The following is a 111,610-nucleotide window of genomic DNA, read 5'->3' as shown; positions in this document are numbered from 1 at the left end:
AGTATTCGAGGCAGCAGGTCCATCCGTGCACGAGCACGACGGCCGGTGCGTCCGACGGCCCGTAGGCGTGTACGCGCAGGCGGGCGCCGTCACCGGCCCGGACCGGAATCACCTCGCGGGCCGCGGTCGGTGGGTTGAACGCGGCGGTCCGGTAGGTACGGGAACGCAGGTCGGCGCTGTGCGCGTCGCGCAAGCTCCGGAGCAGGCCCGGGAAGCTCGTCAACGCGGTCGGCAGCATGGCACGCATCGGACACTCCTTTGTGTTACTGCTAGATACAGTAACCCCGATTCGCGCCGCTTGCTAGTGCAAGCACCCTTACTCGTCGGCGAACTCCACCCTCACCAGCGCGGACCCCGCTGCACCTCGTCCACCTTCGGCCGCACGTCGGCCAGGTAGACACCCGTGGCGATGATCGCCGCGAAGGAGAGCAGGCCCAGACCCGCGGGCGAGAGCAGGAGCACGAGCACGGCCGCCCCGAGAATCGCCAGCCAGATCGGCTTGGTCAGCTTGTCCACCGCGGTGAACGCGTCCGGACGCTGACGCACGGCGTGGATCAGCGCGAAAATCGTCGCACCGAGCGCCGCCAGCCACAGCACCAGCAGGATCATCCCGGTCAATCCGTGCACCATATTCACCCCACCCATCATAGAAGCAACGCCCTCGCGCACCAGGGGTGCGCGAGGGCGTCGAATCGCTTCAGCGGCGGGCGGTTCAGGCCTTCTTGGGGGCGGCCTTCTTCACCGGAGCCTTCTTGGCGGCCGGGGTGGCGGCCTTCTTGGCCGGCGCCTTCTTCGGCGCGCCGTTGGTCACCGGAGCCGGGGTGGCCTCAGTGGTCACCTCGACGACCTCGGCCTCGACGACCGGCGCCGGGGCGGCCACCTCGTCGGCCTCGATCTCTCCCTCGGCCTTGGCCGGGCGGCCCAGCAGCCCGTTGACGCGCTCGAGCACGTCCTCGGCGCGGCTGACCGCGTCGCCGTAGAGGGTCTCGACCTTGCCGATCCGCTCGTCGACGACCTGGTTGGCGCGCAGCCGCTCGATGGCCTCCTCACCGCGGACGGCGAGGTCGGCGTAGAGGTCGAGCGCCTGCCGGTAGTACTTCTCGGCCAGCGCGCGCAGCTCCTCTGCGGTGAACTTCTCGCGCAGCTCGGCGAGGTCGTCCGGCAGTTCCGCGGGCAGGCCGGACAGCCGCTCGCGCAGCGACTCGAATCGGTCCTGGACATCGGCGGGAACGTTGGCGAAGCGCTCGCGCGCCTCCTCCACCCGGGCCTGCACCTCGGTGGCCGCCGCGCGCTCGCGCACCTGGGCGAAAACGTCGTTGACGGCGGTGTAGAGGGCGTCACCCGCGCCGACGGTGGCGAGCAAGGGCTTGGTGACGGTGGCGTTCTTCTCGGTCATGGTGTTTCGTTCTCCTGGCGTGGCGGAGTTTCGGTTGTCGTGCGCGGAACGTCGCTGTCCCATACATCCCCCCCTGCCTCGTTTCCTCCGTTTTCCCGGCGAAACGATTCATAGATGTCCAGGAGCACCTGCTTCTGCCGCTCACTGATGAACGTGTCGGCGAGCAGTGCGTCCCGGACCGGACTGTGCGGCCGCTGCTCGAGATAGCCAGCCCGTACGTACAAGACCTCCGAAGAGACCCGCAGCGCCTTCGCGATCTGCGTGAGCACTTCGGCGGACGGATTGCGCAGTCCGCGCTCGATCTGACTGAGGTACGGATTGCTCACCCCCGCCAGCTGGGCGAGCTGACGCAACGAGACTTGCGCGGCTTCTCGCTGCGCCCTGATGAAGCCTCCGATGTCGTGCGCCGCACTGACGACGCGACCCCCTCGTTCCCCGGCGCCGGACGAATGCTCGTCCGATCTGTCGGTGTACTCGGCGGAAACCTCGGGCTGGTCAGCCATCACTCACCTTCTGGCGGGTTGTACGAATTCGATTCTAGGTCAGGGTGCTAGCTATTGCAAGCAGTCTGCTAGCAGAGTTTCGGCAAACGTTCCGCACGCCGCGGATCAACCGCCGAACATCAAGTGGGAAATCGTGTAGATCGCCAGTCCGGCAAGCGAACCGACGACGGTTCCGTTGATGCGGATGAATTGCAGATCCCGGCCGACCTGCAATTCGATCTTCTTGCTCGCCTCGTCGGCATCCCACCGGGCAACCGTGTCGGTGACCAGGGTGCTGATCTCACCGGCATAGTTTTCCACCAAGTACCGCGCGCCGCGATCGATCCAGCCGTCGACCTTGGCCCGCATCTCCGCGTCGTCGCGCAGGCGCTCGCCGAGCTGCTGCACGTTCTCGGCGACCTTGCGCCGCAGCGTGCTGTTCGGATCGTCGGCGGATTCCAGGATCAGCCGCTTCGCCGCGCGCCACGTGGCCGACGCCAGCCCGGTGATCTCCTCCCGGCCCATGATCTGCGCTTTGACCCGCTCGGCCTTCTTGATCATGGCGTCGTCGAATTGCAGGTCCTCGGCGAATTCCTCCAGGAACCGATTGGCGGCGAGACGGACCTCGTGCTCGGGATCGGAGCGGACTTTCCAGGTGAACTCGACCAGTTCCCGGTAGATCCGTTCGGAGAGCAGGATGTTGACGAATTTCGGCGCCCACTGCGGCGCGTCCCGCAAGACGATCCGATCGATCGTCTCCTGGGATCCGAGCGCCCATTGGTGCGCGCGCTCGGCGAGCAGGTCCAGCAGCGCCAGCTGCCGGTTGTCGGCGAGCAGTTCCGCGAGCACCCGCCCGATCGGCGGACCCCACAGCGGCTCGGCGATCCGCTTGACGATGGTGTTGTCGATGACCTGCTCAACGTCCTCGTCGCGCAGCACGCCGACGACGGCGCGCAGGATCGTCGAACTCTCCTGCGCCACGCGCGCGGCGTGACCCGGGTCGGCCATCCAGCGCCCGACCCGCAGGGAGACCTGCGCGGAACTCAGCTTCGCCGACACCACTTCCGGCGCCAGGAAGTTGGTGCCGACGAAAGTGCCGAGACTGGCGCCGAGCTGGTCTTTCTTCCGCCGGATGATCGCGGTGTGCGGGATCGGTAGGCCGAGTGGATGACGGAACAGGGCGGTCACCGCGAACCAGTCCGCCAGTGCGCCGACCATGCCCGCCTCCGAGGCGGCCCGCAGGTAACCGACCCAGTCGCCGCCCGCACCGCGCGATTCGGTCCAGCGGCAGAACAGATAGATCGTGGTGGCCAGAGCGAGCAGGCCGGTGGCGAACGCCTTCATCCGCCAGAGGTCACGACGCTTGGCCGCCTCGTCGAGCACGGCGGCGAAGCCGAGGGGCGCGGCGGCAGGCGCGGCGGGGGCGTCCAGCACCGCGGTGTTGCCGGGGGCTTTCTCCATGTCTCCCATTCTGCTGTGCGCGGCGCAGTGGCGAGCGGGGCGAGCGACTTCACACAAATCCGACGCACCGGGCCTGCGGACTGTGGTTCCTACCGCATCCGGGCTCAAAAGCGCATATCACGGGTAGCGGGGACCTAAGCTGGTAGCCACCGGAGCACTTACGAACGAGGGAGCCCACGCTGTCCACCGAAGACCTTGTCGATATCGGCGAGCGACCGTCGGCGGTGCGCGGCGGCCGGATGGACGGCCGCAAGCGCCGGTGGCGGCAACACAAGATCGATCGCCGCGAGGAGCTGGTCGACGGCACCCTCGCCGCCGTGCGCACCAGGGGCAGCAACGCGGGCATGGACGAGATCGCCGCGGAGATCGGCGTCTCCAAGACCGTGCTCTACCGCTACTTCTCCGACAAGAACGACCTGGTCCACGCGACCATGCAGCGGTTCATCGAGACCACGTTGATGCCGCGGGTGTACGGCGCGATCAGCCTGGACGCCGACGAGTACCAGCTGGTGCGCTCCGCGCTGGCCGAGTACGTCGGCACGGTCGACGAGGACCCGGAGGTCTACCGCTTCATCATGGGCAACGGCTCGGCCGACCAGTCCTCGCTCGCGGAGTTCGAGAAGCTCTTCGCCGAGGTGGTGTGCGCGGTCATCACCGAGCGCGCCAAGGATCGGGGCGTGGCGACCGAGGGCGCGGCGCTGGCGTCGTATGTGCTGGTCGGCGGCATTCAGCTGGCCACGCACTGGTGGTCGACCAACAAGTCGCTGTCGCGCGAGGACGTGATCGACTACCTCACCATGCTCGCTTGGAGCGCCATCGAGGGCATGGCCCGCGCGGGCGGTTCGCCCGCGGCGTTCAACGCGCAGCCGCACGTGCTGCCCACCCCCGAGACGCCCGCCCAAGACTGAATCGAGCCATCGGCCCCGGCGCTAGCTGGACCGCTTGCAAAAGTTCGCGAGCACTGTCGACTTTGCCGGAACCTTGGTTAGTCTGAACCCGAGCGGTGCGCCGAGTGTGTTGCGTCACCGCAGGCGCCGTACTCGACGGCGGTGCGCGCGGGTCACCCTGGTCCCGCCCGCTGCCGCCCGCGTGTCCGTCGCTCCGACCGCGGCACCAACGGAGGTACCTCGATGGCGAAGCAAGTACCGACCTCTCGGCTTGCTCGTGGCACGAAGCTGGGCGCGGTGGCAGCCAGTTCGGTCCTTCGCAACCAGCGCACGCGGTTGACCATGCGAGGCAGATCCGAGGCGGTCCGGGCGAAGATGGCCGAGGAGTCGATGATCCGCACCACCGAACAGGTGGTCACGGTGCTCGGCACCATGAAGGGGGTCGCCATGAAGCTCGGGCAGATGATGTCGGTGCTCGATCTCGATCTGGTGCCGGAGGATCATCGGGAGCGATTCCAGAAGCGCCTGGCCGTGCTGCGCAACGCGGCCCCGACGGTCTCCTTCGCGGCCATGCGCGAGGTGATCGAGGACGATTTCGGCAAGCCGCTCGACGCGGTCTTCGCCGAGTTCGACGCCGAGCCCGTCGCCGCGGCGTCGATCGGCCAGGTGTACCGGGCCCGACTACACGACGGCCGCCAAGTCGCGGTGAAGGTGCAATATCCGGGCATCGACGCCGCGGTGCGCGCCGATCTGAAGAATCTCGCCATGTTCCGGCGCGTGCTGCAGTCCGCGATGCCGTGGGTGACGCCCGCCGTGCTGGACGAGCTGCGGTTGAACATGGAGGCCGAGCTCGACTACCGGGCCGAGGCGGCCACCCAGTTGCAGATCGCCGAGCTGTACGCCGGGCATCCGTTCGTCATCGTGCCGCGCTCGCTGCCGGAGTTCTCCACCACGCGGGTGCTGGTCACCGAATACGTGGAGGGCAAGGGCTTCGAGGAGATCCGGCAGCTGCCCCAGGCGGAGCGCGACCGCATCGGCGAGATCATCTACCGGTTCTACGTCGGATCGTTGTTCACCTTCAACGAGTTCTGCGGCGATCCCCATCCGGGCAACGTGCTGCTGGCCGGGGACGGCCGGGTCGGCTTCCTGGATTTCGGGTTGTTCAACCGCATGGACGCCGAGCACGTGCAGTTCGAACTGGTCTGCCTGCGGGCCGCCGCCGAGGATCGCGCCGAAGACCTGCGCGAGTTGATGATCAAGCGCGGCGTCATCGATTCACCGCAGGAGATCGGCGCGGAGGAGTGCCTGGAATACGTGCTGGCCGCCTCGGAATGGTGTCTGGTCGACGAGGAACTGACCATCACGCCCGAGCTTGCCAGCGGCGCCTTCCTGCTCGCGGTCGATCCGAGAGCCAGCGAGTTCACCGGGATGAAGCAGCAGAACCTGCCGCCGGAGCATCTGTTCTCCCGCCGCGCCGACTTCCTGACCTTCGGCATGCTCGGTCACCTCGGTTGCACCGCGAACTGGCATCGCATCGCCAGGGAATGGCTCTACGACGAACCACCGGTCACCGAGCTGGGCCGGGCCCATTACGCCTGGCTCGCCGACCGTGGCGGCGCCGCGCCGCAACGGCCGCGCAAGAAGACCACGAAGTAGCCGCCGACCGGCGACACGACCGCAGAACGGAAGACCATGGCAGACACACGGGAATACGACCTAGTGCTCTTCGGCGCGACGGGTTTCGTCGGCAAACTGACCGCGGAATATCTCGTCGGGGCCGCGCCGGAATCCGCGCGGATCGCGCTGGCCGGACGATCGCTGGACAAGTTGACCGCTGTGCGCGACGGCCTCGGCCCGAAGGCCGCGAAGTGGGGCCTGGTGGTGGCCGACTCGAACGACCAAGCGGCGCTGGACGAGCTGGCGGCGCGCACGAAGGTCGTGGTCACCACGGTCGGCCCGTACCTGCGCTACGGGATGCCGCTGGTGGCGGCGTGCGCCAAGGCAGGCACCCATTACGCCGATCTCACCGGCGAGCCGCTGTTCATTCGCGACGCCATCGACGCCTACCACGAGCAGGCCACCGCCACGGGCGCGAAGATCGTGAACTCCTGCGGTTACGACTCGATTCCGTCCGATCTGAGCGTGTATCAGCTGTATCGCCGCACGGTCGAGGACAACACCGGTGAGCTGGCCGACACCACGCTGGTGGCTTCGCTCAAGGGCGGGGTCAGCGGCGGCACCATCGACTCCGGCCGCGCCATGATGGAGGCGATCGCCGCCGACCCGGCCAAGGGCAAGGTGCTGTCGCACCCGTACTCGCTGAGCCCGGACAAGTCGATGGATCCCGACGTCGGCCGCCAGTCCGATCAGGCGCTGTCGCGGGCGAGCGCCATCGACCCGAGCCTGGACGGGTGGGTGAGCACGTTCGTCATGGCCGCGCACAACACCAAGGTCGTGCGCCGCTCCAACGGCCTGCTCGGCTGGGTGTACGGCAAGAACTTCCGCTACCGCGAAGTGATGAGCGCGGGGAAGTCGCGGGTGGCGCCGCTGGTCGCGGCCGGCATGGCGGGCGGCATCGTGGCGGGCATGACCGCGGGGGCGCTGCTGTCGCGGGCGGCGGCGGGCCGCAAGCTGCTCGATCGCGTGCTGCCCAAGCCCGGCACCGGGCCGAGCGAGCAGGCCCGCAAGAGCGGCTGGTTCAGCATGAAGACGTTCGCGCACACCACCTCGGGCGCGAAGTACGTGGCCACCTTCGCCGGCTCCGGCGACCCCGGCTACCAGGCCACCGCCGTGCTGCTCGGCGAGAGCGGCCTGTGCCTGGCGTTCGACACCGACAAGCAACCCGACCTCGCGGGCATCCTCACCCCGGCCGCGGCGATGGGCGACGCGCTCACCGAGCGGCTGCGCGCGGCGGGCATGACGATCGCCGTCGACCGCGCCTGAGGGACGTATGCCGGTGAATCTCGCACGGAAGACGATGAACGCCCCTGCGCTCGCCGCGGTGTACGAGCGAGCGTGGCGGCCAACCCTGTTCTATCTCGCCAGCGGGCGCACCACCGCGTCCGACCGGCGTGACGCGGTCGCCACCTTGCGGCTCGGCGGCGCGCAAAGGGTGCTCGATATCGCCTGTGGGCCGGGCAATTTCACCAGGTATCTGAGTGAGGCGCTGTCCGGCGACGGCTACGCGATCGGCCTGGACTACTCCGAGCCGATGCTGGCGCGCGCCGTCGCGGACAACGCCGGACCGCGCGTGGGGTATCTGCGCGGCGACGCGCGCAGGCTCCCGTTCGCGGACGGAACCTTCGACGCGGTCTGCTGTTTCGGCGCGCTCTACCTCATCCCGGACCCGCTCGTCGCCGCTCGCGAGATGATCCGCGTCCTCGCCCCGGGTGGCCGCATCGCCATCACCACCAGCCACCGAGCCGCCAATCCGATCGGTGAGATGAGCCGGGTGGTCGGCGGTTTGAGCGGGCTGCGGGTGTTCGGCGGCCGGACCTTTCCCGCCCTGTTCGCCGAGGAGGGCTTGGTGGAGATCGATCAGCGGGTCCATCGCCTGCTCCAGTACGTCAGCGCGACGAAACCCACACGCTAGGTCGCCGCGTTCGGGCGCGGTGCTCGTGCGCCGGTGACGGCTCGGGTCAGGGATTCGAGCTTGTCCACGGTGCGATCGAGCGGGCGGGTGCCGCGCTCCACCCGGCACATCGCCACCGCGCCCTCGACCGCGGCGATGATCAGGGTGGCGGTCTGCTCGGCGTCGGACGCGCTCGCGCCGTGGTCGCGCAACGACCGCGTGAACAGCCCGGTCCAGTTGTCGAAGGCGGCCGCGGCGGCCCGTTGCGGTTCGCCGTCGTCCCCTTGCGCCTCGATCGAGACCGCGAGCACCGGGCATCCGGCCTGAAAGTCGTTGTCGGCCAGCACCTTCCGCCACATGTCCGCGAACGCTCGCAATCCGGCGACCGGCCCGGCGGACAGCCCTCGCGCCAGTTCGCGGGCGGCCAGCGCCTCAGCGAAACGCACGGCTTCGGTCGCCAGCTGCGCTTTGCCGCCCGGAAAGTAGTGGTAGGTGGAGCCGAGCGGCGCCTGGGCGTGTTTGGCCAGGTCCCGCACGCTGGTCGCGTTCAGGCCGTGGCGGCGGATCATGTCGGCCGCGCCGGCCACCATCCGATCCCGCGCCTGCGGCGTTTCGGCCACCCTTCTCCTCCCTTGTCCATGACGACTGTCATAGCCTACCGCCCGTGGCGGAGCCGGTGCCGTGCACCGCGGGTGTGGTCGACCTGCCGCGACGAAGGTCAGCCGATGTCCTGCACCACCTTTCGCTGCGGGTCACCGGTGGCGCAGCCGGTACCGACGACGAGCACGGTGATGGCGGGCGGGCGCGGGCCGCTGAGCAGGACGAGCACCGCGTCGCCGCCCCGGAACGCGATGTCGGCCGAGCCGAGCACCGCCCGGTCGAGCCCGTTCGCGTGGACGCAGCGCCGTAACGATTCCGGGTCGGCCAGAGGCCCGGTGACGGTGTGGCGGCCCAGCGTGCCGAGCGCCATGGTGGCGGTGAGCTCGTCGTCGCCGATGGCGAGTTGTGCGGTGGGGACGGGGGCGTCTCGGCCGTCCATCGGCGCGATGACCGAGCCCGCCGCGGCGACGGTCACGATCACCGCGGCTGCCGTCGCGAACCTGCGGGCCCTGGTGCGGCGGTGCTCGCCGATTGTGAACACGGAAACCGTGCCGGAACGGGATTTCCGGCCATCGAAGCGGAATCGGCCCGCGCGGATACGCGGAAGCGCGTGGGCGTCCTCGGGCGCTGGGAGTGCGTCCATGAGTCGGGCGAGCCGGGCGGCGACGTCCTCCGGCATGGTGTGGACGACGCGTTCGTCCCGGTTCAACGCACCCAGCTCGGCGCTGACCTCGTCCAGCCCGCGCAGGTACCGCGATGCTTCCGGATCGCGGGAGACGATCGGCCACAACCGCTCGCGCTGTGCGGCAGTCACATTGCCTGCGTGCAGATCGGCCAGTAACGCGGGCGGAAACGGAGGCCGCGGCACCGTCCGGGTGGCCATCGCACCTCCGTTGTTCGCATCCATTGAAAGCTGGTCACTGTTATTGACGCACCCCGGCCATTCCCGGTTCCACGGATCACACAGAAAATTCGATTGAACTTCCGATCGCTGCCGCGTAGGCGCGCAGCGGCTTTCGATCGCCCTCGGGCAGGCCGAGCCATGCCCGCGGTGAACCAAGCGGGGACAACGATCCGTCCCCGCGCCCGGCGAATGCCAGCTAGCCTCACTCGACAAGATCGCGTATTCCAGCCAGAGGACCCAGCCATGAACAGTCCCCTACCCACGCCCGCGTCCGCTCCCGGAGAGGCGACCGGGGACCTGCTCGCGGGCAGGACCGTCGTCGTCACCGGCGCCAGCCGTGGCATCGGCCTGGCGATCGCGATCAGGTTCGCCGCGGAGGGCGCGAACGTCGCGATGATCGCTCGCACCCAGGAGCCACACCCCAAACTGCCCGGCACCATCCACACCGCCGCCGCCGAGGCCGAGGCCGCGGGCGGCGCCGTACTGCCGCTGGTGGCGGATGTCCGCGACGACAAGGCGATGACCGAGGCGGTCGATCGGATCGCCGAGCGCTTCGGCGGCATCGACATCCTGGTCAACAACGCGGGATCGGTCGACCTCACCGGCGCCGAAGAGATCGGCATGCAGCGCTACGACCACATGCAAGCGGTCAATGTCCGTGCGCCGTTCCTGCTGTCCAAGCTGGCGCTGCCGCATCTGCGCGCCTCGGCCCAGGCCGGGCGGAATCCCCACATCCTCACCCTCTCCCCACCGCTCAACATGAATCCCGAACACGTGGGCAACGGGGTGGCCTACACCGTCTCCAAATACGGTGTCAGCGTGGCGACCATCGGTCTGGCACACGAGTTCCGGCGCTACGGCATCGCCGTGAACTCCCTGTGGCCGCGCACGAAGATCGACACCGCCGCGGTGCGCAACCTACTCGGCGGCGCGGAGGCCGTCGCCGCGTCCCGCAACCCGTTCATCTGCGCGGATGCCGCTCTGCTGATCGTGACCAGCTCCGCGGACGCCTACACCGGCCAGCTGCTGCTGGACGAGGATGTCCTCGCTTCCCACGGCCGCGTCGACCTGGACCACTATCGGGTCGTGCCGGGCTCCGGCGCGCTCGCCAACGACCTGTTCATAGACGCGTAGACCAGGTCGCCGAAATCCCTTCCGCCACTGAGGTTCCGGCCTGGGAAATCAACTCGCCGGCGCAGACATGACCTGTGGGCCGACTGCCCGCGAACCAGGGCACGCGTAAGGGCCGTCCGCCGAACCGAGTCACGGCGCGGGCGCAGCGTTGCCGAGGTCGAGCATGCGATGCAGGATCGCGGGGGCCAGCGCCAATTCGAATTCGGTTCCACTGCTTTCGAAGACGAAAGCCACCAAGTCGTCGCGCGGTACCGGGGCCAAGCGGACCGAGCACTGCTCCCCCACGACCACCCAGCCGCCGACGGTCAACTGATCGGACATCGCCCCTCCCGCCCTTCACCACTCCCGACAAGTGGACTATGCCAGTTGCGCCGCGGGGGTGTCAACGGCGGAAATCGGCCGCTGACCTGGCCGGATACTCGCGCGTCACGGTCGGGCGTCCGGGTGGGTGGACGGTCTCGCGGTACTCCAGCGCGACGCCGCGCCCGTCCAGAACGACGCGGTGCACGACCAGCACCGCCGCCGGATCCGGCAGCGCGAGAAGACGCCGTTCGTCCTCCGCGGCCAGCCGTGCGCCGACACTCTCGCGCACGACGACGGCGGCGCGGGAGATCGCGTCTTCCAGAGAGCGCGCGATTGCACCCGGATCGGTGGAAGGCGCACCCTCGGCGAACTGACCCGGATACCAACAGGTGACCAGCCGCTCGGCTCCAGAACTGTTCTCGCACAGCAGTTTCAGCGTGAACACCGCACTCGGCACGGGAAGGCCGAGCGTTTCGGTGACATCCCGCGGTCCTTCCAGCATTTCGGCTCCCAGCACGGTCACCGATTCACTCTCGGGCGCGGGCCCGTATCGGGGCGCGCTCTCCCGCAGCAACGCCGGACGCTCGGCCACATAGGTGCCCGACCCACGACGGGATGCGACGATTCCCTGCTGGCGCAACATGTTCAGCGCCTTGGCCGCGGTCGGCCTTGCCACCTTCCAGCTCGCGGCGAGTTCGCGCTCCGACGGCACCTCGGCGCCGGGCGCCAGTTCCCCACGCTCGATCAGTTCCCGCAAATGCTCGGAGATCTGTAGATATTTCGGGACTATCCCATCGCTTCCGGCCACCGGTCGCCTTCCCCACACCGCCCCTCGGACCGCTGGTCAGTGTAACAACGGCGGAGCCGGGCGCCGGGGCACGCGCACAAGCTCCTACCGAGGCCGTCCGCCGCGCTGAACCGCCCGGTAAAGTGCGACTCCAGTACAGCGCGGTACGAACAGGACCGAGCGGAAGGGGGCTTCCACGTGGCGGTACCCGACACCGGGCAGGGGGCGGCGCGCGAGCTGTACGCGGCGGCCATCGGCGCCGGCGGGGGCGAGAGGTTCGAACTGGACACCGCGGTCGCGGAGAATCTCGCCGCCGCGTGCGACCAACTGGTCGACGATCTCGGCCGCGCGATGGCCGGCGAATACCTCGTCACCGACGTGACCGGTTTTCCCGATCTGCCCACCGGACACGGCCTCACCCGCGGATTCGCCGCGAAGGGACGGCAATACCTGGACACCCTTGCCGCGTTCCAGGAAACGGCGCTGCTGTTCAAGGCCGCGTATCTCGCCGCGGCCAACCGGCTGGCCGACGCGGAGGCGGCGAATCAGGCCGCGTTGCGGCTGGTCGCCGAATATCTGGAGCCCCGGTGAGCGCGCACCCGCGCGCCGGGACCGACTGAGGGGGACGACGGATGGCAGACCCCGCGGCACGCGCAGCCGCCGACGGCATCCGGCAGGAACTGGCCCGATTCACCGACGACGCGACCGATCCCGCCTATGCACCGGATCGGGAACTGTTCGGCGCCTATACCCACCAGCAGATCTGGGATCTGGTGCACGAAGCGCTCGACCCGGCGGCGCTCGGCCGCATCGCCGCGGCGTGGCAGGCCAACGCGACCGCGGTGGCCGACGCGTTCCAAGCCTTCTCCGACGCCACCAACCGCGAGTTCGCGCGCTGGTCGGGCCGGGCAGCCGACGCCGCCGTCGGCGCGACCAGGCAGTTCGTCCGCGCGGGCGAAGACGTGCACGACGTGTGCCGGGCGGTCGCCCGGCTGATGGAGTTGAATAGCGATGCCGCGCAGACGGTCCGGGGCGCGATCGCGCCGCCGCAGCGGTATCGGCCGCTGGCGGACCCGGTCGCCGAAGCGGTTTACGGTGGAAAACGTAGGATGGAACACGATAGTGCGGCGGCAGACATCGAGGCGGATGTCCGGGACACGATGACGTACGTCTACACCCCGACCATGCCCGCCACCGGCGACCGCGTTCCCCGCTTCCCCCGGCCGCACGAAGATTTCGACACCGCACCCGGCGATCCGGATTCCGTCCGCGGAGGCGGCGCACGGTGAAATGGGTGCTCACCCCGGACGAATTCACGCATGTCTGGACGAACGAAACGAGCCTGGACCGCAGGCCCTACCCGGTCAACATGGTCCCATCGGCGACGGCGCGGACCGAGTCCGAACACCACGCCCTCCGCCTGCCGCAGCGTTTCGCCCGCCAAGCCGACCCGGATCTGGCCGCCGCGCTGATGCTCTGCGCGCGCAACGACGCGACCACCATCACCGTCTCCGGCGAACGCACGGCACTCGCGCGCAACGGCGACGGCGCCGAGTCCGAGCGGATTCTCGCGTTCGCCGCCGTGGTGCACAACCACGCGAGCATTCTGGTCGCCACACCGGAGCGGGTGAGCGTACAGATGTGCCACGCCCGTGCCGTGGGCGAACGCCTGGTACAGATCATCGGTCCGGGGCGGCCGGGCAGGCTCGCCCCGATGCGCGAGCCGCAGGACGCCGTGCTGGATGCGGATCGCACCGAGCCGTTCGTCACCAATGGTCATCGCGGCGCGGCGAAGTTCCGCCAAGTCCTGCGCAAGCCGGTGGACGGGCGTGGCTTCATCACCGTCACGGTGGAGCCGGAGAACCCGATGTCACCGCCCACCCGCCATCGCACCTGGCTGGACTTCACCGGCGACGGCCGCTACTTGCTCACCACCGCGCACGATCTCGTCCTCACCCCGGTGTCCGACGAGGAGTTCGCCACGCAGCTGCTGCGGCTCGCGCAGGTGTGACGCGGGCGCGACAACTACTGTTGAGCCATGCCGAAGCAGTGGACGGTGTCGCCTACCGAGGCTCTGCGAGCCGACGGCTTGCGTGTGGCCGAGTTGGACACCTCCGGGACGCCGGGATTCAGCGGCGGTAAGAAGGAAGGCATCGCCCAGCTCGCCGAACGCGCCCGCGTGCTGTCGGATCTGCAAGAGAAGCTGTACGCCAACGGCCGGGCCGGTGGCGACCGGCGCAACGTGCTGCTGGTTCTGCAGGGCATGGACACCGCGGGCAAGGGCGGCATCGTCCGGCACGTCATCGGCTCGGTCGACCCGCAGGGCGTCGACCACGCGGCGTTCGGCGTGCCGACGCCGGAGGAGAGCCGCCATCACTATCTGTGGCGCATCCGCAAGGCGCTGCCGCGCGCGGGTCAGCTCGGTGTGTTCGATCGCTCGCACTACGAGGACGTGCTGGTGGTGCGGGTGCACAATCTGGTGCCGCCGACGGTGTGGGAGCCGCGCTACGACGAGATCAACGCGTTCGAACGGGAACTGGTGGACGAGGGCACCTCGCTGGTGAAGGTGGCCATGTTCGTCTCGCTCGACGAACAGAAGCGGCGCCTGGCCGAGCGACTGGAACGCGCGGACAAGTTCTGGAAATTCGATCCGTCCGACATCGACGAGCGCGCGTTCTGGCCCGCGTACCAGGACGCGTACCAGGCGATGCTGGACCGCACCTCCACCGGGTACGCGCCGTGGCACGTCGTGCCATCCGATCGCAAGTGGTACTCCCGCCTCGCCGTCACCGAACTGCTGATCGCGGCACTCGAGCAGTTGGATCTCGACTGGCCCCCGCCGACCTTCGACGTCGAACTCCAGAAGCGACGCTTGGCACGGGCATAGCGCGCATCGGCGGCACGAGCGCTCATGGCAAGTGCCGGACGAAAGGCGAAGCCGGCCGGTACGGCGTCCAGCCGGTGTCGGCGATCCGGCCTTCGCGCGCGAATTCCCCCCAGTAGCCGCGAATTCCGACGCCGAGCTCGTCGATCTCCGCCGGGGTCAACGGCGCGAGCATCGGGGCGGCGCGCCAGGTGTCGCCGTCGGCGAACAGCAGCGGCAGATCGATGCAGTGGCACGCGCCGTACGGATTGTCCGGGTGCAGTTGTCCCATGCGGTAGCAGTACACGCGTGCCCCGGCATCGGCCAGTTCGCCGGCGAATCGGAACAGGCCGTCCTCGAACGCCTTCCGCCCGACCAGCCGCTGTGCCGCCGAGTCGAGCCGGGCGCCGAGCACCGGTAGCCGCCGGAGCCTGCCGAAGACCGGATGCGGGCCGCCGTAGAAGGCTCGCGCCTCTTCTGCCGTGCAGCCGAGGAGGACCGGCAGACCGGTGGCGCCGGTGCGCACCGCTTCTCGCCAGGCGTGCTCGTCCGGCAGGGGTCCCGCATCGGCCACGGGCAAGAAGGGCGGCGCCGAATTCACCGCGCCGGGCCCGGCGCACCGGCGAACCGTGCGTCCCTGCGCGGCGAGCAGTTCGGGCAGGGAGGCGGTGCGGGGATCGGCGTCGAGTTCGGCGAGGAACATCGCTCCCACCCGCTCGGCCCGCCGGTGGCTGTGGAATCCGATGCCGAAGGGCGCGCTCTGCACGACCGCCCCGGCGAACAGCGACCGTGCCGTCGCGATCCCCAGCAGGGCGACGACCGACTGTCCGCCCGCGGACTGTCCCGCCACGGTGACGCGCTCCGGATCGCCGCCGAATTCGGCGATGTGGTCGCGTACCCACCGCAGCGCCGCGATCTGGTCGAGCAAACCGAGGTTCCCCGCCGACACGCCCGGGGCGCGGAGATAACCCAGCACGCCGAGCCGGTAGCTCACCGACACGACGACGACGCCCGTCTCGCCCACGAACCGGACCGCGTCGTACAGGTTCCACTGCCCGCTGCCCGCCAGATAGGCGCCACCGTGCAACCACACCAGCACCGGACGTCCGCCCGGCTCGGCCGCGACGGGTGCGGTGACGGTGACCGCGAGGCAGTCCTCCGACTGCTCGAGCGGCTCGGCCCGCCCCATCACACTCTCGAGCCGTCCCGGCAGCTGCGGCGCGATCGCGGAGCGGCGCGTCGCGTCGTACACCCCCTCGGGCGGCGGGACCGGCTCAGGCGCACCGAATCGCTCGGCTCGCGCGTAGCGGATGCCACGGAACACCGCGACCTCGCCACGCGCTTCGCCACGCCAGCGCCCCGAGGGCGCGATCACCTCGTCCATACCGCTCTCACCTTCTATCGCAAGTCGACTTGCGATAAGCATGAGACTAGGAACCGCCACCGCATAATGCAAGAAGACTTGCGATAATCGTCCGGTGAGTGAGCCCCCCGCACAGATCCGCGGCGCGCGTCTGCGCGAAGCCGTGCTCGACGCGACCCTGGCCAGGATCGAGTCTTCGGGCATCGGCGCCGTGCGGGTCGCCGACGTCGCCGCCGACGCGGGCGTGCACGAGACATCGATCTACCGCCGCTGGAAGACGCTGCCCCGGTTGCTGCTGGACGCCCTGCTGTCCCGGGTGGCCGAAGAGATCCCGCTACCCGACACCGGGTCGTTGCGCGGCGATCTGGAGCGGTTCACGACCGATCTCATTCGTTTCGCACGCACGCCGTCCGGCCGAGCCATGATCCGCGGCAGCGTGCTCGTCGAATCCGATCCGGGCGTCGAGGCGATCCGGCGTGAATTCTGGGTCCGGCGGCTGTCGTCGTCCGAAGAGATCGTCCGGCGCGCCATCACGCGCGGCGACGTGGCGGCGACCGTTGATCCCCGGCTGACCATGCTGGCCCTCGGCGGACTGGTCCACCTGTACGTCACACAGTTCGACGGCGAGCTGCCGCCGGATCTGGCGCGCGACGCCGTCGCGCTCGTGCTCATGGGCATCATGCCGCGCTGACCGGGCGCGGGCCACGGCCGAATCGGGATCTGCGGCGGCGGGCCGGATATTTCGGAATCTCTCAGGTACGCCGACGATGATGACGGCTGTGGGCCGATCACCCGGGTAGATGGTCGGCGGATCTACGATCGTGGCGGCAGGAAAACCGTCCGGCGAGCGAAAGGCGTGGTGAGCGCACGGTGAGCAAGAACCAGGGTGGGAAGTCGAACCCGCTGCTGGCGGCGGAACGCGCCGACCGCAACCGCAAGATCTTGATCCAGGTGGCCGTCGCCGCCGTGCTCGTCGCGCTGATCGCGGCGATCGGCATCGGCATCGCGGTGAAGAAGAACCGCAAGGACGATCCCGGACCCACCCCGTCCATCGCCGCGACCGGCACCGCGAACGCGGGCGCCGTGCCCGCCTCGATCACCGACAACGGCGCTGTCCGCGTCGGCAAGCCGGACGCGAAGGTCACCGTGCGGGTCGTCGCCGATCTGCAGTGCCCCGCCTGCAAGGCGTTCGAGGCGGCGAACGGGCAGGCGCTCGAGGACGCGGTCGCCAGCGGCACCGCGGTCGTCGAGTACAACGTGATCGCCTTCCTGGACAAGGCGTCCACCACGCGCTACTCCTCGCGCGCGGCCAACGCCTCCTACTGCGTCGCCGAGGCCGACCCGTCGAAGTACCAGGCCTGGCTGAAGACGATGTACGCCCAGCAGCCCCCGGAGGGCGGCGCGGGCCTGACCGACGATCAGCTCGTCCAGATCGCCAAGAGCGCGGGCTACACCGACGACGCGGTCGCCCAGTGCATCACCGACCACAAGTACGACAAGTACGTCCAGGCCCGCACCAAGGAAGTGCTGGACAGCGGCATCCAGTCCACCCCGTCGGTGTTCGTGAACGGCAAGAAGGTCGAGTCCAGCCAGCAGATCTTCGGCGCAGGCGGCCTCGCACCCGTGATCAGCGCCGCCGCGGGCCAGTGATCGCCGCGGGGCCCCGGGCCGCGTGGGTCCTGTTGATCGGCGGGCTGGCCGGCTGGCTGGCCGCGGTGGCGCTGACCGTGGAACGGTTCAAGCTGTTCACCGATCCCGGTTACACGCCGTCGTGCAGCATCAACCCGATCCTGTCCTGCGGGTCGGTGATGGTGACCGATCAGGCCGCGGTTTTCGGGTTCCCGAACCCGCTGATGGGCATCGTGGGGTTCTCGGTCGTCGTCACGCTGGGCGTGCTGTCGGTGGCCGGGGTCGGCTTCCCGCGCTGGGTGTGGGGCGGGGTGTGGCTGGGCACCCTGCTCGGGGTCGCGTTCGTCTGCTGGCTGATCTTCCAGAGCCTGTACCGGATCAACGCGCTGTGCCCGTACTGCATGGTGGTCTGGGTGATCATCACGCCGCTGCTCGCGGTGAGCACCGACCAGCTGTGGGGGCACTCGCGCGGACCGCTCGGCGTGCTCGCCGAGTGGCGGTGGACGATCGTCGCGCTGTTCTTCGCGATCGTGCTGGTGCTGGTGTTCCTGCGCTTCCAGGACTACTGGCTGTCGCTGGTCTGAGCCGGATCAGTTCGGCGGCCCCGCGACCAGCGCCACCGGCACGGTGCGGGCGCCGCCTGCGCCGGTGACGCCCAATCGGACGGTCTCGTCGGGCTTGCGCCGGTTCAGCGCGGTGCGCAGCGACTGAGCGCTGGTGACGGTGTGGCCGTCGAGCGAGGTGATCACGTCCCCCGCGGCCAGACCGGCGGCGTAGGCGGGCATGCCGTAGATCGCCATGTCCACGCGGGCTCCGGTCCCCGCGGGCAGCGCGTTGGAGACAAGCACGCCGAGCGTGGCCGTCGGCCCGATGTGCACGGTGTCGGTGGGGGTTCCCGAACGAATCTGCTGGACCACTCGCATCGCTGCGTCGATCGGCACCGCGTAGCCGTTCGCCGGATGGTCCGCGGCGCGCGCACCGTCGCCCGACGCCGCGGCGATCACGCCGACGACCGACGCCTTGTGATCGACCAGGGCTCCGCCGGACTGTCCCGGCGTGACCGCCGCCGCCACCTCCAGCATCCCGTTGAGCGCTTTGCGCGACAGATCGGCGGCGTTGATCGCCACGATGGCGCTGTCCAGGTCGGTGAGCGGGCCGTGCACCGCGGTGGGCGTGCCGCCGGTGCCGCCGGCGTTGCCGATGGCGAGGACCTCCTCGCGCAGCCGCAACGCGCCCGAACTGCCGATGGTCGCGGTCGGCAGCCCGTCGGCCGCCGACAGGTCGAGCAGGGCGATGTCGGCGTCGGCGTCGTAGCCGAGCACCACCGCGTCGTAGGCCTTGCCGTTGCCGACGTCGGTGGCGGTCACCGTGTCCGCGCCCTTGACCACGTGGTGGCTGGTGAGCACCTCGCCGTCGGCGGTGAGGACGATGCCGGACCCCGCCGCGCCCGGCCCGGATCGGTCGGCCGAGGCGTTGATGTTGACCAGCGCAGGCCGCACCGCCGCGGTGACCACGCCCGCGTCGAGCGGGTCGGGGGGAGCGAACACCACCGACGCCGCCGTCCCCGCGGGACCGGGCCGGTCGCGGACCTGCAGATCGCCGCGATATCCGAGGAACGCCGCGACCATGAGCATGAGCGTGACGACCAGCACGAACACCCGGCCACCGCCCGGCGCGCGCCGCGCCCCGATCCACTGCTGCCGTTCTTCGTCCATGGCTCTCCCGCCTCGGCCGAACCTCCCGAATCCATTGTCGCCGCTGCGCGCGCCGAAGATCATCGAACCGGGCAGCCCGCCGGAAAAACGGCCCGTGAGCGTGTCTTTTCCGTGTCACAGTTGGCAACCGCACCCATGCGACGGTAGGCATGTCCTCATGAGCACTGCCGCCGCCTACGCCCTGTCCACCCCCGATGGCTCGTTCGAGAAGGTCACGATCCAGCGCAGGGACCTGGGCCCGCGCGACGTGCTGATCGACGTCAAGTTCGCGGGTATCTGCCATTCCGACATCCACACCGCGCGCGACGAGTGGGGCGGCACCCGCTACCCCTGCGTGCCCGGACACGAGATCGCGGGCGTGGTCGCCGCGGTCGGATCCGCGGTGACCAAGCATCGGGTCGGCGATCGCGTCGGCGTCGGTTGCATGGTCGATTCCTGCGGTGTCTGCGCGCCGTGCCTCGCCGACGAGGAGCAGTACTGCACCGCGGGCGCGACCATGACCTACAACACCCCGGTCGACCCGGCGGTTGAGCCCCGGGGGCACACCCTCGGCGGCTACTCGACGCAGATCGTGGTGACCGAGAACTTCGTGGTCGCCATTCCCGACGGCATCGGCCTCGACGTCGCGGCGCCGTTGCTGTGCGCGGGCGTCACGCTGTACTCGCCGCTGCGGCACTGGGGCGCCGGGCCGGGCAAGAAGGTCGCCATCATCGGCATGGGCGGGCTCGGCCACGTGGGGGTGAAGATCGCGGCCGCGATGGGCGCCGAGGTCACCGTGCTGAGCCACTCGCTGAGCAAACAGGACGACGGCAAGCTCTTCGGCGCGACCGGCTACTACGCCACCAGCGACAAGCAGACCTTCCGCGAGCTGCGCGGCCGGTTCGACCTGATCCTCAACACGGTGTCGGCGAACCTTCCGATCGACGACTACCTGCGCCTGCTGAACCTGGACGGCACCCTGGTGATCCTCGGCCTGCCCGAGCACCCGATGAGCGTCAAGCCGTTCAACCTCGCCGCGTACCGCCGCTCGCTGGCCGGCTCGATGATCGGCGGGATCGCGCAGACCCAGGAGATGCTGAACTTCTGCGCCGAGCACGGCATCGGCGCGGAGATCGAGCTGATCGCCGCCGACGAGATCGACGGCGCCTACGACCGGGTCGTGGCCAGCGACGTGCGCTACCGGTTCGTCATCGACGTCTCCACCATGTGAGCCCGCTCGCCGTACCGGCGCGGCCGAACGGTGTCGAGCCGCGAACCGCTCGCGGCGTGGGTACCTTGGCCTTGTGTCTGCGGAGGACGAAGACGAGACGCGACAACCGGCCATCGCCGCACCCGGCATGCCGCCGTGGCTGCCACGGGCGTTCCTGCTCGCCGCGGCGACGATCACCGGGTTGCTGGCCGCCTTCTGGGTGCTGGAGCGACTGCGGAGCCTGCTGACGATTCTGCTCGTCTCCCTGTTCCTGGCCTTCGCGATCGAACCGGCGGTGAATTCGCTGGCGCGGCGCGGCATGCGGCGCGGCCCCGCGACCGGGTTGGTGTTCCTCGGCCTGACCGCCCTCGTCGTCGCCTTCTTCTGGACGCTCGGTGCGCTGCTGGTGGAGCAGGTCACCACGTTGGTGCAGCACGCGCCCGAATACGCCGACCGGGGCGTGGACTGGATCAACCACACCTTCCACAAGGATCTGTCCAGCACGGACATCCAGAAGTACGCCACCGACTGGAGCTCGACCCTCGAGGGCTATCTCACCGGGTTGGCGGGCAATGTCTGGGGCATCGGCACGGCGGCACTCGGCGCGCTCTTCCAGGGTCTCGGCATCCTGCTGTTCACCTACTATTTCGCCGCCGACGGGCCTCGCATCCGCGCCGCCGTCTGCTCGCTGCTCCCGCCACGGCGGCAGCGTCATGTGCTGCGCGCCTGGGACCTCGCGGTGGACAAGACCGGCGGCTACATCTATTCCCGCGGGCTGCTCGCGCTCGCGTCCACGCTCGCGCACTACGTCATGCTGCGGGTGCTGGACGTGCCGTCGGCATTCGCCCTCGCGTTGTGGGTCGGCGTGGTCTCCCAGTTCATCCCCACGGTCGGCACGTATCTCGCCGGTGCGCTCCCGGTGATCGTGGGTCTGGTGCACGGGCCGAGCACCGCGCTGTGGATTCTCGGCTTCATCGTGCTCTACCAGCAGTTCGAGAACTACGTGCTGCAACCGCGCATCACCGCCACCACCCTGGACATGCACCCGGCCGTCGCGTTCGGGGCGGTGCTGGCCGGCGCGGCGCTACTCGGCGCGACGGGCGCGCTGCTCGCCATCCCGGTGACCGCGACGGTGCAGGCGTTCGCCGGCGCGTACATCCGCCGCTACGACGTCCCGGCGGAGGTGGAGGCCGAGATCGACAGCCGGGCGGGCTCACCCAAGCGCCGCCGGAAGTTCGCCAGACAGTTGACGCTGCGTTTCGCGGGCCGTCACGACCGTCCGGACTGACACGGCCGGGGCGAAACGACGCACGCCGGGGCGTTCGGATGATCCGGTCGAAATGGCCCCGACCGGGCGCGCCCCGAGTGATCCACTGGAGTCATGAGCTGTCCGTGGAGTGCGCCGGGCCGCATAGCTAGGCTGCGCGGACCGTGGCCAACGTCCGGATCAGCGCCTGGCGCACTGCGCCCAGCTGCGCCGGGCTGTGCCGTGCGGTGTCGTATTCCACCTGGATGGTCATCCGGTCGCCGATGGTGAACACGGTGAGTTTCGGCGGCATGCCCGCCGTCATGGCGAAGACGTCATTGCGGACGATCCGTAGCCGCGGCGGGATCGAAAGGGCGGGCACACGACCGATGTTCGAGATGGCGAAGGTAGGCGGCGCCGAGAGCAGTGCAGCGGTCGCCGGGTCGACGACCCGCTGGGTGGCGAGCATCATCAGCAGCGCCTCCTTGCGCTCGACCGAGGCGTGCATGCCCGTGGCCACCGCGTGTGCCAGCACGATCGGGTCGGCGTCCGCTTCGACGAGCGCGAATGTTCCCACCCCCGATACACAATTGAGCACGGTGCTCGCGGGCAGCGGCGGCACGAGATTCGCCCGGATGTCGACCGCGTGACCGCAGACCATCGGCAGCGCTCCCGCCGACGGCTCCAGCCGGGCACGGAAGGCGGCGAATGCCGCACCCGCGACGAGGCTGTTCACCGAGACGCCGTGGACTCGGGCGGCGGCGATCACCGCGGCGGTCTCGATGTCGTCCAACTCGATTCGGTCCAACGTCAACCGGTTCGGTCGGTGCGCGCCGTCACCGAGAGGGGGCAGCTGTCGCGGCGTGAGATCCGAGGTCATCATTTCCGCGCCCGCGCGTAACACGTCGAGCAGCCCGGCGACCTCCTCGGGGGAGACGATGCGGGCCAGCCTGGTGTCCATCGCCTCGGGCAAGCTCTGATCCGGATTCGCGTGCGGGGCGGGCGCACCCGTCACCTGGGCGGTGTACCGCTCCCACAATTCCGCGAGCAGCGCGAAAGCGGATCTGCCGTCGGCGATTCCGTGGTGGATGGCCAGCACGATCCGCTCGTGCTCGCCGTCGCGCAGGAGATGCGCGTGGAACAGCCCTGCGGTCCAGTCCTGCCGGCTGTTCACCAGATCCAGGTACTCCGGCTCGCCGCCCTCGGTGATCGTCAAGCGGGGCCGGTAGGAGTCGTCGCGCCGGAAGCATCGCGCTCCCTCGACGTCGACCTGTTCGCTGCGCAGGAGCGGATGCGCGGCCGCCAAGTCGGCGAGCACGCGGCGTAGCGCGGACACGTCGAGGCCGCCGCGCACGGTGGAACCGATGAACAGCGGCATGCCGCCCACCGGGATGCTGCCGATTCTGCGGTCGGCGCCGAAGTAACTGCTTTCGAAAGGGGAAACGGGGCGTTGCTCGGTCATCATCTCGTTCTTCTCTCCAGGGGACGACGATGCCAACATACGCACGTTTCAAACGCTTGTCACATACAAAGGTTTGAAACGATCGTCATAAACACCCGTATGCCCACTTGCTAAGGTGCTGGAGTGGGAACCCGCGAAGACCTTCTCGCCGCGGCCAAGCAGTGCTTGGCCGAGCGCGGCTACGCACGCACGACCGTGCGCGAGATAGTCGCCGCCTCCGGCAGCAATCTGGCCGCCATCAACTACCACTTCGGCACCAGGGACAAACTGCTCAACCAGGCGATGATCGAATCGAGCGCGGAGGCGGTGCAGCGGATCGCGGCGGCGCTGCCGCAGGGCGAGGCCGAGACGCCCGCGTCGCGCCTGGAAGCCTTCTGGCGCACCCTCATCGCGTCGTTCACCGAGGACCGTCCGCTCTGGTCGGCGAATATCGAAGGCATGGCGCAGGCGCTGCACTCCCCCGAGGTGCGCGCCGAACTGGCGATCGCGGAGGAGCACGCCCGCGAGCAGCTCTGGCAGCTGTTCGGCCCGACCCGAGGCGTGGCGACCGACCGCGCCGTCGGCGCTGTGCTGCACGCGTTGATCGGCGGCCTCATGGCCCAGTGGCTGGTCGATCCGGAACACGCCCCGTCACCCGACGAGGTGATCGCCGGATTGCGCGCCCTCGCAACCGAAATCGGCGACTGAGCCGCACGCCGTCCCGGCGTATCCCACGCCTTGGGTAGCCACGGGTCGCCCGCCGATGTAGAACTTCTCGGAAAAGGATCGCACCACTCGGTGCCGAGGCTGGATGGGAACAATGCTGAAGCGGCCGCCGGACCTGGCCTTCGACCTCGGCAAGATGCACCGCAGGCGCAACGACCTGGCGGCCGCGCGCGAGGCGTTCCAGATCGCCATCGCCTCCGGCCATCCGAACTGGGCGCCGTTGGCCGCCGCGGAACTGGGCGGACTGCTCAGCGCGGCGGGTGACAAACCGGCCGCGGAAGGCGCGTACCACGTCGCGGTCGATTCGGGACACGAGGACGCGGCGCCGCGCGCGGCCTACAACCTCGGCCTGCTGCTGGCCGAGCGCGGCGACACCGCGGCGGCCGAAGCGATGTACGAGCGCGCCGCCGAATCGGGCCATCCCGACGCGGCGCCGCGGGCCTGGATCAATCTCGGTTATTCGCGCGCCAAGCGCGGGGACGCGGACTCGGCGCGCGCGGCCTACCAGCACGCGATCGACGCGGGCCCCGGCGACATCGCCCGGCTCGCCCTGTCCAACCTGGCCTACCTCCTGCGCACCGCCGACGACCTGGACGGCGTCAAAGCCGCCTACCGCACCGTCATCGACGGCTGGCCGGCGGAGCAGTCGCTCATCGTCGCGGGGGATCTGGTCCAGCACCTGAGCGAGGCAGGCGATCTGGCGGGGGCGAGGGAGGTCAGCCGGTCGTTGGCCGAATCGGACGATCCCGCCGTGGCCGCGCGGGCCAGTTTCGACATCGGGGTGTTCAGTGACCAGCTCGGCGAGCCGGACGTGGCGTTGGCTGCCTTCCAGCGCGCCCTCGACTCGACCGATGCGGAAGCTCGCGTCCGGGCGGCGGCCGCGCTCGCGCCGATCTACCACGAACGCGCGGCAACCGTGCTGCGCGAGACGGACTGGGCCGGGCTGGCGCACGCCCACGGGTCGGCGAGCGATGCCCCCGCCATGCTCGCCGACCTGGTCAGCGCGGCCGTCGAGGAGCAGGCGCGCGGCATCGTCTTCCTGTATTCCGCGGTGCTGCACCAAGGTTCGATCTACTCGGTCACCGCGCCCGCCGCCGAGGTGGTGCTCGGCGCACTGCTGCACGAGCGCACCGACGTGACCTACGCCCGCGCCTGGCTGCGCGAGCCGCAACCGCTGCGCCTGGAACTGCTCAACTGGCTGCACGAGGTGATCGCCACCGCCGCATGGCAATCCGCCGCCGAGGACGACGCCGAGCTGACCTCGGCCGACCGCGCGGCCGCCGCTGCGTGCTTGGCGCTGCTGCCGCGCGTGCGTGCCGCCACGGCGGCCGCGCTGGCCATGGCCGAGGTCGCCGCGGTGGCCGACGCCGCGACCGAGGTGCTCGCGACACTCAGCACGCTGCCCGCCGTCAGCGGCTGACCGCGCGCAGCACCGCCGCGACCGACTGCTCGGCGAGTTCGTCGGTGAGCGGCAGGTGCCCGAACAACGCCCGGTAGTAGATCGGCGCGGCGACCGCGTCCAGCACGAAATCCAGATCGATGCCAGGGTCCACTTCGCCGCGCGCGATGGCCGAGCGCAACGCCGTCGCGGTGGTCCGCCGCCGCGGTTCGAAGACGGTGGCCAGGAAATGGGCGCGCAACCGCTCGTCACCGGCCAGGTCGGCGACCAGCGCGGGCAGCACCCGGTGCAGCGACGTATCGCGCAGCGCCACAACCAGATCCCGCATGGCGCCGGTCAGGTCGGCGCGCAGGTCGCCGGTGTCGGGGGTCGGTCGCAGGCCGAGCAGTCCGGCGACCACGTCCACCACCAGGTGCCGCTTCGACGGCCATCTGCGGTAGATCGCCGGGCGGTGCAGGCCCGCCCTCGCCGCGACCTGGCCGATGGACAAGTCCGCGTATCCCACCTCGTCGAGCAGTTCGCGCGCGGCGGCGAGCACCGCGGTGTCGATGCGGTCGTCACGGGTTCGTCCCGCCATCAGAACACCGGGCGCGGCATCAGGACAACACGCCAGCCGTCCGGGTCGGGAAAGGTCAAGCCTCCGTTGGCGGCCCAGAAGGGATTCTCCGCCTCCACCGGTTCGACGCCGAACTCACCGAGCCGCTGTGCGACGTCGTACATGTGCGACTCGCCCGCGAAGTAGAGCACCAGCAGATTCTCCCGGCTGGGCGCGTCGCCGGGGCTGCCGTGCGCATGCGTGGTGAATTCCAGGTGGTACCCGGCTCCTGGCAATCCGAGCATCACCCCGTCGTAGCCCGCGTGGTCGTGGAAGCGGTAGAGCTCGCGCAGGCCCAGCCCCTCGACATAGAACCGCACCACCTCGTCGAGCCTGTCGGTCGGGCGCGCGATGCGAACCTGAGCGACGCGCAGGGAGTCCGGCCAGCTGTCATCGGTGTCCATACTTCAACGATACAGTACGAACTGTACTGAAATAGCGGCCGAACAAATGCCGAGGGCCGTCCCCGTTCGATCGAACGAAGACGGCCCTCGGCGCGTTCTGTTCAGCTCACTCGGCGGCCTCAACGCGCCTGCGGATGCGGCGCGCCGCCGCGACCAGGTTGCGCAGCGACGGCTCGAGCTGCCAGTAGTGCCGGGTCTTCAGGCCGCCGTCCGGATTTGCCCACAACCGCTGTGGCGTCACCGCTTCGGCTGCCGCGGTGAGCAATTCGTCCAGCTCGTCGATGTCCGGGATGCGCGCGGACCGGCTTTCGTACACGCCGGGACCGACGCCGTGGCTGAGTCCGTGACCGGTGGCGCAGTCCTCCTTCAGCGCCCGCAGCACCCAGTCGATCGAGCGCGTCGCGACGATGGCCGTGACATCGGCGTCCAGTTCTTCGATCGCCTCGACCACCTCGGCGCGGCCGGAATACCCGATGTGCGTGTGGATCTGCGTCTCCGCCCGCACCCCGGACGTAGCCAGACGGAACGCGCCGATCGCCCAGCGCAGGTACTCGGCGCGGCCCTCAGGGCGCAGCGGCAGCATCTCCCGGATCGCGGGCTCGTCGACCTGGATGATCGCGATGCCCGCCTTCTCCAGATCCACCACCTCGTCGCGGATGGCGAGCGCCACCTGGTCGGCGGTCTCGTGCAGAGGCTGGTCCTGCCGGACGAAGGAACGGGCGAGCATGGTGACCGGTCCGGTGACCATGCCCTTGACCGGCTTGTCGGTGAGCGACTGCGCGTAGGTGATCCAGTCCACCGACATCGGCGCGGGCCGCGAGACGTCGCCGTAGATGATCGGCGGCCGCACGCAGCGGGAGCCGTACACCTGCACCCAGCCGAAGTGGGTGGTCGCGAAACCGTCGAGCAGCTCGGCGAAGTACTGGATCATGTCGTTGCGCTCGTGCTCGCCGTGCACCAGCACGTCCAGGCCGATGTCTTCCTGCAACCGGATGGTCGCCTCGATCTCGGCTTCGATGCGCTTGCGGTACTCCTCGTAGGACAACCGGCCCTGGCCGAGGTCGTAGCGCGCCTGGCGGATGCGGGCGGTCTGCGGGAAGGAGCCGAGCGTGGTGGCGGGCACCGGCGGCAGGTTCAGCTTGCGCTGCTGGGCTTCGCGGCGCACCTCGTAGGGCTCCCGCGAACGCATGTCGGAGGTGATGGCGTAGACCCGCTGCCGCACAGCGTGCTTCTGCTTGAAATGCACCTCCGTCGGCCGCTTGCGCCACTTGTCCGACGGGCCTTCGGTGAGCGCCTTCGCGAGCGAAACCACCTCGCCCACCTTCTGTTTCGCGAACGCAAGGCGGTCGGCGACGTGCCCGTCGAGGTCGTATTCGACCAGCAGGTCGTAGGGCACGTGCAGCAGCGTGGTGCCGGTCGAGACGACGAGATCCGGGCACACCTGCGCCAGCTCGTTGAGGTACTCCAGCGTGACGTAGCGGTCGGCGCGCCAGACGTTGCGTCCGCTGATCACGCCCGCGTACAGGCGCTTGCGGCGGATGCCAGGCACCTGCGCGAGATCCTCCGGGCGCATCCGGTGGCTGGCGAGGTCGAGGCCGATCGCCTCGATGTTCGTGCTCGCGAGGATGGTCAGCGCCTCGCCGAAGTCACCGTACTGTCCGGTGACCAGGATGCGCGGGCGCAGCGGGGCCTTGCCGAGCCGCTGATAGGCCGACTCGAACGCGGCCAGTTCCGCGGGAGTGCGCTCGCTGGTGAACGCGGGCTCGTCCAGCTGCACGCAGGTGGCGCCGCGCTTGGCGAGGATCTCGAAGAGTTCCTCGTAGACCGGCAGCAGCTTGTCCAGCAGGCTCAGCGTGTCGAATCCGCCGGACTCGCCGGGGATGTGCCCGGCCTTGGACAGCAGCAGCAGCGACACCGGGCCGATGACCACCGGCCGCAGTTCGATGCCCACCGCCTTCGCGCGGTCGAATTCGTCGAGCAGCGCCTCCGGGTGCAGCGAGAACTCGGTGTCGGCGTCCACTTCCGGCTGGCGGTAGTGATAGTTGGTGCCGAAGAACCGGACCAGTTCCAGCGGCGGCAGGTCCGGACGGCCGCGCGCCATCAGGAAGTAGAAGTCCAGTGGATGCAGGCCGTCGCGATACGGCTCGAACCGCTTGGGCACCGCGCCGAACAGCAGCGCGTTGTCGAGCACGTGGTCGTAGAACGAGAAGGTGTTGCCGGGCACCTGGGTCAATCCGGTGGCGGCCAGCTCGTTGAACTGGGTCTCCTGGATCTCCCGGCCGACCGCGAGCAGCTCGTCGCGCTCGAGCGAACCGTGCCAGTAGGCCTCCAGCGCCCGCTTGAGCTCGCGGTGCGGCCCGATCCTGGGATAGCCGAGGATGCTCGACCCGTAGCCGTCGGTCACGTTCACCATGAGCGGGATACCTTCTTTCGATCACCTGCGCGGCCCTTGCCGGGATCGACGGATCGATCCGGCGCTGCGCTCCGGATACCCAGCCGAACCGTCGCCATTGCCCGGCTGTTGCAGCTTATGCCGAATGCCGTCACCGGCTCGGCGACACCGATCTGGTCGGCTCCGCGTCGAGGTCGGGCGGTGGCTTTCCCAGCACCCGCGAGCCGTCGCATCCGTCGATCCTTTGGTGCTCGCCTTCCCTGCCCCGTCGGGTGCGAGTCTTACGAGCACCGTTCGCGGCCCGTCTCGCGTCCGAGTGTCCGTTGCGCATGCGCCGCAGGCGCGAGCAGCGGACGCTCGGACGCGAGACTTCCAGGGGCCGCGAACACGCAGCGCCGCAGGCGCTGCGAATCAAGCCCGGTACTGGTAGAAGCCCGCGCCGGTCTTCTTGCCGAGCAGACCCGCCTCCACCATGCGCATCAGCAGCGGAGGGGCCGAGTACAGCGGCTCTTTGAATTCGCCGTACATGGAGTCGGCGATGGACTTCACGGTGTCCAGGCCGACCAGGTCGGTCAGCGCCAGCGGGCCCATCGGGTGGGCGCAGCCGAGCACCATCGCCTTGTCGACGTCCTCCTTGGTGGCGAAACCGGACTCCACCATGCGGATCGCCGAGAGCAGGTACGGCACCAGCAGCGCGTTGACGACGAAACCGGAGCGGTCGGCCGAACGCACGACCTGCTTGCCGAGCACGTCACCGGCGAAAGCCTCGGCCCGCGCGGAGACCGACTCGCTCGTCTTCAGCGTGGTGACCAACTCGACCAGCGGCAGCACCGGGACGGGGTTGAAGAAGTGCATGCCGACCACGCGCTCGGGGTTCGCCGTGGCGACCGCGATCTTCATGATCGGGATGGAGGAGGTGTTGGAAGCCAGCACGGCCGAGGGGTCGGTGACGACCTTGTCGAGTTCGGCGAAGATGCTCGTCTTCACCTTCTCGTCCTCGAGCACCGCCTCGACCACCAGCTGGCGGTCGGCGAAGTCGCCCAGGTCGGAGGTGAACCGCAGGCGCCATGCGGCCTGCTCGCGCTCGCGCTCGGTGATCTTGCCGCTGCTCACGCCGCGATCGAGGGAACGCAGGATGCGCGCGCGGCCCGCCGCGGCCAGTTCCCGGGTCTGCTCGTACACCAGTACGTCGACGTGCGCCCTCGCACACACCTCCGCGATTCCGGCGCCCATCTGGCCGGCGCCGATGATGCCGACGCGTTGGATCTTTTCGCTGCTCACGTCCCGCTCCTGCTGGGTTGTCTGGCTCTGGGGTGGCTGGTCTGCGAAGGTTTCGCTCCGGTGTGAGCGCGTCCTTCGATGGTCCAAGGTATAGGGATGCCCTCCCCGCCGGGGCTGTTCAGCGGGGAGGGCAGTACACCCCTACCGGAGTAGAGGAATGTCGGTCTTCACGTCGGGAACCTCACTTCCCTCGGCAAGCACCTGATGTGTTTCGAATGCCCGCGCGTCGCGTTCTGCGCGGTCGGCGACGCGCGGGGCATTCGACCAGCCGCGCCAGGGGCGCGGCCTGTCGACTCAGTGGAACTGACCCTCTTCGGTCGAGCCCTTCAGCGCGGCCGTCGAGGTGTTCGGGTCGACGGTGGTGGCGATGGTGTCGAAGTAGCCCGCGCCGACCTCACGCTGGTGCTTGATGGCGGTGAAGCCACGCTCGGCGGCGGCCTTGAACTCGCGCTCCTGCAGGTCGACGAAGGCGGTCATGCCCTCGCGGGCGTAGCCGTAGGCCAGGTCGAACATGCCGTAGTTGAGCGAGTGGAAGCCGGCCAGGGTGATGAACTGGAACTTGAAGCCCATCGCGCCGAGCTCACGCTGGAACTTCGCGATGGTCGCGTCGTCCAGGTGGGCCTTCCAGTTGAAGGACGGCGAGCAGTTGTAGGCCAGCAGCTGGTCCGGGAACTCGCCACGGACGGCCTCGGCGAACTTGCGCGCGACCTCGAGGTCCGGCACGCCGGTCTCCATCCAGATCAGGTCGGCGTAGGGGGCGTAGGCCTTGGCACGCGCGATGCAGGGCTCGATGCCGTTCTTCACACCGAAGAAGCCCTCGGGGGTGCGGGTGCCGTCCAGGAACTCACGGTCGCGCTCGTCCACGTCCGAGGTGATCAGGGTGGCGGCCTCGGCGTCGGTGCGGGCGATGATCACCGACGGCACGTCGGCGACGTCGGCGGCCAGACGCGCGGAGGTCAGGGTGCGGATGTGCTGCTGGGTCGGGATCAGCACCTTGCCGCCCAGGTGGCCGCACTTCTTCTCGGAGGCCAGCTGGTCCTCCCAGTGCACACCGGCGGCGCCGGAGGCGATCATGGCCTTCTGCAGCTCGTAGGCGTTCAGCGCGCCACCGAAGCCGGCCTCGGCGTCGGCGACGATCGGGGCCAGCCAGTTCGACACGGAGGTGTCGTTCTCGATCTTGGCGATCTCGTCGGCGCGCAGCAGCGCGTTGTTGATGCGGCGGACCACGGCCGGAACCGAGTTGGCCGGGTACAGCGACTGGTCGGGGTAGGTGTGGCCGGAGAGGTTCGCGTCACCGGCGACCTGCCAACCCGACAGGTAGATGGCCTTCAGACCGGCGCGGACCTGCTGGACCGCCTGGTTGCCGGTGAGGGCGCCGAGGGAGTTGATGTAGTCCTCGTTGTTGACGAGATCCCACAGGATCTCCGAGCCGCGGCGGGCGAGGGTGTGCTCCTCGACGACGGTGCCCTGGAGCTTCGACACCTGCTCCGCGGTGTAGTTACGGGTGACGCCCTTCCAGCGCGGGTTGGTGTCCCAATCCTTCTGGATTTCCGCGGCGGTCCTCGGGGTGCCGGTGGTCGACATCTGTGACTCCACTTCTTCGTTCGGTGCCGCCGCCCGGTCGAGCTACGAAACAGCTCGTACTGCTGGAGCGGCGATTTGCAGGCTTGCTAGGCCCTTGGGGTGTACTTCCACACGATGGCACACGAAGAAATAGCCGTCTACCTGTTGTTAGTGTGAATCTAAGCTAGGTTTTCCACCCCCTTTGCTAACCCTGCAAAATTTGCCCTCGAATTGCAGCGATGCAATCTACTAGCTGGTAGCTCTGACGTGGGGTTTTAGCGTAACGCTCGTACTGTTAGCGATCGGCGGGCGGCCCCCCTTACCCCGGCTCCGCCATTCCCAACTGTGAGGACCTTCACAGAACCGGTGTGGTCCATGCCACGCGTCGATCACCGGCTGCGATCGCCCGGCTTCCTCGATTCCGAACCCGGAGCGTGTCTCTCCGCCCGCCATGCGCGCTCCACAGCTGCCCGCCATGCCCGCTGCTCGGCACCCCGCCCTGCGCCCCAGGAAGGCCGTCAGTCGGATTCCTCGGACCATCCCCATAGCCGGTGTCCTCGCGCGGAGTCCGGCGTGATGCGCCCGGCCGCGATCAATGCCGCGAAGGCGGCGCGCTTGCGGGGGCAGTCGTGGTCGCGATGCAACTGCATCGCGCGATGAGCGTCAGCGAGCGTGAACGCTTGCCGCGGTCGGCTACACGTCCACGCCTCCGGCCAGGTCACCGGCCGCAAGGAACAACGGGCACGGGCGGGATTACGCGGGCGGGCGGGACGGCGCGGGCGGGCGATCGGCCAGACGCATGCGACACCGACCGCGGCGAACGCGCCACCTCCGACCACGGCGAGAATGCTGTGCACTATTTGCCACATGCCCACGGCCGCTCGCCTTCCGCAACACAGCCGTTGTCCGCGTCCGCCGGAGGCAGCGCCAACTGCGCGAGCCCGTCGAGCACCTGTTGAAAGGTCACCACGTCCGGCGTCCCTTCGAGCGCCGGTCCGCGCTCGCTGTGGTCGAGCGGGAAAGCGATACCGCGACGATGAGCACGTTCGCGCGGACTGAACTGCTGCGGAACGATCCGGCCGCTCTGCACCAGCGTGCAGTAGGCGACCCACTTCCAGGCGCACTGCTCGATCCGGCAGGCACGGTGACGCCGCATCTGCTGGTGCGCCAACTCGAGATCAGCGGACGCGCAGACACGCGGCGGAGCCAGGATCACCTGTCGAGTCATCACGCCGCCCCCGCTCCGGCCCTCGGCGCAGCCTGCGCCGACCGCGCCCAGGTGCACTGCGGGCAAACGGTTTCCAGATCGAACCCCGCATCACAGACCAACGCGGGCCGGTTGTCCACCTGCTCGAGACCGAAGACAACGATCACCTCGATCGCGAGCCCACTCGCGATCGCGAGCACGTACCCGATCGGATCAGCGGCGTCGACCGGTGGACGAACCGTGTAGACGTATTGATAGCCGAGCGCGAGAGCATGCCGCTGCACTGCCTCGGCATGCCGCAGTGCGTCCGCACCGGACACGTCACCACGAACGAGCCCGATGGCCTTCGGCTTACTACATACCTCGTTCCGAGATGAAACGACGCTACGCGCATTTGTCATGGTGCCCCCAGAACCTCGTCGATGTGTGGACTTCGGTGCGTCCGGATGACCAGCAGTTCCAGGATGTTTCGGCATGGTTCGCACCCGAACGCTGTGATGCAGCACACCATCGCCCGATATAGTGAATCGAGCTGATCTGGGATTCCCAAGCGAACTCGTCCCAAGTCGCAGGATCGGTCCCAGATCGCAGTTGCGGAGCGTTCCAACTCCGCCTTCCATCAATCCCGTATCCGCAGGGGGTGCAATGAGTTCGACCGGTGAAGACGAGGCCTCAACCCTGCCCAGGCGACAGCTTGGGCGGTTTCTTCGGGAAACGCGCGAGGGACAAGGGCTCACAATCGACCAAGCCGCGAAACTGGCCGAACTGAGCAAGAGTGGACTGCACCGCATCGAAACGGCACAAGTAGCAAAAGTGAAGATCCGCGAGGTCAAAGCCCTCTGCGAGATCTACGGTGTGGATCCCCCGGACACTCGCCGTGCGGTGGAACTCGCCGAACAAGCGCAAGTCAAAGGCTGGTACACAGCTTTCGGTGGCCTCTTCGCCGACACCTTCAACATGTACGTCGGACTCGAGGCGTCTGCACGTCGACTGGTTATTTACCACGAGCAGATCCCAGGGCTACTGCAAACGGCCTCCTATGCGCGAGCGGTGATCAGCGCGTTCTACGCGGATGACGCACCAGAACACATCGACCGGCACGTAGAACTTCGGATGAAGAGGCAGGCGATCGTCACTCGCAAGTCCCGCCCCGTCGAGCTGGAGGTTCTGCTGCATGAATCGGCGCTGCACCGGGTCATCGGTTGTCCGCGAGTCATGGCGGCTCAGCTGCGGCATCTGGCCGAGATGAGCAAGCTGCCGAATGTCACCGTGCGCGTGCACCCATATGCCGCTGGCATGGTGTGGGGCATTCTGCACGGTCAGTTCGTTGTCCTCGACTTCGGCGTCGATCAGAAGGGTAGGCCTGCGGAGCCGCCGATCGTCTTCCTTGAAGGCGGCCCAAGTGCGGACGTTTACCTCGAAAAGGCGGATGAAGTGCGGAAGTACTATGAACTCGCTGCGGCCATCCGGACGTCGTCGCTGGATGAAGCCAGATCGCGAGACCTGCTGAGGCGGGTAGCAAGGAGCTACGAGGCGTGAAGACCGACCTATCCGGGGCGAAGTGGTTCAAAAGCAGCCACAGTGAGAGCGGGGGCCAATGTGTCGAGGTCGCCTGGCTGGGCAATACCCATGTCGGTGTCCGTGACTCCAAGAACTCCTCCGGGCCAGCGTTGATCTTCACGCCCTCCGATTGGGACGCCTTCACGTCAACCATCACCGATGGTGGGTTCGATTTCGCAGGGTGAGCACGCTCCCTGCTCGCCAACACGCGGCCCGTACCAGGACATGCATTCTCAGGTACGGGCCGCTGCCATATCGCGAGAACTCCGTAGCACTCGCGCAATGAGATCCTGGACATAGACGAAGCAGTCCGAACCGCCCGGCTTCTGGCGGCGATGGTAGAGGAGTAGGAAGCTTGAGCGTGGACCTATCCGCGGCAAAGTGGTTCAAGAGCAGCTACAGCGGCACTGGCAAAGACTGCGTCGAGGTCGCACATTTCGCCGGGGGCATGGTCGGTGTCCGTGACTCCAAGAATTCCACTGGGCCGGCGTTGATCTTCACACCCTCCGGTTGGGATGCCTTCACTACCAACCTCACGAACAGCAGGTCCAGTCAGCCGGCCTGATCGATACCTCTCCGACTATTCCGGCTCACGAGTGGCACACGAGCGAGACCCCTTCTCGCGTTTTGCCGCAGCCTTGTGCCACTCGTGGCGGAAGATGGCCGATCCCAAGGGGGCCGTCTCGAGCAGTGTTCGGCGCTGTGGGCGAAGGGCAGGATGGGCATGGGGATAGACGAAGCTGTGCGAGGCGCACGGTTGCTGGCCGCTGATATCGAGGAATCTTTGGGGTTCTCGACGCAGATCAGCACTGAGTACACCGAGGACTGGCGGAGATTCGGCGCGCAGTCCGGTCGCCCGGTGCCGAAAGCTTGGGTGAGCATTGGAGTGCCGGATGCCGGCACTTCTGCGGCGCTCGACCCGACTGAGGCGGGCAGCGGCACGGCCGAGGGATTCGCGATGGAGTTGGCGCGAATCCTTCAGGACGACATTCAAATTCACATACGCGAGCCGTGGCCGAAGGATCCCGCCGCCAGCGGCCGGGCACTGGAACCGACCGAGCGCGGTTGGCGAAGCCGGACGGAACCAGGGTATCTAGTGCCGTACGGCAGGCTCGGTCGCTGAGCCGATATGCGCGTGGGTATGTGCCAGGGGCGCTCCCGAAGACTCTGTACGTCCGCACCATGATGTGACGAGCCGAGCGGGCTCTATCCCGCCAAGAGCCAGTGGTCTGACAGGGTTTCGCCGACTCGCGCGGCCCATCCCGCCGGATGCGTAAGGTTCCCGTTGTGCCCGCCGGGGAATTCCACCACCGGCACGCCGCGCAGTGCCGCCAACTCGTGGGCGGCTTTGTAGTCGAAGACGTGTCGTGGGGTGGTCTGCCCGCAGGCGGGGACGATGCGCACCGGCGATTGACGCAAGGCGGCGACGTCCAGGTGGTCGGTGCGGATCGCGGCGAAGTCGTGTCCTAGGAAGTATTCGAAGTTCGCGGCGCGCTCTGGGCCGAGCGGGGCAGCGGTCACGCCAGGTTCGCGATCCTGGCTCGCGGGATCGATCCCCAGCGTCCGCACCATCGGAGCGAGCGCCGCTTGCCACCCGCGCTCGGTGAACACCTGCTCGCAGTGTTCGAGTTCGCCGAGCTGGGTGGCGCGGTCGGCGGCGGCGAGCAGCCACGGCGTGACGGGCTCGTGCGCCATGAGAGTGTGCAGCCGGTCCGGGTGCTCGACCGCGAGATGTAGTCCGATGGCCGCGCCCATGCTGCAACCGAGCATTGCCACGGGTTCGCCGGTCAACGTCGAGAGCAGGCGGTTGGCGTCGTCGGCGTGCGTCGCGACCGAGGCGGGCACGCCGAGATCGCGGATGAGGCTGCGAGACAGGCCGCGCCGGTCATAGGTGACGACGGTGAAGCGCCGCTCCAGATGACCGACCAGATCTTCGCTGCGCCGCGCGTCCCCCTCTCCGCTCTGCGCGATCAGCAGCATCGGACCGCTGCCGCGCACTTCGTAGTACAGGTCGGCTCCGGGGACCTCGAGGGTGCCGGTGGAAATCGTGCTCATGCCGACGACAATAATCCATCAATATGGATACATCAACTCTGATGTATCCATATTGATGTAAGGTCTCATCGTGGACGGAGTCGAACTGTTCCTGTTGGGGCGGATGTTGATGAAGCTCGGCGAGGAGGCGTTGCCGTCGGCCGGGCTCGGCGGCGGCCACCGCCCGGCGCTCGTCGTGTCGAGCGACATCCTCGAGCACCCGGACAGCACCGTTGGCGAAATCGCCGCGCGCACCGGATTGCCGCAGAGCGCGGTCTCCACCGCGGTGGCAAGCCTCAAAGAGGCCGGAGCGATCGTCTCGACGGTCGACCCCCGCGATCGACGGCGCACCTTGATCCGACCGGCCGACCAGGCTTCACCGCGAGTCGCCGAAATCCGCGCCACCCCCGTGGACCGAGCCGTAGCAGCCGCACTGCCCACCGACGACCCGGCAGCCGTGCGCGAGGTCCTCGAAGCCCTCGCAACCCTCACCCGCCACCTACGCCCACGCACCCCCTGACCCGCACCGGCACGTGCGCGAGTGGCACATCAGCGAGAAGTTCTCTCGCGGTTGCCACAGCCATGTGGCCAATCGTGGGCGGTCAGGGGAGGTAGACGCAGCCACCCATACCGAGGTAGCTGCGGATGGAGCAGATCAGATTGTTCACTGTTTTGCCGGAGCCGGAGGAGGAACCCGTGCTGGGCGTCTTGGCGATCGCGGCGGGTGTGGTCGCCGCGATCGGCAGCGACAGAGCGGCGGTGACCAGGACGGTGGCGGTGAATTTCGCGGCCATGGTTTCTCCTGAGCGAAGGCGCGAGGGCCAGGTTCAGCACTTGGCCCCTGACGCCACGAAGCCTACGAATCACCGAATCCCCGACATAGACCGCACTTTCAGGGTCGCGCCGTCTCGGGCGCATCGGAAAGTCGATTGCTGTCGGCGTCCGGCTGCCGGTGCGGCCGCTCAGGACGCGGGCGGTGGGTGGACCGCGTGCCAGTGGCGGGCGATGTCGATGCGGCGGGTGATCCAGACCTGGTCGTGGGACTGGATGTGGTCGAGCAGGCGTTCCAGGGCGGCGGTGCGGGCGGGGCGGCCGATGAGGCGGCAGTGCAGGCCGATGGACAGCATTTTCGGGGTGTCCTCCGCGCCTTCGCGGTAGAGGACGTCGAAGGCGTCGCGGACGTGCGCGAAGAATTGCTCGCCGGTGGGGAAACCGGCGGGCGAGGCGAATCGCATGTCGTTGGTGTCCAAGGTGTACGGCACCACCAAGTGGTCGCGGTCGTGCACGCGCACCCAATACGGCAGGTCGTCGGCGTAGGAGTCGGAGTCGTAGACGAAGCCGCCGTGCTCGACCACCAACTCCCTGGTGTTCGGCGAGTCGCGGCCGGTGTACCAGCCCAGCGGCGCCGAGCCGGTCAGTTCGGTCAGCACGCGCACCGCCTCGGCCATGTGCGCGCGCTCGGTGTCGCGGTCGGTGAGCTGGTAGGACTTCCAGCGCAAGCCGTGGCAGGCGATCTCGTGGCCCAGTTCGCGGAAAGCCGCCACCGCCTCCGGGTTACGCTGCAAAGCGCGGGCGACCGCGAAGATCGTCAGCGGCAACCCGCGCCGCTCGAAGACGCGCAGCACCCGCCACAACCCGGCGCGTGAGCCGTACTCGTAGAGCGATTCCATGCTCATGTGGCGGTTCGGAAACGCCTCGGCGGGAGTCATCTCCGACAGGAACGTCTCGGAGAACTCGTCACCGTCGAGGACGTTGTTCTCGCCGCCCTCTTCGTAGTTGAGCACGAACTGGACCGCGATTCGCGCCTCCCCCGGCCACTTCGGGTCCGGCGGACGCGGGCCGTAGCCGACGAAATCCCTCATTGCCACGCCCCACGCAAACACGGCTCCGTACCCGCCGCCGATATCCGCACGATCGAGCGCCGGACAGGCGCGACCGCACGCGGCGCCGCCGCCCACGCGCTCAGGTACCGACTCGACCGAAAAGACACAGTCGCAAGCGCCGACGATGTCCGCACCGCCGGGCGCCGCACTCGCCGGACAGACGCGACCACACGCGACACCGACGCGCTCAGCGGCCGAGTCGACCAAGAACGCACAGCCGCACGCGCCGCCGATCTCCGCACGATCGACCACCGCACTCGCTGAAGAGGCGCGACCGCATGCCCTGCCGATGCCCCTGCGTTCATGCGCCCAGCTCGCCGTAGAGGCGCAGCCGCGCCAGGCCGCCGTCCGGGTAGATGTCCAGGCGCACCTCCTCCACCGACGCGGCCATCGGCGCGATGGGGAAGCGGTGCCTGGTGTCGGGTTGGAGGGCGGTGCGCGCTAACAACTCCAGCTCGGTGCCGTCGTTGGTGCGACCGGTCAGCCGGGCCGCGCCGGGACTGTTGCCCAGGAAGTACGACGTGTCCAGCTCGGCGAGCCGGATCAGTCCCGGCCCGGCCAAGCGGATGCGCACCCAGTCGTTGCCGTCGTCCCTGCGGCGCGCGGTCTCCCAGCCCTCGCCCATGGACCTGGCCCGGCCGGGATACAGCAACTGATTCGGTGAGCTGTAGAAGCGATTGGAGCAGTCCAGCACCAGCGCGCCGTTCTCCAGGGCGGCCAGGTCCAGCGGCCCGAGGCCGAGCAGGCGCGGATCGGGCCTGCCCTCTCCGTGCACCCGCAACCTGGCCACTCCGCCGTCGGGGTGCATGGTGAGCCGCACGTGGGTCCAGCGCTTCTCGTTCTCGACGGCGAACAAGTTGCGGCTGTCGCCCGCCACCGGGGAACGATCGACCAGCATCACCCAATCGTCGCGCGCGGCGATGGTTTCCGCGGGCGGATAATCCTCGATCTCCAGGGCGGACACCGAGACGGCGGGCGGGTAGTTGCCCGTGAACCACGCCGTGTCCACCACGATCCCGCGGATCACGCCCGGCACGCCGAGCCGCACGATCGCCGAATCGTCGCCGGGTTGCCCGCGATGTCTGCGGGTCTCCCAGCCGTCGTAGATCTGCCCTTTGTGCCCGAAGTCGGCGGGCCGGTGCAGGGCGGGACCGGGGTTGATCAAATTCTCCTTCTCCGCGAAGAACTCGTCGTTGGCCCAGATCACCGAGCCGCCCAGCGGCCGGACCGCCAGATCCGGCAGCAGCGTGAACTCCTCGTCGTCCCGGTCGCGCATCGCGCCTCCTGTGTCGTGCGGGATCGCCCCGTTCGGATGGACGGTCACGGCGCCTCCGGTAGCGGCGCGCGTGCCGCCAAGGCCCGCAGCACCGGCTCGGTGAGTTCCGGCGCTCCCGCGTCCGGGCGGGCGCCGCAGTCGATGCCGCGCAGCACCGTGGCGGCCAGCGCTTCGGCGGTGGCGGGCTCGTCGACGACGTCGCCGCCGCGGCGAGCGAGGTAGTCCCGCAGGCGCGGCACCGCGACGTCCATCGCCCGGCGGAAGAAGTCGTAGGTGGCCAGCCAGCGGGTGACGAGGTGACCCGGATGCATGTCCCAGCCCTGGTAGTACCCGCGCCGCAACGCCCGGACGACCAGCCGGTGATGGTTGCGCAGCGCGGCCTCCGGGTCGGCGTCGGGCACTATCTGGGTGGAACCGTCGCACACCCACACTCCGGTCTGCGCGGCCGCGACTTGCATGACCGCCTTGGCGTGATCGGCGGCCGGGTGGTCGAGCGCCTGATCCGGCGCGGCGACGCCACAAGCGGCGGTGTAGTCGTAGGTACCGAAATGCAGTGCGCTGCAACGTCCTTCGGACAAGGTGAGCATGGTGGCCACCGGGGCGGTGCCGTCGGCGGCGATGATCGCCTGCGGGCTCTCGATCTGCAGCTCGAAGCGCAGACTGCCCTCCGCGATGCCGTACCCGCGTTCCAGCCCGACGCACAGTTGCACCAACGCCGTAACCTGCTGCGCCGCCCGGACCTTCGGCACGGTGAAGACGAATCCCGCGGGCACGCCGCCCGCGCCCTCCAGCACGAGATCGAGCGTGCGCAGCGCACGACGACGTTCGCCGCCACCCAAGCCCTTCATCCGGATGCCACTGCTCGCCGGACCGCCGGACCGCCGTGCCCACGCCGCCAGCACCGCCCCCGCCGCCGTCGCCGCGCGGTCCTCCTCGGCGTCGGCGCGCAGGCCGTAGCCGTCCTCGAAGTCGATGCGCAGGTCCTGGACCGGATCGGTTTCCAGTCGCTTGCGCACGTCGGGCAGCGAATCGGTGCCGTCGAGAGTACTGAGCAGATCGCGGTGGCGGTCGAGCAGTTCGACCGCGGCCGCGCCCCACATTTCGGGAGTCGCCTCGGCGACCCGGTCGGCGGGCACGTACACGGTGTGGATCGGTTGTGCGCGGCCGTTCGAGCCGGGATACCTGCGGCGCAGCTCGGCGTCGACCGTGTCGAGCAGGGCCTCGAGCCGGGCGCGGACGTGCTCCGGCACCTTCGTCATCGTGACTCCTTCTCCCGCAACGCGGCCCACACCCGGTCCGCGGTCATCGGCAACCCGTACAGCCGGACGCCGACCGCGTCGCGGATCGCGTTGGCCAGCGCGGGCGCGACCGGGTTGTACGGCGATTCGCTCATCGACTTGGCGCCCAGCGGGCCGAGCGCGTCGGACGTCTCGGCGAAGTAGACCTCCGTGCGCGGCACGTCGGCGAACTGCGGTATGTGGTAGTGCCGCAAGGTCTGCGCGCCGATCACCCCATCCGCGCTGCGCATGTCCTCGTACAGCGCGGTGCCGATGGCCTGCGCCGCGCCGCCCTCGACCTGCCCGCGGCACTGCACCGGGTTGAGCACCGTGCCGGCGTCGGCCGCCTGGATCGACTGGAGAATGCGCACCGCCCCCGTCTCCGGGTCGACGGCGACGCGGAAGGCGTGCACGTTGAAGCTCACCGACCTGGGGCTGCCGTCGTGCTCGGCGTGCGCGACGAGGTCGCCGCCGGTCAGCAGTTCGGCCGCGGTGAGCACCCGGTCGCCGCAGTGCACGCCGCCGGAGTTCAGCACGCAGTCCCGCTCCGCGACGCCGGCCAGTTCCGCCGCCCTGGCCAGCAGCCGCCCGCGCAAGGCGCACGCCGCCGCGTACACGGCCTTGCCCGCGACCACGATGCCGGTGGAGCCGAACGCGCCGGTGTCGTGGTCGACCAGGTCGGTGTCGCCGTGCCGGATCACGATGCGGTCCACCTCGGTCTCCAGCGCGGTGGCGGCGAGCTGGGCGTGCACCGTCGTCGTGCCGTTGCCGAATTCCGCTGTGCCGACCCGGATCTCGTAGCGGCCGTCGGGTAGCAGCGCGGCCGTCGCGGTGGATCGGTGGCCGCGCGGCGGGACGGTCGCGATCATTGCGGCGGCCATGCCGGTGCCAACCCGCCACCCCGGTCCGGGCGCGCGCACGTCGTTGCCGCGCAGCAGGGCTCGTTCGGCGAGGTCGAGGCACTGGTCCAGCCCGTAGCTGCCGAACATCAGATCGCTTTCGTTCACCGCGGCGCCGACGAACCGATCGCCGGGCGCCACCGCGTTGCGGCGGCGCAGTTCGAAGGGATCCACGCCGAGCGCGTGCGCGAGTTCGTCCAGAGCCGACTCCACGGCGAAGATCACCTGCCCGAGGCCGTAGCCGCGGAACGCGCCGGAGGGAACGTTATTGGTGTACACCGCGCGCGCGTCGACCCGCTTGTTGGCACAGCGGTACAGCTCCACCGACTCGCCGACGCCGTGGTACATCACCCCGCCGCTGTGATTGCCGTAGGCGCCGGTGTCGGCGAGCACGTCGACGGCCAAGGCGGTCAGCACACCGCGGGCGTCGGCCCCGGCCGTCACCTCGACGCGCATCGGGTGGCGGCAGGTCGCGGCGACGAACTCGTCGGAGCGCGTGAATTCGTACTGCACCGGCCTGCCGGTGCGCAGCACGGCCAGCGCGATCAGGTCTTCGGCCAGCAGCTCCTGTTTCGCGCCGAATCCGCCGCCCACCCTGGCCGTGAACACCCGCACCTGCGCGGGCGACCGGCCGAACAGGCGGCACAGTTCGTCACGGACCAGGAACGGGACCTGGGTGCTGCACCGGATGACCAGGCGTCCGGCGTCGTCCAGCCAGCCGACCCCGCCGTGCGTCTCCAGATGCACGTGCTGGCCGCGCGGCGAATCCCACACGCCGCGCACGACATGCGCCGCGGCGGCCAGGCCCGCGGCGACGTCGCCGACCTCGCCGTGCAGCTCGGCCACCAGGTTGCGTCCGGCATCGGCGATGCGAGCCGAGGCCGGTTTGTCCCCGTGCAATGCCGGTGCGTCGGCGCGCAGCGCGTCCCGCGGATCGAAGACCGCGGGCATGACCTCGTAGTCGACCTCGAGTAAACGGCACGCTTCACGGGCGATCGCGACGCTGTCGGCCACCACCGCGGCCACCCGCTGCCCCACGAATCGGACCGTCCGGTCGAGCACGTAGGTGTCGTCGGGGTCGTCGGTGCGCAGCTCGTGCCGTGCGGTGGAGAACGGCACGTCCGGCGCGTCGGCATAGGTGAGCACCGCGTGCACACCGGGCAGCGCCTCGGCGGCGGCGGCGCCGATCGAGCGGATCCGCGCGTGCGGGTGCGGACTCCGCAGCACCGCGATGTGCAGCGGGGCGGCCGGTGGCGCGGTGTCGGTGGCGCCAGGAAACGGCAGGTCGAGGGTGAACGGCTCGCGCCCGGAGACGATGCGCGGCCCGGCCGGGGCCGCGACCGCCGCGGCCGGATCGGGCGCGACGGCGGCCGGATCGTCCGGAGTGAGTTGTTCGCCCAGCGCGGCGCGGATGGCGCGGTAACCCGTGCAGCGGCAGAGGTTGCCTTTCATCAACTCGGCGAGTTCGTCGCCCGGCACGCCGGACTGCTCCTCGGCGGCGCACCCGAGCCCCGCCGCCGTGACCACCATGCCCGCGGTGCAGAACCCGCATTGGAACGCGGCGTCGGCGAGGAACCGGCGTTGCACCGGATGCGGGTGCTCAGGGGTTCCGAGTCCGGCGGCGGTGACGATCGATCGCCCGGCGGCGCGATAGGCGGGGATGACGCAGGAGTGCACCGTCATTCCGTCCACCAGCACCGCGCAGGCCCCGCAATCGCCCGAGTCGCAGCCCTTCTTGACCGCCTGCGCGCCACTGTCGCGCAGCACGGTGCGCAGGCATTGTCCCGGCCGCGGCTCGATGTCGACGGTCCTGCCGTCCACTTCGAATCGCATCAGCTACCCCGCAATTCCGCGGCCACCTCGCAGGCCAGCAACCCCGCGACATGCCCGCGCCACTCCGGTGACCCGTGCGGATCGTCGAACCACAGCGCCGGATCGATCGTGTGCACGGCAGCGCGGATCTCGGTGTCGGTGGGCGGTGCGTCGAAGTCCAGGACGACGGGCCTGATCGTGGCGGCCGTGATGGTGACCGCGCTGCGGCCGCTGCCTTCCCTGCGCCCCATCACGACGGCGCCGGACCGGCCGAGCGGAGCGAGCGCGATCTTCCGGAAGCTGGTGCGCGCCAGCAGACTCGACCGCGGCACGCGAATCGAGCGCAGCACTTCTTCGCGCCGCAGCGCCGTTCGTCCGGGGCCGAGGACGAACTCCCGCAACGGGATTCGCCGATCGGCGCCGTCGGCGGCCCAGACCAGCGCCGTGGCGTCGAGCGCCACCAGCGCGCCGAGCACCGCTCCCGCGGGCAACGCGAGGCAGACGTTGCCCCCGACGGTCGCCGTGCGCCAGATCTTGTGCGAGGCCAGCAGCGCCCGGCAGGCCGGGGCGAACAGCGCGGTCCCCGGCCACGGGTCGCGCAATACCCGCGTCCCCAGCTCACGGCCCGGCGCTGCGCCGGCGAACTCGGCCAAGGTGCAGGTCGCGGCGATGTCCAGGCCGCCGTCCACGATCTCGAACGCGGGCCATCCGAGGCCGGTGATGTCGACCAGGCGCAGCAACTGATCCTGCGGCTCGGAGAACAGGAAGGTTCCTCCGGCCAGCACCGCGGTGGATGCGCCGAGCGCGGCCAGGTCTTCGCGCTCGCGGGCGATCACCACCTCGCGGATCGTGTCCAGGTCCACGTCTCACCTCGTTCCTGCCTCTCGGTCACCGTAGAGCCAGTGGGTTGCCGCCATATTGCGCGCGACGCATGTCGGATTGCACGGCTGTTACCTTGCCGCGCGGCGGCCACCGGCGAGCGGGAACCATCCCGGCCGAGTGCTCGTGCGGGCATGCCGTCCACATACCACGGCTCACCCGCTCTACGGGCCGTTCGAGCCGACACTGGTTCAGTATTGCTCGTCCCGGCTGACCAGGCACGACACCTCGCCCAGATCAGCGGGGCGAGCGTCGGTGACCCCGACCGGACACCCGGCAGCACCGCCATGGGGCACGGCTCGCGGACAACTCGGTACGCCCGACCGCATCGATTGCAACGCCGATGCCCTGTACCGCGCGGCCACCGCACGCCCCGACCGCCGCGCTGCGGATCTCGTAGCCGCCCACGCGGGGACCGGAGTTGGAACACGGCCAGATGGCGCGGCATCACCCCCGCCGGGCATTCCCGGCCACGCCGTTGAGCGCCACTCCGTACGTTCCGGTGCACCGATCGTCTTCACGACGTGATCCCGACGGACGGACGCTGGGCACCGATAGCGCTGCCGCCAGGGTCCCCGGGTACCGGCCGGTCACATCACCCGTCGCGCCCGGCACCAGGCGTACAGCGACAGCACCCCTCCCGCTACTACGGCAGGAGCGCCGACGCGCGAGTCGCTCAACCCGCCTTCGCGACCAGCTTCGCCTGCGTCCGCGCGACCTCGGCGGCCACCACGTCCGCGTCCACCGTCCGAACCTCACCGTCGCGCACCACCTCGCGCCCGTTCACCAGCAACATCGCCAGCGGTGGTGGCGAGCCGAGCACCAGGGCGGTCACCGGATCCGCGATCCCGGCGTGCGCGGCGGTGTCCACCCGCCACAGCGCCAGGTCAGCCAGTTTGCCCACCTCGATCGATCCGATGTCGGCGGCGCGGCCGAGCACCCGCGCGCCGCCCATGGTGGCCAGTTCCAGCGCGGTGCGCACGGTCATCGCGTGCGGTCCGCCTCGGTTGCGCGCCCACAGCAAGGCGTGGCGCGGCTCCTCGATCATCGAACCGGCCTCGTTGCTCGCCGCGCCGTCGACGCCGAGCCCCACCGGGACGCCCGCGCGCACCAGGTCGGCGACGCGAGCGATACCTGCGCCCAGCCGCGCGTTCGACGTGGGACAGTGCGCGACGCCGGTGCCGGTCGCCGCCATGACGCCGATCGCGTCGTCGTCCAGGTGGACGGCGTGCGCGTACCAGACGTCGGGTCCGAACCAGTCCATCCGCCGCAGGTACTGCGCGGGCGTGCAGCCGAAAGTCGCCAGGCAGTAGTCCTGCTCGTCGATGGTCTCGGCGAGGTGGGTGTGCAGCCGGACCCCGGTGTCGCGGGCCAGCGCCGCCGACTCGCGCAGCAGGTCGGGCGTGACCGAGAACGGCGAGCACGGCGCGAGCGCGATTCGCAGCATGGCGTCCGGCGACGGGTCGTGCCAGCGCGCGACGGCCGCCTCGCTCGCGGCGAGGATGTCGTCCAAGCGCTCCACCAAGTGATCGGGCGGCAGCCCGCCCGCGCTCCGGCCGAGATCCATCGAGCCGCGACAGGGATGGAACCGCAGACCTACCCGCGCCGCCGCCTCGATCTCGGCGGCGAGCGGGTCACCGCCGTCGCGCGGGAACACGTAGTGGTGATCGGTGGTGGTGGTGCAGCCCGTGCGGGCGAGGGCGGCGAGCGCGCCCGTGGCCGCCACCCGCACGCCGTCCTCGTCGATACCCGCCCAGACCGGATACAGGGTGTTCAGCCATTCGAACAGCGTGTGGTCGGTGGCCAGGCCGCGGGTGATCCATTGGTAGAGGTGGTGGTGGGTGTTCACCAGTCCTGGCGTCAGCAGGCAGCCGCGCCCGTCGACGCGCCGCGCGTCCGGACCGAGCGCCGGTGGATCGCCCGCCCCGACCGCGTCGATCCGGTTGCCGCGCACGACGACGTGCCCGCGGGCGTATTCGGTCCCGTCGGCGTCGACGGTCGCCACGGCACAGCCCGCGATGACGGTCACCTGGTCCACGCGGGACCCGCTTCCGGCGCGTCGGCCCGCGCCACGGTGGCGTGGATCAGTCCGTAGGGGCGGTCGTCGGCGTGATAGACCTCGCCGTGGTTCTCGATGCCGAAGCGGCCGAGGTCGTAGTCGAAGTGATGCTTGTTCGGCGCCGCGAGCCGGATCTCGGCCAGCACCGGGTACGCGGTCAGCGCGGCCTTGCCCATTTCGAACAGCGTCTGCTGCAAGGCCTTGGAGTGCAGCGTCGCGAAGGTCTCCACCAACCGCGCCCGCACGCCGGAGTAGACCTCGTCCCAGTCGACGCCCGCGCTGCTCGCGAACCGCCACTCGGCGACCAGCGCGGTGGCCAGCATCCGATCGCTGGTCGGTGCGAGCACGGTGAACTCGTCGGTCAGGAAGCCGGCGAACTCGGAGCCGGTCGACTTGAGGATGGTCAGGTCCTTCACCCCGCCGACGACCCAAGCCTGCCGCTCGGCGCCTCTCCCCGCCACGGTGACCGCCACCGTGCGCACTTCCGGCCCTTGCCGCACCCAGGTGTGATCGTGCTCCGCACCGCCGACGGTGACGCGCTGCCAGGCGTATTCGTCGACCTCGACGCGCGCGCTGCGCACCGGCTCGATCTCGGCGACGAAATGATCGGCCAGCGCGAGCGCGTAGTCCTCGATGGCCCGTAGCCCGGGACGCTTCGCGAAGGCGTAGGCCGTCTGTTTCTGCGAGTCGGTGGGCAGGACCTTCGCCTGGTCGCCCGTGACGTACGCGTCGGCGAAATCGCCGCGCAGCACCGTGGACACGTTCACGTCGCGGATCTCGTGCCGAGCGCTTTGCCGGTGAATCCGGACGATCCGGTTCTCCGCTTTGCCGTAGCGGTGGTCGGTCAGCACGATGGGCCCGGTCAATTCCATGCTCAGCTCCCTCGATAGGTGGAAAAAGCGAAGGGCGACAACAGCAACGGAACGTGATAGTGCCGTTCCTCGCGCACCGCGAAAGCGATGCTCACCTCGGGATAGAAGGTTTCGACCCCTTGGCCCGCGAAGTAGGTGCCGGTCTCGAACACCAACCGATAGGTCGCGGGTTCGAGCGCTTCGCCCAACGCCCCGATCCGGCCGTCCGCGTCCGTTTCGCCCGAATCGAGCCGTTGCGCCTGCCGGTACAACGTCACCGTGACGCCCGCGGCGGGCACACCGCGCACCGCGTCCAGCACGTGGGTGCTCAGCGTGCTCACGGCCGCTCCAGCAGCGCGCGCAGCCGGATGCGATTGATCTTGCCCAACTCTGTTCGCACTATGCGCCTTTCGGTCTCGGGATCATTGCGCAACCGGGCGGTGAGCAGCGCGAGCAGCTCCTCGCCCGACTTTCCGCTCGCACACACCAGGTAGATGTGCCCGAACCGCTCCTCATAGGCGCGGTTGCCCTCGGCAAGCGCCGCGCGCACCACGTCGGCCGCACCCGCCACCCCGGCCTGCTCCCGCGCGGAGGCATCGGAATGCGGCCGCTCCCCGATCCTCGGATGTCCCGCCAGCGCGCGGTCCAGCTCCGATTCCGGCAACCCCGCCAGCACCTCATCCGCCGCGTCGAGCAGCGTCTCGACGCTGCCGAACGGACGGCCCGCGACCAGCGCCCGCGCGAAGTCCGGCGACGAGCAGCACGCGAGCACCGCCCGGTAGGCCGCGTCGTCGGACAGCGCGTCGAATGCCGCGATTCCGCGTCGCTGATCCGTCATCGGACCAGCATCGAATACGGCCGGGGCCGCCGCCACCGGAAGCGGAGGGATCACCTTCGGCGTGTCGCTCACGAAACGCCTTTGACCACCGGTTTCCCCCCGTGCGGCGCAGACCGGCCGGTATTACCTTTTAGGCATGGCCGACCCTGATCGCCCCGCCGTCGCGGCCTGCGCCGGCGTCGTGCTCGCCGCGGGCGCGGGAACCCGCTACGGAAAACCGAAAGCGCTCGCCGAGGGCGGCGCCTGGCTGCGGGCCGCGGTCGCCGCGCTGCGCGACGGCGGCTGCGACCCGGTCATCGTGGTGCTCGGCGCGACCGGCCCGACGCCACGGATCGTCGATCTGCCGCCGGGCGTGCGCCACGTGTGGGCGGCGGACTGGGCGACCGGCCTGAGCGCGTCGCTGCGGGCGGGCTTGATCGCCGTCGCGAGCACCCCCGCCCGGTATGCCGCGATCATGCCGGTGGACACCCCCGATGTCGGCGCCGACGCGGTCGCCCGAGTGCTCGCCGCCGCCCTCGGCGCCCCCAGCGGCCTGGCTCGTGCTGTGTTTCACAACACACCCGGGCACCCCGTTGTCATCGCCCACAAGCACTGGAACGCCGTTTGCGGATCCGCCTCAGGAGATTCCGGGGCCCGCACCTATTTGACCGGCAGAAACGATATGGTGTGCGTCACGTGCGACGATTTGGCGACGGGCGTCGATCGTGACTTCCCGGCCACGACCGCACGGTGATCGGAGCTAGCTGATGCGGGACATCGTCGACGACCTGTTGCGGGTGTGGCACTCGGGCCGTACCGGCGGACTCGGCACCATCGTGCGCACCGTGGGCGCCGCGCCCTTACCGGTGGGCTCGGCGATGCTGGTCGACCCGGACGGGGGCGTCTACGGATCGGTCGCCGGGGGCGGGCTGGAGGACATCGCGTACGAGGCCGTGCTCCAGGCGGCGCGTACCGGCCGTCGCGCGATGCACCGTTTCGGCGTGGGCGGCGGCTTGGACGGCGAGGGGATGATAGACGTCTTCACCGAGCCGTTCTCCCGAAGACACTTCCCGGAGTTCCCGGATGTCGCCGCCGAGATCGCGGCGCACCGCAGGGTCACCGTCTTCACGGTGGTGTGGAACTCCGATGCCGACCTGATCGGCCAGCACCTGATCACCGACAAGAAGCACGCCACCGAATTGGTCGCGCTCCCCGATTCCGACGTTTTCGTCAGCTCGTTCGCCCCGCCGCCGCGCCTGATCATCTTCGGCGCCAATTCCTTCGCCGCCGCGCTCACCGTGCAGGCGAAGTTGCTCGGCTACCGGGTGACCATCTGCGACTCCCGCCCCAATTTCGCCACGCCGGAGTCGTTTCCCGGCGCCGAGGTCGTGGTCGACTGGCCGCACCGCTACCTCAACATCCTCTCCGCCGCCGGGGAGATCGACAGCAGCACTGCCATAGTCGTGTTGTCGCACGATCCCACGTTCGAGATTCCGCTGCTCACCGTGGCGCTACGACTACCCGAGCTCGGCTATCTCGGTGCCATGGGGTCACGTCAGGTACACATCCGGCGCATGGAAGACCTGCGCGCGGGCGGATTCGGCGAGGAGACGCTGTCGCGGCTGCACTCGCCCGCCGGTTTCGACATCGGCGCGCGCACCGCTCCCGAGATGGCCGTCGCGATCGCGGCCGAACTGCTGGCCACCCGCGCCGCGCAGCCGGTGCGAGCGGTCGATCCCTACAGCGGTGAAATCCCGATTACGCCGAAAACCGCTGTGGGACTGTAGCTATTTCAGGGCGGGGTTCTCGGCGTACACCTCGCGCAGTACCGACAGGTCGAACAGTTGCGCGGCCTTGATGTCGATCTTCGCGGCGCGCAGCGCGGCGATGTTCTGCTCGATCAGCGCATCGGTCATCGACAGCAGGCCGCCGGTGGCGGTATCCGCCGAGACCACCAGATCGTTCTGCGCGGCAGCCTCTTTCGTCTGCTCGGCGAGATCGAGCTTCTGGTCCTTGCCGTACACCTCGACCGCGAGCCGGGCCGATTCGGCGGGATTCGCCACCGCGTCCTTCCAGCCTTTGATCTCCGCGGTGAGGAAAGCCTTCAGCTTGTCGCGCTCTTTGTCGATGGTCGACTGGGCGACCGTGAGTGTCTCGGCGACCAGCGGCAGGTTGTAGTCGGCGAACAGGAAATGGGCGGTCTGGAAGCCTTTGGCCGCGAGCGTGATCGGCTCGTTGGTCACGTAACTGACCCAACCGTCGACCTCCCCGTTGGCCAACGGGGTCGGGTCGAATTGCGCGGGTACGACGGTGACATCGCCCGGCTGCATCCCGTTGGCGGTGAGCAGCGCGTTGAAGATCAGCTGATTGGTGTCCTGCACACCGATCTTGCGGCCCTTCATGTCCGCGGGCGTCTTGATCGGCCTCGCCGCGGCGGACACGATCGCGAACGGGTTCTTCTGATAGGTGGTGGCGACGATCTTGGCGGGCAGGCCCTCCAGGATCGCGGGCGCGGTGGTCTGCGGCGCGGACAGACCGAGCCACACCTTCCCGGTGTCCAATCCGGCCTCCACCGACGTGCTCGCCGCGCCGCCCGCGATCAGGTCGACCGAACCGAAACCGGCCTCCCGGAAATAGCCCTTCGAGTCGGCGAAGTATTCGCCCGCGAATTCGATGTTCTTCAACCACGACAGCTGCACCGCGACGCGGCCGTATTTCGAGCCGTCGGCGCTGCTGCCGCCCGGCGCATCACCGGAACTCCCGCCGCAGGCGGCCAGCGCGCCCGCACCGCCGAGCGCCGCGCCGGCGAACGCGGAGTAACGGAGGAACGAGCGTCGGTTCAGGTGCCCGAACGTGGAGCGGTGCGCGGGTGTCATGGGCCGAATCTAAGTGCAGCGCGTTTCATTTTCTTTACTTTGGCGTTCCGAGCGAGGAATTCGTTTCGGTCACAGGCGTCCCGCTTCCGGTCCGAACCGGGCGAGCACCAGGTTCTCCAGGACGCCGACGATGGCATAGAGCACCACCGAGACCAGCGTGACGATGACGATCGAAGCCCACAGCTTGCTGTACTGGAACGTCGGGATCGCCCGGATCAGAGCGGCCCCCAGACCGGTGCCGCTGCCGAGCCACTCGCCGAGCAACGCGCCGATCAGCGCGCCGGGCACCGAGATCCGCGCGGCGGCGAACACCGAGGGCAGCGCCGCCGGCACGGCCACCATGCGCAGCCCGGTCCAGCGCGACCCGCCGTACGCGGTCACCAGTTCCAGCGCTTGGCGCGGCGCGGCGCGCAGTCCCGCCATGATCATGACCAGCGCGGGGAAGAACACCACGATCGCGGCGAGCACCGCGACTCCCGCCACGCCGCGACCGAACACCAGCACGATGATCGGCGTGAGCGCCACCAGCGGCACCGAGCGCAGCAGCATCGCCACCGGCAGGAAGGTCTGCTCCACGGCGGCGAACGACACGAACAGCGCGGCCACCACCAGGGCGGCGAGCATGCCCGCGCCGAACCCGATGGCCGCGTCGCGCAGCGTGATCTGCAGGTCGTCCAGGATCGCCTGCCGCGCGGTCGCGGCGTTGGGCGCGGTCACCAGGTAGGCCCAGATATCGCCGGGCGTCTTGCCGACCCGCGGGCCGACCTGCGGAAACGCCTTCAGGAAGACATACCAGAGCACCAGCATCAGCAGCAGTGAGGTGCACAGCGGGAACAGGAAGATCCCGATCCGGCGCAGCAGTGTCATCGAGCGGCCCCCGTAATCCGTTCCGGCGCAATGGCTGACTTCATCGCGCCTCCCTCGCGGTCCACGGCGCGGCCAGACGGGCGACCAGCGCCACCAGCGCGTAACCGAGTCCGGCCAGGCCCGCGGCGGCCAGCGCCATGCCCCAGGTGCGCGGCACGTTGTAGGAGGTCTGCGCGGCGGTCAGCGCCACCCCGATGCCGCTGTCGACGCCGCCGAGGTACTCGCCGATGATCGCGCCGAGCACGGCCGACGGCGCGGCGATCTTCAATGCGGCGAACGTGCTCGGCAGCGCCGAGATCGCCTGCACCCGGTACAGCTGCTGCCAGCGTCCGCCGCCGTAGGCGCGCACCAGTTCCAGGCTGGTCCGGTCGGCCGAGCGCAGCCCGGCGACGGTGCCGACCATGGTCGTGAAGAAGCAGTACATCGCGGCCAGGAAGACCGTCGGAGTGCGTCCGCCGAACACCACCAGGATGATCGGGCCCAGCGCGAGCAGCGGGGTGCAATAACTAAGGATCGCCAATTGGGTGGCCAGCGACTCGATCGGCGGGACGAGCACGATCAGGACGGCCAGAGCGATGGCCAGTCCGTTGCCCCAGACGAAGCCCTGCAACGCGCCGAGCGCGGTGATCCGGAAATTGGGGCCGTACAGGTCCCATCCGTCGGTGTACATGGTGTGCAGCACCTGCCATGGGCTGGGTATGGTGCCGCCCGCGACTTCGAACGCCGCGAGAGCCCACCACACCGCGATCAACCCCAGCACGCCGACCACACCACCGAAACGCTTCACGCCGTGTCTCCCGTCCGCCGGGCGCAGCGCGCGAACCGATACCACCGAGCCGGGCGGCTCGTCCGCTGCCGACGCTGTCTGCCCTGGCTCCGGCAGCGTTCCGGTTGATCGGCGTTCACGCGACGCCTCCTTTGCCCGCGGTCCCGAACAGCAGCTCCGACAAATAGTCGTGCAGTTTGTGGAACTCCGGTGTGCGCATCATCTCCGGCAGCCGAGGGCGTGGCAGATCGATCTCGACCAGCTCCAGGATCCGCCCCGGCCGCGGGCTCATCACGGCCACCACATCGGACAGGAACACCGCCTCCGCGATGCCGTGGGTGACCATCAGCGTCGTCGCGGGCTTCTCGGTCCAGATCCGCAGCAACTCGAGATTGAGTCGCTGCCTGGTCATGTCGTCGAGCGCGCCGAACGGTTCGTCGAGCAGCAGCACGGCCGGCTCGACCACCAGTGCGCGCGCGATCGAGACGCGCTGGCGCATACCGCCCGACAGCTGCGCCGGTTTGGCCTTCTCGAAGCCGTCCAGTCCCACCAGGCGGATCAGCTCATCGATCTGCCCCTGCTTCGGCGCGATGCCCGCGACCTGCAACGGCAGCGCGATATTCGACGCCACCGACCGCCACGGCAGCAACGCCGAATCCTGGAACGCGATGCCGAACGCGTGCCTGCCGCGCAGTTCGGCGGGCGTCGCGCCGTCGATCAGGGCCGTGCCCGCGGTCGGCGTCTCCAGGCCGGCGAGGATGCGCAGGACCGTCGACTTGCCGCAGCCGGACGGACCGAGCAGCGACAGGAACGCGCCCCGCTCGGTGTGCAGATCGACGCTCGCCAACGCCTGCACGGTTTTCCGCCCGACCCGGAAGGTCTTGGTCAATCCGCTGAGATGAATTCCGGTCCCCCCGGCGGTACCGCTCTCCGTGCTCATGACGGCCACCATAGGAGCACCCCGTTGCACGGATATTGCGAATCGCGTCGCCGGATTGCGCAATCGTTACGGTTCGCACCGCGCATTTCCGATCGCGGCGATTCGATCGGATGAGATGCGCCCCGCCGCGGGTTACACGACAGGTGAACCCGATCCTCACGCTGCTCGACGCCAAGCTGCACATCGCGGGCTCGGAGATCCTCTGGCGCGAGGTGATCGGCAACGGCTTCGGCCTGGCCTCCGCGATCGGCGGCATGCGGCGGCGGGTCTGGGCCTGGCCGGTCGGCATCGCCGGGAACGCCTTGCTGTTCACCGTGTTCGTCGGTGGGGTGTTCCATACGCCGCAGCAGCTGAACATGGCCGGGCAGGCCGGACGCCAGGTGATGTTCATCGCGGTCAGCGTGTACGGCTGGTGGAGCTGGTACCGGCACGCGGCGCGCGGGACCGCTCTCGAACACCGCGGCGTCGACCCGCGCTGGGCGAGCACCCGCGAACGCGTCGTGCTCTTCGCGGCGATGTTCGCGGGCACCGCGGTTTTCGCCCAGCTCTTCGAGTGGCTGGGTTCCTACGGCCCGTGGGCCGAGGCGTGGATCTTCACCGGCTCGGTGCTGGCCACCTACGGCATGGCCAGGGGTCTGGCCGAGTTCTGGTTGATCTGGATCGCGGTGGACCTGGTCGGCATCCCCCTGCTGGTGCGGGCGGGCTACTACCCGTCGGCCACCCTCTACCTCGTCTACGCGGGCTTCGTGGCCTGGGGATTCCTGGTCTGGCGACGCGGCATCCGGCCCACCGCCGAGGTTTCCCCGGCGCTGGCGCGGGCCACCGCGGAGTAGATCGGCGAGTCGGCGTCGCGCCGGGCTACACCACCTCGACCCGCACGCCCGCCGCTCGGATCTCCTCCACCGCGGTCGGATCCGCGCCGGTATCGGTGACCAGCACCCGCACCCGCTCGATGCCGCAGATGCGGGCCAGCGCGGTACGCTCGAGCTTGTCCCCGGTCGCCACCACGATCACCCGGCCGGAACGCCGCACCATCTCGGCGGTCACCCCGGCCTCGTCGAGGTGCCTGCACTGCGCGCCGCCATCGGCGGAGATCGCGTTCACGCCGAGCACGAGATCATCGAGACGCAGTTCGGCGAGCGCCCGTTCGGCCAGCGGGCCGTGCAGCTCGTAGGACTCCCGCCGGGCCACGCCGCCGAGCACGACCGTGCGCACATGCGGGCGCAGCACCATCTCCCCCGCGATGTTCAGCGCGTTGGTGACGATGGTGAGTCGCTCGTCACCGGCCGACCCTAGGTCGGTGCGCCCGGCCAGCGCCCTTGCCACCGCCGTGGTGGTCGTTCCGCCGTTCATCCCGACCACCGCGCACGGATCGATCAGCGACGCGGCGTGTTCGGCGATGCGCTGCTTGGCCTCGCCCGCGCTCTGCCGGTAGCGCGCGGGCAGGTCGTAGGCCACCGAGGTCGCCACGACGCCGCCGTGCGTTCTCGTGGCCAGCTGTTGTTCGGCGAGCGCGGTGAAATCGCGGCGCACCGTCGCGGCCGACACGCCGAGCCGCTCGGCGGCCTCCTCCACCGAGAGCCGCCCGGATTCGGCGAGCAGTTCCAGCAGCCGGTTCCACCGTTGCGGACGGTCGGTCGATCCGGTCATCGCACACCGCCCCGGCCGCGCGGGACCCCCACTGTTTCGGTGAACACGCGAACAATAGGAACACACGCACCCGCCGACCGCGGAAATCCACACGGCCGATCCGGCTCGGTTCAGAACACATCGGCCTCGACGGCAGGCCGGTCCGGAAGCGTCGCGGGATCGTCACCCCGCGTGCGGGCAAGACCGGAATTCACGAAGTAGGCGATCTCCGCGCAGATCTCGTCCAGACTCACCACCGAATCCGGCGACGTACCCTGCACCAATTCCTGGGCGAGGGAGGTGACCGCGCCGATCACGGCCAGCGCGAACAGATCGAAACGCCGCGGACCGGTCTCGCCGCGGCCGACGGATCGTTCGGCCTCGCTGATCAGCAACGCCGACAGCAAACGGCGCTGCTGCCTGCGCCACTCCTCCACCGCCGCGCTCACGCCGACCACCTCGACGTAGAGCACCCGCGCGGTCCTGGCGTCGGCACACGTGACGCCCAGATAGGCGCGGAAACTCGCCACCACGCGGGTGGGCAAGGGCTCGTTCCGGGTGGCCGCGAGCGCGGCGAGCGCGCATTCCAGCGCGCGGGAGGTGATGCGATTCGCCAAGGCGATGAGCAGGGCTTCGCGGCTGCCCATGTCCTCGTAGAAACTGCGCGTGGAGACGTTCGCCACCGAGCAGAGTCGCTCGATCGAGGTGGCCGCGTAACCCTGGGTGCCGAATAGTTCGAGGGCGGCATCGATGAGACGGGTCTGCCGCTGGGCAACCCGCTGCTCCTTGGACAGCCCGCCGTAGCTGCGACCGTCCTTGGGTCCGTGATCCCGCCGTGTCACCGTTCGATGCTACCGCGCGGCTACCTGCGCGCCGCGCGCCGAACGGTGGCGTCGCGGCGATTCCGATCCAGTCGGCGCAGGCTATTTCACGCTGCCCGCGGTCAATCCCGCCACCAGTCGCTTCTCGATGAGCGCGAACAGCAGCACCACCGGAACGATGCCGACGGTGGAGATCGCGAACACGTACTGCCACGCGGTGTCGTACTGGCCGACGAACTTGGTCAGCGCCACCGACAGCGGTTGATTCTCCGGCGTGGTCAGTACCACCAGGCTCGCGGCGAATTCGTTCCAGCACGCCACCGCGACGAAGATCGTCGCGGTCACGATCCCCGGCCAGACCAGCGGCAGGCTCACCCGCAACAGGATCTGCGCGCGGCCGAGTCCGTCGAGCATGGCGGCTTCCTCGATCTCCACCGGGATCGCGGCGAAGAAGCTGTGCAGAATCCACACCGCGAAGGACAAGTTGAACGCGGCGTTCACCAGGATCATCGCCAGCCAGGTGTCGTTGATGCCGAGCGCGAAGAACTCCCGGATCAACCCGGTGACCAGCACCGTCGGCTGCAACATCTGGGTCACCAGCACCACGCCGAGAAACACCGCGCGCCCGGGAAAGCGGTGCCGCGCCGTGTAATACCCCGCCGGGATCGCCACGGCCAGCACCAAGAGGGTGGCGCAGACCGCGATGATGATCGTGCTGACCAGATTGAACGGCAGCGGCGTCTCGGGGGTGTCCCACATCGTCGCGTAGTTGTCCGGATGCCAGGATCGCGGCAGATACGTCGGCGGGATGCGCAGGATCTCGGCGCGGCTCTTCAGCGAGCCGAGCACCATCACGACGAACGGCAGCAGGAACACCGCGGCGAGCACCACGCCGATCGCGGTGAGTTCCCAGCGGCGTCGTGCGCGCCGCGCGGGGGTAACCGGGGCGAGCGGCGTCGCCGTGGTCTGCTCGCGTACCCGCACCCGCGTTGTCATCGGTCGGTCTCCGCGACCGGACGGACCAGCTTCACGTAGATCGCGATGATGACGACGATCAGCGCGAAGTTCAGCACGCTCATCGCCGCGGCGGTGTCGATCTGCTGGTTCTGCCGGATCAGCTTGAACGTCAGCGTCGTGGTGGTGTCGGCGGAGAAGCCGGCGATGCTGCCGGTGATCACTTGCAGGATCGGCAGCGAATTGAACACGTTGATGATGTTGATGATGGTCGCCACCGCGATCGCCGGACGCAGCTGCGGCAGGGTGAGATGGCGGTAGCGCTGCCACGCGCTCGCCCCGTCGACGCGCCCCGCCTCTTCGATCTCCGCCGGAATGGATTGCAGTCCGGCCAGAATCGTGTAGGTGGTGAACGGCACCGAAACGAACACCGCGACGCCCATCGCGACGAGAAACGCCTGCGTCGGCTGTTTGGTGAAGCCGTAACCGCGGTCGAGCAGACCGATGTCCACCAGGAACCGATTGGCGATGCCCACGTCCGGATCGAGCAGGTAGTAGAAGATCGTGGTCGTCATCACGACCGACGCCGCCCACGGCACCAGAATCGCCATCCGCACCGCGGTGCGTCCGGGAAAGTCCTTGTTGAGGAACTGGGCCAGCGCCGCGGACAGCACCAGCGTGACCAGCACGACGCCGACCACCCAGACCACCGTGTGGCCGAGCACCGACCCGAGTTCCGAGATGGCGAAGAGGGCACGGTAATTGGCCAGTCCGGCGCTGCCGCGGTCCTGGCCGTAGGCGCTGAGATCCCTGGTGCTGGTCCACAGCATGTAGCAGGCCGGAAAGGCGACAACCGCCGCGATCAGGACCAGCGACGGCCCGATCCACGGCAGTGCCGCCGGTAGTCCTCTGCGTCGCACCTTATTTCGTGGCTTCCTGGATTCGTTGCAATACCTGAGCGGGGTCGGCGCCCTGTGCGATGGTGCCCATCTGCTGGCGGATGACACCCTGCGCCACTGCCCATTTCGGGTTGTCGCTCGGATAGAACCGGGCCACCGGGAGCGTGGCGGCGAACGCCTTGGTGACCGGGTCCTCGGCGAGGGCGGTGGCGGCGCTGTGGGTGATCGGGATGAATCCCTCGTGCTTGACGAAGTCCGCGTACACCGCCGCCGAGTAGAAGTAGTCGAGGAACTTCTTGATCGACTCGGCCTTGGCGCCGTCCTTCTTGAACGCCATCAGGTGATCGGCCACCCCGAGCGTGACGGGGTTGCCGGTCTTGGTCGGCGACGGCGCGGTCGCGTAGCGCAGGCCCGGATTCTTCGCCGCGATCTGGCCGATGGTGGGCGGCAGCGCTTCGACCATGCCGATCTTGCCCTGGATGAAGGCGTTGAGCACGTCCTTGCGGTCGGTCGCACCCGGATTGGGCTGCGTCGCACCGGTATCGATCAGCTCACGCATGGCGCGCACCCGTTCCAGGTTCTGCGGGGTGTCCACGGTGATCCGGTCGCCGTCGGCCCACGAGCCGCCCGCGCCGAAGGTCCAGATGGAGGTTTCGCCCTGCGCCTCCTCGCTGCCGAGCGGAAGCCCGTACCCGGAGACGCCGCCGCCGAGCGCCTGGATCCGCTTCGCCGCGTCGGTCAGTTCGGCCCAGGTCTTCGGCGGCCGGACGATGCCCGCTTTCTCGAACAGTTCGGTGTTGTAGAACAGGGTGCGGGTGGAGGCGAACAGCGGCAGCGCGTACTGCGTGCCGTTCAGCGAAGCGTTCTGCGCGAACGCGGGCTGGATGTCGGCCAGGACCGGCGCGGAGACGATGTCGGTGGCCGGGTAGAGCAGGCCGTCGCCCGCGAAGCTGGCATAGGCGTCGATATTGAGGATGTCCGGCGTGGTCGACTGCGATTGCAGCTTGGTGCGCACCACGTCGTTGATCGAGTTCCACGACTCCATCTGCAGATTGACGGTGATGCCGGGGTTCTGCTTCTGGAATTCGGCGATGATGCCGTCCCACAGCGCCTTGGTGCCCGTGGCGCCGTCGCTGTAGGCGGGGGCGAGGAAATTGATCGTGGTGGCCGAGTCCGCACCGCTTTTCGAACCGAAATCGCAGGACGACAGGGTCAGCGCGACGCCGGTGACCATCGCGAGTCCGGCAAGCACGCGGTGGAATGGTCTTTTCACGAGCAGAACCTTTCAGATTTACCCACCGGGCGCCAGCGGAGCCGCCGATGATGGGAGGACGCACCGTCGTTGCGGCTCAATCTAGTCCGAATTGTGATCATATGTGACCGAATTGATTAGATATTTGACATAAATGATCACTTGGCGTGAAGCTGTCGGAGTGCCTACGCCTGCCGACCACACGCCGCATCTGGCTGCCGAGGTGGCCACCCAGCCGGACGACTGGACGCGCGCCGCGGCCGTGGCCGCGGATCATCGCGCCGTGCTGCCGAAACCGGGCGAGCGCGTCGCGGTGATCGGTTGCGGCACTTCGTATTTCATGGCTTGCGCCATAGCGGCGCTCCGCGAGGGCGCTGGACACGGGATGACCGACGCGTGGCCTGCCAGCGCGGTCCGCGCTCGCGAATACGACCGATACCTGGTGATCTGCCGCTCCGGCACGACCACGGAAGTGGTGCGCGCGATGCGCGACCTCCCGGCGCGCATCCCACGGGCGGTGATCTGCTCCAGTCCGGGCACGCCCGTCCTCGAACTCGGCGACCCCATTCTCATCGACCAGGTCGACGAGCGATCGGTGGTGCAGACCCGCTTCGCGACGACCGCCCTCGCCATACTCCGCAACCATCTCGGCGAGGACCTCACTTCGGTGATCGCCCAGGCACGGGCGGTGCTCGCCGAGGACCCCGCCGTGTCACTGGCCGCGGTGCGCCGCGCCGAGCAGATCAGTTTCGTCGGTATGGGATTCGCGGCGGCCGTCGCCGACGAGGCGGCGCTCAAGCTGCGCGAATCCTGCCAGTCCTGGACGGAGGCGTATCCGGCGACGGAGTACCGCCACGGCCCGATCGCCATCTCCGCGCCCGGACGCGCGGTCTGGGCGTTCGGACCGCTGGAGCCGGGCTTCGCCGACGACGTCGCCGCCACCGGCGCCCATCTGGAACATCGCGACATCGACCCGATGGCGGACCTGATCCGCGTGCACCGGCTCTGCCTGCTGCGTTCCGCCGACTTGGGATTGGACCCCGACCACCCGCGCGGCCTGAATCGCTCGGTGGTTCTGAAGTCGTGACCACCGGGCAACTCGCGAACGTGTCCGCCACGGCGGCGCTGCCGGACGACGCGCTCGTGCTCGGCATGGACGTCGGCGGCACCACCATCAAAGGCGAGATCACCGATGCGGCGGGCACGGCGCTGGCCGTGGGGTCGGTGGCCACGCCACACGGTCCGGCCGCGTTCGACGCGATGGGCGAGCTGGGCGAGCGGTTGCTCGCCGAACTCCCCGGCCCCGATCGCCGCCGAGTGGGTCGCGCGGCGGTGGTGCTACCCGGCATCGTCGACACCGCCCGATCGGTCGCCGTGTTCAGCAGCAACGTCGGCTGGCGGGACGTGCACGTCGGCGACCGTTTCCCCGCGCGCTGGGGTGTGCCGACGCTGATCGAGCACGATGTCGCCGTCGCCGGTTGGGCGGAATGGCGGTACGGCGCCGGGCAGGGCTACGACAACGTGTGCGTCGTCATTCTCGGCACCGGCATCTCGGGCACGCTGTCGGTCGGCGGGAGGCTGGTGCGCAGCGGCTACGGGCAGGTCGGCGAGTACGGGCACGTGCCGGTGCGGCGCGCGGGCGGATTGCCCTGCCCCTGCGGCAACACGGGGTGCGTCGAGACGGTCGCCTCCGGCGCGGCCATCGCGCGGGCCTACACCCGGCGCACCGGTCGAGAGATCAGCGGCGCCGCAGAGGTTTTCGCGCTCATGTCCACCGACCCGGAGGCGGCCGCCGTGGTGGCGGACGCGGTCGACGCGCTCGCCGACGGCCTGGTCGGCATCGTCCACGCGGCCTGCCCCGAACTGGTCGTCCTCGGCGGCGGGCTCGCCGGAGCGGGCGCGGCGCTCACCCACCCGCTGCACCGCGCCCTGTCCGACCGGCTCCGCCTGGTCCCCGCGCCCCGAGTCGTCCTCGGCCACTTCGGCGCACGCGCGGGCCTGGCAGGCGCCGCCCTCTTCGCCAGGCACGGGGCGTTGACATGAGGCCACGCCCATCGCACCCCGTTCGTCGCTCGGCGAGCCCGGTCGGCAACGGTGGACATCCCTATTCAGCTCACACCGCGCGGGTCACGAGACGAGGGGCATTCACATGACAGCACGCACCCAGCTGATCCGGGGACGCATCGTCTCGGCGAGCGTCACGGTGGACGACGGCGTGGCGCTGGTCTCCGGGGATCGGATCGAGGCGGTGCGATCGTTCGCGCAGTGGCGTGCGACGCATCGCGATTTACCTGAGCCGCCATTTTCGGGAACTGTGCTGCCGGGGCTTGTGGACATTCACAATCACGGCGGATTCGGGTCCCGGTTCGACACCGTGCACGGCGAGCACGCGTTGGCGGCGGCGCATGGGCACCATGCGCGCGGCTCGACCACGGTGGTGGCGAGCGTGGTCACCGGGCCGGCAGCGGAGATGGTGGCGCAGACCGCCGCCTTGCGCGAGCTCGCCGAGGAAGGCGTGCTCGGCGGTATCCACGTCGAGGGGCCGTTCCTGTCCGAGGCGCGCTGCGGGGCGCAGGACCCGCGCTATCTGCGCGACCCCGATCTCGGTCTGACCGACCAACTGTTGGCCGCTGGTGGCACGCGCCTGCGCGCGATGACGCTCGCGCCGGAACGACCCGGCTCCGCGTCCGTCGCGCGGCGGCTGGCCGACAACGGCGTGGTGGTCGCACTCGGCCACAGCGACACCGACTACGCGTCATTCCGGAACGCCCTGGCTCCCAATGGTTCAGGACGCCTCGTGACGCACTTGGCGAACGGCATGCCGCCGCTGCATCACCGGCGCCCCGGCCCTGTCGCCGCCGCGCTGGTGGCCGCGGCGGCCGGTGACGTGTTCGTGGAGCTGATCAACGACGGCGTGCACGTGGAACCGGGCTTCGCCGCGCTGGCGTTCGCGACCGCGCCGGGGCGCGTCGCGCTGGTCACCGACGCCATGCAGGCCGCGGGACTCGGCGACGGCGAGTACCAGCTCGGACCGCAGCCGGTGAGCGTCCGCGCCGGGGTGGCGCGCATCGCCGACGGCTCGATCGCGGGGGGTGTCAGCACCCTGCTGGACTGCGTCGCGCGGGCCGTGCGCGACTCCGGCGTCCCGCTGCGCGAGGCGGTGCTGGCCGCCACCTCGGTTCCGGCCGCCGCGCTCGGGCTCGCCGACGTCGGTGACCTGCGGCCCGGGTATTTCGCCGACATATTGACAGTCAGTGACAATCTCCAGTTGCGCGGGGTGCTCAGACGTGGACAGTGGTTGAGGTGATCCTCACCGTGACAATGAATCCCGCGTACGACATGACCTATCGCGTCGAACGCTTCGAACGCGGGCAGGCCCACCGGGTGCGGTCGGTGGAGCAGCGCATCGGCGGCAAGGGCATCAACGTGACCCGGGTGCTGAATCAGCTCGGCAAGTACACCAGGGCCACCGGGTTCTCCGACCACGCCTTCGCGGCCGCCGCCGAACTGGAGATGCCGGTCGACTTCGTGCACGCGCTGCCCTGGGTGCGTCGCACGGTGGTGATCAGCGAATCCGAGGACGGCACGGCCACCGCGCTGTGGGAGCCCGGCGCGAGGGTCTCCAACCCGCACGCCGCCGAGCAGCTGTCGGTCCGGGTGGCAGGACTGCTCCCGGAAATCGCCGGGCTGGTCATCTCCGGGTCGCTACCTGGCGGCATCGAGCCCTCGCTGCCCGCCGAGATCGCCCGCACCGCCATCGCGGCCGATGTGCCGACCATCTGCGACGTCGACGGCGAGGCGTTGCGCTTGGCCGCCCAGGTGCCCGGGATCGTGCTCATCCCGGACGAGACCGAACTACAGCGCCTCACCGGCACCCGGCCGACGACCGCCGACGACATCGTCATCGCCGCGAAGCCGCTGATCGACAACGGAGTGCGCGCCGTGATCGCCACCCGCGGCACCGAAGGGATCGTCGCGGTGACCGCCGACGGCGCGTGGGCGGCCGCGCTCGCCGAACCACTCGCCGGAAACCCCACCGGCGCGGGCGATGCCGCCGTGGCGGCGGTGATCGCCGCCCTGTCCTCCGCGTCGCGCCCGGACTGGCCCGCCGTGCTCGCCGACGTGGTCGCGACCTCGGCGGCCGCCGTGGTCGTCCCGGTGGCCGGTGAGATCGACCGCGGCCTGCGCACCCGCCTCACCCCGACCATCCAGGTCCGCGAGCTGGACACACCATGCCGTTGACCTCGATGCCGGAACTGATCGCCACGGCAGGCCCCGGCGGACTCGGCGCGTTCAACGTCATCACCCTCGAGCACGCCGAGGCGATCGCGGCCGCCGCGGAATCAGCGAAAAGGCCGGTGGTGCTGCAGCTGTCGGAGAACACCGCGCGGCATCACCGTGGCATCGCCCCGCTCGCGCTCGCCTGCCTGCGCATCGCCGCCGACAGCGAGGCCGCGATCGCGGTGCATCTCGACCACGCCACCAACGCCGAATTGATCCATGCCGCCGTCGATCTCGGCATCCGGTCGGTCATGTACGACGGCTCGTCCCTCGACTACGCCGACAACCTCGCCGCCACTGCCGCGATCACCGCATGGTGCCACGAACGCGGCGTGCACGTCGAGGCCGAACTCGGCGAAGTGGGCGGCAAAGACGGCGCCCATGCGCCCGGCGCGCGCACCGATCCCCACGAGGCGGTCGAATTCGTGAGCGCCACCGGCGTCGACGCCCTCGCGGTAGCCGTCGGCTCTTCCCACGCCATGCACACCCGCACCGCCGAACTCGACAACGACCTCATCGCCCACTTGGCCGCGAAGGTCCCCGTCCCCTTGGTGCTGCACGGCTCCTCCGGCGTCCCCGACCACGGCCTGCGCGCCGCCGTAGAACACGGCATGACGAAGATCAACATCGCCACCCGCCTCAACATCCGCATGACCGCCGCCATCCGCGACCGCCTGGCCACCACCCCCCACCTCTCCGACCCCCGCGAATACCTCGCCCCCGCCCGCACCGCCATCCAGTCGGAAGTAGAACACTTCCTCCACCTCCTCGCGGGCTGACCGCCACTCGCGTTTTGCCGCAGCCATGTGCCACTCGCGGAAAGCGCTCGGCCGACGGCGCGTGCGAGGGTGGCGCGCCGCCGGCCGAGCGGGGTGGTGGGCAGGGCAGTTGTCCACCGGTGGAGCTGTCGATGGATCGCTTCGCATCGACGGAGACACTCTTCCCGGTGGAACTGTGTTTCGGGTGTAGTGAAGCTGAGAGTCGGCTGGGAGTACGTGTCAGGTCAGGACGGTGGTGCGGATCGACGTGGTGAATGCCGCCCACTGGGTCGGCGTGAACGCCAGCGTCGGTGATGCGTCCGGCGCTCCGGGGAACTTGCTGTCGCGAACCAGTACCCGGCCGCCGTCGAAACAGACTTCGACGCAGGCGGTGCTGTCGTTCGAGTGTGATGACTTGAACCAGCTGCCCGCGCGCGCCATGCCGTTCACGCTACAGCGCGGCGAGTCTGCGTTCGATCAACGTTATCGACTCGTTCCGCGGGAGCGCGTGCTCGGCCTCGGTGGTGGCGAACATGGTCGCGAGGTGACGCACCGGTTCGCTCTCCTCGGTCACCCCGAGGTGGACCAGCGTCTCGGTCCACGCCACGTCGGGAAGGAGTGCGTTGTCGAACCCGAGCAGATGGAACGACGCACCGGTGAGCAGTACACCGCCTGGCGCGTCGAAGGGTACGACCCGGATATCGATCGTGTCGGCACGCGTCTCGGTAACCGATAGCAGATGGCGCAGTTGCCCTTTCAAGACCGCCACCCCTCCCGTGCGCTGGGTTAGCGCAGCCTCGTTGACGATCGCCGTGACCTGCAGCGGCTCTGCGTCGGTGAGCCGTTTCTGGCGTCGCATGCGAACCTCTACCCAGCGATCGATTTCCACTTGCCGAATCCGTGCCCGGTCGTTGGCGATCACCGCTCGCGCGTACTCCTCGGTCTGCAAGAGACCCGGAATCAAAATGCTCGTATAACTCCGGATGCTCTGCGCCCCGTGCTCCAACCCGTAGAGACGGACCACCTCGTCCGACAACAGATCCGCGTACTCCGACCACCACCCGCGTCGTTTCGCGATGTCGCGCAGCCGCAACATTTCCACGCGCTCATCCTGGTCGAATTCGAGCAGGCTCATCAGCTTTCGCAGCTTGTCCTCGGCCAGCACGCGTTCCTTCTCCACCTTCGACCAGTACGACAGCGTGAAGCCGAGTTCCTTGGCGATGACGGAGGCGGAGACGTCGAACTCGGTGCGGCGGCGCTTGATCCGGAGCATGAGCTCCCAGCGCGCCACCGTGGGCGAGAGTGGTGCCATCGTCCCATGAGTCCTTCCGGCTCCGGCTGTTCGTGCAGATGACCGTACCCGCATCCACAGGCGGCCGAGTTTGTCAAATGGACTGGTCAACTTGACCTGTCGGCGCTCCGGCGCCTACTCTTCTTGTGTTGCGCATCACAGCGGGGGCTCTGGGCAGACCCCGCTCCGGCGGGGAGGGGTTCTGATGTCCGTGCATGTCGTCGATCGCACTTGGATCGTGGGTGATCGGACGCCGCATCAAGCGCGGCGGGTCAGCGACGACGCGTGGGTGGTGTCGTATCTGCGGGGCCGGATGGTGAACACCGAGCAGGCGACGGCGGCTATCCAAGCGGCGGAGATGGTTTCGCTGACGGAGGACTTGGTGCGCCGCTTCGGTCTGACGGCCCTGGAAGCAGTCGGCCTCGTCGTCCTCGAATCGCCATGGGAGACCGCGCCGCTGCGCACTCGGTACCGATTGCCGCGTCCGAGCGGGCGGCATCGTCGATGATCCTTCGCGCCCGGCGCGACCATTCGATCCAGGGGGTTGACGCGGTGGAACCACTGCCGACCAAAGAACTCGTCCTGCGGGCCTGCCGCACGGCGCCGCGCCGCGCCCACCCGGTTTTGGAATCCGCGCATCTACTCGCGGGATTACACCAGCGCCGCCTGCGCCGTGAACTCGGCAGCGCGAACGACATCGATCAGCACCGCGGCCGCCTCGTGCTCGCCATCGACCGCTGGGTCGCCACCCAGACGCCACCGCCGCACGGCGGCGCGCACATGCACACCGAGACCGTGGGCATGGTGGTCGACCGGCTCGCCCAGTTCTCCGCCTGCGCGCACGACATCCTGTCCGGCGCACCGGAATGGGCCGTGCACAACGCCTGGGAACGCCTCGCCGAACTGGCGCTCGGCTATGAGGATCTCGCCTACGAGGTCGTGGCGGGCGTGCGCCGCCTCCCCTATCTCAGCGGCCCGCGCGAGCAGCCGTGATCAGTCCTCGCCCGGCCACGCGTTGGCCTCGACCCGGGCGCGCACCCGGGCCACGTCGGCTTCGGACGGCATGTCGTTGGTGATCTTGGTGATCATCACCTGGATGTCGGTCTGGTCGATGTCCGCCCCGCCGGAGCCGGCCAGCTCGGCGGCGATCCTGGCCACCTCCTCGTCGGAGAGGCGCCGGCGCAGCAGGGCCAGCAGGGGGATGTAGTCGGCTTCCGGGACACCGTCCGGGTATCCCACGCGCAGCCAGCTGATGATCGCGTGCAGGAAGGGAGGCATCGGCGGCGGCTCGGTCAGTCGGAATCGGCCGGCGGATCGGCCAGCGGCCAGCCACCCGCGGCCAGGTGGGACGCGACGCGAGCGACGTCACGCTCGTCCGGCTGCTCCTTGGCCAGCCGGGCGATGGCCTGCTCGATCTCGGTGTGGGTGATCTCGCTGCCCGAGTTCGACGCGACCAGTTCCTCGGCGATCGCGACCACCTCGTAGTCGGTGAGGTGCCGGTGCAGCACGGCGAACAGGGCCACGTAGTCCGACTGCGGCACACCCTGCGGGTAGCCTGCGCGCAGCCAGCCCACGACTTTGCCGAGCAGTTTCGGCCGGTCCGGAATTGGTTTCACTGGATCGGTCACGCTGGCTACTCCTCACGCCTGCCCGAACAGATGGATGCCGAATCTGGCTGCGATGAACGCCTTCGCCGTGTACAGGATGCCGCTGACGATCGCCACGACGACCAGCACGAAGCACGCCAGCGCGACCGCGAGAGCGGGATAGTTGCGCCGCACCGCGCCCGTACCGGCGTCGGTGGTCACGGTCATCGACCAGAACCGCACTCCGATCGAGAAGATCATCGGCAGGCCCGCGCCGAGTACCAGCCCGGCCAGGGTGACTTTCCACAGGGCGTTCAGATTGGTGACGAGAGTGTGCACGTCTGGTTCTCCTACACCTGGGCGGATCGGTTCGGGTCCGGTGACGCCGCCGGGTCGCCCGCGGGCGGGTCGGTCCCCTCCCCCGGCCACTCGTTGACGTTGCCGGTGTGCACCGGGTCGCGTCGCGACCGCAGGTACATCAACGTCGACAAGCCGATCAGCAGGGCGAAGACCACGAGCACACCGGCCAGCCCGCCGATGAGGTGGGCGATGGCCCAGCAGATCGCCCCGGCGACCGCGGCAAGCGGCAGTGTGAGCAACCATGCGACCACCATGCGCCCCATCACGGCCCAGCGCACTTCGGCGCCCTTGCCGAGCCCGGTGCCGAGGATGGAACCGGTGGCGGTCTGGGTGGTGGACAGCGGCAATCCGAAATGGGCGGAAGTCAGGATGATCGCGGCCGAGGCGGATTCCGCCGCCAGTCCCTGCGGCGAGTCGATCTCGACCAGGCCCTTGCCCAGGGTCCGGATGATCCGCCAGCCGCCGAGGTAGGTGCCCGCCGCGATGGCGAGGGCGCACGCGGCCATCACCCACAACGGCAGGTCGTCGTCTTTGGTGAGCGTTCCGTGCGCCACCAGCGCGAGGAAGATCACGCCCATCGTCTTCTGCGCGTCGTTCGTGCCGTGCGCCAGCGAGACCAGCGAGGCCGAGCCGATCTGACCCCAGCGGAATCCCTCGGTGACCTTGTCCTGCTCGGCGCCGCGGGTGATCCGGTACACCAGCCAGGTGCCGATCGCCGAGACCAGCGCGGCGACGATCGGCGCGAGCACCGCAGGCAGCACGATCTTGGTGAGCACGCCGTCCGACCCGGACGCCCAGATCACCCCGCCCCAGCCGAGCGCGGCCAGCGTGGCCCCGATCAGACCGCCGAACAGCGCGTGCGACGAACTCGACGGCAGACCGAACAGCCAGGTGAGCAGGTTCCACAGAATCCCGCCGACCAGGCCGGCGAACACGATGACGATCAGGTCCTGGCCTGCGACGGCGTCGAGCCGCACGATGCCCTTCGCGACGGTGGCGGCGACGGCCACCGACAGGAACGCGCCGACCAGGTTCAGCACCGCCGAGAGCGCGACAGCCACCCGCGGCCGCAGCGCGCCGGTGGCGATCGAGGTCGCCATCGCGTTGGCGGTGTCGTGGAAGCCGTTGGTGAAATCGAATGCGAGCGCCGTGACGATGACGATCAGGAGAACCAGTAATTCGACGGTCACGCCTCCAGTCTGCTGCACCCCCGGATGGCACAGCCATGCCGGTTACCGGAAGTTCGCGCGACCTGCGTGGACTAGTCTGATCAGTCCTGCTCAGCGGGATCGGGTGCACTGCGGGACGACCGGCCTGCCCGCGAACCGATCATCGATCCACGAGTTCGCGCCCGGGATGCCGCTGAGCCCGACCAAGAAGTGCTCGCCGAAATAGACCTGGAAGTCCACCGGCGTCCCCGCGCCGCACCAGTCCGCGTAGAGCTTCTCCGCGCCCGCCAGCGGCACCCACGGATCGTGAGTGGCGTGGTAGAGGAACACCGGGACCGTCGGCGCGCTCGCACCCAGCCGATTGGCGGCCAGGATCTCCCGCACCATCGGCAGCTCGGTCGGCGCGGCGGCATGGGTCAGGGCCTGCACCGGAATCGGCGCGACGGCGCCGCCGAGCTCCTCCGCGGTCATGCACAGGTCCTTGCCGACCTGGGCCAGTCGCCAGCCGTCGTCGTTCATCAGGCCGAGCAGTTCGGGATACTCCCGCGCCAGTCCGAGGGTCGCGGCCAGGAAGACGCCGGACGCGGCGTTGCGCCCGTTCATGGTGGACAGCAGCATGTCGAAGTCGGCGGGGACGCCGCCGAACGCCGCACCCACCAGATTCAGCTCGGGCGCGTACCGCGGGGCCAGCTGCGCGGCCCAGCCGCTGGCGATGGCCCCGCCGGAGTATCCGGTGACCACCGTCGGCGCGTCCGGGCGCAAGCCGAACTCCGGCGTGCCCACCACGGCCCGGATCGAGTCGAGCACCGCGTGCCCGGCCATCAGTCCCGCCGCGTACGCCTGCCGCGGGCCCTGATGGTCGGGGACGAGCACGGCATAGCCCTTGGACAGCGGAATCTGAGCGGCCCACAACTCGACTGTCGGCTCGTTCCTGAGTTTGTAGGACGGGGCGCACCGGTGCCCGAGCGAGTCGATCGCGGCATTGAACGACAGCACCGGCCGCGGCCCCGGTCCGGTCCACGGGGCCTGCGGCAGGAGCAAGGTCGCGACCACGGGCACCGGCTGGTCCTTCGAATCGGTGGACCGGATGAGCAGTTCGGTCGACCGCACCGGGAACGCGGTCAGGCCCGTTCCGCCCGCTCGGGAGGCGAGGATCGTGCCGGGCGGCAAGCTCTCGAAGTCCGGCGGCGGCGTGTAGAACGGATCGTCCAGCGGCGTGGGCAGGATCCCGGAATACTCGCGCGACGGCATGAGGAACAGCTCGATCGGATTGGCCTGCGCCGGCGCGCCGACCGCGCAAACCGCCGAGGCGCCAAGCACCGCCGCCACCAGCCGGGCAAATCGTCCGCACAGTGATTTCCGCATCAACCCGCCCGCCCGCCGATTCCATGTCCGGAAGCACGAACCGGCCGGACCACTGCATTGTGGCGGCCATCCGGAACCTTGCGCTGCCCATATTTACCGTGGCTGGACGCGGGTGCACGCCCGACACGCGCGCGGCGCGGGAGCGACGGCGCTTCACATCACGGCAGCAAGGCGCGAACGGTATCGATGGTGTCGGCGTCGGCGGGGTCTTTGTCCGGGCGATACCGCACCACCCGCGCGAAACGCAGCGCGACACCGCCGGGGTAGCGGGAACTGACCTGCACGCCGTCCAGGGCGATCTCCACGACGAGTTCCGGCCACAGATACACGGTGTGCTGATCGCGCGAGCGCTCGTGGCGGGGGAATTCCTCGGTCTGCCAGCGCAGCAGCGCGTCGGTGAGACCTTTGAAGGTCTTGCCCACCATGACCGGCTCCCCGCCCTCGGGGTCACGCGCGCCCAGATGCAGGTTCGACAGGTAGCCCGTGCGGCGGCCGTAGCCCCATTCCGCGCCGAGCACGATCAGGTCGATGGTGTGCGTCGGCTTGATCTTCTGCCAGGCCCGGCCCCGCCTGCCCGCCGCGTACGGAGCGGTCAACGACTTGACCATGACGCCCTCGTGCCCCGCGGCCAGCGCGGCGTCGAAGTATTCCGCTGCCGCCTCGGCGTCCGGCCGCAGCAGCGCGGGAATAGTGTGCTCACCCGCCGCCTTCGTCAGCGCGGCGCGCCGTTCGGACAGCGGAACGTCGAGCAGGTCACGCCCGTCCAGGTGCAGGCAGTCGAAGAAGTACGGATGCAGCAGCAACTCCCGGGTGGAACTCACCTCGGCGAAGCGGCTCATGGTCTCTTGGAACGGACGCGGCCGTCCGGCGTCGGTGAGCGCGAGCGTCTCCCCGTCGAGTACGACGCTCGTGCAGTCCAGGCCCGCGACCAGTTCGACGAGTTCCGGAACGCTCGCGGTGATCTCGCGCAGCGTCCTGGTGAAGATCCGGACCAGGTCGCCGTTCCGGTGCACCTGGATGCGGGCGCCGTCGAGTTTGTGCTCGACGCTGACTTCGCCGTGCAACTCGACCAGCGCCTCGTCCAGCGTCGCACCGGGAGAGGCCAGCATCGGCTGGATCGGGCGGCCGACCTCGAGCCGGAACTCCGCGAGCGCGGCCGCGCCGCCGGTGAGCGCCGCGACGGCGGTGACCGGCAACCGTCCCGACAACATGTACGCCCGGCGCACCAGATCGGGCGGCACGTCGGCGGCCACCGCCACGGCTTCGGCGACCACGGCCGTGAGCGCTCCTTGGCGCAGGTCCCCGGTGAGCAGGCGCACCAGGAAGCCCTGCTCGTCCGCCGTCGCCGCGGACCACAGCGCCGCCAGCAGCTCCTTGCGCCTGGCCGTCGAACCGGCGCCGGAGGTGACGGCCAGCTCGCTCAGCGCCGCGTCCACCGCCGAGACGGTGAGCGTGGGCGCAGGGGCGGGCGCGTGGTCGAGCGTGGTGAGCGTGCGCCATCCCGTGCCGATCCGCCCCTGCGACAGCTCGCCGGACGCCCAGGCGACCACGGGCGCCAGCTCCTCCGGCGCGGCCGCGCTCAGCAGCTCGGCCAGCGTGGCGATCTTCGTCTTGCGCGACCTGGTCGCCCGGACGGTCTCCGAGGCGAGCACGACATCCGAGAACAGCACCTTGCCGACGGTAGCCGCCGGGTACGACACCTGTCTGCGAGGAGTGTTAATCACTGATTGGCACGGATGCGAAAGCACCCATAAACTGGACGCATGGCCAAGACTTACGTCGGCGCTCGGCTGCGTCAACTGCGGACCGAACGCGGGCTGAGCCAGGTCGCGCTGGCCCAGCAGCTGGAGATCTCGGCGAGTTACCTGAACCAGATCGAGCACGACGTGCGCCCGCTCACCGTCCCGGTGCTGCTGAAGATCAGCGACGTGTTCGGCGTGGACGCCACCTTCTTCTCCGCGCAGGACGACACCCGGCTCATCGCGGAACTGCAAGAGGTCGTGATGGACGAGGAGCTGGGCATCGAGGCCGACGCCCAGGAGATCGCCGACATCGTCTCGGCGCACCCGAGCATGGCCCGCGCCCTGGTCAACATGCACAACCGCTACCGCAACACCTCCGCCCAGCTGGCCGCGGCCACCGAGGACCGCTTCGCCGACGGCGCGGGCAGCGGCGCGATCAGCAAGCCGCACGAGGAAGTGCGCGACTACTTCTACCAGCGCCAGAACTACATCCACGAGCTGGACACCGCCGCGGAGGACCTCACCGCGCGCATCCGTTTCCACGGCGGCGACGTCAACAGCGAGATCGCCAGGATGCTGCGCGCGCACGACGTGCGCATCACCGAGCGCATCGACCTCGGCGAAGGCGTGCTGCACCGTTACGACCCGCAAACCCGCGTTCTGGAGATCGCCCCGCACCTGTCCGGCGGGCAGCGCACTTTCAAACTGGCCGCCGAGCTGGCCTATTTCGAGTGCGGCGAATTGCTCGAAAAACTCGTGGAGGAAGGCAATTTCGCCTCCGAGGACGCCCGCAAGCTGGCCATGCTCGGGCTCGCCAACTATTTCGCCGCGGCGACGGTGCTGCCGTACACGCATTTCCACGAAGTGGCCGAGGACTTCCGCTACGACATCGAACGGCTGTCGGCGTTCTTCACCCAGAGTTACGAGACCATCTGCCACCGGCTCTCCACGTTGCAACGCCCGTCGCTGCGCGGCGTGCCGTTCTCGTTCGTGCGAGTGGACCGGGCGGGCAACATGTCGAAGCGCCAGTCCGCCACCGGTTTCCACTTCTCCTCCAGCGGCGGCACCTGCCCGCTGTGGAACGTGTACGAGACCTTCGCCTACCCGGGCAAGATCATGACCCAGATCGCGCAGATGCCCGACGGCCGCAAATACCTGTGGGTGGCGCGCACGGTCGAACGCCGCGCCACCCGTTTCGGCCAGCCGAGCAAGACCTTCGCCATCGGCCTCGGCTGCGAATTGCGGCACGCGGCCCGCGTGATCTACGCCGACGGCATCGATCTGGACGAAGTGCAGCCGACGCCGATCGGTGCGGGTTGCCGCGTCTGTGAACGCGCCAATTGCCCACAGCGCGCTTTCCCGCCCTTGGGCAAAGTGCTCGACATCAGCGAACATCGCAGCTCCGTGTCGCCTTACGTACTGAAGTAGCCGCGCGGGTTCCGTAGGTTGTCGCCATGGCAGGACCGCGCTACCCCATGCCCGCCTCGATAGTGCTGATCGCGACGCCGGAGGGCTGGCGCCACAGCGTCCAGGACACCCGAGGGGGAATGCTCTGCGGTCGTCTGGCACATGTCCCCGCCGATGCCGCGCCGGACCAGGCGCGGGCAGCCGCTGTCGCCATGCTGCGAGAAGTGGCTCGGCAACTCCGCGGCGCGGAGATCGACGTCGCCTGGGACGCCCGGGAACCGCTGACCGGCCGGGTGATCGCGGTACGTGACCGATCCTGAAGACTCCGGCCGGTCTCGCGAAATCGAGACCGGCCGGACGTCAGGGGTCAGGCGGCTTGCGCCCCGCGTTGCATGCGGAGACCGACAACCGTCATACCCAGCGCTGCGACGAGCAGTAGCGCCAGCGTCCAAGCCAGAGCAGCGAAGCCGTGCGGCGCGGCGGTCGCCGCGACCAGCGGGCCGATGGTCGCGCCCACGTAGAAGGAGAACATCGCGACCGACATGGCGGCGGCCCTGGATTCGCCGCCCAGTTCGCCCGCGCTCTGCAACACCGCGGGAGCGATGACGCCCAGACCGCCGACCAGGACGGCGAGCAGCACGGCGAGCACGGCCGGATGCGTTCCCTCGAAGGTGGCGATCACCATCGCCGCGGCGGCGATCAGTGCTCCGAGCACGATCTGACCGTGCTTGGACAGCCGCGCCAGCGGCACCGCGAGCAGGGGAAGCGCCACCATCACCGGCAGCGCGCCCGCACGCAGCGCGAGCAGTTCGCCCGAGCCGCGAACCACTCCGGTCAGCTCGAGACCGGTGTACACGCCCACCATCACCGCCATGCTCATCGCGCCGGCGATCAACATCGGCACCAGTGCCCGGATGCGCAGCACCGCGGGAATCGCGGCGTAACTGTGCCGCAGCGGCTTGTCCCGGCCGGTGGGCGCGTCGGCCAGCAGCGCGGTCCGCAATACCAGTGCCAGTACGGCGAACCCGATCGCGGAGGCGACGAACACGGAGCGCCACGGGAACGCGCCCGCCATCCACTGCGACACGATCTGCGCGACCACCGTCGCCGCGAGGAACGACGTGGCCACGGACATGGTGGCGACCGAACGGTGCGCGGGATCGACACGGGTGGCCACGTAGGCCATGATCGCGGGCGGAATCGAGCCGACCACCAGCCCCTGCGCCACCCGCAGGCCGACGGCCAGCGGAGCGCTGAACGCCAAACCGGTCAATAGTGTGACCACTGCGGCCACCAGCATCCCGGTGACCAGCACCCGGCGGTGACCATAGCGGTCCGACAGCGGCCCGAACAGGACGAAGCCACCGGCGTAACCGAAGGCGAACGCGCTGATGATCCAGGTCGTCACGCCGGAACCGACGTGCCAATCGGCCTGCATCGCGCTGAAAAGCGGGATGGGGACGTACATCTGCCCGGTGGCCAGCAGGGCGGCCAGAACGAAGAAGGGCACGGTGCGCCCGGTGTGGGCACGCGGCGAGACGACTCGGGTGCGCGTCCGGGCCGGAGCCTCGGACTGGAGAGTGAGCATTGCCATGGGTTGAAGGTAGGCCCGGGCGAACCAAGTTGTCAACCAAATAGTTGGTTTAATGAAATGGTAAAGTGTCCGTCATGACCGCCACGATGAAACGCAGTGACGCGACCAGGCAGGCCCTGCTGCGCGCCGCCCGCGACGAATTCGCGCAGCACGGGCTGGCCGGTGCGCGGGTGGACCGGATCGCGGACGCGGCCGGCGTCAACAAGGAGCGCATCTACGGTCTGTTCGGCAGCAAGGACAAGCTGTTCGACGTCATCCTGATCGACACGCTGCGCGAGTTCATCGACGTGGTGAAGCCGCTGGCCGACACCGAACCCGGCGCGTACGTCGGCAAGCTGTACGACTACCACCGGGACAACCCCCAGCTACTGCGCCTGATGCTCTGGGAGGCGCTGCACCGCGGCGCCGACGCGCACGACATCGACGGCTGGCGCGCCGCGCACTACGTGCGCAAATTCGACCGCGCGCAAGAACAGTTCGACGTGGACTCCGCCGACGCGGGCCGCCTGCTGCTGGCCCTGTGCGGCCTGGCCAACTGGTCGCTCGCCGTCCCGCAGACCACCAAGCTGCTGCTCGGCGAGGCCGCCGCGGAGGACAGGAACGCCACCAGGGCGTTCCTGATGGATTTCGCCAGGGCCGCCATGCGCCGCGACGCGGCTCCCGGCGAGCGGGAAGCCCGCCTCCCCGAGGTAGAACTGGTCAATGACTTGACCACCGAGGACGAGTCCGGAGTCGACCGCGCCGCACAGCGCCTGCGCGACGCCCAAGCCGCCGCCGACGCCGCCCGCGAAGAACTGGCAACCGCCCTACGCGCGGCCCACGCCGCGGGCGCGAGCGCCAACCAGCTCGCCCGTCAGGTATCCGGCACGCTGTCGCGGCCCGTGGTGCTCAAACTCCTGTCCCAGCCCGAGCCCCAGCCCTGACCTGTCCCCACCGCACAGGGCGCACACTTGGTCCAGAGTTCGCATACCAACGTGCCCGGCTCACCTCAACCCCGTCTTTCGAGCGAAGCGAGACCGAGCCTGTTCGTTCGCGGCCCGGCTCGCGAACACGCAGCGCCGCAGGCGCTGCAATCAAAATCCAGCTTCGTCCAGGTCCATGATGTCGTTGTCCAGCGTGGCGACGATCCCGCGCACCGCGCTCAGCGTGGGCAGCACGTTCTTCGCGAAGAAGCTCGCGACGGCGACCTTTCCCGCGTAGAAAGCGCGGTCCTTCTCCGACGGGCCTGCGGCCAGTGCGGCCGCCGCGATCTCCGCTTGGACCAGCAGCCGCCAGCCGATGAGCAGATCGCCGACCGCGAGCAGGAAACGCACCGAACCCAGGCCGACCTTGTACAACTCGGTGGGCTCCTGCTGCGCGGCCATCAGGAAGCCGGTGAGCGAGGCGGCCATCGCCTGCACGTCCTCGGCGGCCGTGCGCAGCAGTCCGCGCTCGGTGTCGAACCGCCCGGTCCTGGCGTCCAAGAAGGCCGCGATCCGCGCGTTGACGTGGCCGAGCGCAACACCCTGGTCGCGAATGATCTTGCGGAAGAAGAAGTCCTGGGCCTGGATGGCGGTGGTGCCCTCGTACAGCGAGTCGATCTTCGCGTCCCGGATGTACTGCTCGATCGGGTAGTCTTGGAGATAGCCGGAGCCACCCAAGGTTTGCAACGACTCGGTCAGGTACTGGTAGGCCCGTTCGGAGCCGACGCCCTTGACGATCGGCAGCAGCAGATCGTCCACCCGGTGCGCCAACTCGGCGTCGGCGCCCGAAACGAGCTGCGCCACATCGGCGTTCTGGTGCGCGGCGGTGTACAGGTACACCGCGCGCAACCCCTCCGCGTACGCCTTCTGCATGGCCAGCGAACGACGGACGTCCGGGTGGGCGGTGATGGGCACGCGCGGCGCGGCCTTGTCGGCCATCTGCGTCAGATCCGCGCCCTGGACCCGCTGCTTGGCGTAGTCGAGTGCGTTGAGGTACCCGGTCGACAAGGTGCCGGAGGATTTGACGCCGACCATCATGCGCGCGTTCTCGATCACCTGGAACATCTGCGCGATGCCGTTGTGCACCTCGCCGACCAGCCAGCCCTTGGCGGGCCTGCCGTGACCACCGAAGGTCAACTCGCAGGTGGGCGACGATTTCAGGCCCATCTTGTGCTCCACCCCGGTGACGTACACGCCGTTGCGCTCGCCGAGTTCCAAGGTCTCGGGGTCGAAGAGGAACTTCGGCACGTAGAACAGCGAAAGGCCCTTGGTGCCCGGTCCGGCGCCCTCGGGGCGGGCGAGCACCAGATGGAAGACGTTCTCGGCGGTGTCACCGACCTCGGCACCGGAGATGAAGCGCTTGACGCCCTCGATGTGCCAGGAGCCGTCCTCCTGGCGGATCGCCTTGGCGCGTCCAGCGCCGACGTCGGAACCGGCGTCGGGCTCGGTCAGCACCATGGTCCCCTGCCAGCCCTTCTCGAAGCCGAGCGTGGCCCAGTGCCGCTGCTGCTCGGTGCCGACGGTGAACAGCACGGACGCCATCACCGGGCCCATGTTGAAGAACGACGCCGACGGATTGGCGCAGGTGATCATCTCGGCGACCGCCCAGACCAGCGCCGCGGGGGCCGGCGTGCCGCCCATGCCCTCCGGCATGCCGAGCCTGCTCCAGTCCGCGTCCCGCACGGCGGCGACGGTTCTACGGAGCGGCTCCGGAACAGTGACCGAGAAAGTGGTCGCGTCGTAGCCGACCGGATCGCGGTCGGCCGCCGCGAACGAGTCCGCCACCGGCCCCTCGGCCAGGCGTTTCACTTCCGCGAGGATCTCCCGGGCGGTATCGGAATCGAGGTCGCCGTAGGCGCCGGTATCGAGCAGCTTGTCCAGCTCGAGCACTTCGAACAGGTTGAATTCGATATCCCTCAGGTTCGCCTTGTAGTGGCCCACCTGGTCCTCCTCGACTCGAGTCCGCGGCCCGCCGCCGCGGCATGGGACGGTTCAGACGTCGTACGAATCGAAGCGTGCCGCATCGCCGCGACGCTACGCAACCGTAGCCACATCCGCCCCGGCCAGCGGGTTTGCCGGGATCTCACAACTGTTCACCGTCCGTTTACGGGAAAGGTTCACACCGGCGAAACAGACGAAACGGACTTGTCATCGAGAGATATTCCGGCGCAACAACTCCTGTCTACCGTTCGCATCACGAATACAGCCGCTGTATACAGCCCCGTCTACAGCCGTGAGCGGGGCGAAGGCGGCGGTGTTCGATGCGGCGCCTTGCCGACGCCGCCGCGACACCTGATGAGGAGAGGGCTCGCCCCATGCCAGATTTCCGTGCCACCCATCGCTCCGGGCGTTTGGTGCGAGCGATGACGGTGCCCACCGCGATCGCGCTCGCCGGCCTGTTGCTGACCGCTTGCGGCGCCAAGGACGACGCATCGACCACCGGCTCCGGCGCCGCGTCCTGCGTCGACACGTCCAAGGACACGATCAAGGTCGGTTCCCTGCACTCCCTGTCCGGCACGATGGCCATCTCCGAGGTCACCGTCGCCAACTCGACCAAGCTGGCCGTCGACCAGATCAACGCCGCGGGCGGCGTGCTCGGCAAGAAGATCGAGCTGGTGCTGGAGGACGGCGCGTCGGACCCGAAGACCTTCGCGGAGAAGGCCGAGAAGCTGATCAGCTCCGACTGCGTCGCCGCGGTGTTCGGCGGCTGGACCTCGTCGAGCCGCAAGGCGATGAAGCCGAAGTTCGAGAGCCTGAACTCGCTGCTCTACTACCCGGTGCAGTACGAGGGCCTGGAGGACAGCAAGAACATCTTCTACACCGGCGCGACCACCAACCAGCAGATCGTCCCCGCGCTGGACTACCTGAAGCAGAAGGGCATCACCTCCCTCTACTTGGTCGGCAGCGACTACGTCTTCCCGCAGACCGCCAATCGCGAGATCAAGGCGTACGCCGCCGCCAACGGCATCGAGATCAAGGGCGAGGACTACACCCCGCTCGGCTCCACCGATTTCTCCACCATCGTGAACAAGGTCCGCGCCGCGAAGGCCGGAGCGGTGTTCAACACCCTGAACGGTGATTCCAACGTCGCGTTCTTCCGCGAGTACAGCAACGCGGGCCTGAAAGCCGCGGAGATGCCGGTGGTCTCGGTCTCCATCGCCGAAGAGGAAGTGGCCGGCATCGGCGCGCAGCACATCGCCGGACAGCTCACCGCGTGGAACTACTACCAGACCGTCGACAGCCCGGTGAACCGGAAGTTCGTCGCCGACTACAAGGCCGCCTTCGGCGCCGACAAGCCGACCTCCGACCCGATGGAAGCCGCCTACGCGTCGGTCTACCTGTGGAAGAACACCGTCGAGAAGGCGAAGTCGTTCAAGGTCGAGGACATCCAGGCCGCCGCGGGCGGCGTCAGCTTCGACGCACCCGAGGGCCTGGTCACCATCGACGGCTCCAACCACCACATCACCAAGACCGCCCGGATCGGCGAGATCCGTCCCGACGGCCTGATCTACACGGTGTGGGATTCCGGCAAAGCCGTGACGCCGGACCCCTACCTGAAGTCCTACGACTGGGCCAAGGGCCTGAAGTAGTCCGCGGCTGTCCGCGGCCCAGCTCCCGGCGCCCGCCCCGGCGGGCACGCGGAGCGTAATGAGGGGGGCCGCGGACAGCATCGGACAGCGAGACCCTCGGCGAACGGTACGTCTTTTCGACGCGATATCGCCCCGGCCACGGGAGGTGGACGTACAGAGCCACCGGCAGACGAACATCCAGCCCCAACGGCCCGTAGCCAACGCGCCCAGCGCACCGCCACACCGTCTTTCGAGCCACAAGGGGCCGCGAACACCCAGCGCCGCAGGCGCTGGAATCAGACACAGGAGCTTCCCCCATGGATGTTGTGATCGGACAGCTCTTCACCGGGCTGAGTCTGGGATCCATTCTCTTGCTCGCCGCGCTCGGTCTGTCGCTGACCTTCGGTCAGATGGGCGTGATCAACATGGCGCACGGCGAGTTCATCATGGCCGGTTGTTACACCACTTATGTTGTGCAGAAGGTCATCTCGTCGGCCGGCGTCTCGCTCGCCGTCTCGCTGCTGATCGGTTTCCTCGTCGGCGGTCTGCTCGGCGCCGCGTTGGAGATGGGCCTGATCCGCTGGATGTACGACCGGCCGCTGGACACCCTGCTGGTCACCTTCGGCGTCGGGCTGGTGCTGCAACAGCTGGCCCGCGACATCTTCGGCGCACCGGCCAAGAACGTGATCGCCCCGGAGTGGCTCAGCGGCGGCGTCACGATCCTGGGTGCGGTGGTACCGAAGACGCGCATCTTCATCCTCGTGCTGGCCGTCGTCGCGGTGACCGCGCTGGCGGCGGTGCTCAAGGCGACGCCGCTGGGCCGCCGCATCCGCGCGGTGGTGCAGAACCGCGGCCTGGCCGAAACCTCCGGCGTCTCCAGTCGTTTCACCGACATCAGCACCTTCTTCATCGGCTCCGGGTTGGCGGGCGTGGCCGGGGTCGCGCTGACGCTGATCGGCTCGACCAGCCCCACCATCGGCCAGAGCTATCTGATCGACGCGTTCCTCGTGGTGGTCATCGGCGGGCTCGGTCAGATCAAGGGCACGGTGATCGCCGCGTTCGCGCTCGGGCTGCTCAATTCCTACATCGAATACTCGACCACCGCGTCCATCGCGAAGGTCATCGTCTTCGTCGTCATCGTGATCTTCCTGCAGGTCCGCCCGCAGGGCCTGTTCACCGTCCGGACAAGGAGCCTGGCATGACCACGCTGGTACAACGGTGGCGCGCGCACTCCTCGCTCAGCGCGCTGGCCGGATTCGCCGTCGCCGCCGTCCTGTTGTTCGCGGTCGCGCCCGCCGTGCTCAGCGACTTCCGGCTCAACCTGCTGGCGAAGTTCCTGTGCTTCGCGATCGTCGCGGTCGGCATCGGATTGGCTTGGGGCCGAGGCGGAATGCTCACTCTGGGTCAGGGTGTGTTCTTCGGCGTCGGCGCTTACATCATGGCCATGCATCTGCAGATGGCCGACGCCGCCAGGCTCGGCAACGACGTGCCGGAATTCATGGAGATCGCGGGTATTCGCGAGTTGCCGTCGTTCTGGAAGCCGTTCGCGTCGGCTCCGGTGGCGCTGCTCGGCATTCTCGTGCTGCCCGCGCTGATCGCCGCCGCGCTCGGCTACGGCGTGTTCAAGCGCCGCGTGAAGGGCGCCTACTTCGCGATCCTCAGCCAGGCGCTGGCCGCCGCGCTGGCCATCCTGCTGACCGGTCAGCAGAGCATCGGCGGGTTCACCGGTCTGTCGGACTTCCGCGCGTTCTTCGGGTTCAAGCTGTCGGACCCGGTCAACCGGCGCATGCTGTTCTTCTTCGCCGCGGCCGCGTTGCTGGTGGTGGTCGCGCTGGTGCGGCAGTTGATGCACAGCCGCTACGGGGAGTTGCTCGTCGCGGTCCGCGATCAAGAGGAGCGGGTGCGCTTCCTGGGCTACGACCCGGCGAACGTCAAGATCGTCGCCTACGTGGTCGCCGCGTTCTTCGCGGGCATCGCCGGTGCGCTGTTCACCCCGATCGTCGGCATCATCTCCCCCGCCGACATCGGCGTCGTCCCGTCCATCGCGTTCCTCATCGGCGTCGCGATCGGTGGCCGGACCACCCTGCTCGGGCCGGTGCTCGGCGCGATCGGCGTGGCGTGGGCGCAGACGGCGTTGTCGGAGGAGTTCCCGTCGGGGTGGACGTATCTGCAAGGCGTGCTGTTCATCGTGGTGGTCGGTTTCGTCCCGGCGGGGCTCGCCGGGTTGTGGCCGATGTTGAAGGGCCTGCTGGGCGACAGGCGTCGCGCGACCCCGCCCGCGCCGGTGGTGGTCGAGACGCTGCCCGAACCCGCGACGGAGAAGGTGGAATCGCGATGACCGAGACGACGCACGAACCGAAGCTCGGCGGCAACGCCGGAATGTCCAGCGAGTATCTGGAGATCCGCGGCCTCTCGGTGAGTTTCGATGGTTTCAAGGCGGTCACCGAGGTCGATCTGACGGTGTTGCAAGGCGATCTGCGCTTTCTCATCGGCCCCAACGGCGCGGGAAAGACGACGCTCATCGACGCCATCACCGGACTGGTCCCTGCGACCGGGTCGGCGCAGAAGACCGGCGTGGAACTGCTCGGCCAGAAGGTGCACCGGATCGCAAGGCTCGGCGTCGGAAGAACGTTCCAGACCGCGAGTGTGTTCGAGCAGCTCACGGTGCTGCAGAACCTCGACATCGCCGCGGGCGCGGGCCGTTCGGCGCTCACCATGCTGCGCCGCCGCAAATCGGTGCTGCCCGCGATCGAGGATGCGCTGGAGACGACCGGCTTGGCCGACCTGCGCGACAAGCCCGCCGGGGTGCTCGCGCACGGGCAGAAGCAATGGCTCGAAATCGGCATGCTCCTGGTGCAGAACGCGTCGGTGCTGCTGTTGGACGAACCGGTGGCCGGGATGAGCGCCGAGGAGCGGGAGGAAACGGGGAACCTGTTGCGCCGCATCGGTGGCGACCGGGTGGTCGTGGTGGTCGAGCACGACATGGATTTCATGCGCGCCTTCGCCACCTCGGTCACGGTCCTCGCCGGCGGCCGCGTGCTCAGCGAAGGAACCGTCGAACAGGTGCAGGCGGACCCGAAGGTCCAGGAGGTCTATCTCGGCACCGCCGCTGCCGTCGGGACCGAACTGGAGGACGCGTCGATCGCGCCGGGTCCGGAATCCGCCCAGAAGGAGGCCAGCGATGCTTGAACTCACCGATATCCACTCCGGCTACGGCCGCACCGAGGTGATCCACGGTGTCTCGGTGACCGTCCCGGACGACAGCGTGGTGGCCGTCATGGGCCACAACGGCGCGGGAAAGACGACGCTGCTGCGCACCGCCGTCGGGCTGATCGGCGCGAAGTCGGGCCGGATCGAGTTCGACGGGGAGACCATCACCAAACTGTCGCCGTCGCGCCGGGTCCGCCGCGGGATCGCGTACGTGCCGCAGGGTCAGCAGAGTTTCCCGCAACTGACCACCGCGGAGAATCTGCAAGTGGTCGCGGACGGCCGCAAACGCGGCAAGGCGCTGATCGACGAATCGCTCGACCTGTTCCCCGCGCTGCGCGAACTGCTCACCCGCAAGGCGGGACTGCTGTCGGGCGGCCAGCGCCAGCAACTCGCCATCGCGCGGGCGCTGATCACCGAGCCCAAGCTGCTCATCCTGGACGAGCCGACCGAGGGCATCCAGCCGTCGGTGGTCGCCGAGATCGAGCGCACCATCATCGATCTCACCCGGCGCGGCGGGCTGAGCGTGCTGCTGGTCGAACAGCACATCGGCTTCGCGTTGCAGGCGGCGCAGCGCTACTACGTGCTGCGATCGGGCCGGGTGACCTCGACGGGCGCGGGTGGCGCAGGCGCCGAGCGCGAGGTCCGCTCGGCGATGGCGATCTGAGCGCCGTCGTGCCCCGCGACAGGGGCCGGATTCCGTTGCGCGAGCAGGTGTACGACTCGCTGCGCCGGGATCTGGCCACCGGAGTCATCGTGCCGACCGAACGGCTCGGCGAAGAACGCCTCGCCGAGGCGTACGGGGTGTCGCGCACCCCGGTGCGGGAGGCACTGGCCCGATTGCAGGCCGACGGGCTGGTCGAGCGGCTCGCCGACGGCCTCTATCCCTATCGGCCCCGGCTCGACGAACTCGATCACCTCTACGAGCTGCGGCTCGTGCTGGAGGCCAGGGGCATGCAACGGGTGGCCGTCCCCGGCGAGCAGCCCGCGCACGATCTGGCTCTCGTGCGGGCGGAACTCGACACCTGGCGCGCCCTGCGCGACGACCCGCCCGAACCCGGCCCCGCGCTGGTGGCCGCGGACGAACGGTTCCACACCACCTTGCTCGCGGCCGCGGGCAACGCCGCCCTCGCCGACGCGCTCACCGCCGTGCACGTCCGGGTGCGTCCGGTGCGCACGCTGGACATGCCGACCCCGGAACGCATCGCCACGATGACCGCCGAGCACATCGCCATCGCCGAACAGCTGGTCTCCGGCGCGGTGGACGCGGCGCTGGCGACGCTCACCGCCCACATCGACACCTCGCGCACGCACGTGCTGGCCCGCGCGCAGCACGCCATGCGCCTGACCAAACTCGGCCGCGCCGTGCGAGATTGACGGTCAGCAGCTCTGCTGGAAGGGGAAACACTGGGTGGGCCGGTACGCGGGCGGCGACGGCGTCGGACTCGTCGTGCCGGTCGCAGGGACCGGCTGCGCCGAGTCGTGCGCCAACGCGGTGGCGATCACCCCGAGCACGAACAGGACACCCACCACGGCGATCACGATGACGGACCACCCCGCGTAGGCCTGGCTCTTCGTCGCGGCGCCCGGTGTCGGCGCCACTCGCGGCGGCGGCGTGCGCGGAATGGTCGTGACCGGCTCCGGCGCGTTCTCCTCGAAACCCGCCTCGAGCAGTTCCGCGCGGGAGGGTGCGAGTTCCGCCAGACCGAGCGCGCCGCACGCGCCGATCACCCGGTCGGCGGTCCAGTCGCGCGGTCCCGCGGAAAAACCTTCCAAGTAGATGCGCAGTTCGGTCGCGTCGGTGACGTTCCCGACCACCACGTCCAACCCGGGACGCAGATTCGTGCGCGCCGGGCGCACCACCGCACCGCGGAACGGGACGAGCACCACGGCGCCGCTGATGTGCCCCGGATCCTGCAGTGCCCGCTGGAGCATGTGCTTGACCGCGTAGATGCCGTGTTCCACCCGCTCCGCGGGGCTTCCGTTCTCGGGGTCGTCCAGCTCCACCGGCGCGTCGCTGATCTTCCACGGTCCTTCGGCCGGTGTGCTGAGAATGCCGCTCTGCCTGCGCTGGAACCCGTGCACCTCCAGCACGGTCAGCCCGCGCGGGGTCCACACCACCGCGTCGACACGCCGGTTGTCCGCCTCGAGATCGATGACGGCGAGACCGGCCGTCGGATACGACCGCAGGCACGCGACGAATTCCCGCTCAGCGCCGGATAGCTCCGCTCCCGGCCTGATCCTCACCAGCATCTTTTCCCCTGCCGACCTGTTGTCCACACCTGACGCCGCGGAAACGCGCTGCGGCCACGGCGACCCGCACCGGTACTGATGATGACGGGGTACCCCGCCGAAAACCACTGGAAAGCAAAAGAATGGTGGCGCGCTGGGCGGGATACTGCCAAGTAGGCTCTCATCTCGGTCGGCACCGACGCCGGCCGCACAGACCACGCGGAGGTGGCAACCGGCATGGTTTCAGCGCTGCAACCACGCATCTCGCCCGGACGGCTCCGGGAACTCGGTGCGCTCAATTGGGTTGTCTGGCAGGTGCTCTCCCGCGCCGCTGGGACGCACGACGCCCATTTGTTCAGCACGCTCGGGCGTACCAGGGGCCTGTTCCGCGGCTGGCTGCACTACTCGGGCAAGCTCATGCCAGGCGGGCGGCTGCCCCGGCACGAGTCCGAGCTGGTCATCATCCGGGTGGCGCATCTGCGCGGCTGCGAGTACGAGATGGACCATCACATCCGGCTCGGCCGCCGCGCGGGGGTGACGAGCGAAATCCTGGAACGCCTGCGCACGGGCCCCGCGGCGGCGGGATGGTCGGACAAACACCGGGCGCTGCTGGCGGCCGTGGACCAGCTGGTCGAGACCCGCGATCTCGACGACGACACCTGGGCCGAGCTGGCGAAGCACTACGACGAGCGCAGCCTGATCGAGATCGTGCTGCTGATCAACCAGTACGACGGGCTGGCCGCCACCATCACCGCCCTGCGCATCCAGCGCGACGGCCTCTAAGCGGACGGCCCATCGATGCGGCGCGCGAGACCGTCGAGCACCAGCGTCAGTCCGAACTCGTAGGCGTGGTCGGCGCTGTAGGCGGCGTCGTGCGCCTGGCCCGCCGCCGTCCCGACGCGCGCGGCGAGTGGGTACCGCCGCGCGTCGAAGACCTGCGCCAGCACCGGCGCGGCGCGCTCCCACCATTGCTCGTCGGACATGGCGCTGTCGGCCGCCGCCCGCGCGCTGTCGATGGCGATGCGGGCGACGGACGTGACGAAGCCGAGCACGAAGGTCAGGGCGGCGTCCATCGCGACGTCGTCGAGGCCGAGGTCCGCGAAGGCTTCCAGTTCGTGGTCGTACTTGGCGGCGAGGCCGGGCCCGAGCGGCGGACGGGTGGTCGGCAGATACGCCACCCACGGATGACGAGCCAGCATGGCGCGGTTCTCGGCGGCGATCAGGGTCACCCGCTCGCGCCAGGGCAGGCCGGTGAGGTCGGCCCGCTCCATCCGCGCGTACACCGCGTCCAGCATCAGGTCGATCAGCTCCGACTTGCCCGGCACATAGGTGTACGTGGCCATCGGGGTCAGGCCGAGCCGGTTCGCGACCGCGCGCATCGTGACCGCTGCGAGCCCCTCCGCGTCGGCGATCTCGATCGCGGCGGCGACGACCGCCTCCACGCTGCTGCGCTGTTTCGGCCCACGGCCCGCGCCCGACGCGGCGGGAACCCGCCATAGCAATTCCAGCGTGCGCACCGGGTCGCCCGCACCGCTGCGCTCCTTGGGCTGTGCCATCGCCACCTCCTCGAACCACCGATCGTATCGATGTGACCCAGCTCATGATGCGGGCCGCTCCGAAATGCTCTACAAAGTACAGTGTACTTAGTACGTAGTTTTGCCGCCGAGGAGGGCCCATGCACATCACCGCTTCCGCCATCTCGCTCAACGTCCCCGACCCGGCCGCCTCGGCGCGGTTCCTCATCGAGCACCTCGGCTTCGAGGAGAAGATGTCGGCCGACGGGTTCGTCTCGCTCGACCGCGGCGACGCCGGACTGAACGTCATCTACCTGCGCACGGGGCTGGCGAGCTTCAAGCCGAAGAGCGCGGCGGGCAGCGCGGGCGAGGGTCTGCTCGTCGTCTTCGTCGTCGACGACATCGACGCCGAATACACCCGGCTGCGAGCCGAGGGCGTGCCGATCGTGACGCCCATCGAAACCGAGGAGTGGGGCGAGCGATACTTCCAGATGAGCGACCCCAACGGGATCATCATCCAGCTGGTGCAGTGGGTGTGAGTCGCTGCTGATCGCAGCGGATTCGAAGGCCAGGTGTAGCGGTAAGGGACCACCACACCTGGCCTTCGCGATGCCGCGTCGCAGTCGACGCCTTCACTGCGGGGGCGCTCGATCAGGCGAGCGCCGCGCGGAAGACCTCGACCGCCGGGGTCGTCGGGCGGCCGAGCAGGCGCGCCAGGTCGCCCGAGCGGACATCGAGAACGCCTTGCGCGATACCGGCGTCGGCGTCGGCGAGCGCCGCGGCGAACTGGGCGGGCAATCCCGCCGCGACCAATCCCGCCGCGTAATCGGCCTGCGAAAGGTTCTCGTAGCGCACCGGCTTGCCCGATGCCTCCGAGATCGCCGCGGCCAGTTCGGCATAGGTGAGCCGCTCGTCGCCACCCAGTTCGTATACCCGGCCCGCGTGGCCGTCGGTGGTGAGCACTCTGGCGGCGGCTTCGGCGTAGTCGGCCCGCGCCGCGCCCGCCACCCGGCCTTCACCCGCCGCGCCGTGCAGCACACCCGACTCCACCGCGTGCGCCAGACCGCCCACGTAGTTCTCCCAGTACCACCCGTTGCGCAGGAGAGTGTGCGGCACAGTCGATTCGGCCAGCACCGCCTCGGTTCCCACGTGCTCCTGCGCGAGGATGAGCGGATTGCCGGTCGCGGCGGGAATGCTGGTGTAGGCGAGCAATTCGACCCCGGCTCGCTCCGCCGCGCGGATGACGTTCGTATGCTGCTCGACTCGCGCGCCGAACTCGTTGCCGGACACCAGCAGCACTCGATCGACACCGGCCAGCGCCCGGTTCAGCGCGTCCGCGTCACCGTAGTCGGCCTGCCGGACGTCGACGCCGCGCTCGGCCAGATCGGCCACCTTCGCCGGGTCGCGCACGATCGCCACCACCGGCGTCGATCCCACCTTCAGCAGCGCCTCCACAACGAGTCGGCCCAGGTGTCCACTGGCTCCGGTCACCGCGACGGTCATGACTACCTCCACATTCGGCATGCTTAGTACTAACTATTCGTAAGTACTATGCATTCCGTATCCACTTTGGTCAAGGTCGGTACTATCGGGGTATGTCCAGCCAGCGCATTGCCTCGGCGGACGCCGACGATCCCACGCTGGAAGCCGACGTCTTCGCCCGGAACTGCACCTCGCGACCGGTCCTGCAGAATGTCGCCAGCCGCTGGGGCACCCTGGCGCTGGTCGCGCTGCGTGAGGGGCCGTACCGGTTCAGCGCCTTGCGGCGGCGGGTCGACGGCGTGAGCGAACGCATGCTGTCGCAGACCCTGCAAGCACTGGAACGCGACGGCATGGTGCACCGGGAGGTGCAGGAGACCATTCCGCCCCGGGTCGAATACACCCTCACCGACTTGGGCGCCGAGGTCGCCGACCGTCTGGAAGCGCTCATCCGGGTACTGGAGACCAACATGCCGAAGGTGCGCGAGGCGCAGGCGGCCTACCACCGCGACTGACCGGCCCGCGGGAAGAGAGCGACGCGGCCCCGGGTTACACGAGCATGGAACTCGCCGCCGCAGTCGATTTCGCCCGCGACCACCGCAGGTCCGTGCTCACCACGATCCGCCGCAACGGACGCCCGCAGCTGTCCAACGTGCTGCACGTCGTCGGCGCCGACGGCCGCATTCGCATCTCCATCACCGCCGACCGGGCGAAGTATCACAACCTCGTCCGGGACCCGTGGGCGGCGCTGCACGTCACCCGTGACGACTTCTTCGCCTATGCCGTGCTCGAAGGCACGGTGGAACTCACCCCCGTTGCCGCCGCGCCCGACGATCCCACCGTCGACGCGCTCGTCGACTACTACCGCACCGCCACCGGCGAGCATCCCGACTGGGACGAATACCGCAACGCGATGGTCACCGACCGCCGCGCTTTGGTGCTGTTCACGCCGACCCACGCCTACGGGATGCTCCCCGCCGCCGGTTGACCGGGCGATGCTCACGCCGTGCTGGTCGACATCCGGCGCAATCCCCCAAGCCCGTGTCTTGTGCGGCCATTCGGACGCCGTACCGCGCCCACCGCGCGCAGGCTGATGCTCGCGGCCGGCCCCGACTTCGCCGCACCGGCCGTCGGCCCGGCTCCGCGGTAGAAACTCGCGCCCTCGCTCGGCCCACCGCGCACCGTTGATGACCGCAGTCCGTCGGGCCGGTCGGTCAGCGCGACATCAAATCCGACACCGTGACGAATTGGTATCCGGCCGCGCGCAATTCGGTGACGATGCGTGGTATCGCGGCGATCGAAGGCTGGGCGTTCCCATGCATGACGTGCAGCAGAACAATCGAACCCGGACGGACCTTGCCGAGCGTCTCGGCGACGATGTCGTCCGCGGTGACGCCCGCCCGGCCGGAATCGGGCTCGACGTCCCAGGTCACGGTGACGCGATCGTGCTCGGCGAGATAGTGCGGCAGCACCCACAATTTCTTGCCGTAAGGCGGACGGAAGGTGATCGGGCCCGCGTACCCCGTCTTCACGATCTCGGCGTCCGTGCGCTCCACTTCGTCGCGCACCGTACCGGGCGTGACGAAGACCATCCGGCGGTGCGAATAGGTGTGGTTGCCGATCTCGTGGCCCGCCGCGGCGATGGCCCGCCCGTACTCCGGGTGTTCGGCCAGATCACGCCCGTTCAGGTAGAAGGTGGCCGGAACCTGCGCGTCGGCGAGCACTTTCAGCACCTCGGGCGCGCGATCGGACGGACCGTCGTCCAAGGTCAGCGCGACCACCCGCGCGTCGGTGTCCACCCGGCTGACCACATGACCGGCCAACTGGAAGGTGCGCGCCTTCATCAGGTAGAAGGTGCCCGTGCCGAGCAGCACCACCACGACGAGCACGGGCACACTTCCGATCAGCCACCTGCGAAACATGCACGCTGTATAGCAGAACGCTCGCGCCGATGCCGACCGCCGACGGCCCTACCGGCGCGGAAACCCTTGCCGGACAGAAGAAAAAGGGCGTGCGATCGCCGACCGCACGCCCTTTCTCCGCGAAGGATCAGAAGTTGATCATGTGGCCGGCCAAGCCGTGGAAGGCTTCCTGGAGGGCCTCGCTGAGCGTCGGGTGCGTGTGCACGTTGCGGGTCAGCTCGTTGACCGTCAGGTCCCACTTCTGCGCGAGGGTCAGTTCGGGCAGCAGTTCGGAGACGTCGGGGCCGATGAGGTGCCCGCCGATCAGCTCGCCGTACTTGGCGTCGGCGACCAGCTTGACGAAACCGGTCGGGTCGCCGAGGCCGTGCGCCTTGCCGTTGGCGGTGAACGGGAAGGTCGCGACCTTCACGTCGTAGCCCTCGTCGCGGGCCTGCTGCTCGGTCAGGCCGAAGCTGGCGACCTGCGGCTGGCAGAAGGTGGCGCGCGGCATCATGCGGTAGTCGCCGAGGGGAACGGTCTCCGCGCCAGCGATGGTCTCGGCCGCGACCACGCCCTGCGCCTCCGCGACGTGCGCGAGCTGCAGCTTGCCGGTGACGTCGCCGATCGCGTAGATGTGCGGCACGTTGGTGCGCATGTAGTCGTCGATCCCGATCGCGCCGCGATCGGTGACCTGCACGCCGGTGGTCTCCAGACCGTAGCCGTCGACGCGCGGGGCGAAGCCGACGGCCTGCAGCACCTTGTCCACGGTGACGGTCTCGATCGAGCCCGACTTGTTGTCCTTGATCGAGACGGTGACCTTGGCGCCGTCGTCGTCGATGGACTGCACGGCCGCACCGGTGGTGATGGTGATGCCGAGCTTCTTGTACTGCTTGGTGATCTCCTTGGAGACGTCCGCGTCCTCGTTCGGCAGCGCGCGGTCGAGGAACTCGACGATCCGCACGTCGACGCCGTAGTTCTTCAGGACGTAGCCGAACTCCATGCCGATCGCGCCCGCGCCGACGATGAGGATCGAACCGGGCAGGTCACGGGTGAGGATCTGCTCCTCGTAGGTGACCACGTTGGCGCTGAGCTGGGTGCCGGGCAGCAGCTTGGTGACGGTACCCGCCGCGATGATCGCGTTGTCGAACGTGATCGACTCGGCGCCGCCCTTGGTGAGCTCGACCGAGAGCGAGTTCGGGCCGGTGAAGGTGCCCTTGCCGTCGAACTCGTCGATCTTGTTCTTCTTCATCAGGAAGTGGACGCCCTTGACCCGGCCGTCGGCCACCTTGCGGCTGCGGTCGAAGGCGACCCCGAAGTCGAAGTTCACCTCACCGGAGATGCCGAAGGTCTTCGCCTCCTTGGTGAAGATGTGGGCGAGCTCGGCGTTGCGCAGCAGCGCCTTGGACGGGATGCAGCCGACGTTGAGGCACACACCACCCCAGTATTTCTGCTCGACGATCGCTGTTCGCAGGCCGAGTTGAGCGGCGCGGATCGCGGCGACGTATCCGCCGGGACCAGCACCGAGAACGACGACATCGTAGTGGGAAGTCACGCCTCGAGCCTAACTCCGCACCCCGAACTTCACCCACCCATCCCCCACCCAAGAGAGGCGTGGGCCACACCCACCCGCGAACTCCTCGCGAGCCGGACCTCCGCCGCTGTGCGCGAGTGGCGCACGGCTGCGGCGAAACGCGAGTGGACACCGCGGTGATGTGCCACTCGCGGAAGGTCAGGCGGTGCGCCAGACCTGGGCGGCGACGCGGCGGAAGTTGCCGCCGAAGATCGCGGCTCGGTCGGCGGGGGTGAAGCCGCGCTGGGTCAGGGCCTGGTCGAGGGTGGGGGTGTCGGAGGGGCCGAGGAGGTCTTCGGGTGGGGTCCATTGGAGGGGACCCCACTGGGTGTATGCCTCGGAGAAGGCGCCGGGGTTCTGTCGCAGTTCGGCGTTGAAGTCGTCGGCGTCGAAGGAGTAGTCGGAGCCGATGCCGACGTGTTCGATGCCGACCAGTTCTGCGCCGTATTCGAGGTGGCGGGCCATGGCCGCGACGCGCTCGGCGCGCTCGTGCGGCGCGTTGCGGCCGAGGAAGATGCCGACGCCGTTGATGCCGATGACGCCGCCGGTCGCGGCGCAGGCGCGCGCTTGGTCGTCGGTGATGTTGCGCGGGTGGTCCCACAGCGCGGCGAAGTTGGCGTGGCTGTAGATCATCGGGACGACGCTCAACTCGGCCAGCTCCAGGCCGGTGCGCCGGGAACAGTGCGAACCGTCGGCGAACATGCCGGCTTCGTTGAGCGCGTGCACGAGATCGCGACCGTAACCGGTGAGCCCGGTGTCCTCGGTGTCCAGGCAGCCGCAGCCCGCGGTGTTGGCATGGTTGTAGGTGGGCAGCAGCGAACGCACGCCGAGTTCGTAGAACCGCGCGACGTTGTCCAGATCGCCACCGAGCGGCCCGGCGTCCTCCAGGTCGAAGGCCAGCGCGATCGTGTCGGCGGCGCCGATGTCGGCCACGGTCTCGACCAGACGGAACCGTCCGTCCGCCACGGCATCTCGGCGGAATCGCTCCAGCAGCGCGATGGAGTCGGCGGTCGACTGCCGGGAGTAGCCGACGTTTACCGACAGATACGATCCGGCCGGATAGCGCGCGAGATCGCCGATGCGCGCGGCGGGCGACAGCGGCAGACAACAGTGCTGCTCCCACAGGAAGGGTGGCAACCTCGAACCTCCTGGTCGGATCGGCCTCGCCAGCAGCGATCCTACTGTTCACGGCAGGCACGCATCGCTTTCCAGCGAACGGCGAGCCGCCCGTGTCCGAGTTGTCGCTACCGCCAACGTTTTTCGTCGTCACCACCGGTAACGGGGCTCCGAACTGGACCGATGCATGTAATACATCAATCCCTCCTGTGCCAGAAGGCGGTGCGGCCATGCGTCGCTTGCTTCTCCTGTTCGTTTCCGCTCTGACCCTCGCCGGTCTGTTCGTCGCCCCCGCCCCGGCGTCCGCCGCCCCGGGCTGCGCCTCCGGTTGGGGTTCGATACCCAAGGTGAGTCGCGCCAGGACGCTCGCTCCGCTGACCGGAGTCCGCGCCGGGCGGCACGACTGCTTCGACCGCCTTGTGCTCGACATCGCCGGGCCGGTGACCGGCTATCACGTGGGCTACGTCGAGCGAGTGGTCATGGACGGCTCCGGCGCGCCCGTCCCGCTGCGCGGCGACGCGTTCCTGAGCATCGCCGTCTACGCCCCCGCCCACGACGACGGGTTCAACCCCACCTACACCCCCGCGAACCGGGCCGAACTCGCCGACGTGCGGGACTACCGGACCTTCCGCCAGGTGGCCTGGGCCGGTTCCTTCGAAGGACAGACCACCCTCGGCGTCGGCACCCGCGCGCGATTGCCGTTCCAGGTGTCCACGCTCGACGGACCCGGCGGCGGATCGCGCGTCGTGATCGACGTAGCACACTCCTGGTGACCCCGCGCCGCGCGGCTCGGCCACAATGTGGGGATGAGCGGTGTTGAGCGAGATGTGACCGACCCCTACCTCTGGCTGGAAGAGGTAACCAGTGAGCGCGCTCTGGACTGGGCTCGCGCGCACAACTCGGTGGTGCACGCCCGGTTCGCCGACTCCGATCGCTTCCGTGACCTGGAGCGCCGCATCCTGGAGATGCTCGACACCGACACCAAGATCGCCTACCCGGCCCGCCGCGGCCCCTGGCTCTACAACTTCTGGCGGGACGCCGAGCACCCGCGCGGCCTCTGGCGGCGCACCACCTTCGCGGAGTACGCCGAGGACGCGCCGGACTGGGACGTGCTGATCGACCTGGACGCGGTGGCCGCCGACGAGGACGAGAACTGGGTGTGGGGCGGGGCGACGGTGCTGCGCCCGGAACAGTCCCGCGCGCTGATCAGCCTGTCGCGCGGCGGCGCGGACGCGAAGGTGGTCCGCGAGTTCGACCTGGAGCGCAGGGTGTTCATCGATCCGGCCGATGGCGGATTCTTCCTGCCCGAGGCGAAGTCGGAGATCCGCTGGATCGACATCGACTCGGTGTATGTGGGCACCGACTTCGGCCCCGGCTCGATGACCGATTCGGGGTATCCGCGGATCGCGAAACGCTGGCAGCGCGGCACCCCGCTGGCGGAGGCGAGCACTGTCTTCGAGGGTGAGAGCGGCGATGTCGCGGTCTCGGCGGGCTACGACCGCACGCCGGGTTACGAACGGCACTACGTCGGCCGCGCCACCGACTTCTTCAACGAAGAGGTCTACCTGCTGGAGGACGACGGCACCCTGCGGCACCTCGACATCCCCAGCGACGCCAGCGAGTCCTGGTACAAGGACTGGCTGCTGGTGCGCCTGAAGTCGCCGTGGGAGGTCGGCGGCGCGAGTTATCCCGCGGGCGCGCTGCTGGCCACCGGCTTCGAGAAGTTCCTCTCCGGCGCACGGGACTTCGAGGTGCTCTTCACCCCCGACGCGCACACCTCGCTGCACGGCTACGGCTGGACCGAGAACCACCTGTTGCTGATCACGCTGGAGGACGTGCAGACCAAGCTCTACGTGCTGACGCCTGCCCCGGACGGCTGGCGGCGCGAGCCGCTGGCCGACACCCCGCCGATGGCCACCACCAGCGTGCTGAATCTCGACCCGCTGGAGAGCGGTGACGAATTCATGCTCAACACCAGCGGCTTCACCACCCCGGCGACGCTGCTGGCAGGCTCGGTCGGCGGGCGCACCGAACGGCTCAAGCAGGAACCCGGATTCTTCGACGCCGACGGCGTGGAGACCGAGCAGTTCTTCGCCACGTCCGACGACGGCACGCAGGTGCCGTACTTCGTGATCCGCCATCGCGATCGAAAGGGCGTGCCTGGACCGACGGTGATGTCCGGCTACGGCGGTTTCGAGATCTCGCGCACTCCCGCCTACAGCGGCGCTTCGGGCATGGGCTGGCTGGAGCGCGGCGGCACCTGGGTGATGACCAACATCCGCGGCGGCGGCGAGTACGGGCCGCAGTGGCACACCTCGGTGCAGAAAGCCAACCGGCACAAGGTGTACGAGGACTTCTCCTCGATCGCGAAAGACCTCGTCGCGCGCGGTATCACCACCGCGGACCAGCTCGGTGCGGTGGGCGGGAGCAACGGCGGTCTGCTCATGGGCGTGATGCTGACCCGCTACCCGGAATTGTTCGGCGCGATCGTCTGCCAGGTGCCGCTGCTGGATATGAAGCGCTACCACCTGCTGCTCGCGGGCGCCTCGTGGATGGCGGAGTACGGCGACCCCGACAAGCCGGAGGAATGGGAGTACATCGGCAAGTACTCGCCCTACCAGAACGCGCGCGCCGACCGCACCTACCCTCCGATCCTGCTCACCACCTCGACCAGGGACGACCGGGTGCACCCCGGCCACGCCAGGAAGATGGCGGCGCTGCTGGAGGAGCAGGGCCACGAGTGCTGGTACCACGAGAACATCGAAGGCGGCCACGGCGGCGCCGCCGACAACAAGCAGTCGGCCTTCCAGGCGGCGCTGATCTACGAGTTCTTCAACCAGATGCTGATCGAACGACGAGCCTGACCGGGGCTCAGCGATCGCGCAACCACTTCTCGATCTGGTCGACGGTGCTGGTGTACTGCCGGATCCAGCCGTTGTGGCCCAGCGGTTCCGGCTGCCGCCAGCGCGTCACCTCCGCGTTGGGCAGCTTCTCCAGCAGGTGTTCGGCGGAGCTGGGCGGAGTGAGGTCGTCGCCGGTCATCGTGATGGACAGCACCGGGAGTTTCAGCCGCGCGATGCGTTCCTCGTAGTCGATGTCCGCCCCGACCGGGACGAACCGGCCGGTGCGGGCCAGCCGCGCCCAGTCGGAGATCAGCACCTTGGACTGGCGGCCGAAACCCATCGACACCCGGTCGCCGGGCCAGAAGCCCGCCAGGTTCGCCGTCAGCGAGATGGCCGCGGTGCCCACCAGCATGCCCGGACCCGAAAGTCCCCGGTAGCCACGGTAATACGGGGTGCCGGAGGCGACCAGGATCAGCCCGCCGAGTCTGCCGCGGATGCGCGCGGCGTACATGACGCCGAGCTGGCCGCCCATGCTGTGCCCGAGCAGGTACGGCGTGCTGTCGGGGAACTGCTCGCGGACCACCTCGAAGATCGCGGGGAAGTCCACCGAGACCAGCTCGTGGTAGCCGAAAGTGCTGGCGGAACTCGGCTTCGGCCTGCTGTCGCCGTTGCCGCGCAGCTCGCCGATGGCCACGTCGAACCCGCGCGCGGCCAGGCCGGAGGCGAACAGTTCGTAGTAGCCCCCTGGAACGCCGAGTCCGGGCACGATCACCAGCACCGGCCGTGGCGCGTCGGCGGTGACCGCGTGCCGGTGCGGACCCCCGGCGGGGATCAAGCGCACCGGAACCGTGGTGCCGTCCGGCATCTGGATCGGAACTGTCTGCATTCCCGCACGTTACCGCGCTGGTCGTCGGTGGTCGCGCAGGCCGGGACGCTATGCGCGGACCGCGCCGATGATCACCCTGCTGAGCACCCGGATGACGTCGTCGAGCGGCGGACGCGGATCCGCGCCGCTCCAGGAGTCGACCACGTAGTTGACGCCGCCGATGATGGCGAGCATCCGCATCTCGTAGTCGCCCGCGGGTATCTCGCCGTGCAGTGCGGCGTCTTCGGCCGCGCCCGCCAGCAGCGAACCCCACTCCCGGCGCACCGCGAGACGGAACTTCTCCACCTTCGGGCCCGCGCCGACCACTTCCACCAAGGCGACGCGCGCCTTGCGCGGATCGGAACCGATGGATTCGACGTAGGCACGAACGGCGGCGTCGATGACGTCCAGCGACTTCGCGCCGGACTTGGCGTCCAGCGCCTTCTTCACGGCGTCCCGTGACTCCCGGTCGATCTGCTCGTACAGCTCTAGGAGCAAGGACTCGCGACCGGTGAACTCCTCGTAGAACTGTCGCGAGGAGAGCCCGGCGTCCTTACAGATGGCGCCGACCGAACTGTTGGCGTAGCCGTCCCGCGCGAAGACCGTCAGGCCTGACTCCAGAAAACGCGCACGCCGCTGACGTTGCCGGTCCTCCACGGGTTGCCCGGCATACATTCGACCCGTATTCGCATCCTGTGACATTGGGCCAGACAATACAGAAGGGCCCGAACTCATCGTCACGGATCGGGCCCTTCGTTACAACCGTCGGCCGACATCGAGTTAGCCGAAAGTTGGCTGAGCAGTTGCTACCTCATCAAATGGTCGCCGGGCCGAAACCCGGCGACCATAGTAGCTTGTGCACAAGCACGCCTATCCACGGATCGAGCATTCGGCAACTCCGATCTGGCTGCAGGAGATTTCTTGTCACTGGCTATTTGCCGGAACAGACGATACCTAGCAGCGGCGCGGTTGCGGGCAATTTTAGAGGGAATCTGTAGAATTTTTTGTTTCATTCCGATTCGTCGGTTACGGCGGGTTCGCCCGCTCCCGCCGAACCGGCCAGTAATTCCGGCAGATCGGCCACGGAATCGATGACGTGGTCGGGCGCGCGGTCGGCCGAGGCCAGCACTTCGGGCCGGAATTTCCCGGTGCGCACCAGGACGCCGGTCAGCCCGGCGTCCTGCGCCGCGAGCACATCCGAGTACAGATCGTCACCGATCATCACGACCTGCGCCGGGTCGAGCCGCATCAGCGCCGCCGCGGTCCGGAAGCCGGGAGCCGCCGGCTTGCCGACCACCTCGACGCGTGCGTTGCCCGCCGCTTCCAAACCGGGCAGATACGCACCCGCGTCGATGCGCAGGCCGTCCGAGGTCGCCCACGTCAAACCGCTGTGCATGGCGACGGCCGGCACGCCGTCCAGCATCAGTTCCGCCACCCGGCTCAGCGCCGCGTGCGTGAATTCCGCTCCGGCGCCGCCGATCACGACCACGTCCGGATGCCGCTCGTCGAGCCGGAGACCGGCGAGGTCGGCCTCGATGTCGCCGTGGTTCAGGACCCAGACGGCGGCGCCGGGGTAACGCTCGCGCACGAACTCCGCGGTGAGCCTTGCGGCGGTGACGATCTCGACGGGGTCGACCTCGATACCGATGTCGCACAGGCGTTCCGCGATCTCGGCGCAGGTGCGCGAGGTGGTGTTGGTCAGAAATGCCCTGCGCAGCCCGCCTTCCCGGATCCGGCGCACCGCGGCGGCGGCGCCCGCGATCTCCCGCCAGGAGGTCACCAGGACGCCGTCGATGTCGTAGAGCACGCCTCGGATCCGGCCGCGGTCAGGCATGGCTTCAGCGTACGGCCGGCTCGCCTGCGGGGCACCCGCTCAGCGCCGCGCGCCGTCGATTCAGCGCCGCGCGCCGTCGATGACCGCGTCCAGCAGGCCGGGGAAGCGCTGCTCCAGATCCTCCCGCCGCAACGCGACCAGCCGGTTGCGGCCGGAGACGAAGGTGGTCGTGATGCCCGCGTCGCGCAACACCTTCCAGTGGTGCGAGGCGGTGGCCGCCGTGATCTCCACGTCGAACTCGCGGACATTGCAGCTCAGAGGTTCGCGCTCGCCGGCGAGCGCGCGGACCAGTTCCAGCCGCACCGGGTCGGCGAGCGCGCTCAGCACGCGGACCAGATCGATGTCGGCGGTACTCGGCTGCGGCAGCGCGCGCATCTCCATTCTCCGATCGTTTGACAACCATCGAATTGTACCGGACCCTCATCCTATGATGCTTCGACAACCATCGAATGATCTCTACCGGTCGCTACTACCGCTCGCCGTAGGCACTTTCGTGCTCGGCACCGACGGCTTCGTGCTCAGCGGGCTGCTTCCGCTGATCGCCGCCGACCTGCACGTCTCCGTGTCCACCGCAGGCCAGCTGACCACGATGTTCGCCTGGACCTACGCCATCGCCGCACCGCTGATCGCGGCGGCGACGGGCTCCTGGGATCGCCGCGTGCTCCTCGGCGGCGGCGCCGCGCTCTTCGTGATCGGCATGATCGGACAGGCGGCCGGGGAGAGCTTCGCGGTCATGGCCGCGGCGCGCATCGTGGCGGCGATCGGGGCAGCGGCCTTCCAGGCCAACGCGTTCGCCGTCGCAGGCGTCGTCGCCGATGACGCTCATCGGGGGCGGGCGCTGTCGATCGTGACCGCGGGCATCACGCTGTCCAGCGTCGCGGGCGTGCCGATCGGCATCTTCGCCGAGCGCTGGATCGGCTGGCGTGGCGTGCTGTGGGGCATCGCGGTCGGCGGAGCCGTCGCCGCATTGCTGGTGTTGCTGCTGCCCCGGGTGACGCTGCCGAGCACGGGACTGCGCGCCCGGATCGGTGTGCTGACCCGGCCGCCGGTGCTGCGGGTGCTGATCGTGACGACGACCCAGATCACCGCCGTCTACACCACCGTCGTCTACCTACCCGTCGTGGTCGCGGCATCGGTGCCGCAGAGCATGCTCGCCTGGCTGTTGCTGGCCATGGGCATCGGCCAGGTGATCGGGAACGCGCAGGCCGGGCGCGCGGTGGACCGCTACGGCCCGCTGCGCACGCTGACCGTCGGCCTCGCGGGCGCGCTGGTCGGCCTGACATTGCTCGGCGTGGCCATCCATGCCGCGTGGGCGGTGTTCGTGGCGCTCGCCATCACCGGATTGTTCGGTTCGGCGGTCCTGGTTCCGCAGCAGTATCGCCTGTTCGCCATCGCCCATGACGCGCCGACCGTCGCCCTCGGCCTGAACGGGTCGGCCATCTACCTCGGTGCGGGAATCGGGTCGGTCATCGGTGGGACCGTGCTGGATTCCTCCGGCAGCCAGTGGCTGCCGTGGACCTCGGCGCTCATCGCCACACTGGCCCTCGCTCTCGCGCTCCAGAAAGCTCCGTCCGCCACCAAGGCTCCGGCCCCGGCTCAGGTATGAACCATCCGCCGGCGGCGCGGCATCGGGTCCCGCCGCTGGCGGACTCCCCCGCTCCGGCCGATACGGCGGAAATCGGGAGTCGATTACGAGGGCGCGCAACCGCCTTCAGCGCTCACACACGGTGTCGTAACCGCGGCGTCGCAGCGCATTCGGGGCAGCACGTCGTCAACGGATACGGGACAAGACGGGCGCGAATCAGCGAAGTCATCGATCCGGACTCGCGAAAGGGCGGCACTGCTCATCCGCGTCACTTCGGTTGCACACCAAGTTCGACCGCGTACCGGTGAACCCGTCGCAGGATCGGCGGGGCACCCGATCCACGGTGCCCCGCCTCCGGTGGCTAAGCGGCAGGGCCGGGGCGGATCGAGTCCAATCGGTCGGCGCAGCGAGTCAGCAAGTCCTGCAAGGTGGCTCGCTCGGCGTCGGTGAATTCCTCGGCCAGGGCGCGTTCGACGCGCACGGCGCGGGCGTCTGCGTCGCGCATCACCGCCGCGCCTTTGTCGGTCAACGTGGTCTCCAGGACGTTCTTGTGCCACGGGTGCGGGGTGCGCTCGATGAGCCCGCGGTCCTGCAGATTGCTCAGCACGGTGTTCATCGACGGCGGGGTGACGCCGCAGAGCCGGGCCAGGGCGGCGGCGGAGATACCGGGGTTCTCGGCGAGGAACAGCAGCGCGGCGTACTGGGGCACGGTGACGCCCGCCGGTTTCAACGCGGCGTTCTTGGCCGTGTTGAGGGACTGCTCGGCACGTTTCAGATACGAGCCGATCCGTTCGGCGGCGGGCATGGACGTCATAAGCGCATGGTATCCGCACGTCCATCCATTCCAACCTTGACTGACATTAGAGTTCTAACTTAGATTCGTGTCTGTTGCTCGATGTGAGCATATTTGACTGAATGATCTCTAAGAGGTAACCGATGCCCCACGCCCTGCCCCTCCGCCTGCTGTCGAGCCTGGCCGCAGGCAGCGCGTGTCTCACGCTCGTCGCCTGCGGCACGAGCGACGCGCCGAGCACCGCCGTCCACACCGCCTACGAGCTGCCCGGCGACCGGGCCTACCCCGAGGGCATCGCGGTGGACGCGCGAACAGGAGACAGCTACGTCGGCTCCTACACCACCGGCGCCGTCTACCGCGCGACGCCGGACGCGCACCGAGCCGAGGTCTTCCTGCCCGAAGGCGCCAACAACCACAAGACCGCCAACGGCTTGAAAGTCGATGCCGCCGGACGGCTGTGGGTGACCGACTCGACCACCGGCGTCGCGGTCTACGACATCGCGTCCCGCGCCCTGCTCGCGGATTTCACCGTGCCCGGTAGCGACGCCCGCTTCGTGAACGATCTCGCCATCACCCCGGATGGCACGGCGTATCTGACCGACAGCACACGGGCGGTCGTCTATCGCGTGACGCCCGACCAACTGGCCGCCGCCAGAGCACAAGGCGGGCGCGCCGAACTGACCCCGCAGTTCGACCTGCGCTCCGTGCTGCCGCCGATCGAACCGGGCGGCTTCAGCCTCAACGGCATCGTCGCCGACCCGGCGGGCCGCTATCTGCTGACGGTCGACATGCCCCGTGGCGACCTGTACCGCATCGCGTTGACTCCGGACCCGAATCCGATCCGCAAAGTGGCCTTGCGCGGCGGCGACCTGCGTCAAGGCGACGGACTGGAACTGCGCGACAACACCCTGTGGGCCGCGCACAACACGACCAACACCATCAGCCGCTGGACGCTCTCCGACGACGGCGCCACGGCGACGCTCGCGCAGCAGCGCACCGACGAAGCCCTCGCCATCCCCACCACCCTGGTCCGCACCGGTGACCGAACCCTGATCGTCTCCTCCCAGTTCGACAAGGGCGGTCCGATGGCACCCGGCACACCGAAGACGCCGTTCACCGTCGTCACGCTGGACGGAATCTGACGCCGGAACGCCGGAAGCCGGCCCACCTCGCGGTGGACCGGCTTCCGGGTCGAAATATGTTGCGCGGGGACCGGACTCAGAAGTCCATGCCGCCCATGCCACCGGTCGGGTCGCCGGCGGGAGCCGCGGCCTTCTCCGGCTTGTCGGCGACGACGGCCTCCGTGGTCAGGAACAGAGCCGCGATCGAGGCCGCGTTCTGCAGCGCCGAACGGGTGACCTTGACCGGGTCGGCGACACCGGCGGACAGCAGGTCCTCGTACTCGCCCGAGTCGGCGTTCAGGCCGTGACCCGCGGGCAGGTTGGCGACCTTCTCGGCGACCACGCCGGGCTCGAGGCCCGCGTTGAACGCGATCTGCTTCAGCGGAGCCGACAGCGCGACCTTCACGATGTTCGCGCCGGTGGCCTCGTCACCGGTGAGCTTCAGCTCGTCCAGCGCCGGAGCCGACTGCAGCAGGGCCACGCCACCACCGGCGACGATGCCCTCCTCGACGGCCGCCTTCGCGTTGCGGACGGCGTCCTCGATGCGGTGCTTGCGCTCCTTGAGCTCGACCTCGGTGGCCGCGCCCGCCTTGATCACCGCGACGCCGCCGGCCAGCTTGGCCAGCCGCTCCTGCAGCTTCTCCCGGTCGTAGTCCGAGTCGGAGTTCTCGATCTCGGTGCGGATCTGCGCGACCCGGCCCTTGATGGCCTCCGCGTCGCCCGCGCCCTCGACGATGGTGGTCTCGTCCTTGGTGACGACGACCTTGCGCGCCTGGCCGAGCAGCTCGACGCCGGCGTTCTCCAGCGAGAGGCCGACCTCTTCGCTGATGACCTCGCCACCGGTCAGGATGGCGATGTCGGCCAGCTGCGCCTTGCGGCGGTCACCGAAGCCGGGGGCCTTCACGGCGACCGACTTGAAGGTGCCGCGGATCTTGTTGACCACCAGGGTGGACAGGGCCTCGCCCTCGACGTCCTCGGCGATGATCAGCAGCGGCTTGCCGGCCTGGATGACCTTCTCCAGCAGCGGCAGCAGGTCCTTGACGGTGGAGACCTTCGAGCCGACCAGCAGGATGTACGGGTCCTCGAGGACCGCTTCCTGACGCTCCGGGTCGGTGACGAAGTAGCCGGAGATGTAGCCCTTGTCGAAGCGCATGCCCTCGGTGAGCTCCAGCTGGAGACCGAAGGTGTTGCTCTCCTCGACGGTGATGACGCCTTCCTTGCCGACCTTGTCCATGGCCTCGGCGATCAGCTCACCGATGGACGCGTCGCCCGCCGAGATACCGGCGGTGGCGGCGATCTGCTCCTTGGTCTCGACCTCCTTGGCGGTGTCGAGCAGCTTGGCGGTGACAGCCTCGACGGCCTTCTCGATGCCGCGCTTCAGGCCCAGCGGGTTCGCCCCGGCCGCGACGTTGCGCAGACCCTCGCGCACCAGCGCCTGGGCGAGCACGGTCGCGGTGGTGGTGCCGTCGCCTGCGACGTCGTCGGTCTTCTTGGCGACTTCCTTGACCAGCTCGGCGCCGATCTTCTCGTACGGGTCCTCCAGCTCGATCTCCTTGGCGATGGACACACCATCGTTGGTGATCGTGGGGGCGCCCCACTTCTTCTCCAGGACAACGTTGCGACCCTTGGGGCCCAGCGTCACCTTGACCGCGTCGGCGAGGCTGTTCAGACCCCGCTCGAGGCCGCGGCGGGCCTCTTCGTCATACGCAATTGTCTTGGCCATGGCGTTGTTGAGATCCTCCATGTGTATGGCTGACACACAGGACGACCGCTGGTTGGGTCGCCCCAGTTACGCTGGCCAGGTTCGGTGCCCGCGACGGACGACCGAGGGTGTCTAGGGAACCCGGTCTCACCGTCCCGACCTGGCACTCACAGGTCGAGAGTGCCAAAAGCATTTTTAGCACTCAGGGGTGTCGAGTGCAAGGTCCGCCAGTCCTAGTGGCGGTCGTCGAAGCGGAACAGCAACGCGATGATCGCGTCGTTGCGGCGTTCCTCCTGGGTGCGCGGCTCGCCGTCCTCGGTGACGAGCTCGGCGTCGCGCAGCAGGAGCTCCGCCTCCACCCGCATGATGGCGCGAATGAACGGAGGGGCGACCTCGGGCGGCAGGTCGCCGTTCACCACGGTGCCGCCGTCCGGCTGGGACTCGGTGGACACATACGGAAGAGCGCGCAGTAGATCTGCGCGCCGTTCCCCCGCTATTAGGTCGGAATCCGTGTCATCCGCCATTGCTATAGCTTAGCCGTCAGCGGTTCACTTCTTCGGCCGGACGATTCGCGCCACCAGACCGGAACGGCATAGACCCAGTTCAGAGCACCCCTCGCCGGCGTAAGGGCACCTCGGAACCGCGCCGGGGCGGCCGGGACGGCGTAGATTCCGGGTGAACCATGATCAACCTCATCCCGGAAGGGGACGCGGGTGGACGACCTGCCGTTCGATTCGCTCTACCGGCACGGCTTCGCCCGGGTGGCGGTCGCGGTGCCCCGGCTCCGGGTGGCCGACCCCGCCTACAACGTGGAACAGACCGTGGAGCTGGCCGCGCAGGCCGCGGCGGCAGGAGCGGTGCTGACGGTGTTCCCCGAGCTCGGCCTGTCCTCCTACACCGCCGACGACCTGTTCCACCAGGACGCGCTGGACGCCGCCGTGGAGGCGGCGCTGGCCAGGCTGGTCGCGGCGAGCACCGACATCGACACGGTGCTGGTCGTGGGCGCGCCGGTGCGGTCCCACCACCGGTTGTTCAACTGCGCGATCGCGATCTGCCGTGGCATCGTGCTCGGGGTCGCCCCGAAGAGCTACCTGCCCAACTACCGGGAGTTCTACGAGAAGCGCCAGTTCGCGGCGGCGCGCGAGGCGGTGGATGACCACGTCGTCATCGCCGGGCACCGGGCGCCGTTCGGATCCGATCTGCTGTTCCGCGCGAGCAATCTGCACGACTTCGTCTTCCACCTGGAGATCTGCGAGGACGGCTGGGTGCCGTTGCCGCCGAGCGGGTTCGCGGCGCTGGCCGGGGCCACCGTGCTGATCAACCTGTCCGCGAGCAACATCGTGATCGGCAAAGCGGATTACCGGCGGTCGCTGTGCACCTCGCATTCGGCGCGCTATCTCGCGGCGTACCTGTACTCCGCCGCGGGAACCGGCGAGTCGACCACCGACCTCGCCTGGGACGGGCAGGCGCTGATCTGCGAGAACGGCGACCTGCTCGCGGAGGGCGAGCGGTTCAGGGATCATCCCCAGCTGGTCACCGCCGACCTCGACCTGCGCCGCCTCGCCGCGGACCGGCTGCGCACCACCAGCTTCGCCGACAACGTGCACGACCACCGCGACCGGCTGGCCGCGATGCGGCACATCGACGTGCGGCTGCCCGTTCCCGAGCATCCGGTCGAGCTGGAACGCGAGATCCAGCGCTTCCCCTACGTCCCCGCCGACCCGGCGCTGCGCAACGAGCGCTGCGCGGAAGTGCACCACATCCAGGTGGAGGGCTTGAGCACCCGATTGCGCGCCACCGGCGCGGAGCGCGTGGTGATCGGGGTATCCGGCGGCTTGGACTCCACCCAGGCGCTGATCGTGGCGGCCAAGACGATGGACCGGCTCGGCCTGCCACGCTCCAATGTGCTCGCCTACACCATGCCCGGCTTCGCGACCAGCACCAGGACCAGAACCGACGCGCACCGCTTGATGGCCGCCCTCGGCGTCACCGCGCGCGAGATCGACATCACCCCTTCGGCCACGCAGATGCTGCGCGACCTCGGCCATCCGGCCGCCGACGGGGCGCCGGTGTACGACATCACCTACGAGAACGTGCAAGCGGGCGAGCGGACCTCGCACCTGTTCCGGCTGGCCAATATGCACGGCGCGCTGGTGGTGGGCACCGGCGATCTCAGCGAGCTTGCGCTCGGCTGGTGCACGTTCGGCGTCGGCGACCACATGGCGCACTACAGCGTGAACGCGTCGGTGCCGAAGACGCTGATCAAGTACCTGATCGCCTGGGCGGTGGACACCGATCGGTTCGGCGCAGAGGCGAACGAGGCGCTGTCATCGATCCTGCGCACCGAGATCTCGCCCGAACTGATCCCCAACGAGGACTCCTCCGCGCCCGCCCAGAGCTCCGAGGCCACGGTCGGCCCGTACGAACTGCAGGACTTCCACCTCTACTACCTGTTGCGCTTCGGCTACCTGCCCAGCCGCGTCGCCTACCTGGCCAGGCACGCCTGGTCCGATCCCGCCACCGGCCGCTGGCCCGATCTGATCCCCGCCGACCAGCGCAACGCCTACGACCTCGCCACGATCAAGCACTGGCTGGGCGAGTTCCTGCGCCGGTTCGTGCAGACCAGCCAGTTCAAGCGCTCGACGCTGCCGAACGCGCCGAAGGTCGGCTCCGGCGGCTCCCTCTCACCGCGCGGCGACTGGCGCGCGCCGAGCGACGCGTCCGCGGCGGCCTGGCTGGACGAGCTCGCCCGCAACGTGCCGGATGCCTGAGCCGTAGCGGCGTCGGAGCCACGGACAGGGCCGGACACACCCCTGCCTATGGTGACTGCGTGAGTGAGAAACCCGGCTGGGATGCCATCGACGATGCGTTGCGGCCGCTGTACGGCGACATCGAACCCTTTCACTGGGCCTGCGACCATCCGTGGTCGCTGGGCGGGTCCGACCCGCTCGACGGGATCAGCGCCTACTCGCGCACCGACCCGGTGCCGCACTGGCACTACATCAGCTACGGGATGACCGAGTTGTACGAGAAGGAATGGGACAACCCGGCGGAGTCCGGCTGGGGCTTCGAGTTCACTTTCCGCTTGGCGCGCAGGCCCGAGGACACCGAACCGCCCGTGTGGCCCGCGAACTTCATGCAGAACCTCGCTCGTTACGTCTTCCAGTCCGGCAAGTGGTTCGAACCGGGCCACACCATCAAGACGAACGGACCGATCGCGGCGGACCACGCCGACTGCACCAATCAGGCGGTCTGCTTCGTGACCGATCCGGAGCTGGGCGTCATCGACAGCAGGCACGGTCGCGTGCGGTTCTTGCAGATCGTCGGGCTGACCATGCGCGAATATCGCGCGGCGCAGGGCGGACGCGCCCTGGCACTGCTGGCCGAGCTGGAACCGCGACTGCCTCTGTACGTCACCGACATCCACCGCGAGCCGTTGGTTCCCGAGCCGAAACCGCAGGCCCGCTGGCCCCGATGGGGCGGAGGCCTGGCCGGACGAGCGTGATCATGCCGCTCGGGTCGCGTGGTGCGCGACCGGAGCGGCCCGGTACGGCCCGCGGATACCGGCTCGCCGCGCCCGGCGATGGCGTGCCCGCGCGGCGTGCGCGCCACGCACCCCGTTGACGACGTTGCGGATGCCGTGCGCGGCGTTCGCTCGCCTGGCCGCGCCGATCACCAGCAACGGCGCCGCGACGGCGAGCGCGGTCCGCGCACGGAACTTCCCGTCGCCCACGGGTATCAGGACTTCTCGGTCGTGATGGACGCGAGCAGTTCGACCAGATGCGTTTCGGCGCCGGCCTTGTCGACGCCGAGATCGCTGAGCAGACCGGCGCCGTTCTCCTGCTCCAGCAGCGCCAGCAGGATGTGCTCGGTGCCGATGTAGTTGTGCCCGAGCCGAAGCGCCTCGCGGAAGGTGAGTTCCAGAACCTTCTTGGCCTCCGCGCCGAAGGGGACCAGCGCGGGGACATCTCCCTCGCCCGGCGGCAGGGACGCGGTGGCGGCGGCGGAGATGACCTCGACGGCGACGCCTTGGTCGAGGAGTTCGCGCACCGCGAGACCTTGCGGTTCGGTGAGCAGCCCCAGCACCAGGTGCCCGACGCCGATCTCCCGGTTGCCCGCGGTGCGCGCGGCCTCCTGCGCCGCCATCACGACCGCGCGCGCCCGTGTGGTGAAACGGGCGAAGCCCGCGTTCGGGTCCATGGCCGCCGCCGCGTCCGGCTCGGGCACCTTGGGCACGAACCGCTTCTGCGCGGCCTGTTTGGTGACGCCCATGCTGGCGCCGATGTCGGTCCAGGAGGCGCCGGAGCGGCGGGCTTGGTCCACGAAGTGGCCGATCAGGTGATCGGCCACTTCACCGAGGTGGTTGGCCGCGACGACGGCGTCGGACAGTTGCTCGAGCACGTTGTCGGGGCGGGCCTTCTTGATGCCTTCGATCAGGTCGTCGAGGCGGAATTGTGAGGTCATGCGTCAACCATAGGTTGACGATAACGGTGCGTCAACCGTTGGTTGACGATTTGATTCAGGGGCGCGCCGACCAAGCCGCGCCGCGCACGATGCGCTCCTTCACCCACGCGGCCGTGCGGCCGGTCAGCACCGTGCGAGCGGGGGCGTCGTCGGCGTGCACGGCTTGGACGACCCCGTCCTTCCGGCCCAGGCTGATGCACTGGAGCACATAGCGGAACCGCAGCTCACCCGGCTCGCGACCGCGCATCCTGGCGACGGCGGCGTCCGCAGCGTGCTTGCCCGTCGGCAGCGCCGTGGCACACGCCATGCGCAGCTCACGCCCGCCCGGCCCCGCGACCACGGCGGCGTCGCCCGCGGCGAAGATGTCCGGGTGCGACACCGAACGCAAGGTGGCGTCGGTCAGCACGCGGCCGTCGGAATCCACCGCCAGCCCCGAGCCCGCGGCGAGGCCGGGAACCCGGAAGCCCGTCGTCCACACCGTCGCCGCGGCCTCGACCAGCGAGCCGTCGGCCAGGCGCGGCCCTTCCGGCGTCACTTCGATCACCTTGACGCCGGACCGGATCTCGACTCCGAGACGCTCCAGTGTCCGCGTGATGTGCGCCCGCGCCCGCGCCGACAGCCACGCGCCCGGCTCCTCCGACCCGAGCAACAGCACCCTGGACTCCGGATGCGATTCGGCCAGTTCCGCCGCCAGCTCGATGCCGGTCGCCCCGGCGCCGACGATCGCCACCGGCCCGCCCGCAGGCGCCGAGCCGCGCACGTCTTCCTGAGTGGCGACCGAATAGGCGTGTTCGGCGACCCCAGGAACGCTCTCCCGATCGGCGACGCTGCCGAGCGCGTAGATCAAGGTGTCGTACTCGAGGGCGGGCGCCGCGTCGAGCACCACCCGCCGCGCGACCGTATCGATCTCCGTCGCCAAGGCCTGCACGAAGCCGATGCCCTTGGCCTCCAGAGTTTCCCGCAGATCCCATGCCGCGATCCGCTGCCCGGCCGCCTGCTGATGCAGTCGTACCCGCTCGACGAACGAAGCGTGCGCGTCCACGACGGTGATCCGCGCGTCCCGCGCCGTGCGGGCGAGCCTGCGGGCCGCCGCCAGTCCCGCGTACCCCGCGCCGAGAACGACGATCCGATGCTGTCCGGTCATGTCGAGGCTCCTTTCGATCGGCCATCACCCCTCAGACCGGACAGGCCCCCGTTTCCTGACAGACCGGCGCCGTGAAGCGCGTCACAACGGACGGCGGACCCGCTCCGGCACCGTGCCCACCGCGCCATCGGAGCCGCTCGCGCCCGCGAGATAGGCCAGCTTGTCGGGATTCACGATCAACCGCAGCGCGGTGACCACGCCGTCGGCCACATCGATCCCGCCGACCAGCAGCGGCGCGCCGTCCACCCGCGCGACCGCGGCGGGCGCGCCGTTGACCTCCTCCACCACCAGCAGCATGCCAGGCACCTCCCAGCGCAGCAGGCCCACGAGGTACCGCGCCACCTGATTCGCGCCGTGGATAGGGCGCCGCGCCGCGTTGACCTTGCCGCCGCCGTCGGCTGTCGCGCTGACGTCCGCGGCGAGCATCCGCTCCAGCGCGGCCACGTCGCCGTCGCGCGCCGCCTTCAGGAATCGCTCGACCAGCTCGCGGGCATGAGCGGGCGTGGTGCCGAAGCGGGTGCGGTCTTCGCGCACGCGCAGGCCGGCCCGGCGGAAGATCTGCTGCGAGTTCGTCTCGGTGATGTCGAGCATGTCGGCGATCTCACGGTGCGCGTAGCCGAAGGCCTCGCGCAGCACGAACACGGCGCGCTCGATCGGGGTCAGCCGCTCCAGCGCGGTCAGCAGCGCGAGGGAGACCTGTTCGCGCTCCTCGACGGTCTCCAGCGGGCCCAGCTCGCCGCGCGCGGTCGGCACCGGCTCGGGCAGCCACGGCCCGACGTAGCTCTCCCGCCGGGCCCGCGCCGAAACCAGCCAGGTGCGGCACAGATTCACCAGCGCGGTGGTCAACCAGGCCTCGGCGGAACGGATATCGCGACGATCGGCGCCGTCCCAGCGCAGGTAGGTCTCCTGCACCGCGTCCTCGGCCTCACCAGCCGAGCCGAGCATCCGATAGGCGAGCGCGAACAGCCGCGGGCGATGCCCCTCGAACTCCCGCAACGCGGACGGCTCCATCTGACGCCCTCCTCCACCCCGGCCGACGGATACGACCGTACCGCTCCGCACGGCCCGGGTGAGGGTGCCGGTGCCGTCGGCCGCGCGACACGGCGTGGAAGCCGAGAAGGGCTCGCCGCCGCCGCTAGAACTCGGCGCCCGGTGGCCGACTACCGTTCTGGCGTTGCTTCGCCCCAGGTCGGCGCAGCCGCAGCCGCGCCGAACCGCGGATCGCCGGACGCGGTATGGCCGGGCGGCGGATGGCGGGCAGCCGACGGTCCGCGCGTCGTTGCGCACGCCGCTCCGCCGGTTTGTGCGTCCAGGTTTCCGGCCGCGCGGCCACCCAGCGCTGGGAATGCCAGGCGAACGGGATGTGGCCCAGATACAACGCGACCAGCACCAGCAGCAGCACGATCGGATAGGTGACCAGCGCCGCCGCGGCGAGCGCGACCAGCACCAGCAGCCCGGCGGCGGCCTGCGGCGCCACCGACACCGATTTCATGGCCAGTGTCGGGATGGTGCTGACGCACAGCGCGGCCGCGAACACCGTCCACGCGGCCACCTCGTAGAAGCCGACCCACCAGCCGTCGCCGAACTGCACGTACAGGGCCACCGGCACCACCGCGATGAGCGCGCCGGCGGGGGCGGGCACACCGACGAAGTACTCCCGGGCCCAATCCGGCCGGTTGTCGTCGTCCATCAGGGTGTTGAACCGGGCCAGGCGCAGCACGATGCTGACCGCGAACAGCAGCGCGACGATCCAGCCGACGCTGTTGCTGCTGAGCAGCGTCACATACAGCACGAGCGCGGGGGCGACGCCGAAGGAGATGGCGTCCGACAGGGAGTCCAGCTCGGCGCCCATCTTCGTGGTCGCGTCCAGCATCCTGGCCAGCCTGCCGTCCAGGGTGTCGAGCACGGCCGCCGCGCCGATCATGGCCAGCGCGATACCGAGCTTGCCGTCGAGGCCGAACTTCACCGCCGACAGTCCGGCGCACAGCGCCAGGATGGTGACGATGCTCGGCAGCAGGCGGACGCTGCGCCGCCTGCGCCGCTGAGTGGATACCGCCGCTTCCATCACGCGTCGGCGGATGTGCCGAGCACGGCGAGCACGGTCTCACCGCCGATGGTGCGCTGGCCGGGCTGCACGAGCAGTTCGGTGCCCGGAGGGAAGTAGGTGTCGACCCGCGAGCCGAAGCGGATCAGGCCGTAGGTGTCCGCGATGGTCAGCACGTCGCCGACCTGGGCGTCGCAGACGATGCGGCGCGCGAGCAACCCGGCGATCTGCACCACGACGAGCTGGTCGCCCTCCGGCGTCTCCAGCACCATGCTGTTGCGCTCGTTCACCGAACTCGCCTCGGGCAGGTCGGCGGAGCGGAACTGGCCGGGCTGGTGCAGCACCGAGCGCACGACGCCGGAGACCGGCGTGCGCTGCACGTGCACGTCGAGCACGGACAGGAAGATGCTGACCCGGGGCAGCGGCGCGTCGCCGAGACCGAGTTCCGCGGGCGGGGCCGCGGTGTCGACCAAGGCGATCTCGCCGTCGGCGGGGGCGACCACGACACCTGGGCGGTTCGGCGGCACACGATGCGGATGACGGAAGAAGGTCGCGCAGGCTGCCGCGGCGAACAATCCGGTGCGCCGCACCCATTTGCGCTTGCCGCCGACTACGGCGACCGCGAGCGGTGCGGCGACGAACGGAAGCCCGGCGGGATGCAACGGAGGGATCGCGTTGCGAACCAGATCGGCGACGTGGCCGACTCCGGTGCGTTCAGGCGTGCCGGGCGGGGTGGGACGGCGGGCCACAGGCTCCTCTTTCGTGCTCGATGCAGACGGTTTGCGCCCTCAACGATAGGCCGGGCGCAAGCGTTCACACCTTACGGGAAAGGAGCCTGTGGCACGCGGTGTCAGGACCTGACTCGGGCGCCGGTGACCAGTCGAACCAGGAACAACAGGATGACCGCGCCACCGAGGCAGGTGAAGAAGCTGAACCAGAGGCCGCCGCCTTCGACGTCGACTCCGAGCAGCTTCAACAGGAACCCACCGAGCAGGCCGCCGATCACCCCGACGACGATATTGAGCAGGATGCCCTGTTGGGCGTCCGTCTTCATGAGCTTGCTCGCGATCCATCCGGCAAGACCGCCGATGATGATCCATCCGATAATCCCGAGACCGAGCATGGTGTCCTCGCATTCAGTTGGGCCACGCCTTCGTGCAGCAGTGGCGTCGCTGAGTCGAGATACCCACGGATTGTCGGAATACGCGCGGCAGATGAGCGAC

At 69.2% G+C, this 111,610-nt stretch carries 120 protein-coding genes and 1 pseudogene (1 of these 121 cut by a window edge); 50 read left to right on the top strand and 71 right to left on the bottom strand.

The features are described from left to right. From NB3_RS05170 to NB3_RS05150, 5 genes are all read right to left on the bottom strand, one after another. Positions 1-247: the beginning of an alpha/beta fold hydrolase gene (locus NB3_RS05170; RefSeq protein WP_084485799.1), read on the bottom strand. Its footprint begins 797 nt before the window's first position; only the first 247 of its 1,044 coding nucleotides appear in the window; the start codon lies at positions 245-247; its stop codon lies beyond the left edge, outside the window. Positions 248-339: 92 nt separating this feature from the next. Beyond that, positions 340-630, bottom strand: a complete 291-nt coding sequence (locus NB3_RS05165) for a DUF2516 family protein (RefSeq protein WP_040870424.1) — start codon at positions 628-630, stop codon at positions 340-342. 82 nt (positions 631-712) lie between these two features. Then, positions 713-1,396: a heparin-binding hemagglutinin gene (locus NB3_RS05160; RefSeq protein ID WP_067797277.1), complete on the bottom strand. Its 684-nt coding sequence runs from the start codon at positions 1,394-1,396 to the stop codon at positions 713-715. After that, positions 1,393-1,899: a helix-turn-helix domain-containing protein gene (locus NB3_RS05155; protein WP_067797276.1), complete on the bottom strand. Its 507-nt coding sequence runs from the start codon at positions 1,897-1,899 to the stop codon at positions 1,393-1,395. The genes NB3_RS05160 and NB3_RS05155 overlap by 4 nt, the downstream gene beginning before the upstream one ends. A 105-nt stretch (positions 1,900-2,004) precedes the next feature. Further along, positions 2,005-3,339, bottom strand: a complete 1,335-nt coding sequence (locus NB3_RS05150; RefSeq protein ID WP_174553169.1) for a DUF445 domain-containing protein — start codon at positions 3,337-3,339, stop codon at positions 2,005-2,007. 224 nt (positions 3,340-3,563) lie between these two features. On the opposite strand from NB3_RS05150, the gene NB3_RS05145 reads away from it, so the two are divergent. The 4 genes from NB3_RS05145 to NB3_RS05130 all read left to right on the top strand — a co-directional run bounded on the left by NB3_RS05145 (position 3,564) and on the right by NB3_RS05130 (position 7,818). After that, positions 3,564-4,247, top strand: a complete 684-nt coding sequence (locus tag NB3_RS05145; protein ID WP_157111537.1) for a TetR/AcrR family transcriptional regulator — start codon at positions 3,564-3,566, stop codon at positions 4,245-4,247. Between the two features lie 222 nt (positions 4,248-4,469). Then, a complete protein-coding gene (locus tag NB3_RS05140; protein ID WP_067797270.1) occupies positions 4,470-5,882 on the top strand; it encodes an ABC1 kinase family protein in 1,413 nt (470 codons plus the stop codon). A 36-nt stretch (positions 5,883-5,918) separates the two neighbouring features. Continuing rightward, positions 5,919-7,169: a saccharopine dehydrogenase family protein gene (locus NB3_RS05135; protein WP_067797265.1), complete on the top strand. Its 1,251-nt coding sequence runs from the start codon at positions 5,919-5,921 to the stop codon at positions 7,167-7,169. Between the two features lie 13 nt (positions 7,170-7,182). Continuing rightward, the gene (locus NB3_RS05130) at positions 7,183-7,818 is read left to right on the top strand and encodes a class I SAM-dependent methyltransferase (protein WP_067797370.1); all 636 of its coding nucleotides are present in this window, start codon (positions 7,183-7,185) and stop codon (positions 7,816-7,818) included. Here the strand turns inward: NB3_RS05130 and NB3_RS05125 are convergent. Together NB3_RS05125 and NB3_RS05120 are read right to left on the bottom strand one after the other, a co-directional pair. After that, positions 7,815-8,417, bottom strand: a complete 603-nt coding sequence (locus tag NB3_RS05125) for a TetR/AcrR family transcriptional regulator (protein WP_307693623.1) — start codon at positions 8,415-8,417, stop codon at positions 7,815-7,817. The genes NB3_RS05130 and NB3_RS05125 overlap by 4 nt on opposite strands. Positions 8,418-8,515: 98 nt before the next feature. After that, positions 8,516-9,280 carry an RsmA family anti-sigma factor gene (locus NB3_RS05120; RefSeq protein ID WP_067797259.1) on the bottom strand — a complete coding sequence of 255 codons (765 nt, stop codon included), beginning with the start codon at positions 9,278-9,280 and terminating at the stop codon, positions 8,516-8,518. A 264-nt stretch (positions 9,281-9,544) separates the two neighbouring features. Between NB3_RS05120 and NB3_RS05115 the strand changes: the two genes are divergently transcribed. Beyond that, positions 9,545-10,435, top strand: a complete 891-nt coding sequence (locus NB3_RS05115) for an SDR family oxidoreductase (protein ID WP_067797256.1) — start codon at positions 9,545-9,547, stop codon at positions 10,433-10,435. 129 nt (positions 10,436-10,564) lie between these two features. Here the strand turns inward: NB3_RS05115 and NB3_RS05110 are convergent, their stop codons facing one another. Together NB3_RS05110 and NB3_RS05105 are read right to left on the bottom strand one after the other, a co-directional pair. Further along, on the bottom strand, positions 10,565-10,756 hold the full coding sequence (locus tag NB3_RS05110) for a hypothetical protein (protein WP_067797253.1): 192 nt from the start codon (positions 10,754-10,756) through the stop codon (positions 10,565-10,567). Positions 10,757-10,817: 61 nt separating this feature from the next. Continuing rightward, on the bottom strand, positions 10,818-11,546 hold the full coding sequence (locus NB3_RS05105; RefSeq protein WP_067797250.1) for a GntR family transcriptional regulator: 729 nt from the start codon (positions 11,544-11,546) through the stop codon (positions 10,818-10,820). A gap of 177 nt (positions 11,547-11,723) precedes the next feature. On the opposite strand from NB3_RS05105, the gene NB3_RS05100 reads away from it, so the two are divergent. Genes NB3_RS05100 through NB3_RS05085 form a run of 4 tightly spaced genes read left to right on the top strand, consistent with a single transcriptional unit; the run spans position 11,724 to position 14,412 of the window. Then, on the top strand, positions 11,724-12,116 hold the full coding sequence (locus tag NB3_RS05100; protein ID WP_067797248.1) for a hypothetical protein: 393 nt from the start codon (positions 11,724-11,726) through the stop codon (positions 12,114-12,116). A 41-nt stretch (positions 12,117-12,157) separates the two neighbouring features. Continuing rightward, complete coding sequence (locus NB3_RS05095; protein WP_244891775.1) at positions 12,158-12,814, top strand: hypothetical protein; 657 nt, start codon at positions 12,158-12,160, stop codon at positions 12,812-12,814. A gap of 5 nt (positions 12,815-12,819) precedes the next feature. Further along, positions 12,820-13,536: an ESX secretion-associated protein EspG gene (locus NB3_RS05090; RefSeq protein WP_244891774.1), complete on the top strand. Its 717-nt coding sequence runs from the start codon at positions 12,820-12,822 to the stop codon at positions 13,534-13,536. A gap of 27 nt (positions 13,537-13,563) precedes the next feature. Further along, a complete protein-coding gene (locus NB3_RS05085; protein WP_067797244.1) occupies positions 13,564-14,412 on the top strand; it encodes a polyphosphate kinase 2 family protein in 849 nt (282 codons plus the stop codon). 22 nt (positions 14,413-14,434) lie between these two features. Here the strand turns inward: NB3_RS05085 and NB3_RS05080 are convergent, their stop codons facing one another. After that, positions 14,435-15,772, bottom strand: a complete 1,338-nt coding sequence (locus NB3_RS05080; protein ID WP_067797242.1) for a carboxylesterase family protein — start codon at positions 15,770-15,772, stop codon at positions 14,435-14,437. A gap of 94 nt (positions 15,773-15,866) precedes the next feature. Here NB3_RS05080 and NB3_RS05075 point away from each other — a divergent pair, with 94 nt between their 5' ends. The 3 genes from NB3_RS05075 to NB3_RS05065 all read left to right on the top strand — a co-directional run bounded on the left by NB3_RS05075 (position 15,867) and on the right by NB3_RS05065 (position 17,964). Beyond that, positions 15,867-16,442, top strand: a complete 576-nt coding sequence (locus NB3_RS05075) for a TetR-like C-terminal domain-containing protein (protein ID WP_067797240.1) — start codon at positions 15,867-15,869, stop codon at positions 16,440-16,442. Positions 16,443-16,621: 179 nt separating this feature from the next. After that, positions 16,622-17,401, top strand: a complete 780-nt coding sequence (locus NB3_RS05070; RefSeq protein WP_067797229.1) for a DsbA family protein — start codon at positions 16,622-16,624, stop codon at positions 17,399-17,401. Continuing rightward, on the top strand, positions 17,401-17,964 hold the full coding sequence (locus NB3_RS05065; protein ID WP_371855877.1) for a vitamin K epoxide reductase family protein: 564 nt from the start codon (positions 17,401-17,403) through the stop codon (positions 17,962-17,964). The genes NB3_RS05070 and NB3_RS05065 overlap by 1 nt, the downstream gene beginning before the upstream one ends. A gap of 6 nt (positions 17,965-17,970) precedes the next feature. Here the strand turns inward: NB3_RS05065 and NB3_RS05060 are convergent, their stop codons facing one another. After that, on the bottom strand, positions 17,971-19,095 hold the full coding sequence (locus tag NB3_RS05060) for a S1C family serine protease (RefSeq protein ID WP_067797226.1): 1,125 nt from the start codon (positions 19,093-19,095) through the stop codon (positions 17,971-17,973). A gap of 157 nt (positions 19,096-19,252) precedes the next feature. On the opposite strand from NB3_RS05060, the gene NB3_RS05055 reads away from it, so the two are divergent. Then, positions 19,253-20,305, top strand: coding sequence for an NAD(P)-dependent alcohol dehydrogenase (locus NB3_RS05055; protein ID WP_067797225.1), 1,053 nt, complete (start codon positions 19,253-19,255; stop codon positions 20,303-20,305). A gap of 73 nt (positions 20,306-20,378) precedes the next feature. Further along, positions 20,379-21,572, top strand: a complete 1,194-nt coding sequence (locus NB3_RS05050; RefSeq protein WP_067797223.1) for an AI-2E family transporter — start codon at positions 20,379-20,381, stop codon at positions 21,570-21,572. 127 nt (positions 21,573-21,699) lie between these two features. Here the strand turns inward: NB3_RS05050 and NB3_RS05045 are convergent, their stop codons facing one another. Then, complete coding sequence (locus tag NB3_RS05045; RefSeq protein ID WP_218020525.1) at positions 21,700-22,992, bottom strand: phthiocerol/phthiodiolone dimycocerosyl transferase family protein; 1,293 nt, start codon at positions 22,990-22,992, stop codon at positions 21,700-21,702. A 123-nt stretch (positions 22,993-23,115) separates the two neighbouring features. Here NB3_RS05045 and NB3_RS05040 point away from each other — a divergent pair, with 123 nt between their 5' ends. Then, a complete protein-coding gene (locus NB3_RS05040; protein ID WP_067797217.1) occupies positions 23,116-23,679 on the top strand; it encodes a TetR/AcrR family transcriptional regulator in 564 nt (187 codons plus the stop codon). Positions 23,680-23,791: 112 nt separating this feature from the next. Next, on the top strand, positions 23,792-25,117 hold the full coding sequence (locus NB3_RS05035) for a tetratricopeptide repeat protein (RefSeq protein WP_067797216.1): 1,326 nt from the start codon (positions 23,792-23,794) through the stop codon (positions 25,115-25,117). Here NB3_RS05035 and NB3_RS05030 read toward each other — a convergent pair. From NB3_RS05030 to NB3_RS05000, 8 genes are all read right to left on the bottom strand, one after another. Next, on the bottom strand, positions 25,107-25,673 hold the full coding sequence (locus tag NB3_RS05030) for a TetR/AcrR family transcriptional regulator (protein WP_067797213.1): 567 nt from the start codon (positions 25,671-25,673) through the stop codon (positions 25,107-25,109). The two genes, NB3_RS05035 and NB3_RS05030, sit on opposite strands and share 11 nt — an antisense overlap. Further along, positions 25,673-26,095 carry a VOC family protein gene (locus tag NB3_RS05025; protein WP_067797211.1) on the bottom strand — a complete coding sequence of 141 codons (423 nt, stop codon included), beginning with the start codon at positions 26,093-26,095 and terminating at the stop codon, positions 25,673-25,675. The genes NB3_RS05030 and NB3_RS05025 overlap by 1 nt, the downstream gene beginning before the upstream one ends. A gap of 106 nt (positions 26,096-26,201) precedes the next feature. Further along, entirely contained in the window at positions 26,202-28,508 is a 2,307-nt protein-coding gene (gene metE / locus NB3_RS05020) for a 5-methyltetrahydropteroyltriglutamate--homocysteine S-methyltransferase (protein WP_067797209.1), read from the bottom strand. Positions 28,509-28,898: 390 nt separating this feature from the next. Then, positions 28,899-29,768 (bottom strand): 3-hydroxybutyryl-CoA dehydrogenase, encoded by an 870-nt coding sequence (locus tag NB3_RS05015; protein ID WP_063017438.1) that lies wholly within the window; start codon positions 29,766-29,768, stop codon positions 28,899-28,901. A 294-nt stretch (positions 29,769-30,062) separates the two neighbouring features. Further along, complete coding sequence (gene aceA, locus NB3_RS05010; RefSeq protein WP_067797205.1) at positions 30,063-31,352, bottom strand: isocitrate lyase; 1,290 nt, start codon at positions 31,350-31,352, stop codon at positions 30,063-30,065. 497 nt (positions 31,353-31,849) lie between these two features. After that, a complete protein-coding gene (locus NB3_RS36510; protein ID WP_280516566.1) occupies positions 31,850-31,981 on the bottom strand; it encodes a hypothetical protein in 132 nt (43 codons plus the stop codon). 206 nt (positions 31,982-32,187) lie between these two features. Next, positions 32,188-32,559, bottom strand: a complete 372-nt coding sequence (locus NB3_RS05005; protein ID WP_157111531.1) for a hypothetical protein — start codon at positions 32,557-32,559, stop codon at positions 32,188-32,190. Continuing rightward, entirely contained in the window at positions 32,559-32,858 is a 300-nt protein-coding gene (locus tag NB3_RS05000; protein WP_067797199.1) for a hypothetical protein, read from the bottom strand. The genes NB3_RS05005 and NB3_RS05000 overlap by 1 nt, the downstream gene beginning before the upstream one ends. A 325-nt stretch (positions 32,859-33,183) precedes the next feature. On the opposite strand from NB3_RS05000, the gene NB3_RS04995 reads away from it, so the two are divergent. The 4 genes from NB3_RS04995 to NB3_RS04990 all read left to right on the top strand — a co-directional run bounded on the left by NB3_RS04995 (position 33,184) and on the right by NB3_RS04990 (position 35,221). Continuing rightward, positions 33,184-34,077 (top strand): helix-turn-helix domain-containing protein, encoded by an 894-nt coding sequence (locus tag NB3_RS04995; RefSeq protein WP_067797196.1) that lies wholly within the window; start codon positions 33,184-33,186, stop codon positions 34,075-34,077. Continuing rightward, positions 34,074-34,283, top strand: a complete 210-nt coding sequence (locus tag NB3_RS33940) for a DUF397 domain-containing protein (protein WP_084485790.1) — start codon at positions 34,074-34,076, stop codon at positions 34,281-34,283. Before NB3_RS04995 ends, NB3_RS33940 begins: the two co-directional genes overlap by 4 nt. 176 nt (positions 34,284-34,459) lie before the next feature. After that, the gene (locus tag NB3_RS33935) at positions 34,460-34,663 is read left to right on the top strand and encodes a DUF397 domain-containing protein (protein ID WP_371855876.1); all 204 of its coding nucleotides are present in this window, start codon (positions 34,460-34,462) and stop codon (positions 34,661-34,663) included. 159 nt (positions 34,664-34,822) lie between these two features. Next, a complete protein-coding gene (locus tag NB3_RS04990; RefSeq protein ID WP_157111529.1) occupies positions 34,823-35,221 on the top strand; it encodes a hypothetical protein in 399 nt (132 codons plus the stop codon). A gap of 83 nt (positions 35,222-35,304) precedes the next feature. Here NB3_RS04990 and NB3_RS04985 read toward each other — a convergent pair whose 3' ends face one another. Next, on the bottom strand, positions 35,305-36,153 hold the full coding sequence (locus tag NB3_RS04985) for an alpha/beta hydrolase (RefSeq protein WP_067797192.1): 849 nt from the start codon (positions 36,151-36,153) through the stop codon (positions 35,305-35,307). Between the two features lie 70 nt (positions 36,154-36,223). Here NB3_RS04985 and NB3_RS04980 point away from each other — a divergent pair, with 70 nt between their 5' ends. Beyond that, positions 36,224-36,652, top strand: a complete 429-nt coding sequence (locus NB3_RS04980; protein WP_157111527.1) for a MarR family winged helix-turn-helix transcriptional regulator — start codon at positions 36,224-36,226, stop codon at positions 36,650-36,652. 82 nt (positions 36,653-36,734) lie between these two features. Here the strand turns inward: NB3_RS04980 and NB3_RS04975 are convergent, their stop codons facing one another. The 11 genes and pseudogenes from NB3_RS04975 to uraD all read right to left on the bottom strand — a co-directional run bounded on the left by NB3_RS04975 (position 36,735) and on the right by uraD (position 47,906). After that, positions 36,735-36,926, bottom strand: a complete 192-nt coding sequence (locus NB3_RS04975; protein WP_067797190.1) for a hypothetical protein — start codon at positions 36,924-36,926, stop codon at positions 36,735-36,737. Positions 36,927-37,094: 168 nt separating this feature from the next. Then, positions 37,095-37,994, bottom strand: coding sequence for an allantoinase PuuE (gene puuE, locus NB3_RS04970; RefSeq protein ID WP_067797367.1), 900 nt, complete (start codon positions 37,992-37,994; stop codon positions 37,095-37,097). A gap of 322 nt (positions 37,995-38,316) precedes the next feature. Next, positions 38,317-39,291 (bottom strand): allantoicase, encoded by a 975-nt coding sequence (gene alc / locus NB3_RS04965; protein WP_067797365.1) that lies wholly within the window; start codon positions 39,289-39,291, stop codon positions 38,317-38,319. A gap of 44 nt (positions 39,292-39,335) precedes the next feature. Next, a complete protein-coding gene (locus NB3_RS04960; protein WP_067797187.1) occupies positions 39,336-40,550 on the bottom strand; it encodes a DUF6986 family protein in 1,215 nt (404 codons plus the stop codon). After that, the gene (locus tag NB3_RS04955; protein ID WP_067797184.1) at positions 40,547-43,300 is read right to left on the bottom strand and encodes a molybdopterin-dependent oxidoreductase; all 2,754 of its coding nucleotides are present in this window, start codon (positions 43,298-43,300) and stop codon (positions 40,547-40,549) included. The genes NB3_RS04960 and NB3_RS04955 overlap by 4 nt, the downstream gene beginning before the upstream one ends. Further along, positions 43,300-44,142: an FAD binding domain-containing protein gene (locus tag NB3_RS04950; protein WP_067797181.1), complete on the bottom strand. Its 843-nt coding sequence runs from the start codon at positions 44,140-44,142 to the stop codon at positions 43,300-43,302. Before NB3_RS04950 ends, NB3_RS04955 begins: the two co-directional genes overlap by 1 nt. Before the next feature lie 253 nt (positions 44,143-44,395). After that, positions 44,396-44,590 (bottom strand): annotated as a pseudogene (locus tag NB3_RS36760) (hypothetical protein); the annotation flags it as partial. 244 nt (positions 44,591-44,834) lie between these two features. Next, complete coding sequence (locus tag NB3_RS04945) at positions 44,835-46,196, bottom strand: 8-oxoguanine deaminase (RefSeq protein WP_067797179.1); 1,362 nt, start codon at positions 46,194-46,196, stop codon at positions 44,835-44,837. Then, positions 46,184-47,089 carry a factor-independent urate hydroxylase gene (pucL, locus tag NB3_RS04940; RefSeq protein WP_067797177.1) on the bottom strand — a complete coding sequence of 302 codons (906 nt, stop codon included), beginning with the start codon at positions 47,087-47,089 and terminating at the stop codon, positions 46,184-46,186. The genes NB3_RS04945 and pucL overlap by 13 nt, the downstream gene beginning before the upstream one ends. A gap of 2 nt (positions 47,090-47,091) precedes the next feature. Then, positions 47,092-47,409, bottom strand: a complete 318-nt coding sequence (gene uraH / locus NB3_RS04935; protein ID WP_067797175.1) for a hydroxyisourate hydrolase — start codon at positions 47,407-47,409, stop codon at positions 47,092-47,094. Beyond that, positions 47,406-47,906 (bottom strand): 2-oxo-4-hydroxy-4-carboxy-5-ureidoimidazoline decarboxylase, encoded by a 501-nt coding sequence (gene uraD / locus NB3_RS04930; RefSeq protein WP_067797173.1) that lies wholly within the window; start codon positions 47,904-47,906, stop codon positions 47,406-47,408. The genes uraH and uraD overlap by 4 nt, the downstream gene beginning before the upstream one ends. A 136-nt stretch (positions 47,907-48,042) precedes the next feature. Here uraD and NB3_RS04925 point away from each other — a divergent pair, with 136 nt between their 5' ends. Both NB3_RS04925 and NB3_RS04920 read left to right on the top strand, forming a co-directional pair. Continuing rightward, positions 48,043-48,639, top strand: a complete 597-nt coding sequence (locus tag NB3_RS04925) for a nucleotidyltransferase family protein (RefSeq protein WP_067797168.1) — start codon at positions 48,043-48,045, stop codon at positions 48,637-48,639. Between the two features lie 13 nt (positions 48,640-48,652). Next, the gene (locus NB3_RS04920) at positions 48,653-49,672 is read left to right on the top strand and encodes an XdhC family protein (protein WP_067797166.1); all 1,020 of its coding nucleotides are present in this window, start codon (positions 48,653-48,655) and stop codon (positions 49,670-49,672) included. On the opposite strand, the gene NB3_RS04915 is transcribed toward NB3_RS04920, so the two are convergent. The 4 genes from NB3_RS04915 to NB3_RS04900 form a co-directional block, all read right to left on the bottom strand. Further along, on the bottom strand, positions 49,673-50,761 hold the full coding sequence (locus tag NB3_RS04915; protein WP_067797163.1) for an ABC transporter substrate-binding protein: 1,089 nt from the start codon (positions 50,759-50,761) through the stop codon (positions 49,673-49,675). It lies immediately after the preceding gene. Between the two features lie 69 nt (positions 50,762-50,830). Further along, positions 50,831-51,628, bottom strand: coding sequence for an ABC transporter permease (locus tag NB3_RS04910; RefSeq protein WP_067797160.1), 798 nt, complete (start codon positions 51,626-51,628; stop codon positions 50,831-50,833). 40 nt (positions 51,629-51,668) lie between these two features. After that, positions 51,669-52,415, bottom strand: coding sequence for an ABC transporter permease (locus NB3_RS04905; protein WP_084485786.1), 747 nt, complete (start codon positions 52,413-52,415; stop codon positions 51,669-51,671). Positions 52,416-52,530: 115 nt separating this feature from the next. Continuing rightward, on the bottom strand, positions 52,531-53,334 hold the full coding sequence (locus tag NB3_RS04900) for an ABC transporter ATP-binding protein (RefSeq protein WP_067797363.1): 804 nt from the start codon (positions 53,332-53,334) through the stop codon (positions 52,531-52,533). A gap of 143 nt (positions 53,335-53,477) precedes the next feature. Between NB3_RS04900 and NB3_RS04895 the strand changes: the two genes are divergently transcribed. Beyond that, complete coding sequence (locus NB3_RS04895) at positions 53,478-54,167, top strand: nicotinamide mononucleotide transporter family protein (RefSeq protein WP_174553168.1); 690 nt, start codon at positions 53,478-53,480, stop codon at positions 54,165-54,167. 25 nt (positions 54,168-54,192) lie between these two features. Here the strand turns inward: NB3_RS04895 and NB3_RS04890 are convergent, their stop codons facing one another. From NB3_RS04890 to NB3_RS04870, 5 genes are all read right to left on the bottom strand, one after another. After that, positions 54,193-54,984 (bottom strand): DeoR/GlpR family DNA-binding transcription regulator, encoded by a 792-nt coding sequence (locus tag NB3_RS04890; RefSeq protein ID WP_067797152.1) that lies wholly within the window; start codon positions 54,982-54,984, stop codon positions 54,193-54,195. Between the two features lie 110 nt (positions 54,985-55,094). Then, the gene (locus NB3_RS04885) at positions 55,095-55,805 is read right to left on the bottom strand and encodes a TetR/AcrR family transcriptional regulator (protein ID WP_084485784.1); all 711 of its coding nucleotides are present in this window, start codon (positions 55,803-55,805) and stop codon (positions 55,095-55,097) included. Positions 55,806-55,886: 81 nt separating this feature from the next. Continuing rightward, on the bottom strand, positions 55,887-56,780 hold the full coding sequence (locus NB3_RS04880) for a carbohydrate ABC transporter permease (protein ID WP_084485782.1): 894 nt from the start codon (positions 56,778-56,780) through the stop codon (positions 55,887-55,889). After that, positions 56,777-57,658, bottom strand: a complete 882-nt coding sequence (locus NB3_RS04875; RefSeq protein ID WP_067797150.1) for a carbohydrate ABC transporter permease — start codon at positions 57,656-57,658, stop codon at positions 56,777-56,779. Before NB3_RS04875 ends, NB3_RS04880 begins: the two co-directional genes overlap by 4 nt. Before the next feature lies 1 nt (position 57,659). Continuing rightward, positions 57,660-58,910 carry an extracellular solute-binding protein gene (locus NB3_RS04870; protein ID WP_244891773.1) on the bottom strand — a complete coding sequence of 417 codons (1,251 nt, stop codon included), beginning with the start codon at positions 58,908-58,910 and terminating at the stop codon, positions 57,660-57,662. 160 nt (positions 58,911-59,070) lie between these two features. Between NB3_RS04870 and NB3_RS34805 the strand changes: the two genes are divergently transcribed. From NB3_RS34805 to NB3_RS04845, 5 genes are all read left to right on the top strand, one after another. Further along, positions 59,071-59,976 (top strand): SIS domain-containing protein, encoded by a 906-nt coding sequence (locus NB3_RS34805; RefSeq protein WP_244891772.1) that lies wholly within the window; start codon positions 59,071-59,073, stop codon positions 59,974-59,976. Continuing rightward, positions 59,973-60,932, top strand: a complete 960-nt coding sequence (locus NB3_RS04860; protein ID WP_244891771.1) for an ROK family protein — start codon at positions 59,973-59,975, stop codon at positions 60,930-60,932. The genes NB3_RS34805 and NB3_RS04860 overlap by 4 nt, the downstream gene beginning before the upstream one ends. Before the next feature lie 106 nt (positions 60,933-61,038). Further along, positions 61,039-62,196 carry an N-acetylglucosamine-6-phosphate deacetylase gene (locus tag NB3_RS04855; RefSeq protein ID WP_067797142.1) on the top strand — a complete coding sequence of 386 codons (1,158 nt, stop codon included), beginning with the start codon at positions 61,039-61,041 and terminating at the stop codon, positions 62,194-62,196. A gap of 8 nt (positions 62,197-62,204) precedes the next feature. Further along, positions 62,205-63,131 carry a hexose kinase gene (locus NB3_RS04850; RefSeq protein ID WP_280516565.1) on the top strand — a complete coding sequence of 309 codons (927 nt, stop codon included), beginning with the start codon at positions 62,205-62,207 and terminating at the stop codon, positions 63,129-63,131. Positions 63,132-63,136: 5 nt separating this feature from the next. Further along, the gene (locus NB3_RS04845; protein WP_244891770.1) at positions 63,137-63,949 is read left to right on the top strand and encodes a class II fructose-bisphosphate aldolase; all 813 of its coding nucleotides are present in this window, start codon (positions 63,137-63,139) and stop codon (positions 63,947-63,949) included. Positions 63,950-64,168: 219 nt separating this feature from the next. Here the strand turns inward: NB3_RS04845 and NB3_RS04840 are convergent, their stop codons facing one another. Next, positions 64,169-64,369: a DUF397 domain-containing protein gene (locus tag NB3_RS04840; protein WP_067797352.1), complete on the bottom strand. Its 201-nt coding sequence runs from the start codon at positions 64,367-64,369 to the stop codon at positions 64,169-64,171. Between the two features lie 10 nt (positions 64,370-64,379). Then, entirely contained in the window at positions 64,380-65,240 is an 861-nt protein-coding gene (locus NB3_RS04835) for a DUF5753 domain-containing protein (RefSeq protein WP_067797132.1), read from the bottom strand. 184 nt (positions 65,241-65,424) lie between these two features. On the opposite strand from NB3_RS04835, the gene NB3_RS04830 reads away from it, so the two are divergent. Then, on the top strand, positions 65,425-65,727 hold the full coding sequence (locus NB3_RS04830) for a hypothetical protein (protein WP_067797129.1): 303 nt from the start codon (positions 65,425-65,427) through the stop codon (positions 65,725-65,727). Between the two features lie 44 nt (positions 65,728-65,771). Beyond that, complete coding sequence (locus NB3_RS04825) at positions 65,772-66,212, top strand: DUF4254 domain-containing protein (RefSeq protein WP_157111523.1); 441 nt, start codon at positions 65,772-65,774, stop codon at positions 66,210-66,212. On the opposite strand, the gene NB3_RS04820 is transcribed toward NB3_RS04825, so the two are convergent. The 6 genes from NB3_RS04820 to NB3_RS04795 all read right to left on the bottom strand — a co-directional run bounded on the left by NB3_RS04820 (position 66,213) and on the right by NB3_RS04795 (position 71,369). Continuing rightward, a complete protein-coding gene (locus NB3_RS04820) occupies positions 66,213-66,497 on the bottom strand; it encodes a DUF3349 domain-containing protein (RefSeq protein WP_067797124.1) in 285 nt (94 codons plus the stop codon). A gap of 14 nt (positions 66,498-66,511) precedes the next feature. Then, a complete protein-coding gene (locus tag NB3_RS04815; RefSeq protein WP_067797121.1) occupies positions 66,512-66,847 on the bottom strand; it encodes a DUF3349 domain-containing protein in 336 nt (111 codons plus the stop codon). Between the two features lie 12 nt (positions 66,848-66,859). Beyond that, positions 66,860-67,144, bottom strand: coding sequence for a hypothetical protein (locus NB3_RS04810; protein WP_067797118.1), 285 nt, complete (start codon positions 67,142-67,144; stop codon positions 66,860-66,862). A gap of 11 nt (positions 67,145-67,155) precedes the next feature. Further along, positions 67,156-68,355, bottom strand: a complete 1,200-nt coding sequence (locus NB3_RS04805; RefSeq protein WP_067797115.1) for an inorganic phosphate transporter — start codon at positions 68,353-68,355, stop codon at positions 67,156-67,158. Between the two features lie 90 nt (positions 68,356-68,445). Next, complete coding sequence (locus tag NB3_RS04800) at positions 68,446-69,699, bottom strand: lipase family protein (RefSeq protein WP_067797112.1); 1,254 nt, start codon at positions 69,697-69,699, stop codon at positions 68,446-68,448. Positions 69,700-69,857: 158 nt separating this feature from the next. Continuing rightward, positions 69,858-71,369, bottom strand: a complete 1,512-nt coding sequence (locus NB3_RS04795; protein WP_067797349.1) for an ATP-dependent DNA ligase — start codon at positions 71,367-71,369, stop codon at positions 69,858-69,860. A 93-nt stretch (positions 71,370-71,462) separates the two neighbouring features. Here NB3_RS04795 and ramB point away from each other — a divergent pair, with 93 nt between their 5' ends. Both ramB and NB3_RS04785 read left to right on the top strand, forming a co-directional pair. Beyond that, complete coding sequence (ramB, locus tag NB3_RS04790; RefSeq protein WP_067797109.1) at positions 71,463-72,869, top strand: acetate metabolism transcriptional regulator RamB; 1,407 nt, start codon at positions 71,463-71,465, stop codon at positions 72,867-72,869. A gap of 26 nt (positions 72,870-72,895) precedes the next feature. Beyond that, on the top strand, positions 72,896-73,168 hold the full coding sequence (locus NB3_RS04785) for a hypothetical protein (RefSeq protein WP_157111521.1): 273 nt from the start codon (positions 72,896-72,898) through the stop codon (positions 73,166-73,168). 47 nt (positions 73,169-73,215) lie between these two features. Here NB3_RS04785 and NB3_RS04780 read toward each other — a convergent pair whose 3' ends face one another. Continuing rightward, positions 73,216-74,442, bottom strand: a complete 1,227-nt coding sequence (locus tag NB3_RS04780) for an MFS transporter (RefSeq protein ID WP_067797104.1) — start codon at positions 74,440-74,442, stop codon at positions 73,216-73,218. 74 nt (positions 74,443-74,516) lie between these two features. On the opposite strand from NB3_RS04780, the gene NB3_RS04775 reads away from it, so the two are divergent. Then, entirely contained in the window at positions 74,517-75,365 is an 849-nt protein-coding gene (locus NB3_RS04775; protein ID WP_244891769.1) for a TetR/AcrR family transcriptional regulator, read from the top strand. Between the two features lie 150 nt (positions 75,366-75,515). Here NB3_RS04775 and NB3_RS04770 read toward each other — a convergent pair whose 3' ends face one another. Continuing rightward, positions 75,516-77,345 carry an acyl-CoA dehydrogenase gene (locus NB3_RS04770; protein WP_067797101.1) on the bottom strand — a complete coding sequence of 610 codons (1,830 nt, stop codon included), beginning with the start codon at positions 77,343-77,345 and terminating at the stop codon, positions 75,516-75,518. 422 nt (positions 77,346-77,767) lie between these two features. Here NB3_RS04770 and urtA point away from each other — a divergent pair, with 422 nt between their 5' ends. The 6 genes from urtA (at position 77,768) to NB3_RS04740 (ending at position 83,557) form a co-directional block, all read left to right on the top strand. Beyond that, entirely contained in the window at positions 77,768-78,994 is a 1,227-nt protein-coding gene (urtA, locus tag NB3_RS04765) for an urea ABC transporter substrate-binding protein (RefSeq protein ID WP_244891768.1), read from the top strand. Positions 78,995-79,290: 296 nt separating this feature from the next. Then, positions 79,291-80,175, top strand: a complete 885-nt coding sequence (gene urtB, locus NB3_RS04760; protein ID WP_067797096.1) for an urea ABC transporter permease subunit UrtB — start codon at positions 79,291-79,293, stop codon at positions 80,173-80,175. After that, positions 80,172-81,311, top strand: a complete 1,140-nt coding sequence (urtC, locus tag NB3_RS04755) for an urea ABC transporter permease subunit UrtC (RefSeq protein WP_067797092.1) — start codon at positions 80,172-80,174, stop codon at positions 81,309-81,311. Before urtB ends, urtC begins: the two co-directional genes overlap by 4 nt. Then, positions 81,308-82,162, top strand: a complete 855-nt coding sequence (urtD, locus tag NB3_RS04750) for an urea ABC transporter ATP-binding protein UrtD (RefSeq protein WP_067797089.1) — start codon at positions 81,308-81,310, stop codon at positions 82,160-82,162. The genes urtC and urtD overlap by 4 nt, the downstream gene beginning before the upstream one ends. Next, positions 82,155-82,847: an urea ABC transporter ATP-binding subunit UrtE gene (gene urtE, locus NB3_RS04745; protein ID WP_067797086.1), complete on the top strand. Its 693-nt coding sequence runs from the start codon at positions 82,155-82,157 to the stop codon at positions 82,845-82,847. Before urtD ends, urtE begins: the two co-directional genes overlap by 8 nt. A gap of 8 nt (positions 82,848-82,855) precedes the next feature. After that, positions 82,856-83,557 carry a GntR family transcriptional regulator gene (locus tag NB3_RS04740; RefSeq protein WP_084485778.1) on the top strand — a complete coding sequence of 234 codons (702 nt, stop codon included), beginning with the start codon at positions 82,856-82,858 and terminating at the stop codon, positions 83,555-83,557. A 3-nt stretch (positions 83,558-83,560) separates the two neighbouring features. On the opposite strand, the gene NB3_RS04735 is transcribed toward NB3_RS04740, so the two are convergent. Continuing rightward, positions 83,561-84,433: a hypothetical protein gene (locus NB3_RS04735; RefSeq protein WP_067797082.1), complete on the bottom strand. Its 873-nt coding sequence runs from the start codon at positions 84,431-84,433 to the stop codon at positions 83,561-83,563. A 228-nt stretch (positions 84,434-84,661) separates the two neighbouring features. Between NB3_RS04735 and NB3_RS04730 the strand changes: the two genes are divergently transcribed. Further along, positions 84,662-85,195: a carboxymuconolactone decarboxylase family protein gene (locus NB3_RS04730; protein ID WP_084485805.1), complete on the top strand. Its 534-nt coding sequence runs from the start codon at positions 84,662-84,664 to the stop codon at positions 85,193-85,195. Here NB3_RS04730 and NB3_RS04725 read toward each other — a convergent pair. Further along, on the bottom strand, positions 85,192-85,968 hold the full coding sequence (locus NB3_RS04725) for a TetR/AcrR family transcriptional regulator (RefSeq protein ID WP_067797079.1): 777 nt from the start codon (positions 85,966-85,968) through the stop codon (positions 85,192-85,194). The genes NB3_RS04730 and NB3_RS04725 overlap by 4 nt on opposite strands. A gap of 119 nt (positions 85,969-86,087) precedes the next feature. Here NB3_RS04725 and NB3_RS04720 point away from each other — a divergent pair, with 119 nt between their 5' ends. Further along, positions 86,088-86,465, top strand: coding sequence for a VOC family protein (locus NB3_RS04720; protein ID WP_067797076.1), 378 nt, complete (start codon positions 86,088-86,090; stop codon positions 86,463-86,465). Between the two features lie 112 nt (positions 86,466-86,577). On the opposite strand, the gene NB3_RS04715 is transcribed toward NB3_RS04720, so the two are convergent. Beyond that, positions 86,578-87,429 (bottom strand): SDR family oxidoreductase, encoded by an 852-nt coding sequence (locus NB3_RS04715; RefSeq protein ID WP_067797074.1) that lies wholly within the window; start codon positions 87,427-87,429, stop codon positions 86,578-86,580. A 92-nt stretch (positions 87,430-87,521) separates the two neighbouring features. On the opposite strand from NB3_RS04715, the gene NB3_RS04710 reads away from it, so the two are divergent. Together NB3_RS04710 and NB3_RS04705 are read left to right on the top strand one after the other, a co-directional pair. Continuing rightward, positions 87,522-87,920: a winged helix-turn-helix transcriptional regulator gene (locus NB3_RS04710; RefSeq protein WP_067797071.1), complete on the top strand. Its 399-nt coding sequence runs from the start codon at positions 87,522-87,524 to the stop codon at positions 87,918-87,920. 44 nt (positions 87,921-87,964) lie between these two features. Further along, entirely contained in the window at positions 87,965-88,393 is a 429-nt protein-coding gene (locus NB3_RS04705; RefSeq protein ID WP_067797069.1) for a PPOX class F420-dependent oxidoreductase, read from the top strand. Positions 88,394-88,619: 226 nt separating this feature from the next. Here the strand turns inward: NB3_RS04705 and NB3_RS04700 are convergent, their stop codons facing one another. From NB3_RS04700 to NB3_RS04690, 3 genes are all read right to left on the bottom strand, one after another. Next, positions 88,620-89,327: a polysaccharide deacetylase family protein gene (locus NB3_RS04700; protein ID WP_067797066.1), complete on the bottom strand. Its 708-nt coding sequence runs from the start codon at positions 89,325-89,327 to the stop codon at positions 88,620-88,622. Between the two features lie 127 nt (positions 89,328-89,454). Beyond that, positions 89,455-90,858 (bottom strand): dihydrolipoyl dehydrogenase, encoded by a 1,404-nt coding sequence (lpdA, locus tag NB3_RS04695; RefSeq protein ID WP_067797063.1) that lies wholly within the window; start codon positions 90,856-90,858, stop codon positions 89,455-89,457. Between the two features lie 177 nt (positions 90,859-91,035). Next, positions 91,036-92,013, bottom strand: coding sequence for a dipeptidase (locus NB3_RS04690; RefSeq protein ID WP_067797060.1), 978 nt, complete (start codon positions 92,011-92,013; stop codon positions 91,036-91,038). A 209-nt stretch (positions 92,014-92,222) separates the two neighbouring features. On the opposite strand from NB3_RS04690, the gene NB3_RS04685 reads away from it, so the two are divergent. Further along, positions 92,223-92,765, top strand: coding sequence for an AMIN-like domain-containing (lipo)protein (locus tag NB3_RS04685; protein ID WP_067797057.1), 543 nt, complete (start codon positions 92,223-92,225; stop codon positions 92,763-92,765). 33 nt (positions 92,766-92,798) lie between these two features. Continuing rightward, entirely contained in the window at positions 92,799-94,856 is a 2,058-nt protein-coding gene (locus tag NB3_RS04680; protein ID WP_067797054.1) for a prolyl oligopeptidase family serine peptidase, read from the top strand. A gap of 7 nt (positions 94,857-94,863) precedes the next feature. Here NB3_RS04680 and NB3_RS04675 read toward each other — a convergent pair whose 3' ends face one another. The 4 genes from NB3_RS04675 to NB3_RS04660 all read right to left on the bottom strand — a co-directional run bounded on the left by NB3_RS04675 (position 94,864) and on the right by NB3_RS04660 (position 97,933). After that, entirely contained in the window at positions 94,864-95,721 is an 858-nt protein-coding gene (locus NB3_RS04675) for an alpha/beta hydrolase family protein (protein ID WP_067797051.1), read from the bottom strand. A gap of 48 nt (positions 95,722-95,769) precedes the next feature. Then, positions 95,770-96,375, bottom strand: coding sequence for a TetR/AcrR family transcriptional regulator (locus NB3_RS04670; RefSeq protein ID WP_067797048.1), 606 nt, complete (start codon positions 96,373-96,375; stop codon positions 95,770-95,772). Positions 96,376-96,709: 334 nt separating this feature from the next. Continuing rightward, complete coding sequence (locus tag NB3_RS04665) at positions 96,710-97,534, bottom strand: HAD-IIA family hydrolase (protein WP_067797045.1); 825 nt, start codon at positions 97,532-97,534, stop codon at positions 96,710-96,712. A 60-nt stretch (positions 97,535-97,594) separates the two neighbouring features. Then, on the bottom strand, positions 97,595-97,933 hold the full coding sequence (locus NB3_RS04660) for an ArsR/SmtB family transcription factor (RefSeq protein ID WP_228828134.1): 339 nt from the start codon (positions 97,931-97,933) through the stop codon (positions 97,595-97,597). Between the two features lie 28 nt (positions 97,934-97,961). Between NB3_RS04660 and NB3_RS04655 the strand changes: the two genes are divergently transcribed. Further along, positions 97,962-99,140: an MFS transporter gene (locus NB3_RS04655; protein ID WP_067797042.1), complete on the top strand. Its 1,179-nt coding sequence runs from the start codon at positions 97,962-97,964 to the stop codon at positions 99,138-99,140. 340 nt (positions 99,141-99,480) lie between these two features. On the opposite strand, the gene NB3_RS04650 is transcribed toward NB3_RS04655, so the two are convergent. Further along, on the bottom strand, positions 99,481-99,933 hold the full coding sequence (locus tag NB3_RS04650) for a MarR family winged helix-turn-helix transcriptional regulator (RefSeq protein WP_228828135.1): 453 nt from the start codon (positions 99,931-99,933) through the stop codon (positions 99,481-99,483). A gap of 122 nt (positions 99,934-100,055) precedes the next feature. Here NB3_RS04650 and NB3_RS04645 point away from each other — a divergent pair, with 122 nt between their 5' ends. Then, positions 100,056-101,054: an SMP-30/gluconolactonase/LRE family protein gene (locus NB3_RS04645; protein WP_067797039.1), complete on the top strand. Its 999-nt coding sequence runs from the start codon at positions 100,056-100,058 to the stop codon at positions 101,052-101,054. 76 nt (positions 101,055-101,130) lie between these two features. Here the strand turns inward: NB3_RS04645 and groL are convergent, their stop codons facing one another. Beyond that, entirely contained in the window at positions 101,131-102,756 is a 1,626-nt protein-coding gene (gene groL / locus NB3_RS04640) for a chaperonin GroEL (protein WP_067797337.1), read from the bottom strand. Between the two features lie 212 nt (positions 102,757-102,968). Further along, positions 102,969-103,187, bottom strand: a complete 219-nt coding sequence (locus tag NB3_RS04635; RefSeq protein ID WP_244891767.1) for a hypothetical protein — start codon at positions 103,185-103,187, stop codon at positions 102,969-102,971. 261 nt (positions 103,188-103,448) lie between these two features. Between NB3_RS04635 and NB3_RS04630 the strand changes: the two genes are divergently transcribed. Together NB3_RS04630 and NB3_RS04625 are read left to right on the top strand one after the other, a co-directional pair. Next, positions 103,449-105,506, top strand: a complete 2,058-nt coding sequence (locus tag NB3_RS04630; protein ID WP_084485776.1) for an NAD(+) synthase — start codon at positions 103,449-103,451, stop codon at positions 105,504-105,506. Between the two features lie 59 nt (positions 105,507-105,565). Continuing rightward, positions 105,566-106,240: a suppressor of fused domain protein gene (locus NB3_RS04625; protein WP_067797033.1), complete on the top strand. Its 675-nt coding sequence runs from the start codon at positions 105,566-105,568 to the stop codon at positions 106,238-106,240. On the opposite strand, the gene NB3_RS04620 is transcribed toward NB3_RS04625, so the two are convergent. The 7 genes from NB3_RS04620 to NB3_RS04590 all read right to left on the bottom strand — a co-directional run bounded on the left by NB3_RS04620 (position 106,241) and on the right by NB3_RS04590 (position 111,510). After that, positions 106,241-106,468: a hypothetical protein gene (locus tag NB3_RS04620; protein ID WP_067797030.1), complete on the bottom strand. Its 228-nt coding sequence runs from the start codon at positions 106,466-106,468 to the stop codon at positions 106,241-106,243. 5 nt (positions 106,469-106,473) lie between these two features. After that, positions 106,474-107,199 carry a Clp protease N-terminal domain-containing protein gene (locus NB3_RS04615; protein ID WP_067797027.1) on the bottom strand — a complete coding sequence of 242 codons (726 nt, stop codon included), beginning with the start codon at positions 107,197-107,199 and terminating at the stop codon, positions 106,474-106,476. A gap of 55 nt (positions 107,200-107,254) precedes the next feature. After that, positions 107,255-108,343 (bottom strand): NAD(P)/FAD-dependent oxidoreductase, encoded by a 1,089-nt coding sequence (locus NB3_RS04610; protein WP_067797024.1) that lies wholly within the window; start codon positions 108,341-108,343, stop codon positions 107,255-107,257. A gap of 81 nt (positions 108,344-108,424) precedes the next feature. Then, positions 108,425-109,354, bottom strand: a complete 930-nt coding sequence (locus NB3_RS04605) for an RNA polymerase sigma-70 factor (RefSeq protein ID WP_067797021.1) — start codon at positions 109,352-109,354, stop codon at positions 108,425-108,427. 124 nt (positions 109,355-109,478) lie between these two features. Then, positions 109,479-110,408: a CDP-alcohol phosphatidyltransferase family protein gene (locus NB3_RS04600; RefSeq protein WP_067797018.1), complete on the bottom strand. Its 930-nt coding sequence runs from the start codon at positions 110,406-110,408 to the stop codon at positions 109,479-109,481. Beyond that, entirely contained in the window at positions 110,408-111,136 is a 729-nt protein-coding gene (locus tag NB3_RS04595; RefSeq protein ID WP_067797014.1) for a phosphatidylserine decarboxylase, read from the bottom strand. Before NB3_RS04595 ends, NB3_RS04600 begins: the two co-directional genes overlap by 1 nt. Positions 111,137-111,237: 101 nt before the next feature. Next, positions 111,238-111,510, bottom strand: coding sequence for a GlsB/YeaQ/YmgE family stress response membrane protein (locus NB3_RS04590; RefSeq protein ID WP_067797011.1), 273 nt, complete (start codon positions 111,508-111,510; stop codon positions 111,238-111,240). Between the last annotated feature and the right edge of the window lie 100 nt (positions 111,511-111,610).

The organism is Nocardia beijingensis NBRC 16342 (genome assembly GCF_001612785.1).
GTDB lineage: Bacteria > Actinomycetota > Actinomycetes > Mycobacteriales > Mycobacteriaceae > Nocardia > Nocardia beijingensis.
Note: the sequence above shows the minus strand (reverse complement) of the source record. Positions and strands in the feature narration are given on the sequence as shown.

Bases quoted from the DNA above. Each gene is read 5' to 3' on its own strand.
- NB3_RS04705 (WP_067797069.1), top strand. From the start codon at position 87,965: ATGGAACTCGCCGCCGCAGTCGATTTCGCCCGCGACCACCGCAGGTCC.
- NB3_RS04775 (WP_244891769.1), top strand. From the start codon at position 74,517: ATGACCGCCACGATGAAACGCAGTGACGCGACCAGGCAGGCCCTGCTG.
- NB3_RS05060 (WP_067797226.1), bottom strand. From the start codon at position 19,095: ATGGACGAAGAACGGCAGCAGTGGATCGGGGCGCGGCGCGCGCCGGGC.
- NB3_RS05085 (WP_067797244.1), top strand. From the start codon at position 13,564: ATGCCGAAGCAGTGGACGGTGTCGCCTACCGAGGCTCTGCGAGCCGAC.
- NB3_RS05150 (WP_174553169.1), bottom strand. From the start codon at position 3,339: ATGGAGAAAGCCCCCGGCAACACCGCGGTGCTGGACGCCCCCGCCGCG.
- pucL (WP_067797177.1), bottom strand. From the start codon at position 47,089: ATGGAATTGACCGGGCCCATCGTGCTGACCGACCACCGCTACGGCAAA.
- NB3_RS05025 (WP_067797211.1), bottom strand. From the start codon at position 26,095: ATGGACACCGATGACAGCTGGCCGGACTCCCTGCGCGTCGCTCAGGTT.
- urtB (WP_067797096.1), top strand. From the start codon at position 79,291: ATGGATGTTGTGATCGGACAGCTCTTCACCGGGCTGAGTCTGGGATCC.
- NB3_RS04910 (WP_067797160.1), bottom strand. From the start codon at position 51,628: ATGACACTGCTGCGCCGGATCGGGATCTTCCTGTTCCCGCTGTGCACC.
- NB3_RS04985 (WP_067797192.1), bottom strand. From the start codon at position 36,153: ATGAGCACGATTTCCACCGGCACCCTCGAGGTCCCCGGAGCCGACCTG.
- NB3_RS05045 (WP_218020525.1), bottom strand. From the start codon at position 22,992: ATGACCGAGCAACGCCCCGTTTCCCCTTTCGAAAGCAGTTACTTCGGC.
- NB3_RS04670 (WP_067797048.1), bottom strand. From the start codon at position 96,375: ATGTATGCCGGGCAACCCGTGGAGGACCGGCAACGTCAGCGGCGTGCG.
- NB3_RS04735 (WP_067797082.1), bottom strand. From the start codon at position 84,433: ATGCTGGTGAGGATCAGGCCGGGAGCGGAGCTATCCGGCGCTGAGCGG.
- NB3_RS04590 (WP_067797011.1), bottom strand. From the start codon at position 111,510: ATGCTCGGTCTCGGGATTATCGGATGGATCATCATCGGCGGTCTTGCC.
- NB3_RS04715 (WP_067797074.1), bottom strand. From the start codon at position 87,429: ATGACCGTCGCGGTGACCGGAGCCAGTGGACACCTGGGCCGACTCGTT.
- NB3_RS04680 (WP_067797054.1), top strand. From the start codon at position 92,799: ATGAGCGGTGTTGAGCGAGATGTGACCGACCCCTACCTCTGGCTGGAA.
- urtA (WP_244891768.1), top strand. From the start codon at position 77,768: ATGACGGTGCCCACCGCGATCGCGCTCGCCGGCCTGTTGCTGACCGCT.
- NB3_RS36510 (WP_280516566.1), bottom strand. From the start codon at position 31,981: ATGCAGTTGCATCGCGACCACGACTGCCCCCGCAAGCGCGCCGCCTTC.
- NB3_RS04725 (WP_067797079.1), bottom strand. From the start codon at position 85,968: ATGGCACAGCCCAAGGAGCGCAGCGGTGCGGGCGACCCGGTGCGCACG.
- groL (WP_067797337.1), bottom strand. From the start codon at position 102,756: ATGGCCAAGACAATTGCGTATGACGAAGAGGCCCGCCGCGGCCTCGAG.
- NB3_RS05030 (WP_067797213.1), bottom strand. From the start codon at position 25,673: ATGGCGGGACGAACCCGTGACGACCGCATCGACACCGCGGTGCTCGCC.
- NB3_RS05120 (WP_067797259.1), bottom strand. From the start codon at position 9,280: ATGGCCACCCGGACGGTGCCGCGGCCTCCGTTTCCGCCCGCGTTACTG.
- urtC (WP_067797092.1), top strand. From the start codon at position 80,172: ATGACCACGCTGGTACAACGGTGGCGCGCGCACTCCTCGCTCAGCGCG.
- NB3_RS04650 (WP_228828135.1), bottom strand. From the start codon at position 99,933: ATGACGTCCATGCCCGCCGCCGAACGGATCGGCTCGTATCTGAAACGT.
- NB3_RS04925 (WP_067797168.1), top strand. From the start codon at position 48,043: ATGGCCGACCCTGATCGCCCCGCCGTCGCGGCCTGCGCCGGCGTCGTG.
- NB3_RS04700 (WP_067797066.1), bottom strand. From the start codon at position 89,327: ATGTTTCGCAGGTGGCTGATCGGAAGTGTGCCCGTGCTCGTCGTGGTG.
- NB3_RS04685 (WP_067797057.1), top strand. From the start codon at position 92,223: ATGCGTCGCTTGCTTCTCCTGTTCGTTTCCGCTCTGACCCTCGCCGGT.
- NB3_RS04900 (WP_067797363.1), bottom strand. From the start codon at position 53,334: ATGAGCACGGAGAGCGGTACCGCCGGGGGGACCGGAATTCATCTCAGC.
- NB3_RS04995 (WP_067797196.1), top strand. From the start codon at position 33,184: ATGAGTTCGACCGGTGAAGACGAGGCCTCAACCCTGCCCAGGCGACAG.
- NB3_RS04830 (WP_067797129.1), top strand. From the start codon at position 65,425: ATGTCCGTGCATGTCGTCGATCGCACTTGGATCGTGGGTGATCGGACG.
- NB3_RS04960 (WP_067797187.1), bottom strand. From the start codon at position 40,550: ATGACGAAGGTGCCGGAGCACGTCCGCGCCCGGCTCGAGGCCCTGCTC.
- NB3_RS04615 (WP_067797027.1), bottom strand. From the start codon at position 107,199: ATGACCTCACAATTCCGCCTCGACGACCTGATCGAAGGCATCAAGAAG.
- NB3_RS04835 (WP_067797132.1), bottom strand. From the start codon at position 65,240: ATGGCACCACTCTCGCCCACGGTGGCGCGCTGGGAGCTCATGCTCCGG.
- NB3_RS04890 (WP_067797152.1), bottom strand. From the start codon at position 54,984: ATGACCGGATCGACCGACCGTCCGCAACGGTGGAACCGGCTGCTGGAA.
- NB3_RS04855 (WP_067797142.1), top strand. From the start codon at position 61,039: ATGACAGCACGCACCCAGCTGATCCGGGGACGCATCGTCTCGGCGAGC.
- NB3_RS05035 (WP_067797216.1), top strand. From the start codon at position 23,792: ATGCTGAAGCGGCCGCCGGACCTGGCCTTCGACCTCGGCAAGATGCAC.
- puuE (WP_067797367.1), bottom strand. From the start codon at position 37,994: ATGAGGGATTTCGTCGGCTACGGCCCGCGTCCGCCGGACCCGAAGTGG.
- urtD (WP_067797089.1), top strand. From the start codon at position 81,308: ATGACCGAGACGACGCACGAACCGAAGCTCGGCGGCAACGCCGGAATG.
- NB3_RS05165 (WP_040870424.1), bottom strand. From the start codon at position 630: ATGGTGCACGGATTGACCGGGATGATCCTGCTGGTGCTGTGGCTGGCG.
- NB3_RS05055 (WP_067797225.1), top strand. From the start codon at position 19,253: ATGAGCACTGCCGCCGCCTACGCCCTGTCCACCCCCGATGGCTCGTTC.
- NB3_RS05095 (WP_244891775.1), top strand. From the start codon at position 12,158: ATGGCAGACCCCGCGGCACGCGCAGCCGCCGACGGCATCCGGCAGGAA.
- NB3_RS05160 (WP_067797277.1), bottom strand. From the start codon at position 1,396: ATGACCGAGAAGAACGCCACCGTCACCAAGCCCTTGCTCGCCACCGTC.
- NB3_RS04605 (WP_067797021.1), bottom strand. From the start codon at position 109,354: ATGGAGCCGTCCGCGTTGCGGGAGTTCGAGGGGCATCGCCCGCGGCTG.
- NB3_RS04840 (WP_067797352.1), bottom strand. From the start codon at position 64,369: ATGGCGCGCGCGGGCAGCTGGTTCAAGTCATCACACTCGAACGACAGC.
- NB3_RS04975 (WP_067797190.1), bottom strand. From the start codon at position 36,926: ATGGCCGCGAAATTCACCGCCACCGTCCTGGTCACCGCCGCTCTGTCG.
- NB3_RS04845 (WP_244891770.1), top strand. From the start codon at position 63,137: ATGCCGGAACTGATCGCCACGGCAGGCCCCGGCGGACTCGGCGCGTTC.
- NB3_RS05140 (WP_067797270.1), top strand. From the start codon at position 4,470: ATGGCGAAGCAAGTACCGACCTCTCGGCTTGCTCGTGGCACGAAGCTG.
- NB3_RS04710 (WP_067797071.1), top strand. From the start codon at position 87,522: ATGTCCAGCCAGCGCATTGCCTCGGCGGACGCCGACGATCCCACGCTG.
- NB3_RS04720 (WP_067797076.1), top strand. From the start codon at position 86,088: ATGCACATCACCGCTTCCGCCATCTCGCTCAACGTCCCCGACCCGGCC.
- NB3_RS04655 (WP_067797042.1), top strand. From the start codon at position 97,962: ATGATGCTTCGACAACCATCGAATGATCTCTACCGGTCGCTACTACCG.
- NB3_RS04780 (WP_067797104.1), bottom strand. From the start codon at position 74,442: ATGGCAATGCTCACTCTCCAGTCCGAGGCTCCGGCCCGGACGCGCACC.
- uraD (WP_067797173.1), bottom strand. From the start codon at position 47,906: ATGACGGATCAGCGACGCGGAATCGCGGCATTCGACGCGCTGTCCGAC.
- NB3_RS04880 (WP_084485782.1), bottom strand. From the start codon at position 56,780: ATGACAACGCGGGTGCGGGTACGCGAGCAGACCACGGCGACGCCGCTC.
- NB3_RS05080 (WP_067797242.1), bottom strand. From the start codon at position 15,772: ATGGACGAGGTGATCGCGCCCTCGGGGCGCTGGCGTGGCGAAGCGCGT.
- urtE (WP_067797086.1), top strand. From the start codon at position 82,155: ATGCTTGAACTCACCGATATCCACTCCGGCTACGGCCGCACCGAGGTG.
- NB3_RS04955 (WP_067797184.1), bottom strand. From the start codon at position 43,300: ATGCGATTCGAAGTGGACGGCAGGACCGTCGACATCGAGCCGCGGCCG.
- NB3_RS04645 (WP_067797039.1), top strand. From the start codon at position 100,056: ATGCCCCACGCCCTGCCCCTCCGCCTGCTGTCGAGCCTGGCCGCAGGC.
- NB3_RS04610 (WP_067797024.1), bottom strand. From the start codon at position 108,343: ATGACCGGACAGCATCGGATCGTCGTTCTCGGCGCGGGGTACGCGGGA.
- NB3_RS04990 (WP_157111529.1), top strand. From the start codon at position 34,823: ATGGGGATAGACGAAGCTGTGCGAGGCGCACGGTTGCTGGCCGCTGAT.
- NB3_RS04600 (WP_067797018.1), bottom strand. From the start codon at position 110,408: ATGGAAGCGGCGGTATCCACTCAGCGGCGCAGGCGGCGCAGCGTCCGC.
- NB3_RS05005 (WP_157111531.1), bottom strand. From the start codon at position 32,559: ATGACTCGACAGGTGATCCTGGCTCCGCCGCGTGTCTGCGCGTCCGCT.
- NB3_RS04820 (WP_067797124.1), bottom strand. From the start codon at position 66,497: ATGCCTCCCTTCCTGCACGCGATCATCAGCTGGCTGCGCGTGGGATAC.
- NB3_RS04920 (WP_067797166.1), top strand. From the start codon at position 48,653: ATGCGGGACATCGTCGACGACCTGTTGCGGGTGTGGCACTCGGGCCGT.
- NB3_RS05115 (WP_067797256.1), top strand. From the start codon at position 9,545: ATGAACAGTCCCCTACCCACGCCCGCGTCCGCTCCCGGAGAGGCGACC.
- NB3_RS05110 (WP_067797253.1), bottom strand. From the start codon at position 10,756: ATGTCCGATCAGTTGACCGTCGGCGGCTGGGTGGTCGTGGGGGAGCAG.
- aceA (WP_067797205.1), bottom strand. From the start codon at position 31,352: ATGTCGACCACCGGCACCCCGAGGACCGCCGCGGAAATCCAGAAGGAT.
- NB3_RS05135 (WP_067797265.1), top strand. From the start codon at position 5,919: ATGGCAGACACACGGGAATACGACCTAGTGCTCTTCGGCGCGACGGGT.
- alc (WP_067797365.1), bottom strand. From the start codon at position 39,291: ATGCGCGACCGGGACGACGAGGAGTTCACGCTGCTGCCGGATCTGGCG.
- NB3_RS04800 (WP_067797112.1), bottom strand. From the start codon at position 69,699: ATGCGGAAATCACTGTGCGGACGATTTGCCCGGCTGGTGGCGGCGGTG.
- NB3_RS04665 (WP_067797045.1), bottom strand. From the start codon at position 97,534: ATGCCTGACCGCGGCCGGATCCGAGGCGTGCTCTACGACATCGACGGC.
- metE (WP_067797209.1), bottom strand. From the start codon at position 28,508: ATGGTGAACGTGACCGACGGCTACGGGTCGAGCATCCTCGGCTATCCC.
- NB3_RS04785 (WP_157111521.1), top strand. From the start codon at position 72,896: ATGGCAGGACCGCGCTACCCCATGCCCGCCTCGATAGTGCTGATCGCG.
- ramB (WP_067797109.1), top strand. From the start codon at position 71,463: ATGGCCAAGACTTACGTCGGCGCTCGGCTGCGTCAACTGCGGACCGAA.
- NB3_RS04915 (WP_067797163.1), bottom strand. From the start codon at position 50,761: ATGACACCCGCGCACCGCTCCACGTTCGGGCACCTGAACCGACGCTCG.
- NB3_RS04675 (WP_067797051.1), bottom strand. From the start codon at position 95,721: ATGCAGACAGTTCCGATCCAGATGCCGGACGGCACCACGGTTCCGGTG.
- NB3_RS05155 (WP_067797276.1), bottom strand. From the start codon at position 1,899: ATGGCTGACCAGCCCGAGGTTTCCGCCGAGTACACCGACAGATCGGAC.